The 115,343-nt window shown below is 44.1% G+C and carries 108 protein-coding genes, 4 pseudogenes and 2 riboswitches (2 of these 114 running past the window's edge); of the genes and pseudogenes, 53 read left to right on the top strand and 59 right to left on the bottom strand.

Annotated elements, in window-relative coordinates:
- Nucleotides 1–1,207: pseudogene (locus tag ACWGXJ_RS24950) on the bottom strand (DUF2075 domain-containing protein) (it extends 397 nt beyond the left edge of the window).
- A 172-nt stretch (nt 1,208–1,379) separates the two neighbouring features.
- Between ACWGXJ_RS24950 and ACWGXJ_RS24945 the strand changes: the two are divergent.
- Together ACWGXJ_RS24945 and ACWGXJ_RS24940 are read left to right on the top strand one after the other, a co-directional pair.
- Nucleotides 1,380–2,006: a hypothetical protein gene (locus tag ACWGXJ_RS24945; RefSeq protein ID WP_452567824.1), complete on the top strand. Its 627-nt coding sequence runs from the start codon at nt 1,380–1,382 to the stop codon at nt 2,004–2,006.
- A 70-nt stretch (nt 2,007–2,076) separates the two neighbouring features.
- Nucleotides 2,077–2,448: a hypothetical protein gene (locus ACWGXJ_RS24940; protein WP_452567823.1), complete on the top strand. Its 372-nt coding sequence runs from the start codon at nt 2,077–2,079 to the stop codon at nt 2,446–2,448.
- A 259-nt stretch (nt 2,449–2,707) separates the two neighbouring features.
- Here ACWGXJ_RS24940 and ACWGXJ_RS24935 read toward each other — a convergent pair whose 3' ends face one another.
- Entirely contained in the window at nt 2,708–2,998 is a 291-nt protein-coding gene (locus tag ACWGXJ_RS24935) for a hypothetical protein (protein ID WP_452567822.1), read from the bottom strand.
- 514 nt (nt 2,999–3,512) lie between these two features.
- Here ACWGXJ_RS24935 and ACWGXJ_RS24930 point away from each other — a divergent pair.
- From ACWGXJ_RS24930 to ACWGXJ_RS24900, 7 genes are all read left to right on the top strand, one after another.
- Entirely contained in the window at nt 3,513–3,710 is a 198-nt protein-coding gene (locus tag ACWGXJ_RS24930) for a hypothetical protein (RefSeq protein WP_452567821.1), read from the top strand.
- A gap of 272 nt (nt 3,711–3,982) precedes the next feature.
- Entirely contained in the window at nt 3,983–5,722 is a 1,740-nt protein-coding gene (locus ACWGXJ_RS24925) for a methyl-accepting chemotaxis protein (protein WP_452567820.1), read from the top strand.
- A gap of 421 nt (nt 5,723–6,143) precedes the next feature.
- Nucleotides 6,144–8,108, top strand: a complete 1,965-nt coding sequence (locus tag ACWGXJ_RS24920) for a GTP-binding protein (protein WP_452567819.1) — start codon at nt 6,144–6,146, stop codon at nt 8,106–8,108.
- 329 nt (nt 8,109–8,437) lie between these two features.
- Nucleotides 8,438–8,965 carry a hypothetical protein gene (locus ACWGXJ_RS24915; protein ID WP_452567818.1) on the top strand — a complete coding sequence of 176 codons (528 nt, stop codon included), beginning with the start codon at nt 8,438–8,440 and terminating at the stop codon, nt 8,963–8,965.
- A gap of 342 nt (nt 8,966–9,307) precedes the next feature.
- Nucleotides 9,308–10,642, top strand: coding sequence for an SMI1/KNR4 family protein (locus tag ACWGXJ_RS24910; protein ID WP_250267051.1), 1,335 nt, complete (start codon nt 9,308–9,310; stop codon nt 10,640–10,642).
- A gap of 221 nt (nt 10,643–10,863) precedes the next feature.
- A complete protein-coding gene (locus ACWGXJ_RS24905; protein ID WP_452567817.1) occupies nt 10,864–11,397 on the top strand; it encodes a YceI family protein in 534 nt (177 codons plus the stop codon).
- Nucleotides 11,398–11,510: 113 nt separating this feature from the next.
- Nucleotides 11,511–12,113, top strand: a complete 603-nt coding sequence (locus tag ACWGXJ_RS24900; RefSeq protein WP_254326347.1) for a class I SAM-dependent methyltransferase — start codon at nt 11,511–11,513, stop codon at nt 12,111–12,113.
- A gap of 135 nt (nt 12,114–12,248) precedes the next feature.
- Here ACWGXJ_RS24900 and ACWGXJ_RS24895 read toward each other — a convergent pair whose 3' ends face one another.
- Together ACWGXJ_RS24895 and ACWGXJ_RS24890 are read right to left on the bottom strand one after the other, a co-directional pair.
- Entirely contained in the window at nt 12,249–13,670 is a 1,422-nt protein-coding gene (locus tag ACWGXJ_RS24895) for an MDR family MFS transporter (protein WP_452567816.1), read from the bottom strand.
- Between the two features lie 316 nt (nt 13,671–13,986).
- A pseudogene (locus tag ACWGXJ_RS24890) lies at nt 13,987–14,225 on the bottom strand (hypothetical protein).
- A 397-nt stretch (nt 14,226–14,622) separates the two neighbouring features.
- Between ACWGXJ_RS24890 and ACWGXJ_RS24885 the strand changes: the two are divergent.
- Nucleotides 14,623–15,210 carry a sensor domain-containing protein gene (locus ACWGXJ_RS24885; protein WP_452567955.1) on the top strand — a complete coding sequence of 196 codons (588 nt, stop codon included), beginning with the start codon at nt 14,623–14,625 and terminating at the stop codon, nt 15,208–15,210.
- A gap of 100 nt (nt 15,211–15,310) precedes the next feature.
- Nucleotides 15,311–17,110 carry a response regulator gene (locus ACWGXJ_RS24880; protein WP_452567815.1) on the top strand — a complete coding sequence of 600 codons (1,800 nt, stop codon included), beginning with the start codon at nt 15,311–15,313 and terminating at the stop codon, nt 17,108–17,110.
- A 172-nt stretch (nt 17,111–17,282) separates the two neighbouring features.
- Here the strand turns inward: ACWGXJ_RS24880 and ACWGXJ_RS24875 are convergent, their stop codons facing one another.
- Together ACWGXJ_RS24875 and ACWGXJ_RS24870 are read right to left on the bottom strand one after the other, a co-directional pair.
- Nucleotides 17,283–19,277: a serine hydrolase gene (locus tag ACWGXJ_RS24875; protein ID WP_452567814.1), complete on the bottom strand. Its 1,995-nt coding sequence runs from the start codon at nt 19,275–19,277 to the stop codon at nt 17,283–17,285.
- Between the two features lie 219 nt (nt 19,278–19,496).
- Entirely contained in the window at nt 19,497–20,585 is a 1,089-nt protein-coding gene (locus ACWGXJ_RS24870) for a substrate-binding domain-containing protein (RefSeq protein WP_452567813.1), read from the bottom strand.
- A 361-nt stretch (nt 20,586–20,946) separates the two neighbouring features.
- On the opposite strand from ACWGXJ_RS24870, the gene ACWGXJ_RS24865 reads away from it, so the two are divergent.
- From ACWGXJ_RS24865 to ACWGXJ_RS24835, 7 genes are all read left to right on the top strand, one after another.
- Nucleotides 20,947–22,560, top strand: a complete 1,614-nt coding sequence (locus ACWGXJ_RS24865) for a xylulokinase (RefSeq protein WP_452567812.1) — start codon at nt 20,947–20,949, stop codon at nt 22,558–22,560.
- A 1-nt stretch (nt 22,561) separates the two neighbouring features.
- Nucleotides 22,562–23,257, top strand: coding sequence for an L-ribulose-5-phosphate 4-epimerase (locus ACWGXJ_RS24860; RefSeq protein WP_068939259.1), 696 nt, complete (start codon nt 22,562–22,564; stop codon nt 23,255–23,257).
- 34 nt (nt 23,258–23,291) lie between these two features.
- Nucleotides 23,292–24,716, top strand: a complete 1,425-nt coding sequence (gene araA, locus ACWGXJ_RS24855) for an L-arabinose isomerase (RefSeq protein WP_322171966.1) — start codon at nt 23,292–23,294, stop codon at nt 24,714–24,716.
- A 121-nt stretch (nt 24,717–24,837) separates the two neighbouring features.
- Nucleotides 24,838–25,917, top strand: a complete 1,080-nt coding sequence (locus ACWGXJ_RS24850) for a CHAP domain-containing protein (RefSeq protein ID WP_452567811.1) — start codon at nt 24,838–24,840, stop codon at nt 25,915–25,917.
- Between the two features lie 72 nt (nt 25,918–25,989).
- Entirely contained in the window at nt 25,990–26,853 is an 864-nt protein-coding gene (locus tag ACWGXJ_RS24845; RefSeq protein ID WP_452567810.1) for a hypothetical protein, read from the top strand.
- Between the two features lie 375 nt (nt 26,854–27,228).
- Nucleotides 27,229–28,728 (top strand): malate:quinone oxidoreductase, encoded by a 1,500-nt coding sequence (locus ACWGXJ_RS24840; protein WP_452567809.1) that lies wholly within the window; start codon nt 27,229–27,231, stop codon nt 28,726–28,728.
- Nucleotides 28,729–29,021: 293 nt separating this feature from the next.
- Complete coding sequence (locus tag ACWGXJ_RS24835) at nt 29,022–29,162, top strand: Rossmann-fold NAD(P)-binding domain-containing protein (protein ID WP_231109433.1); 141 nt, start codon at nt 29,022–29,024, stop codon at nt 29,160–29,162.
- A gap of 60 nt (nt 29,163–29,222) precedes the next feature.
- On the opposite strand, the gene ACWGXJ_RS24830 is transcribed toward ACWGXJ_RS24835, so the two are convergent.
- Complete coding sequence (locus ACWGXJ_RS24830; RefSeq protein ID WP_061829749.1) at nt 29,223–29,969, bottom strand: SDR family oxidoreductase; 747 nt, start codon at nt 29,967–29,969, stop codon at nt 29,223–29,225.
- A 185-nt stretch (nt 29,970–30,154) separates the two neighbouring features.
- Between ACWGXJ_RS24830 and ACWGXJ_RS24825 the strand changes: the two genes are divergently transcribed.
- Nucleotides 30,155–31,078 (top strand): AraC family transcriptional regulator N-terminal domain-containing protein, encoded by a 924-nt coding sequence (locus tag ACWGXJ_RS24825; RefSeq protein WP_452567808.1) that lies wholly within the window; start codon nt 30,155–30,157, stop codon nt 31,076–31,078.
- 69 nt (nt 31,079–31,147) lie between these two features.
- Here the strand turns inward: ACWGXJ_RS24825 and ACWGXJ_RS24820 are convergent, their stop codons facing one another.
- From ACWGXJ_RS24820 to ACWGXJ_RS24790, 7 genes and pseudogenes are all read right to left on the bottom strand, one after another.
- Nucleotides 31,148–31,627 (bottom strand): hypothetical protein, encoded by a 480-nt coding sequence (locus ACWGXJ_RS24820; protein WP_452567807.1) that lies wholly within the window; start codon nt 31,625–31,627, stop codon nt 31,148–31,150.
- A complete protein-coding gene (locus ACWGXJ_RS24815; RefSeq protein WP_452567806.1) occupies nt 31,624–31,836 on the bottom strand; it encodes a hypothetical protein in 213 nt (70 codons plus the stop codon). The genes ACWGXJ_RS24820 and ACWGXJ_RS24815 overlap by 4 nt, the downstream gene beginning before the upstream one ends.
- 27 nt (nt 31,837–31,863) lie before the next feature.
- Complete coding sequence (locus ACWGXJ_RS24810) at nt 31,864–32,931, bottom strand: DUF4367 domain-containing protein (RefSeq protein WP_452567805.1); 1,068 nt, start codon at nt 32,929–32,931, stop codon at nt 31,864–31,866.
- The gene (locus ACWGXJ_RS24805; protein WP_452567804.1) at nt 32,892–33,482 is read right to left on the bottom strand and encodes an RNA polymerase sigma factor; all 591 of its coding nucleotides are present in this window, start codon (nt 33,480–33,482) and stop codon (nt 32,892–32,894) included. The genes ACWGXJ_RS24810 and ACWGXJ_RS24805 overlap by 40 nt, the downstream gene beginning before the upstream one ends.
- 663 nt (nt 33,483–34,145) lie before the next feature.
- Nucleotides 34,146–35,591: a DEAD/DEAH box helicase gene (locus ACWGXJ_RS24800; protein WP_235306776.1), complete on the bottom strand. Its 1,446-nt coding sequence runs from the start codon at nt 35,589–35,591 to the stop codon at nt 34,146–34,148.
- 428 nt (nt 35,592–36,019) lie between these two features.
- On the bottom strand, nt 36,020–36,466 hold the full coding sequence (locus ACWGXJ_RS24795; RefSeq protein WP_452567803.1) for an N-acetyltransferase family protein: 447 nt from the start codon (nt 36,464–36,466) through the stop codon (nt 36,020–36,022).
- A 226-nt stretch (nt 36,467–36,692) separates the two neighbouring features.
- Nucleotides 36,693–36,926 (bottom strand): annotated as a pseudogene (locus ACWGXJ_RS24790) (TetR/AcrR family transcriptional regulator); the annotation flags it as partial.
- A 326-nt stretch (nt 36,927–37,252) separates the two neighbouring features.
- On the opposite strand from ACWGXJ_RS24790, the gene ACWGXJ_RS24785 reads away from it, so the two are divergent.
- The 3 genes from ACWGXJ_RS24785 (at nt 37,253) to ACWGXJ_RS24775 (ending at nt 39,372) form a co-directional block, all read left to right on the top strand.
- A complete protein-coding gene (locus ACWGXJ_RS24785) occupies nt 37,253–38,209 on the top strand; it encodes an endo-1,4-beta-xylanase (protein ID WP_414126028.1) in 957 nt (318 codons plus the stop codon).
- A gap of 240 nt (nt 38,210–38,449) precedes the next feature.
- Entirely contained in the window at nt 38,450–39,001 is a 552-nt protein-coding gene (locus ACWGXJ_RS24780; protein ID WP_069290723.1) for a TetR/AcrR family transcriptional regulator, read from the top strand.
- A complete protein-coding gene (locus tag ACWGXJ_RS24775) occupies nt 39,001–39,372 on the top strand; it encodes a DMT family transporter (RefSeq protein WP_069290722.1) in 372 nt (123 codons plus the stop codon). Before ACWGXJ_RS24780 ends, ACWGXJ_RS24775 begins: the two co-directional genes overlap by 1 nt.
- 114 nt (nt 39,373–39,486) lie before the next feature.
- Here ACWGXJ_RS24775 and gnd read toward each other — a convergent pair whose 3' ends face one another.
- The 4 genes from gnd to ACWGXJ_RS24755 all read right to left on the bottom strand — a co-directional run bounded on the left by gnd (nt 39,487) and on the right by ACWGXJ_RS24755 (nt 44,634).
- Nucleotides 39,487–40,890, bottom strand: a complete 1,404-nt coding sequence (gene gnd / locus ACWGXJ_RS24770; RefSeq protein ID WP_452567802.1) for a decarboxylating NADP(+)-dependent phosphogluconate dehydrogenase — start codon at nt 40,888–40,890, stop codon at nt 39,487–39,489.
- A 107-nt stretch (nt 40,891–40,997) separates the two neighbouring features.
- Nucleotides 40,998–42,344 (bottom strand): GntP family permease, encoded by a 1,347-nt coding sequence (locus tag ACWGXJ_RS24765; RefSeq protein ID WP_452567801.1) that lies wholly within the window; start codon nt 42,342–42,344, stop codon nt 40,998–41,000.
- Between the two features lie 27 nt (nt 42,345–42,371).
- Complete coding sequence (gntK, locus tag ACWGXJ_RS24760; protein ID WP_250267020.1) at nt 42,372–43,910, bottom strand: gluconokinase; 1,539 nt, start codon at nt 43,908–43,910, stop codon at nt 42,372–42,374.
- Entirely contained in the window at nt 43,903–44,634 is a 732-nt protein-coding gene (locus ACWGXJ_RS24755) for a GntR family transcriptional regulator (RefSeq protein WP_053326458.1), read from the bottom strand. Before ACWGXJ_RS24755 ends, gntK begins: the two co-directional genes overlap by 8 nt.
- Before the next feature lie 238 nt (nt 44,635–44,872).
- Here ACWGXJ_RS24755 and ACWGXJ_RS24750 point away from each other — a divergent pair, with 238 nt between their 5' ends.
- Both ACWGXJ_RS24750 and ACWGXJ_RS24745 read left to right on the top strand, forming a co-directional pair.
- Nucleotides 44,873–46,168 (top strand): GntP family permease, encoded by a 1,296-nt coding sequence (locus tag ACWGXJ_RS24750; protein ID WP_452567800.1) that lies wholly within the window; start codon nt 44,873–44,875, stop codon nt 46,166–46,168.
- Nucleotides 46,169–46,189: 21 nt separating this feature from the next.
- Nucleotides 46,190–47,335 carry a glycerate kinase family protein gene (locus ACWGXJ_RS24745; protein ID WP_452567799.1) on the top strand — a complete coding sequence of 382 codons (1,146 nt, stop codon included), beginning with the start codon at nt 46,190–46,192 and terminating at the stop codon, nt 47,333–47,335.
- Nucleotides 47,336–47,508: 173 nt separating this feature from the next.
- Here the strand turns inward: ACWGXJ_RS24745 and ACWGXJ_RS24740 are convergent, their stop codons facing one another.
- Nucleotides 47,509–48,549 carry a CdaR family transcriptional regulator gene (locus ACWGXJ_RS24740; RefSeq protein WP_081112444.1) on the bottom strand — a complete coding sequence of 347 codons (1,041 nt, stop codon included), beginning with the start codon at nt 48,547–48,549 and terminating at the stop codon, nt 47,509–47,511.
- Between the two features lie 294 nt (nt 48,550–48,843).
- A complete protein-coding gene (locus tag ACWGXJ_RS24735; RefSeq protein ID WP_452567798.1) occupies nt 48,844–49,974 on the bottom strand; it encodes an RDD family protein in 1,131 nt (376 codons plus the stop codon).
- 222 nt (nt 49,975–50,196) lie between these two features.
- Here ACWGXJ_RS24735 and ACWGXJ_RS24730 point away from each other — a divergent pair, with 222 nt between their 5' ends.
- Nucleotides 50,197–50,754 (top strand): GNAT family N-acetyltransferase, encoded by a 558-nt coding sequence (locus ACWGXJ_RS24730; RefSeq protein ID WP_250262150.1) that lies wholly within the window; start codon nt 50,197–50,199, stop codon nt 50,752–50,754.
- A 48-nt stretch (nt 50,755–50,802) separates the two neighbouring features.
- Here the strand turns inward: ACWGXJ_RS24730 and ACWGXJ_RS24725 are convergent, their stop codons facing one another.
- The 3 genes from ACWGXJ_RS24725 to ACWGXJ_RS24715 form a co-directional block, all read right to left on the bottom strand.
- Nucleotides 50,803–51,678, bottom strand: coding sequence for a GNAT family N-acetyltransferase (locus ACWGXJ_RS24725; protein ID WP_452567797.1), 876 nt, complete (start codon nt 51,676–51,678; stop codon nt 50,803–50,805).
- 89 nt (nt 51,679–51,767) lie between these two features.
- Complete coding sequence (locus ACWGXJ_RS24720; RefSeq protein ID WP_452567796.1) at nt 51,768–52,238, bottom strand: MerR family transcriptional regulator; 471 nt, start codon at nt 52,236–52,238, stop codon at nt 51,768–51,770.
- The gene (locus ACWGXJ_RS24715; RefSeq protein WP_452567795.1) at nt 52,232–52,960 is read right to left on the bottom strand and encodes an SDR family oxidoreductase; all 729 of its coding nucleotides are present in this window, start codon (nt 52,958–52,960) and stop codon (nt 52,232–52,234) included. The genes ACWGXJ_RS24720 and ACWGXJ_RS24715 overlap by 7 nt, the downstream gene beginning before the upstream one ends.
- Nucleotides 52,961–53,110: 150 nt before the next feature.
- Between ACWGXJ_RS24715 and ACWGXJ_RS24710 the strand changes: the two genes are divergently transcribed.
- Together ACWGXJ_RS24710 and ACWGXJ_RS24705 are read left to right on the top strand one after the other, a co-directional pair.
- Nucleotides 53,111–55,063 carry a BglG family transcription antiterminator gene (locus ACWGXJ_RS24710; protein ID WP_452567794.1) on the top strand — a complete coding sequence of 651 codons (1,953 nt, stop codon included), beginning with the start codon at nt 53,111–53,113 and terminating at the stop codon, nt 55,061–55,063.
- Nucleotides 55,064–55,233: 170 nt separating this feature from the next.
- Nucleotides 55,234–57,213: a fructose-specific PTS transporter subunit EIIC gene (locus tag ACWGXJ_RS24705; RefSeq protein WP_452567793.1), complete on the top strand. Its 1,980-nt coding sequence runs from the start codon at nt 55,234–55,236 to the stop codon at nt 57,211–57,213.
- A gap of 86 nt (nt 57,214–57,299) precedes the next feature.
- On the opposite strand, the gene ACWGXJ_RS24700 is transcribed toward ACWGXJ_RS24705, so the two are convergent.
- Together ACWGXJ_RS24700 and ACWGXJ_RS24695 are read right to left on the bottom strand one after the other, a co-directional pair.
- Nucleotides 57,300–57,641, bottom strand: coding sequence for a DUF3243 domain-containing protein (locus ACWGXJ_RS24700; RefSeq protein ID WP_452567792.1), 342 nt, complete (start codon nt 57,639–57,641; stop codon nt 57,300–57,302).
- Nucleotides 57,642–57,801: 160 nt separating this feature from the next.
- Nucleotides 57,802–58,716: a phosphatidate cytidylyltransferase gene (locus ACWGXJ_RS24695; RefSeq protein ID WP_061829775.1), complete on the bottom strand. Its 915-nt coding sequence runs from the start codon at nt 58,714–58,716 to the stop codon at nt 57,802–57,804.
- A 95-nt stretch (nt 58,717–58,811) separates the two neighbouring features.
- Between ACWGXJ_RS24695 and ACWGXJ_RS24690 the strand changes: the two genes are divergently transcribed.
- On the top strand, nt 58,812–59,354 hold the full coding sequence (locus ACWGXJ_RS24690; RefSeq protein ID WP_452567791.1) for a hypothetical protein: 543 nt from the start codon (nt 58,812–58,814) through the stop codon (nt 59,352–59,354).
- An 18-nt stretch (nt 59,355–59,372) separates the two neighbouring features.
- On the opposite strand, the gene ACWGXJ_RS24685 is transcribed toward ACWGXJ_RS24690, so the two are convergent.
- Nucleotides 59,373–60,263, bottom strand: a complete 891-nt coding sequence (locus tag ACWGXJ_RS24685) for a diacylglycerol/lipid kinase family protein (RefSeq protein WP_452567790.1) — start codon at nt 60,261–60,263, stop codon at nt 59,373–59,375.
- Nucleotides 60,264–60,401: 138 nt separating this feature from the next.
- Here ACWGXJ_RS24685 and ACWGXJ_RS24680 point away from each other — a divergent pair, with 138 nt between their 5' ends.
- Complete coding sequence (locus tag ACWGXJ_RS24680) at nt 60,402–61,268, top strand: SDR family oxidoreductase (RefSeq protein WP_452567789.1); 867 nt, start codon at nt 60,402–60,404, stop codon at nt 61,266–61,268.
- A gap of 293 nt (nt 61,269–61,561) precedes the next feature.
- Nucleotides 61,562–61,900: a zinc ribbon domain-containing protein YjdM gene (locus tag ACWGXJ_RS24675; protein ID WP_452567788.1), complete on the top strand. Its 339-nt coding sequence runs from the start codon at nt 61,562–61,564 to the stop codon at nt 61,898–61,900.
- A gap of 41 nt (nt 61,901–61,941) precedes the next feature.
- On the opposite strand, the gene ACWGXJ_RS24670 is transcribed toward ACWGXJ_RS24675, so the two are convergent.
- Nucleotides 61,942–62,697, bottom strand: a complete 756-nt coding sequence (locus tag ACWGXJ_RS24670; RefSeq protein WP_068939217.1) for an AIM24 family protein — start codon at nt 62,695–62,697, stop codon at nt 61,942–61,944.
- A 250-nt stretch (nt 62,698–62,947) separates the two neighbouring features.
- Between ACWGXJ_RS24670 and ACWGXJ_RS24665 the strand changes: the two genes are divergently transcribed.
- The gene (locus ACWGXJ_RS24665) at nt 62,948–64,000 is read left to right on the top strand and encodes an LLM class flavin-dependent oxidoreductase (RefSeq protein WP_452567787.1); all 1,053 of its coding nucleotides are present in this window, start codon (nt 62,948–62,950) and stop codon (nt 63,998–64,000) included.
- Between the two features lie 119 nt (nt 64,001–64,119).
- On the opposite strand, the gene ACWGXJ_RS24660 is transcribed toward ACWGXJ_RS24665, so the two are convergent.
- From ACWGXJ_RS24660 to ACWGXJ_RS24650, 3 genes are all read right to left on the bottom strand, one after another.
- Nucleotides 64,120–64,635 carry a DUF1036 domain-containing protein gene (locus tag ACWGXJ_RS24660; protein WP_452567954.1) on the bottom strand — a complete coding sequence of 172 codons (516 nt, stop codon included), beginning with the start codon at nt 64,633–64,635 and terminating at the stop codon, nt 64,120–64,122.
- Between the two features lie 81 nt (nt 64,636–64,716).
- Entirely contained in the window at nt 64,717–66,225 is a 1,509-nt protein-coding gene (locus ACWGXJ_RS24655) for an aminotransferase class V-fold PLP-dependent enzyme (RefSeq protein ID WP_452567786.1), read from the bottom strand.
- A gap of 135 nt (nt 66,226–66,360) precedes the next feature.
- Nucleotides 66,361–66,837: a DsrE/DsrF/DrsH-like family protein gene (locus ACWGXJ_RS24650; RefSeq protein WP_023991039.1), complete on the bottom strand. Its 477-nt coding sequence runs from the start codon at nt 66,835–66,837 to the stop codon at nt 66,361–66,363.
- A 239-nt stretch (nt 66,838–67,076) separates the two neighbouring features.
- Between ACWGXJ_RS24650 and ACWGXJ_RS24645 the strand changes: the two genes are divergently transcribed.
- From ACWGXJ_RS24645 to ACWGXJ_RS24635, 3 genes are all read left to right on the top strand, one after another.
- On the top strand, nt 67,077–67,463 hold the full coding sequence (locus tag ACWGXJ_RS24645) for a hypothetical protein (protein WP_452567785.1): 387 nt from the start codon (nt 67,077–67,079) through the stop codon (nt 67,461–67,463).
- Between the two features lie 97 nt (nt 67,464–67,560).
- Nucleotides 67,561–68,523 carry a radical SAM protein gene (locus tag ACWGXJ_RS24640; RefSeq protein ID WP_061829785.1) on the top strand — a complete coding sequence of 321 codons (963 nt, stop codon included), beginning with the start codon at nt 67,561–67,563 and terminating at the stop codon, nt 68,521–68,523.
- Nucleotides 68,524–68,709: 186 nt separating this feature from the next.
- The gene (locus tag ACWGXJ_RS24635) at nt 68,710–69,684 is read left to right on the top strand and encodes an aldo/keto reductase family protein (protein ID WP_452567784.1); all 975 of its coding nucleotides are present in this window, start codon (nt 68,710–68,712) and stop codon (nt 69,682–69,684) included.
- A gap of 6 nt (nt 69,685–69,690) precedes the next feature.
- On the opposite strand, the gene ACWGXJ_RS24630 is transcribed toward ACWGXJ_RS24635, so the two are convergent.
- The 5 genes from ACWGXJ_RS24630 to ACWGXJ_RS24610 form a co-directional block, all read right to left on the bottom strand.
- Entirely contained in the window at nt 69,691–70,086 is a 396-nt protein-coding gene (locus ACWGXJ_RS24630) for a hypothetical protein (protein ID WP_254326310.1), read from the bottom strand.
- Nucleotides 70,087–70,272: 186 nt separating this feature from the next.
- Nucleotides 70,273–72,213, bottom strand: coding sequence for an FtsX-like permease family protein (locus ACWGXJ_RS24625; protein ID WP_452567783.1), 1,941 nt, complete (start codon nt 72,211–72,213; stop codon nt 70,273–70,275).
- Nucleotides 72,203–72,964 carry an ABC transporter ATP-binding protein gene (locus ACWGXJ_RS24620; protein WP_061829789.1) on the bottom strand — a complete coding sequence of 254 codons (762 nt, stop codon included), beginning with the start codon at nt 72,962–72,964 and terminating at the stop codon, nt 72,203–72,205. The genes ACWGXJ_RS24625 and ACWGXJ_RS24620 overlap by 11 nt, the downstream gene beginning before the upstream one ends.
- Before the next feature lie 102 nt (nt 72,965–73,066).
- Nucleotides 73,067–74,071 (bottom strand): sensor histidine kinase, encoded by a 1,005-nt coding sequence (locus ACWGXJ_RS24615; RefSeq protein WP_452567782.1) that lies wholly within the window; start codon nt 74,069–74,071, stop codon nt 73,067–73,069.
- Entirely contained in the window at nt 74,064–74,759 is a 696-nt protein-coding gene (locus tag ACWGXJ_RS24610) for a response regulator transcription factor (RefSeq protein ID WP_250260057.1), read from the bottom strand. Before ACWGXJ_RS24610 ends, ACWGXJ_RS24615 begins: the two co-directional genes overlap by 8 nt.
- 220 nt (nt 74,760–74,979) lie before the next feature.
- Here ACWGXJ_RS24610 and ACWGXJ_RS24605 point away from each other — a divergent pair, with 220 nt between their 5' ends.
- Both ACWGXJ_RS24605 and ACWGXJ_RS24600 read left to right on the top strand, forming a co-directional pair.
- Entirely contained in the window at nt 74,980–75,609 is a 630-nt protein-coding gene (locus ACWGXJ_RS24605; protein ID WP_069290707.1) for a YfbR-like 5'-deoxynucleotidase, read from the top strand.
- A gap of 175 nt (nt 75,610–75,784) precedes the next feature.
- A complete protein-coding gene (locus tag ACWGXJ_RS24600) occupies nt 75,785–76,771 on the top strand; it encodes an aldo/keto reductase (RefSeq protein WP_028540908.1) in 987 nt (328 codons plus the stop codon).
- Between the two features lie 98 nt (nt 76,772–76,869).
- Here ACWGXJ_RS24600 and ACWGXJ_RS24595 read toward each other — a convergent pair whose 3' ends face one another.
- The 6 genes from ACWGXJ_RS24595 to ACWGXJ_RS24570 all read right to left on the bottom strand — a co-directional run bounded on the left by ACWGXJ_RS24595 (nt 76,870) and on the right by ACWGXJ_RS24570 (nt 80,862).
- Nucleotides 76,870–77,169, bottom strand: a complete 300-nt coding sequence (locus tag ACWGXJ_RS24595) for a spore coat protein (RefSeq protein WP_025719163.1) — start codon at nt 77,167–77,169, stop codon at nt 76,870–76,872.
- The gene (locus tag ACWGXJ_RS24590; protein ID WP_238807980.1) at nt 77,166–77,375 is read right to left on the bottom strand and encodes a hypothetical protein; all 210 of its coding nucleotides are present in this window, start codon (nt 77,373–77,375) and stop codon (nt 77,166–77,168) included. Before ACWGXJ_RS24590 ends, ACWGXJ_RS24595 begins: the two co-directional genes overlap by 4 nt.
- A 32-nt stretch (nt 77,376–77,407) precedes the next feature.
- The gene (locus tag ACWGXJ_RS24585; RefSeq protein ID WP_250260059.1) at nt 77,408–78,544 is read right to left on the bottom strand and encodes a zinc-dependent alcohol dehydrogenase; all 1,137 of its coding nucleotides are present in this window, start codon (nt 78,542–78,544) and stop codon (nt 77,408–77,410) included.
- Nucleotides 78,541–78,921: a spore coat protein gene (locus tag ACWGXJ_RS24580; protein WP_250262153.1), complete on the bottom strand. Its 381-nt coding sequence runs from the start codon at nt 78,919–78,921 to the stop codon at nt 78,541–78,543. Before ACWGXJ_RS24580 ends, ACWGXJ_RS24585 begins: the two co-directional genes overlap by 4 nt.
- Nucleotides 78,922–78,961: 40 nt before the next feature.
- Entirely contained in the window at nt 78,962–79,213 is a 252-nt protein-coding gene (locus tag ACWGXJ_RS24575) for a hypothetical protein (RefSeq protein WP_061829797.1), read from the bottom strand.
- A 98-nt stretch (nt 79,214–79,311) separates the two neighbouring features.
- Entirely contained in the window at nt 79,312–80,862 is a 1,551-nt protein-coding gene (locus ACWGXJ_RS24570) for an FAD-dependent oxidoreductase (RefSeq protein ID WP_452567953.1), read from the bottom strand.
- Nucleotides 80,863–81,019: 157 nt separating this feature from the next.
- Between ACWGXJ_RS24570 and ACWGXJ_RS24565 the strand changes: the two genes are divergently transcribed.
- A complete protein-coding gene (locus ACWGXJ_RS24565; protein ID WP_446675270.1) occupies nt 81,020–81,688 on the top strand; it encodes a hypothetical protein in 669 nt (222 codons plus the stop codon).
- A gap of 211 nt (nt 81,689–81,899) precedes the next feature.
- Here the strand turns inward: ACWGXJ_RS24565 and ACWGXJ_RS24560 are convergent, their stop codons facing one another.
- The 3 genes from ACWGXJ_RS24560 to ACWGXJ_RS24550 form a co-directional block, all read right to left on the bottom strand.
- Nucleotides 81,900–82,193, bottom strand: coding sequence for a DUF1330 domain-containing protein (locus tag ACWGXJ_RS24560; RefSeq protein ID WP_016822569.1), 294 nt, complete (start codon nt 82,191–82,193; stop codon nt 81,900–81,902).
- 139 nt (nt 82,194–82,332) lie between these two features.
- Nucleotides 82,333–82,704 (bottom strand): winged helix-turn-helix transcriptional regulator, encoded by a 372-nt coding sequence (locus tag ACWGXJ_RS24555; protein ID WP_452567781.1) that lies wholly within the window; start codon nt 82,702–82,704, stop codon nt 82,333–82,335.
- 207 nt (nt 82,705–82,911) lie between these two features.
- On the bottom strand, nt 82,912–83,535 hold the full coding sequence (locus ACWGXJ_RS24550) for an acetate uptake transporter (RefSeq protein WP_069290703.1): 624 nt from the start codon (nt 83,533–83,535) through the stop codon (nt 82,912–82,914).
- A gap of 216 nt (nt 83,536–83,751) precedes the next feature.
- Here ACWGXJ_RS24550 and ACWGXJ_RS24545 point away from each other — a divergent pair, with 216 nt between their 5' ends.
- The 3 genes from ACWGXJ_RS24545 to ACWGXJ_RS24535 all read left to right on the top strand — a co-directional run bounded on the left by ACWGXJ_RS24545 (nt 83,752) and on the right by ACWGXJ_RS24535 (nt 85,949).
- Nucleotides 83,752–84,108 (top strand): nucleotide excision repair endonuclease, encoded by a 357-nt coding sequence (locus tag ACWGXJ_RS24545; protein ID WP_452567780.1) that lies wholly within the window; start codon nt 83,752–83,754, stop codon nt 84,106–84,108.
- Between the two features lie 108 nt (nt 84,109–84,216).
- Nucleotides 84,217–85,161, top strand: coding sequence for a helix-turn-helix transcriptional regulator (locus tag ACWGXJ_RS24540; RefSeq protein ID WP_452567779.1), 945 nt, complete (start codon nt 84,217–84,219; stop codon nt 85,159–85,161).
- A gap of 266 nt (nt 85,162–85,427) precedes the next feature.
- Entirely contained in the window at nt 85,428–85,949 is a 522-nt protein-coding gene (locus ACWGXJ_RS24535; RefSeq protein WP_452567778.1) for a DinB family protein, read from the top strand.
- On the opposite strand, the gene ACWGXJ_RS24530 is transcribed toward ACWGXJ_RS24535, so the two are convergent.
- The 4 genes from ACWGXJ_RS24530 to ACWGXJ_RS24515 form a co-directional block, all read right to left on the bottom strand.
- Nucleotides 85,882–86,418: a Crp/Fnr family transcriptional regulator gene (locus ACWGXJ_RS24530; RefSeq protein WP_069290701.1), complete on the bottom strand. Its 537-nt coding sequence runs from the start codon at nt 86,416–86,418 to the stop codon at nt 85,882–85,884. The genes ACWGXJ_RS24535 and ACWGXJ_RS24530 overlap by 68 nt on opposite strands.
- A 37-nt stretch (nt 86,419–86,455) precedes the next feature.
- Nucleotides 86,456–87,196, bottom strand: coding sequence for an SDR family oxidoreductase (locus ACWGXJ_RS24525; protein ID WP_452567777.1), 741 nt, complete (start codon nt 87,194–87,196; stop codon nt 86,456–86,458).
- Between the two features lie 30 nt (nt 87,197–87,226).
- On the bottom strand, nt 87,227–87,805 hold the full coding sequence (locus tag ACWGXJ_RS24520; protein WP_061829804.1) for a TetR/AcrR family transcriptional regulator: 579 nt from the start codon (nt 87,803–87,805) through the stop codon (nt 87,227–87,229).
- A gap of 132 nt (nt 87,806–87,937) precedes the next feature.
- Complete coding sequence (locus ACWGXJ_RS24515; RefSeq protein WP_250260065.1) at nt 87,938–88,483, bottom strand: glutathione peroxidase; 546 nt, start codon at nt 88,481–88,483, stop codon at nt 87,938–87,940.
- Nucleotides 88,484–88,762: 279 nt separating this feature from the next.
- Here ACWGXJ_RS24515 and ACWGXJ_RS24510 point away from each other — a divergent pair, with 279 nt between their 5' ends.
- Nucleotides 88,763–89,491, top strand: coding sequence for a YheC/YheD family protein (locus ACWGXJ_RS24510; RefSeq protein ID WP_250260066.1), 729 nt, complete (start codon nt 88,763–88,765; stop codon nt 89,489–89,491).
- Between the two features lie 115 nt (nt 89,492–89,606).
- Here the strand turns inward: ACWGXJ_RS24510 and ACWGXJ_RS24505 are convergent.
- Nucleotides 89,607–90,316, bottom strand: a pseudogene (locus ACWGXJ_RS24505) (SDR family oxidoreductase).
- 162 nt (nt 90,317–90,478) lie between these two features.
- Here ACWGXJ_RS24505 and ACWGXJ_RS24500 point away from each other — a divergent pair.
- Both ACWGXJ_RS24500 and ACWGXJ_RS24495 read left to right on the top strand, forming a co-directional pair.
- The gene (locus tag ACWGXJ_RS24500; protein WP_452567776.1) at nt 90,479–90,829 is read left to right on the top strand and encodes a winged helix-turn-helix transcriptional regulator; all 351 of its coding nucleotides are present in this window, start codon (nt 90,479–90,481) and stop codon (nt 90,827–90,829) included.
- 161 nt (nt 90,830–90,990) lie between these two features.
- Entirely contained in the window at nt 90,991–91,479 is a 489-nt protein-coding gene (locus tag ACWGXJ_RS24495) for a hypothetical protein (RefSeq protein WP_452567775.1), read from the top strand.
- An 88-nt stretch (nt 91,480–91,567) separates the two neighbouring features.
- On the opposite strand, the gene ACWGXJ_RS24490 is transcribed toward ACWGXJ_RS24495, so the two are convergent.
- A complete protein-coding gene (locus ACWGXJ_RS24490) occupies nt 91,568–92,308 on the bottom strand; it encodes an SDR family NAD(P)-dependent oxidoreductase (RefSeq protein WP_452567774.1) in 741 nt (246 codons plus the stop codon).
- Nucleotides 92,309–92,465: 157 nt separating this feature from the next.
- On the opposite strand from ACWGXJ_RS24490, the gene ACWGXJ_RS24485 reads away from it, so the two are divergent.
- Nucleotides 92,466–93,362 carry a LysR family transcriptional regulator gene (locus ACWGXJ_RS24485; protein WP_452567773.1) on the top strand — a complete coding sequence of 299 codons (897 nt, stop codon included), beginning with the start codon at nt 92,466–92,468 and terminating at the stop codon, nt 93,360–93,362.
- A gap of 102 nt (nt 93,363–93,464) precedes the next feature.
- Here ACWGXJ_RS24485 and ACWGXJ_RS24480 read toward each other — a convergent pair whose 3' ends face one another.
- Nucleotides 93,465–94,334, bottom strand: coding sequence for an AraC family transcriptional regulator (locus ACWGXJ_RS24480; RefSeq protein ID WP_452567772.1), 870 nt, complete (start codon nt 94,332–94,334; stop codon nt 93,465–93,467).
- A gap of 316 nt (nt 94,335–94,650) precedes the next feature.
- Between ACWGXJ_RS24480 and rlmN the strand changes: the two genes are divergently transcribed.
- The 3 genes from rlmN (at nt 94,651) to ACWGXJ_RS24465 (ending at nt 97,502) form a co-directional block, all read left to right on the top strand.
- Complete coding sequence (gene rlmN, locus ACWGXJ_RS24475) at nt 94,651–95,748, top strand: 23S rRNA (adenine(2503)-C(2))-methyltransferase RlmN (RefSeq protein WP_023991003.1); 1,098 nt, start codon at nt 94,651–94,653, stop codon at nt 95,746–95,748.
- Between the two features lie 139 nt (nt 95,749–95,887).
- Nucleotides 95,888–96,589 (top strand): dihydroorotate dehydrogenase electron transfer subunit, encoded by a 702-nt coding sequence (locus ACWGXJ_RS24470; protein ID WP_452567771.1) that lies wholly within the window; start codon nt 95,888–95,890, stop codon nt 96,587–96,589.
- Nucleotides 96,570–97,502: a dihydroorotate dehydrogenase gene (locus ACWGXJ_RS24465; RefSeq protein ID WP_061829812.1), complete on the top strand. Its 933-nt coding sequence runs from the start codon at nt 96,570–96,572 to the stop codon at nt 97,500–97,502. The genes ACWGXJ_RS24470 and ACWGXJ_RS24465 overlap by 20 nt, the downstream gene beginning before the upstream one ends.
- A gap of 97 nt (nt 97,503–97,599) precedes the next feature.
- Here ACWGXJ_RS24465 and ACWGXJ_RS24460 read toward each other — a convergent pair whose 3' ends face one another.
- Nucleotides 97,600–97,782: a hypothetical protein gene (locus ACWGXJ_RS24460; protein ID WP_061829813.1), complete on the bottom strand. Its 183-nt coding sequence runs from the start codon at nt 97,780–97,782 to the stop codon at nt 97,600–97,602.
- Nucleotides 97,783–98,007: 225 nt separating this feature from the next.
- Between ACWGXJ_RS24460 and ACWGXJ_RS24455 the strand changes: the two genes are divergently transcribed.
- Together ACWGXJ_RS24455 and ACWGXJ_RS24450 are read left to right on the top strand one after the other, a co-directional pair.
- Nucleotides 98,008–99,657 carry an ATP-binding protein gene (locus ACWGXJ_RS24455; RefSeq protein ID WP_452567770.1) on the top strand — a complete coding sequence of 550 codons (1,650 nt, stop codon included), beginning with the start codon at nt 98,008–98,010 and terminating at the stop codon, nt 99,655–99,657.
- Nucleotides 99,654–100,391: a response regulator gene (locus tag ACWGXJ_RS24450; RefSeq protein ID WP_061829814.1), complete on the top strand. Its 738-nt coding sequence runs from the start codon at nt 99,654–99,656 to the stop codon at nt 100,389–100,391. Before ACWGXJ_RS24455 ends, ACWGXJ_RS24450 begins: the two co-directional genes overlap by 4 nt.
- 50 nt (nt 100,392–100,441) lie before the next feature.
- Here ACWGXJ_RS24450 and ACWGXJ_RS24445 read toward each other — a convergent pair whose 3' ends face one another.
- Both ACWGXJ_RS24445 and ACWGXJ_RS24440 read right to left on the bottom strand, forming a co-directional pair.
- Nucleotides 100,442–101,461: a 2-hydroxyacid dehydrogenase gene (locus tag ACWGXJ_RS24445; protein ID WP_452567769.1), complete on the bottom strand. Its 1,020-nt coding sequence runs from the start codon at nt 101,459–101,461 to the stop codon at nt 100,442–100,444.
- A 17-nt stretch (nt 101,462–101,478) separates the two neighbouring features.
- Nucleotides 101,479–102,534 (bottom strand): AEC family transporter, encoded by a 1,056-nt coding sequence (locus ACWGXJ_RS24440; RefSeq protein ID WP_440723356.1) that lies wholly within the window; start codon nt 102,532–102,534, stop codon nt 101,479–101,481.
- A 334-nt stretch (nt 102,535–102,868) separates the two neighbouring features.
- Here ACWGXJ_RS24440 and mmuM point away from each other — a divergent pair, with 334 nt between their 5' ends.
- The gene (gene mmuM / locus ACWGXJ_RS24435) at nt 102,869–103,816 is read left to right on the top strand and encodes a homocysteine S-methyltransferase (protein WP_254349852.1); all 948 of its coding nucleotides are present in this window, start codon (nt 102,869–102,871) and stop codon (nt 103,814–103,816) included.
- Nucleotides 103,817–103,925: 109 nt separating this feature from the next.
- On the opposite strand, the gene ACWGXJ_RS24430 is transcribed toward mmuM, so the two are convergent.
- The 5 genes from ACWGXJ_RS24430 to rhaB all read right to left on the bottom strand — a co-directional run bounded on the left by ACWGXJ_RS24430 (nt 103,926) and on the right by rhaB (nt 111,075).
- Nucleotides 103,926–106,196, bottom strand: a complete 2,271-nt coding sequence (locus ACWGXJ_RS24430; protein WP_452567952.1) for a GDYXXLXY domain-containing protein — start codon at nt 106,194–106,196, stop codon at nt 103,926–103,928.
- 138 nt (nt 106,197–106,334) lie between these two features.
- A complete protein-coding gene (locus tag ACWGXJ_RS24425) occupies nt 106,335–107,228 on the bottom strand; it encodes an AraC family transcriptional regulator (RefSeq protein WP_165178138.1) in 894 nt (297 codons plus the stop codon).
- A 197-nt stretch (nt 107,229–107,425) separates the two neighbouring features.
- Nucleotides 107,426–108,271, bottom strand: coding sequence for a rhamnulose-1-phosphate aldolase (rhaD, locus tag ACWGXJ_RS24420; RefSeq protein WP_452567768.1), 846 nt, complete (start codon nt 108,269–108,271; stop codon nt 107,426–107,428).
- Between the two features lie 53 nt (nt 108,272–108,324).
- Nucleotides 108,325–109,581 carry an L-rhamnose isomerase gene (gene rhaA, locus ACWGXJ_RS24415; protein WP_452567767.1) on the bottom strand — a complete coding sequence of 419 codons (1,257 nt, stop codon included), beginning with the start codon at nt 109,579–109,581 and terminating at the stop codon, nt 108,325–108,327.
- Between the two features lie 12 nt (nt 109,582–109,593).
- The gene (rhaB, locus tag ACWGXJ_RS24410; protein ID WP_452567766.1) at nt 109,594–111,075 is read right to left on the bottom strand and encodes a rhamnulokinase; all 1,482 of its coding nucleotides are present in this window, start codon (nt 111,073–111,075) and stop codon (nt 109,594–109,596) included.
- 353 nt (nt 111,076–111,428) lie between these two features.
- A riboswitch (purine riboswitch) is annotated at nt 111,429–111,532 on the top strand.
- A 157-nt stretch (nt 111,533–111,689) separates the two neighbouring features.
- On the opposite strand from rhaB, the gene ACWGXJ_RS24405 reads away from it, so the two are divergent.
- From ACWGXJ_RS24405 to ACWGXJ_RS24395, 3 genes are all read left to right on the top strand, one after another.
- A complete protein-coding gene (locus ACWGXJ_RS24405) occupies nt 111,690–112,307 on the top strand; it encodes a xanthine phosphoribosyltransferase (RefSeq protein WP_025720187.1) in 618 nt (205 codons plus the stop codon).
- Nucleotides 112,301–113,608, top strand: coding sequence for a nucleobase:cation symporter-2 family protein (locus ACWGXJ_RS24400; RefSeq protein ID WP_061829823.1), 1,308 nt, complete (start codon nt 112,301–112,303; stop codon nt 113,606–113,608). The genes ACWGXJ_RS24405 and ACWGXJ_RS24400 overlap by 7 nt, the downstream gene beginning before the upstream one ends.
- Before the next feature lie 753 nt (nt 113,609–114,361).
- Nucleotides 114,362–114,565: riboswitch (cobalamin riboswitch) on the top strand.
- 217 nt (nt 114,566–114,782) lie between these two features.
- Nucleotides 114,783–115,343 carry the 5' portion of an ABC transporter substrate-binding protein gene (locus ACWGXJ_RS24395; protein ID WP_452567765.1) on the top strand. It continues 1,020 nt past the right edge of the window, so only the first 561 of its 1,581 coding nucleotides appear in the window; the start codon lies at nt 114,783–114,785; its stop codon lies beyond the right edge, outside the window.

Genomic DNA, 115,343 nt, shown 5'->3' with positions numbered 1-115,343 from the left:
CCTTTTTGTGTTCATAATCAAAGGTCGCAACTATTCGGGACAAGCCAAACTTTTTGTTTTTGTCCTCAATCGCTTTCTTCATTTCAAGAGCATTGCTGAAAATCTGCAAGTCATATGTATTTTGACTTACTTGTGGCATGTTAATCAGCTTCTTTGATACAAAGCTGTCAATCCAGTTAACAAACTCAGGCTTGGCATTCATTCGGAATTGATCTTCTAAACGAAAGGTTTTAGAATGATATTTTTCAGTAATTTCTTTTAACATTTTTTTGTTCCAGTAGCTTTTGATTCTTAGAACCTGTTTCGGGTCAAAAATGACGATCGTTATTTTGCTTTTCTTAATAATTTCCTCGAGATGATTATTCCCTTTGAAGTTGTTATATCGATCTTCCTTAGTTAAAAGCAAATGGGCTTCGTCTACTAAGACAATATTAGCTGACGTTATTTTTTGATCATTAATGAATGTAGTGGGCTTCATAACTTTGTTCTTTTTTATATTAGGAAGGCTTTTAGCCAGACTATGATAAGTCTTTAGCATCTCGCTATGGTTCACTAATAAGTAATTATTTGTACCGTAGAGAACAGAGTCACTGTCATTGGCATAGTCCTGAATAGTATTAAATAGAGAACTTATTAGCACACTTTTTCCGGTTCCTGCTTCACCTTCAATAGTTAATACTTGCGACTCCGTTTTTTGAAAATTTTTCTTGCAGAAATTAAGGATTTGATTCTTAATCTCAAACTGCTGATCGGATAGTTCTTTAAAGGGCGAGAGCTTATAGGTATCCCTATTCTTTAATTTTTCAAGAGGTTCTTTTACAATTTCTTCATCTCTGAGTTTTTCCCATATTTCTGTGAAAACACCTTCATTGTAGTAATGCTTTCGATAGTAATTGTGTACCTCACTTTTTACCGTCTGGCTGACATTCTGAAGCCTGTATCGATTTTCTGCGATCAAATAGTTAATTAAATTAGTCTCAATATTATAGGTCGCAGACTGGTGGAATCGTTTATGTCCAATAAGTATGGTTTGCTTAAGGCCCTTGCGCTGGGGATTACCCAAATGCTTTTTTATGCGCCGTTTAAATTGAACCGTTTCGCCAACATAAGCCTGGAGCGAGTGCTGATTATAAAGAATGTAGATAATGGGATGGTTGGTTAGCAAGTCTTCCTCTATTTGTTGTGCGTCCTGTGAAGAAAAGCCTATTTTTTAAAAAATAAGTTTATTAGTCATGTTAGCCACCTGTAGAATCTAGGAAATTAGTAAAGACTACTACAGTATACTATATTTAAATGCTCTGTAAGATGTGCAGCACTTGAATAGTTAAGGTGTATTATTTTAAATGGCTTGATATAGTTTAGAAGAAAGGATGATAGAGATGCCAAATGATAGACAACAGCTTCACAAGGAATCGATCAAGTACCTAACGACTGCCTCCCTTCGCGAAAATGATCCTAAGTTTATCTGCACAATAAATGATCTAGCCTATGAGCTTTTAACAACAGATGAAGTAGGTTTGATAGAGCAGTTGTATTTTAAAATGAAGAATATTGCCCTACGAAATAAGATTCTGTATGGTTTAATCCGGTGCAGACATTTGGAACTGAAGGATTTCTTTCAGAAAGCCTATAAAAAAGAACGATACTTAGATATGAAACTACTCACGATCCATGGACTGGCCCAATATGCTACCGAACAAGAGATCGACAAGGTCATCAATCATTTCTTAAAGCTCTTAATAAAAAGAGCAGAGACAACTCCTTATAACTACTATGAATATGAGTTTCTAAGGTCTGCTTTCGGGTTTCCTCTTCTAATTAAAAAATACGGGTATTCCTGTTTTGAAAAGGTATATCAACAAGTCGAGAAACAATATCAGGATATGCCAGAAGCATTTAAGGGACATTTGACCTTTGATGAAGATGGGAAGCAAGTTTCGTTGAGAACTCCGATGAAAATAAAGCAAATGATAGATCGTTTTTATGAATCACGAAATCTTCGATAAGCTGAGTCCAAGAAGTTGAAAAGCAGCGACGACTATAACAATGATGAGGTTTGTTGAAAGGAGAATAGAGATGACCGTAAAGTTTACTTTGAATTATACGGATGGAGATTTCATCGAAATCATAGAAGTTCCAATTTATGAAGCGTATCGTGAGGGTACTTCTTTTCAACTGTATCATTTAAATCGCAACCCTACTCGTATTGAACACAAGGAATTGTTAGTTATCGATGAATCGGGGATTGCCCCAGAGTGTATGTTTAAAAGTGTTACAGAATTTTGTGGAAAAATTATCCCCTATTTATTGAATAGGAAAAATGAGTCATTGTTTTTATTCGGGGAGTATTATGATGCAGAGAAGGATAAGATGATGGACATTGATTATATTGAGATCCCCTGTTTAATAGGCGGGGCAGCCACCTTACAAGAAGAAGAGAAAAAGTAGTCGGATTTGATTCGGTCTTCAGAGAAACAAACCGGAAGAATCGCTCCAAAACAGGAGGTTACATATGAGTTCTATTCTAAAAGTTATAGAAAAGCTAAAGTTGAACGTCTTGAATATTGAAGATGTCCCAGAGTCATTAACAAGGATAAACTATTCCGTGAATTTCAGATGCTTGAAGCCTTGAAGGGTATAATACCCTGTTTCTAGAGTATTGGACATTTGGTACGGGGATGAAAGTACTTCTGGAGCATTGCTTCTTTCAGCAATTCAAGGTATGCCTTTCTGCAGAAATATGATATTTATGAAAAAGCTCAGAGATGGTGGTATGAAAACTTTCTTCAAATTTGCTGTTCAAATCTTCTCTAAATACGTTTTCAACTTTCAAAAAATCTTTCGGTAATTCACCTTGTTGGCGGATATAACCACTCATTGTATAAAACAATTTGTCTGCTAGAAAATTCAAATCGTTATCAAAATAGATAGAGAAGGTGAATTTGTCAGATTTACTAACTTCCTCGTAGGTTTTAGCAATCTTGTATTTCTCCCTCAATAGTTCAACAACTTCTTGAAAATCGAAAATATCGAAATATAATGCTAAGACCGATTTCTTAAAGAACTTATCTGATACAGGCTCTACTTTACTTCCGCCAGTGGTAATCCGCGAAGTATTTGGGGGCCGTGATTATGCAACTATTCATATTGATCCAGTGGCCGATACGATAAATTTTTCTCGGTATTCGTACCGAAGTTTAAACATCCAAGACATAGAGCGCTTACCTGCGGTCCCGATTTTCCTAATGAAAGTTGTCGCATTTTATTTCATCTCGCAATCATGTAGAGTTTCTTTCCTTACTAACTCTAGCAATTCATGATTAACCTTATAATAACACTATAGTTAATAATTGTAACGTTTAGCATAGGCATTATTCGTTATGTGTTAATAAAGCAGCGCAGTAATCCGATAAAGTAATTACGACAAGTTTCCTTGTATATTCGACATCATTAGACAAACTGGGGGCAGTGGTTTTTATGAGGAATAGTAAAGTATCGGGATTATCCGGGAAGTGGGCACAAATGCGGAGCAGGTTGCCGCATCATCGGAAGAGCTGACAGCCAGCGCGGAACAAACGGGACAAGCTACGAAGCATGTTGCGTCCATTACAGAAAAATTAGCCGAAGGAGCGCAGACGCAGGTGAACAGCATCGAAGCCAGCGTTACGCTTGTTCAGAAGATGGATGGGGAGGCTACGCAAAATTGCTGATCGTTCCATTCATGTCAAGGAATCTGTGGATGTAGCATCGGAACTGGCCCCCAAAAGGAGTCAGGCGATTGAATCTGCAATTCATCAAATGTCCGCTGTTTCAAATAATGTAAGTGAGATTTTAATGGAGGGCGTAATAGATATTTATGCTCTTAACTTGGTTTCTAGCAATTATACGATTTCCGCATAACTTTGATGTTTAGAAAGTGGCAAACGATGTTGAATAAGTACATCGTGTTACCTCGAGAGGGACTAGATGGGAGTGAGGCATAATGAGAGGAATGAAGTTCATGATGACGATCAGGAACAAGGTAATTCTAACGATCGTCGTTACTGTAATCACCAGCCTTGTGATCGGAGGCGTTGGGATTTACAATTTGAAGCGGGTACAATCCTCGCTTGAGGAGAGCCTCAGTATTAGGGCGGAAGTCATCGATCTCATTCGTACAGCAGATGTCGACCTATATCAGATGCTGTTGGCAGAACGATCGCTGTACAGTTATGAACCAGGGTCGGAACAATTTTTGAAACAGCTAGAAGATTACGGAAAACAAAAGGAGTCGGCAAAGAAGAAGCTTAATAAGTATAAGTCAATGGGAACTATTTTTGATAATGAGGAAAAGTTGATTCAAGACTACGAAGCAACGGTTGCAGCGTATGAATTGGTCTCCAAGAAAGTGATTGACGGATTATCATCAAAGGATTCAACTGTCCGTGAAAGGGCGAATCTTCTTTCTTATGAGGAGGGCAACGAAAAGTTTGACCAGATGGAAGACGCTTTGGATCACATAGGCGATCTGTACTACGATGATAATCAAATCATGTTGGACAGCACACAAAAACAATACAGCTTCCTGCGATTGATCAGTATCCTCTTAACATTGGCAGGCTTGATCGCTTCATCGTTGCTTGGTTATTTGATCATCCGATCCATCCATCATCCGATCCGTTATTTGCGCGGACGTGTCCGAGAGATTGCGGAGGGCAATCTGGCCGTCGATATACGTACCTTCTCCCAGGATGAGCTTGGGGAATTAACCGCTGATTTTAATATAATGGTATCTCGTATGAAAGAACTCATTTCGACAGTAAGCCAATCGATTGGCCATGTAAATACTTCCGCTCATGAACTTACCTTTATTGCGGAACAAACAACGGCAACCGGCGAGGAAATGACGTCAGGCATTAATGAAATTGCAGTTGGTGCTTCCGAGCAAGCGTCCTTGACAGAGGCAACGAGCCGTGAAACGATGGCGCTATCGGACACGATTGAAAAGGTAAATGTAAGGAACAAAAAAATGACCAGCTTGTCTTCGGAGGCGGAAATCGTCTTAAGAGGCGGCATGGATAAAGTAAAGAAATTACAGGATCACAATCTCCAAACGACAGAAGCAAACCAACTGGTCGTACAACATATTGAAGGCCTGGCAGAACAGATGCTTACGATTTCCACAATCGTACAGACGATTAATGAAGTATCCGAGCAAACGAAGCTCCTCGCATTAAATGCGAGCATAGAAGCGGCGCGTGCCGGCGATTCCGGAAAAGGATTTGCAGTCGTCGCTACAGAGATTCGCAAGCTGTCGACCATGACTTATGAATCAACAGAGAGAATTAATGCAACTATTGCACGCCTCAAGGCAGAAGTTTCTCAAACGTTGCAGGTCATGAATCAGACAGAGGTGGTTATCTCCGACCAATCTCTTATTGTTCAGGAGTCGGGAACGGTATTTGAATCGATTATGGATATGCTAAAGGAAATCATCAGCTCGATTCAAGAGATGGATGGGGATATAGGGCAGATGAATGTTAGTAGGGAACAGGTCATCTCATCCATTATCAAGATATCTGATGTAGCTCGAGACGCAGCTTCTGCCACAGAAGAGATAAGTTCGGCTTCTAACGATCAGAGTCAGGCGTATTCCCATCTGCATAGTGCAGCTGAACAATTGAAACAATCAAGCCAACAAGTGAGCGAAATGATCAGCAGGTTTCGAATTGTACAAGAATAATTAGTACTAAGAATAAGAAAAGGAGCTATCTGACTACGGATGGCTCCTTTTCTGCTCTCGTTGATGAAATGCGTGCGTACCGTCTCACCTCTAGGGGGGAATGGTGAATTATTCGGAAGTGTTGATGCGTATCTCCATTCAATGCGATCATCACAACCGTTAGATTTTATATGGCTTCTGTCTAAAAAGCCATCACCACAAGGGATAGCTAAAACTTGCCGTTGTAGATAGCACGGTGACTGTATCATAAGCAGGGCGAAACTTGCAGATTAAAATGGTGTAGATTCGAAGGGAAGTTTTTCCTTTATCTTCTATCTATGAAAAAAGATCCTCTCTCAAAACCAACTCCTACCCACTCTCCCGATTTCTATGCTTTAATAAAATGAGCAGTATTAACAAGAAGCGTTGAAAGTGGGATTCTATGAAGCGACTAACGATTGGCCTGTTCGCCCATGTGGATGCAGGTAAGACAACTTTTGCGGAACAGCTGCTGTACCATACGAACAGTATCCGGTCGCGGGGGCGGGTGGATCATCAGGATGCGTTTCTGGACAGCCACGACATCGAGCGGGCAAGGGGCATTACGGTGTTTGCAGATCAGGCGGTAATAGAATATAAAGGAGACAGCTATTATTTAATAGACACGCCCGGACACGTCGATTTCTCCCCGGAGATGGAGCGGGCGATCCAGGTCATTGATTATGCCATCCTGATTGTAAGCGCAGTTGAAGGTGTCCAGGGCCATACGGAGACGGTCTGGCAGCTGCTGCGCAAGCACCGGATTCCGACGTTCTTCTTTATCAATAAGACGGATCGGATTGGCGCGGATACAGGCAGAACCGAGGCGGATATCCGTCAGCAGTTGACGGGGGAAGTATGCTGCATTACACAGAGCTTCGCTGACGGCATAGTCGGCGAGCCGCTGCGGGAGGCCATGGCAGAGCGGGACGAAGCCTTGCTGGAAGCATTCCTGGAGGGGAGAGAGGATTCGGGCTTCTGGCTAGAGGCCTTGCAGAGGATGATAGCGGCGGGTCTTCTCTTCCCCTGTGCTTACGGCTCTGCGCTTCAGGATACAGGCGTCATTGAATTTCTGGATCAGCTGCATCTGCTGACGACAACCACTTATGACAAGAATGCTTCATTCCAGGGGCGGGTTTATAAAATTCGGCACGATGCAGGCGGAGCGAGACTCACGTTCATTAAGGCGCTGGGTGGTCAGCTAAAGGTGAGAGAAGAGCTTAGTTACGAGAGCGGCGGGGTTCAATATGACGAAAAAGTTACGCGACTCTTCTTGTTTAACGGCCTTAAATCGCAGTCGGTGGAGCAAGTGGAAGCCGGCGATTTATTTGCGGTTGCTGGATTGTCCGCCGCAGAGGCCGGACAAGGCCTGGGGGCGATATCGGACAAGTTAGCTTACGAGTCGGAACCGACGTTACAATCGAAGGTATTATTCGACAATTCGATACATGTACAGAAGGTGCTCGGTGCTTTTCGCACGCTGGAGGCGGAGGAGCCGTCTCTGAACGTCGTTTGGGATGAGAAATTGCAGGAGATTTCTATCCGCGTCATGGGATTGATTCAACTGGAAGTGCTGGAGCAGCTTGTTAGAGAGCGGTTTGGCTTTGCTATCTCTTTTGGACAACCGGAAATCTTGTATAAGGAAACGATTCAATCGGCTGTGAAAGGGTACGGCCACTTCGAACCGCTCAGGCATTATGCGGAAGTGCATTTGCTGATTGAACCGGGAGCAAGGGGCAACGGCATCATGTTCGAAAGCAGATGTCATGCCGATGATCTGAATGTCAGCTATCAGAATCTGATTCGGAATCATCTCTATGAACGGGAGCATCACGGACTGCTGACCGGCATGCCGGTCACCGACGTGAACATTACGCTACTGAGGGGTCGCGCGCATAAAGAACATACCCATGGTGGCGATTTTCGTGAGGCTGCCTTTCGAGCACTACGACAGGGCCTGGAGAAGGCGGACAACGTGCTGCTGGAGCCCTATTACGATTTCAAAATCAAGGTCGCTATTGATGAAATGGGCAGGGTACTGTCCGATATTCGACGTGCTTCAGGTATTTTTAATCCGCCGCAGACAACCGGAACGCAAGCGGTGGTCACGGGCAGGGTGCCCGTGTCGACTTTCATGAACTACAGCGCCGAATTCGCCTCCTTTACGCATGGACGAGGCAGTATCCGCTGCGTGTTCAGCGGCTACGATCGCTGCCATAATACGGAGGAAGTCATAGAGCGGATGGGCTACCGCAAAGGGGCAGACCCACTGTATACATCCTCCTCCATCTTTTGCGCCAAGGGGGCGGGTTACTCGGTGCCATGGGATGAGGCGGAAGCCAAGATGCACCTTGAATTAGAACCTTGAATGAGCTTGCTCTAATGGAGATGAAACTCCAGGTAGGAGAGCGAAAACCCATGCCTCAAGTGACGGTAAAAGTGTTGTAGTCTTTTGGTTTTGGGTCACTATATATTTTCGCCAAAGTGGGGACGACCGAGATACAACATCCAGTAGCAGGTTTTTGGCAATTCTCTTGATTTAGTGTGGGGCTGTGGTTAGCGGTGTTATTCTTGGGAGGACTTGAATGGCGGCGAGATCATCAAGCGATTTTTGGCGTGCGTATGTCCCATTCGCACAAGCATGCTGCCCGCCCCTGGCGTAAACTGAATTATAATCAGTGAGCGAGGTGAACTTCCATGGCACAATCGAAAGAGATGCGTGCACGGGCTAAGAAGTTTCAAGGCCGTCCGGTCTGTGTCACCCTGCACAGCGGAGAGACCTACGTCGGCTACATCACCGACGTTAATTACGGCGGGTTGGTACTTGCCAGCGCTGGAGTCCCCCCACGCACTTCTTCCGGGAAGCAAGATTCCCGATCTCTCAAACGCAGAGCTGGTGCGCATGCCCCGGGCGTCCGTCTCGGGAACCGGAAAAGCGGCGCTCGCAAGCCGTCTGGCCGTTCGCGCTCCCGCAAGCCGGACGCCAGGGTGTCGGCATTCCTGCCGATGATGGGCTCGCTGTTAGGCGGCCTTGGCGGCTCTACTGCGGGCGCAGGAGGGCTTGGCGGTATGCTTGGTGGGGGTCTGCGGCTGTTCGGCATGATCCAGAAATTTGTCCCGGTCGTGAAGATGGGCTACGGTATGATCAAGTCCATTCGCCCGTTTCTCGGCGCCGTTAAAGGCTTAATGCCCTCGGCCAGTCCAGCCACGCCGGATAACGAATAATCGTATCCCTGTGGACTTTAAGCCTCCTTTGAGTGGTCGAAGGGGGCTAGCTCACACCATCACTTTCTAACAAGAATAAAAATGATCACGGTCTTCGTCATCAAATTTGCCAAGTGTCCGTCTCCTAACAAATTCGTGTTGGCCCCCATATGGATTCCATTCATATGGATTTTTTTCTGTGGTACTCTAAGGTGGTTCAGTGGTGACCTTAAGAGAAGCTACAATGAAAGATTACTTAAAGATACATATCATTTTAAAGAGGTACGACCCATAGAAAGAATAATAAAATTGCTGGATAAGCAAACAAAGGAAACCTGGCTATGGTCAACAGGAGGGTTCAATATGTGGTTTAGGAAGAAAGAAACGCAACTGGATCGAATAAAAAACAAACTGAGTCAAGCTATGCACAAAGACGCGGATTTCTCAGTGTTTGGAGCATCCTCACATCAATATAGGGTTAAAGAGAAGCTTACAGCAAAAGAGCTGGCGGACTGGCAAGCCCACAATCAGGTTACACTTCCTGAGCCTTACGCGCTGTTTTTAACGAAAGTCGGCAACGGAGGCGCCGGACCCTATTATGGAATCTATTCAATTGGAAAGGCAACTTCCTACACCGAGCGCCAGGCACTCCTTGCAAAATCCGTTCTGCATCCCGGGATGACCAAAGAGGAATGGAACCATCTGATTGAGCCCCTGACCAAGGACGAGGACATTCCCGATGAGGAATACGACGCCACCTGTAATAAGGTGCTGGGCGGCATGTTGTGCATAGGCACCCAAGGCTGCGAATACGACATGTATCTCGTACTTGAAGGGAAATACAGGGGGAGAATTGTGTACACCTCCGATTTTCATCCCGATCATCCTTTTTTCTTTGTCTATGAAGACAGCTTTCTGGACTGGTACGAGCGCTGGCTGGATGAAATTATTCTGGATTATGATATCGGGTGGTTTGGTAGTCGAATGCCGGGTGATGAGAATGCGCTGATCCAGATTTATCAGAGCGCTCCAAATGAACAAATCCAAGCCAAAGCGCTTAATGGAATGTTCAAGTTTAAGAAAGTCTCTCAGCCAACCCTTGGTTTTTTGAAGAATATTGCGGAGCAAAGCCCAAAAAATCGGACCACAGCCATTTGGCTCATCTGCAAAACTTCTTTTGACGCGGGTAGAAAATATCTTCTGGAGCTGTTGCAATCGGATGGGCATGAGGGTTTTCTGCAAGCTTTACAGATTCTACATACTTCCAGTAAAACTGCGAATTTAACGGATTTTGTTCCAGTGATCTTGCAAAGGCTTGACAAGATTTACGACCCGGAAACGTTGCGTTATGCAGGGTATATCTTGGAGGATTATGGTGCGATTACTCTCCAGGACTTTGCGTCTTTCTTGTGTCACGCTGACCCGAAAATGCAAACCACTGCCATCTATGCCGCGCGCAGTTGCGAAAACAAGCTGGGAAGCTGGGAGATCATTGAACAGATGTTGATGGGGGGCGGCCCGGAGGTTCTGAATAACTCGATTTTATACTGGGGCATTATTCCACATGAGAAGTTGCTGCCTTACTATAAGGAGGTATGGCCGCAATACAAAAGCAATCCGGATTTCAGAGAAAAATTTATCGGTTGTTTGCGAGAGCTGCATTTGCCAGATGATTATTTCGACAAAGACGAATGGTGAAGAAGGTGTACATGGATTATCCAGCTCACCTTCGATTTAATTTGACGTGGCGGAGCCTGAACATTCCGAAATCGGATTTACGAGGAAACAAAAAAATGAAAAAAAGCTACTGACATCCCGTTGTCAGTAGCTTTTTTGTACATTAGGAGTATGCGAATAGCGCAGTGTTTGGAGATGGGGCGACCTTTCTCAAAATCTTATCATAGAGGTGGAATTTATTTATGAGCAATATCAATTGGGAAGTGGATCCGGACCACAGTTCCGTCGAGTTTTCGGTGACGCATTTAATGATTAGTAGAATCAAAGGAGTATTCGAGCATTTCCAAGCGATCTTGAGTTTTGACCTCAACGATTTAACAACCATGGGTGTTCAGGCCTCCATAGATGCAAATAGTATCACAACTCGCCAATCGCAACGAGATGAACACTTGAAGAGCGACGACTTCCTTCATGCAGCCAAGTATCCAACCATTACGTTTCAAAGCACCAGCTGCGTCCTTGCTGGCGAAAGGCAATATGAACTTACGGGCAATCTAACTCTGCATGGAGTAACCAAACCCATCACTTTTCATACCGTTTTTGAAGGACTTAACAAGGACCCTCGCGGCCGGGAACGTGTAGGATTTCATTCAACAGCCAGTATCGAACGCAATGAATTTGGCTTGACATTCAACTCGCCTCTGGAAAAAGGTGGGGTTATCGTCGGAAATGAAGTGGGAATCGAGCTTTATATCGAGGCAATTAGAATAGATTAGCAGTCCTAAAGGCCATCCTTTTAGCGGGGTGGTCTTTTTACTTGCCGTTACAGGTAGGTTGGTGAACCGTATCACAAATAAGGGCGAAAATGTTGAAAATTGGAGAGGTAATCATGGGAAATACGGATAAGTTTGAAATGATAGCTAATATATATGACACTTCTGAAAGAATTCAAATTGCAAAGGTATCATCTGATGCCATTCGTGAATATGTAGTTGACGCTAATAGTAAGAATGCTATTGATTTTGGGTGTGGAACGGGCCTTGTCGGAATGAGCTTGTTAAATGATTTTAATTCTATGCTTTTTCTGGATACTTCACAAAACATGATTAATCAAATAAAGCAAAAAATTACTGATCTTCATATTCAGAATGCAGATACATTATGTTTTGATTTTGAAAAGGAAGGTCTAACGGATTTACATGCGGACTATATTTTTATGGCTCAGGTTCTACTCCATATTCATGATGTTGAATTCGTTTTATCAAGGCTATTTGATGTTCTAAATGAAGGAGGACATTTACTAATCGTAGATTTTAATAAAAATGAAAAAGTAGTTTCAGATATAGTTCATAACGGATTTAATCAAGAAGAGCTGACTGACATTATGACTAAAATAGGATATAGAGATATCCAGTCCAAAACTTTTTTTAACGGAAGTAAAATATTCATGGGACAAGATGCATCTATGTTTATTCTTGATTCTCAAAAATAAAACTTTTAGGCAGAAATCAGCTCTCCTTATAGTCGGGGTGCTAAGGTACAACGAAATAAAGGCGCCCCTTATGAGACAGCCTCATGCTTCTTGCATGGTTTTAAACTTATGATTCAATCTGTGGCTAGTAATGAATCAACTATGTTCAGGTGGCTTTTTTATAAACCAACCCAGCACCAGAATAAGTATTGCAAGAATAAATTCAATCCAAAAAACCGTTTGTAGACCGGAAGCCATGCTTTGTGTCTTCTCATGCATCGCAGTGGGATTGAGCGAATGGTGAAGATAACGATTGGCCCCAGACGACATGATGCCGACGAACAATGCGATGCCAATCCCTCCTGCAATCTGTTGGAGCGTATTGTATATGGCTGTGCCATGAGGGATCAGGTGACGTGGAAGTTGATTCAATCCTGTCGTCTGAGCCGGCATGACGACGAACGACATGCCTAAGAATAAGAGGATATGATTGAACAGAACGGAACCTTGTGTTGTATTACTGTCGATGCCGGTAAACAGCCACAACGATATGACGATCAGGAGCAGTCCGGGCACAATTACGAGTCTCGGCCCGAATTTATCAAGTAATTTCCCCGATACCGGCATCAGCATCCCGTTCAAAATGCTACCTGGCATTAGAAGTAAGCCTGTCGCGAATGCTGTCAACTTCATCACATCCTGCATATAGAACGGCAGCAATGTTGTTGTGGCGAATAGAACCATCATCAGAATTACAATCAATACCGCAACCAGAGAAAAAGTGGAATGCCGGAATACGGAAAGATCGATCAACGGCTCTTTGATCTTAAGCTGGCGCCATACAAGCAAGAGCAAGAAAAGGCTACCTATTGCAATCGATCCGTAACCTTCTGGCTCAAGAGAGACACTTGTTTGGCTGAAGCCATAGGTGACGCAGCCGAAACCGACGGTTGACATCACAATGGATACAAGATCGACCCTTGGCTTGGTCAGTTCTGTCACATTCTTTAAGTACACGAATGCATAAATCATCGAAAACAGTGCGACAGGAATCACTATGTAGAACAGCCATCGCCATTGAAAGGTATCGATAATCAAGCCAGACAAAGCCGGCCCGATGACAGGGGCGACCATGATGACCAGCCCCATGAGACCCATGGTGGCACCCCGGCGTTCTGGAGGATAGAGGGCGAGAATCGTATTCATCATCAATGGGATCAATAATCCTGTCCCGCAAGCCTGAACAACCCTGCCCATCAGCAAGATTCCGAATCCCGGGGATACTGCACACAAGCAGGTACCGGCCAAAAATAACGCCATCGCAGACATAAACATCTGGCGAGTCGTGAACCATTGCTGTAGTAATGCGGTCACCGGCACCAGTACGCCGACCACGAGCATATAACCCGTCGATAACCATTGTATGGTCGAAGCCGCAACGTTAAATTCTCTCATCAATGCAGGAAACGCATTGGTAAGTAAATTTTCGTTAAGAAACGCGACAAATGTACCGATGAGTAGAGCGGTTAATATTGCTCCTCTCTTCATTCCTCTTGCATCTTGAGCCTGATTGTCCATCTTCTACCTCCCGATTGTTCATTACGCTCCGTGCATTATTTGTATACCACTTATCCTGCAACGTCTGAAGATCATTCTACGTGAAGTGGGATGAATTGGAAAAAGCGAAATTGCCCATCATACTCGGAAATTCATTCATATTTCGAAAGCATAAGGGGGGCTCCCCCGCGATGTCGCTCATTCGCGCATTATTTCTTGACAAGATGAGGTTAGGGGATTATGATAACGTGCCGGTCAACTCTACAAGGCAAATAAAATCAAAAAGGCTGACTTTTCGTAGTGCCTTGGCACCGGAATCGTCAGCCTATCGTGCAGATTATCCTACACCATCACTTTCTAACAAGGAATAAAAATTATCACGGTCTTCGTTATCAAATTTGCCAAGTGTCCGTATCTTAACAAATTCGTGTTGGCCATACATGTCTATTTCCTCACCGTACCTATTGTAGAGCGCGATCATATTCCCATCCTGATTCAACTCCATGTACCCGTAACATTTTGCTTCAGGCCTTCACCGTAAAAGAGCATAAATTTTATTTTGACCACTCTGTGCATGCAGATCCTCCTTTTCTGTCTTTCATATTGGCTTTGAATATATACAGTATTTTCCATGAAATGTCAACAGATGAGGTTTCCACGTGATGTGAAAACAAAGTAATTATTAATATGATGGATTAAAATTTTTGTATGTATAACTAAGATCGAAACGGTTTTTACTTTCTCTGGAGCTCATTTTATTCCACTATGTGTTCCAGCACAGAAACTTGAAGGATTCGTTGTTCAAGAATATAAAATTTCTTGGGAAATATCTGAGGAGAAAGGATATATGGATAGTGTTAATTTCAAGCTTCTAAGTCTTTCGCCTTGTGTCACATGACATTATGGCACTGGTAGATTTGACATCAAGAGCCGTAGGATACGACTACTACTTGTAAAGGATGTGGGCTCTTTGATGACAAGAACCGTCGTCAGCTTTATTCAAAATGGCTATTTCCTAATGCTTACTTTCGCTACCGGATTGTTTTACTTTTGCTTTTATCTGGTCGCTCTTACATTAGGCTTGAGTCTTTCGTTTACCGTCGCGGGTGTTCCTCTGATTACTCGCATTTTGGGAACTACATACGCCTTCCTGCAATTTGAACGCATACAGACCAAGATCTATACGGATATTACCACCGAGCTTTACGTTAAACCAATAAACACCGATGCCTCTATCTGGCTTCAAGCAAGGAAGGAGCTGCTAAATCGGCGCAACTGGATCGCTATCGGCTGGCTGATGCTGAAGCTCCCGGTGGGGATTTTAAGCCTCATTAGTGCGGCCTTGCTTTATATAACTCCACTCGCGATGATTGCGACCCCGCTCCTCTTTCCGTTATTTAATTATTATTTTATGGGTTTTCTTGTAGATACTGTGATAAAATCCATGCTGGTTTCGGCCTCAGGAGTCGTATTCACTATGGTGAGCTATAGGCTTGCGAACAGCTTGACGCGTATGCTAGGCGGCTACACCCGTCTTATGATCAAGAGTGTGAACCGTTAACCGGAATGTCCCGGTCTGGATTTAAAAGTATTGTTGAATGATGGTTTGTTCTATAATAGTCACGTAATGTCATACTGAAAGTTCTTAGGGGTTGATGGTTTTGTTCGATATGGTAAAGCAGTGGTTCTGGTACGACTGGTTCATGCTTATGATCCGCCTGATTTGCAGTACTTCTCTCCTGCTCACTATCATAGAGCGGCAATCTCATTTCACGCTGCCGCTTTGGGTTCTTGTGTTTTGGCAGCTTATTGCTTTTTCCGTTCCCTGGCTGTGCTTGCAGCTCAATTATAGATACTACCTGCTTACCGAGATTGTGATCCCGGGCGGGCTGTGCTTGTATTTAGCTTCGTTTTTTCCGGAAGCCTACCTCACATTCCTGTTGTATCCATTTTTAATTGCCGCTAACAGCAAACAAAGAACATATCTTTGGTCAGGTCCTTTATCGGTATTGCTCCTACCCACTATAATTAAGCTGCTTGTAGAGCAGACTGATTTTTGGGTTATGACCATTCAATTCGGGACGGCTTATGCATTCGGATTTTCCTTCCATTTATTGATGGTCAATCATCGTCAAAGCGAAATTATACGCGAGCAAAATGCGGTGCTGGAGCAGTACTTGTCCCAAATCGAGCGCATCACGCTGGCCGAAGAGCGGAATCGGCTCTCCAAAGAGCTTCATGATACTGTCGGTCATGCCTACACTTCCCTCATTATGGGATTGGAAACTTTGCGCCCTGAGCTAGAGACGGATACAGGAACGAAACGGCTCGATTCCCTATTGAACCTGGCCCGGAAGAATATGGATGAAGTGAGAGGCTATGTGCATCAAATCGAATCGCCGCATGAAGAACTCCCACTGCTTCAGTCTTTGCGGAAGCTGGCAGAGGAGTTTCAGGAGCATGCTAAGGTGTCGGTTCGTTTCCAGGCCTTCGGAGAGGAATACCCTGTAACGAAGCAAGCAAAGATAGCGCTGTATCGCTGCTTGCAAGAATCATTGACGAATGCCGTGCGTCATGGACACTCGACGGAGATTACGGTTTTGGTGCAATTTGAGCCTCAGCAGACGAGGCTCGAAATTCAGGATAACGGCCGCGGGATGGAACATGGACGGGATGGTTTCGGCTTGAACGCCATGAAAGAGCGAGCAATGAATTTGCAAGGTCATGTTGGCGTCTATACCCAACCGGGCGAAGGCACCCTCGTTACCTGCACCCTGCCACGACAAACGGAGCTTAAGGATGAAGTCATCCGTCTGTTGGTCGTCGATGACCAGCCTTTTATCCGTGAAAGTCTGCGGACTCTTCTGGAGGAGCAGCAAGATTTGCAAGTCGTAGGGGTAGCAGAAGATGGCGAGCAAGCCATCGAACTGTGCAGGCAGGTTCAGCCTCAGCTGGTGCTCATGGATTTGGACATGCCGAACCTGGACGGAATCTCCGCATCCCGTACCATAAAACAAACGTGGCCCCACATCCGCATCTTGATTCTCACCACGTTCGAAGATACTGGACAGGCTCTGGAAGCGCTGCGAAGCGGAGCGGACGGATACTTATTGAAGTCGATGAAGCCGGTAGAGCTCGCCGAAACAATACGCACGGTCTATCGCGGAGGCACGCTGATCGATCAGGAGATGTCGCACAAATTGTTTGCACAGCTGCAAGCCGCCAAGAGCGGGGAAGATCCGTCGACAACTCAAGTGGCCGCGACCTATGATTTAACTCCACGGGAGCTTGAAATTTTACAGTCCGTGTCGAAAGGACTGCGATATAAAACCATTGCCTCCAAATTGTATTTATCTGATGGTACGGTTAGAAACTATGCGTCATCAGTCTATCTGAAGCTGGGGGTTCGCAACCGGGAGGAAGCGGTGCAAAAAGCCCGGGAGGCAGGGCTTCTGGAATAAACCTTACGGCTCTATGCGGATTTCCGTTGAATATGGAGAAAGCTAAGAAACAAGCGGCAGCATCAGCAGCCGCTTGTTTCTTATTGTACAAGAAAACCCCCAGTTTGATCGGGGGTTCAGGAAACCTTATATAAAGTATCATTATCTTACTTTTTCCGGTTAACCTTTTGAATTAGTGACTGATTGGCAACGTATAGTAATTAAATGCTTGATCCAACAAGGCACTGGCTTCTTGACGCTTCAAAAGCTGTTTGGAGCGGAAATCTATGGAGCCGTCTGAATTGATCTTGGTATCCGGGTCCATGATACCTTGGGAAACAAGAGCTGTGACTGCTTTAACTGCCCAAGCATCCGTTTCGCCACTCCATTTAACCTTAGTTCCAGGCTCAACCTGTTTCAGGTTCTGGATCATTACCGCCGCCATTTGTCTAGTGATAGGAGAATTAGGCTGATAATTACGTAGTCCGGCCATCATCTGCTTCTTATTCGGTTCAATCATGAAAGGTTGCTTATACCACCCATGGGCGCGCAGCAGCACTTCTGAGAATTCTCCCTGAGTCATCGTTCCTTTCGGATCGAAGAGGTTGGCTGACTTTCCGCTCATGACTTTCAAAGCATTAAGGTTGTTTATATATGAAATATATTTACTACCCGCAGGTACATCAGAAAATGGTGAATCAATGTTTATTTTTTGCGCATAAGCAACGAGATCTGGGAGCTGCATGTAATACAAATATGCAATATGGCCTGCTTCATTTTTATTAAACGTCAATTTATTACCTGATTCATCTTCAAATAATAAAGGGTGGATCATTTTTAGTGTATGTTTGCCTGATGTTCCTGTCTCCATTATTAATTTCCCGTCCGAATACGAAACCTTCGTCCTTAAGGCAGCGATACGCGTGTTTTGGTATAATCCCACGTAGTCTTGAGCCTGCTGCTCACTTATTTTTGCGTAGGTTGACTTTGGAACTTCTGATTTTCTCGGATAATAATGGTTCATAAATTCCTCATACACGTCAAGACTCATCATGGAGTCGTTATTGTAGGACATGTACATCGCTGTATTCTTCTCAGGCAGAATAACAATCAAGGAAGAATGCCCTGTAACATTTCCTCCTTTTAGAATCACATGCTGATTATTCATCTTCTCTTTGAAGTAGCCTTCGAATCCAATTGTTGTAACCGGGAACTCCTTGTCAGGGAATAATTGGTATGTGTGCATTTGCTCTATGCTCTTTGGACTCACCACTTCTTTACCTTTGTACTTGCCTTTGTTCAGGTGCATCATGAGGTACTTCGCCATGTCATCTGCTGTTGAAACCATACCGCCTTCAGGTTTTTCCGTTGGTTTAAACCCGTCCAAGGGTATCAATTCACCTGTTGGTCCATAGTGAGCAGCCATTCTGCTTAACAATTGGGGGGTAAACCGCACATTCGTCGAAGTCATGCCTAACGGTTTGAAAATATTCTTTTCCATGTATCGGGAATATGACATGCCCGTTACGTTTGCTACTGCATATCCCGCTAGCATGAAACCAAAATTGTCATAAGTGTACGCTTCTCCTGGAGGCCTGACAACAGTTGGCATATTTGATGCAATGTATTTCTTCATTGGAAAATATTTGTCCGCGTATTCTGGATGCATTTCCATGAGAATATCTGGTTCATCAAATCCACTTGAATATGTAAGTAGATCAAACATCGTCAGTTTTTTTCCTGTTTTATTCGGAACCTTTATTCCTCCTAAATACTCTTGGATATCGTGTTTTAAATCCATTTTCCCCTTATCGACCAACTGCATAGCTGCCAATGCAGTGAATGACTTTGTAACAGAGCCGATTTGGAAAACGGTATTTTTATCAACAGGAATTCTTTTTTCCCTGTCGGCATAACCGTAACCTTTGCTTAGCATCACTTTCCCACCCGTGACGACCACAAAATTAGAACCAACTGTATTAAACTTCTTCATCTTGTCCGCAAAAACACCATCTGCAAAAGCTTCTAGTTCCTTGGCATTTCGCGGCCCCTCCAAGCTAGCCTTTTCAGATGCAACTGGTGCGTTAACGGGTGCGGCAACTGACGCGCCGTTGGGTGCCATACAGGCGGTAGTTATCGTAGCAGATAACAGTAGAACCGCGAGATTGGTGTGAATCATTTTTTTCATGAATGATTTCTCCTTGAAATGTATTTTTGCCTCATAACGTCCGGCAAAACCAAGTATGGCAAAGGACTTGTCATACCAACAAGTTACATTTCGTCACCCACCATACCAGTCACTCCAAAGTGTGTCATATGACAATTAGGCACTAGGTGCCTAGTGTTCCATGGTAATATCGTTTTTGGGTGTGTCCATTTGATTGTTTACAATGAATGTTGGACCCCTTCACTTCAGTTTCTTCTTTACCGTCTCTCCTTCAATTAACACAGGTTGATAATAGGTGTGGTTGCGTAGGTCCTTCTTTCCTTGCAGTTTCTTAATAACCCAATCGGCGGCATCACGTCCCATTTGTTCCTGTGGGTGTGTTAATGTCGTTAGTTTGATGTTTGCATTCTTGGAAATATAGGAATTATCTTGACCAATAATGGATATGTCTTCAGGAACAGATATACCAAGTTGTCTGCATACATGTACAACTTCTAATCCTACCTCGTCGTTATAGCAGACAATTGCGGATAACCCGTCTCTTTGTTCGGTTAGGAATTTTTTTAAGTTGGTGGACAGGTCTTGCTTCGTCTCTGTATAGAATGAGAGCACTTGCTCTGGGTAAAACCGTAATTTGGCTTCTCCAAGCGCCTTGATATAGCCCTTCATTCGATGCTTTCCTTGTAAATCGTCCATTTTGGCAATGATACCAATGTGTGTGTGTCCGTTAGCAATCAATTCTTTTGTTGCCAGATAGCTGGATTGTACGTCATCGAGACAAAAGAATGGAACCTCCAACTCTTCATAATAAGCATTAATCATGATGAACGGAACCTCCTGCTCCTTGAACGTCAGATAGTAAGAGATATTGGGATTATATAGATTGCTCTTCGTAGGCTCAATGATCAAGCCATCCACACCAAAGGACAACATCATCTCCAAAGCTTTCTTTTCCTGTGCGACATCATTATTTGTACTAGCTAATAGCAATGAATAATTATCTTCATTTAATCTGGCTTCAATCCCGCGAATAATAGAAGGGAAGATGTAATCGGAAATGTAGGTTGTGATGACTCCGATGGTTTTATTACTGGAATTCCCGCTGTTTTTTGATCGGAATTGGTTGCTGACATAAGTGCCCGATCCTTTTTCACTTCTTAAAAAACCCTCGTTGGATAGTTCTAAAATTGCCTTACGTACCGTCTGGCGGCTAACTTTATACATATCCTGCAAAGCCGATTCCGTTGGAATTTGTTCTCCTACGCTGTATGCTCCTGATAGAATGTTGCTCTTTATATCCTCAAGGATGACCTGATACTTTGGTTTCACTTTATTCCTTCTTTCCTGGTTGTCCTAATACTAATTTACCTACCCATAATATTTGTATGTACATATCTTAGCATAATTATGAACTATTATAATCCATAGCCTAACATGTATAAATACTGAAGGCCAAGTGGGACAAGTTGTACCCGAAGGAGATGCGGTCCTGGGAGGAACAACTTTCTCCTCGGTCAACGGCTCGCTGTAGCACTAATAATCGGTTCATGAGAATATTTGTAGGTATAACTATGTATTCACGTTGACAAATGTACGAACAAAAAATATACTAAGGTTGTAAATTAAAGAAAGCGCCTTCTTTCAATTATTGCGATTATAACAGTTGTTCAGAGAGAGGAGTAACGTGAGCATGGATCAAGACATTAAACAAGCGATTACTAAGGGAGAAACCTCACTTGGTATCGAATTTGGATCCACACGTATCAAGGCAGTGCTGATTGATCATCATTTTGAAACCATCGCATCTGGAAGCTATGAGTGGGAAAATCTCTTGGTGGACGGCTATTGGACGTACAACTTAGAGAGTATTATTACGGGTCTGCAAGAGGCTTATAGTGAAATGAAGCAAGAGGTTGAACGAAAATATGGGATTACCCTTCGTACCGTTGGTTCTATAGGATTCTCTGCAATGATGCACGGCTATATGGCTTTTGACAGCAAGGGCGAGTTGCTTGTTCCGTTCCGGACTTGGCGGAATGCGACAACCAGTGCCGCAGCAAAAGTTTTAACTGATAAATTCCAATTCAACATTCCTGAGCGATGGAGTATTGCTCACCTGTATCAAGCTATATTGAACGAAGAGCAACATGTCCCTCAGATTGATTTTATGACGACGTTAGCTGGATATATTCACTGGCTGCTGACTGGCAATAAGGCTATTGGCGTCGGGGATGCTTCGGGCATATTCCCAATTGATGAGACTACACATGATTATAACCAATCGATGGTTAAGCAGTTCGATGAACTCATTGCAGCCAAAGGTTACGATTGGAAGCTAGAAGGAATTCTCCCTAAAGTTTATATTTCAGGCGAGCAGGCAGGTGTACTAACCGTCGCGGGAGCTAAAATCTTAGATAAATCCGAAGATTTACAACCAGGTATTCCGCTTTGTCCTCCAGAAGGTGATGCGGGAACAGGGATGGTCGCTACGAATAGTGTGAGAAAACGGACTGGCAACGTCTCTGTGGGAACCTCGGTTTTTGCCATGCTTGTATTAGAGAAGGACCTTTCAGCGGTATATCCGGAAATTGATCTGGTGACTACACCGAATGGTAATCCGGTCGGAATGGTTCATGCCAACAACTGTTCAAGTGATATCAATGCTTGGCTGGGATTGTTCCGTGAATTCTCTGAGGCAATGGGGCAAAAGGCGGATCCGAATCAATTGTTCAGTGTGCTGCTGAACAAGGCTTTGGAAGCAGATCCAGATGGCGGCGGTTTACTCAGCTATGGCTATTTGTCAGGGGAGAATATCACCGGAATAGAGAAAGGCCGGCCATTGTTTGTCCGCTCTCCTGAAAGCCGTTTCAATTTGGCCAATTTTATGCGGACTCATCTTTTCACTGCGTTTGCTGCTTTGAAAATCGGAATGGATATTTTGACAAAGAAAGAAAATGTCGCAATTGACAGCATTCTGGCTCACGGTGGTTTATTTAAAACCCCTATCGTCGGACAAAAAATTGTTGCGGCTGCCATGAATGTCCCGGTATCAGTGATGTCAACAGCCGGAGAAGGCGGGGCGTGGGGGATTGCTATTCTGGCTTCTTACATGATGAACAAGGATCAACAAGAAAGTCTGGAAGACTTCCTCGACCAAAAAGTATTTAGAGATGCTGAGGGGCAAGAAATTTCTCCCGACAGTTCCGACGTTAAGGGATTTGAAGCATTCATGGAACGCTACACACAAGGCCTGGCGATTGAACAGGCTGCTGTAGATAATCTAGTGGAAAACTGGAGGAATTGACGTGTTAGAGCAACTGAAAGAAGAAGTATATCAAGCCAATCTGGATTTGCCTAAACATGGACTCGTGAAATACACCTGGGGTAACGTAAGCGCTGTTGATCGTGAGAGCCGCTTATTCGTTATCAAACCAAGTGGTGTTAGTTATGACACGATGAAACCTAGCGATATGGTGGTTGTTGATTTTGATGGCAATGTTGTTGAAGGAGAAATGAGACCTTCATCAGATACACCGACTCACGCCGTACTTTATAAGCATTATGCAGAGATCGGCGGTATTGTACACACGCATTCGACTTGGGCGACCATTTGGGCTCAAGCAGGCTTGGATGTACCTGTAATGGGGACTACTCATGCAGACACCTTCTATGGTTCTGTTCCTTGTGCCCGTTTCTTGACACAAGAGGAGATTGATCGTGGTTACGAAGCGGAAACCGGCCGTGTCATCATCGAAACTTTTGAGCAGCGCGGGCTGGATATTTTAGCAGTGCCGGGTGTTCTGCTTAAGGGTCATGCTCCCTTCACTTGGGGCAAAGATGCAAAATCGGCAGTCATGAATAGCGTCGTGTTGGAAGAAGTTTCGAAAATGAATTTATTCGCACGAGAATTGAATCATTTTGCTGAAGAATTGCCGCAGCGCATTCTAGATAAACACTATTTACGCAAACATGGGAAAGACGCGTACTACGGGCAAAAGTAATATAAATTAAAAAATTAAGAAAAGAGGATGAATGATGTCAACAGTAGGTACAAAACAGTTCTGGTTTGTCGTAGGTTCACAACATCTGTATGGAGAAGAAGCATTAGCAGAAGTTAAAGCACACGCACAAGAAATGACCGATGCCTTAAATAAGAGTGGCGTTCTGCCTTATCCGCTTGTATTGCAGGATCTGGCGGTTAGTGCAGACAAAATCACCAATCTCATGAAAGAAGTCAACTATCGTGACGAGGTTGCGGGTGTCATCACTTGGATGCATACCTTCTCGCCTGCAAAAATGTGGATTCGTGGTACTAAATTGCTGCAAAAGCCGCTACTTCATTTGGCTACACAGTATAATGAAAGCATTCCTTGGGCTACGATTGATATGGACTTCATGAACCTCAATCAGGCAGCTCATGGTGACCGTGAATATGGATTTATCAATGCTCGCCTGAAGAAACAGAATAAAGTGGTCGTAGGTTACTGGGAACGTGCAGAAGTGCAAAAGCAAATCGCAGAGTGGATGGATGTAGCGGTTGCTTATAACGAAAGCTTCAATATCAAAGTTGCCCGCTTTGGCGACAACATGCGTAACGTTGGCGTTACGGAAGGTGATAAGGTTGAAGCTCAAATTCAATTTGGATGGACCGTTGACTACTTCGGAATTGGCGACCTTGTTCAGTACGTCAATGCTGTGAAAGAAGAAGAGATTGATGCTTTGTTCGCGGAATACTCCGAACTCTATGAATTTGATTATGGTACTTATAGCAAGGAAGCTTGGGAAGCCAGCGTAAGAGTGCAAGCAAGCTATGAAATTGCCCTTAAACGGTTCCTGGATCATGGCGGCTATGCTGCCTTCACTACGAACTTCGAAGACCTCTATGGTATGAAACAGCTTCCTGGTCTTGCCGTTCAACGTTTGATGGCACAAGGATACGGCTTCGCCGGTGAAGGAGATTGGAAGACTGCAGCGCTCGATCGTCTGCTTAAAGTAATGAGCCATAACCAATCCACTGGCTTTATGGAAGACTACACCTATGAATTAGCGGCTGGTCAGGAATCGATCCTTCAATCCCATATGCTTGAAGTTGACCCAACGTTGGCAAGCAACAAGCCTAAAATCATCGTTTCTCCGTTAGGTATCGGCGATCGTGAAGATCCAGCTCGTCTGGTGTTTGACGGCAAGGCAGGAGACGGTGTAGTTGTTTCCATGGCTGACTTTGGCACGCATTATAAACTGTTGATCAATGAGGTTACTGCATTTGAACCGACAGTTCCTGCTCCAAATCTTCCAGTGGCCCGTGTACTGTGGAATGTGAAGCCAAACTTCCAAGATGGGGTTAAAGCATGGATTGAGAACGGCGGCGGTCACCATACCGTGGTTTCCTTGAATCTAACCACAGACCAAATTGTTACTTATGCAAAACTGGTTAACCTGGAATACGTAATTATTAAGTAACTAGAAGATAGTCATCTACTAAAAGCATTGGGTCAGTCCTCAGGACCCAGTGCTTTTTATTGGTTTTCTAAGGATGTCGAGATAAGGGAAGTTGAAGTGGGCAGGGTAGGGAGGCGAAAGTTTGATTCATGAGAGTAAGTTTAAGCGGCTTGAAAGTGTTCGTGATCTTGTTCATGAAATGCTTGTTACTACAGAGAATAATTCCATGAAACAGGAGGCTTGGGCTCATCTTTTCGGAGTATCCAATTTTGCTTCAATGCTTGCTATGAGAAGAGGACAAGATGTGGAGATCGCTGCAATCGCGGGGGTGCTCCACGGTTTTTATTTCTATAAAACCGGAATTAAGGACTTCCCTGGTCCCAACAGTGCAGATGCTGTAAGACCTATACTACGTAACACCCAACTTTTTACCGACGAAGAGCAGCTTGTCATTCTCCGCTCGATCTTTTATCAAGGAGACAGACATCAAGGACATGGACCATACGAAGAAATAATTAAAGATGCTATTTTATTGCAGATGTACTTACAGAATGCAGGTAACCATTCATTTAAGACGGATATACGTAGACTGCAAAATGTGCTTGTTGAATTGGGGATTCCGGTGGAGCTTGTAGAAGTGGAATTCAACGCAGATACGGAAACGAAAAACAGTAACGCTGAAGACAGACGTCTTATGCTGGCTGATTTTGCAGAAACGTTTGCAGGGCAAAACATTGTTGGCGTCCCGGAAGATGAACGTTATCGGGAAATTTGCAAGTATTGGCCGGACTCTGATATTTATAAAGTACTGGAAGGCAATTGGTGCGCTGCGTTTATATACTACTGTTGTATGCAAGTTGGAATTCTACTGCCCATCCGGTATCCGAACTGTATGTATCGATTAGCTGGGGTTGGTGCGTGGTTGGATTGGGCCCAGCTGCCTGAAACAGGATTTTTTTATCACGATAAGCAAGATGGATTTAAGCCAGCACGTGGTGATATTGTGGTTTATGAGAAGCTTCTATCGGATGATTCCCACGATCATATCGGAATTGTTTTAGGTTGTGATGACAACCAGATTTTGGTTGCAGAAGGTAACAAAGACAATAAGAACTACTCCAGTGTTTTATACAGGGATAGAGGTCATTGTATTCTCGGATATATCCGTATAGACAACGGCTATTATTTTCATTTCAGTGGGCAATATACGCCGATCCGTTAAATATAATAGGCGATATAACGATACAATTGGATTCTCCTTAAGGTAATCATTTAATTCTAAGGATGTGATACTATGGCCAATTTACCAGCTACGAAAACGAAACTGGTTATCGTTGAAGGTATACCTGGCTCTGGCAAATCCACATTATCTAGACACATACATGACATGTTAAACACACATCAAATAGAATCGGAACTATTTTTAGAAGGGAACTTACGACATCCCGCTGATTATGAATCGGTTGCATGTATGCCGAACGAAGAACTTGATCGGCTCCGATCTATCTATTCTGAGGTGTTTCATTACATTGATCCGTTTGTATCTGTGAATGGCAACGACTCTTTAATCGCATATGCACTTGCGCAGCAATCAGCTCCAAATGGAATCCCTTCTAGTTTATATGAGGAAATCCGGCGTTATGAAATTTACGATGGAGTACCCGTAGAAAAGCACTGCGAGTTGATGATTCAACGTTGGAAGTCTTTTGTTAAAGATCAGCGAGAAAAAGAAAAGTTGATAATAATCGAATGCTGTTTTTTACAGAACCCAGGGTGTGCATTACTTGCCCGGCATGATGCTGGAGAAGATCGTTTTACTCAGCATATATTACAGATTGCGGAGCAAATTCAGGAGTTAAACCCAATTTTGTTCTATTTGAAGCAACCGAATGTGCATGAGACGATTGAGCGAGTTAAAACAATGAGATCTCAAGAATGGTTAGATTTCGCGATTTGGTACCATACCGAGCAAGATTATGGAAAGAACAAGGGGCTTTACGGATATGAGGGATATATTCAGTTCCTTGAACATCGACGAGAGCTAGAATTACAAATTATTGAGCAACTTCCTTTTCAATCGTTTATTATGGATAACTCCGATTATGATTGGGGGAATCAACAACAGACCGTTTCGAATATCATAATGAAGTATTTATAAGGGCCTATCCCGGAAAGACATATTTTACCGAGTTATTCATATACATGGACTGTTGATTCAATCATTGGAAATTCGTACTCTAGATCATTTGCTTCTAAACGCTTTTTTGGTGTCTGTTAATACTGCTAGTAAGTGAAGCCCAAATAATACAGCGTGTTGAGATCCATTCTTATTATTTCTGCAAAGAAAATTCTCACTTTTTAGCAGAAATGATTTATAATTATCAGATAATAGATAATATAATTTTTAAAAGATTATATTTTAGTTATAATAGAGACAGAAAAGATATGTTCCTGAGTGGAGCCTTGCTTCTTGTATCACCTAAGCAGGAGGGCCTGCTCTTTTTTGCAAATATAAGAGATAAGGAAGGTTTTTATGAATAGCATTCAGAAAAATACAGACGTTATCTTAATTGGTGCCGGAGTCATGAGCGCGACTCTGGGATCATTGCTGAAAGAGTTAGCACCAGAATGGGAAATCAAAGTGTTTGAGAAACTCGCAAACGCGGGAGAAGAAAGCTCTAACGAATGGAATAATGCAGGTACAGGCCATGCTGCACTGTGCGAACTGAACTATACATCCGAGAAAGCTGACGGATCTATAGATATTCGTAAAGCTGTAGACATTAATGAGCAGTTTCAGCTTTCAAGACAGTTTTGGTCTTTTCTTGTAAACAGCAATTTGATTCGTAATCCACAGGACTTTATCAAACCAATACCTCATATGAGTTTGGTAACAGGAGAGAAAAATGTATCTTTTTTGAAAAAAAGGTTTAAAGCGCTTTCAACTATTTCTCTGTTTCAAGGCATGGAATTTTCCGACGACCCTGAAAAGCTGAAGGAATGGATTCCGCTGATTATGGAAGGCCGTACATTGAATGAACCCATCGCGGCAACCAAAATCGACTCTGGAACAGATGTCAACTTTGGTGCTTTAACACGCATGTTGTTTGAGCATTTAAAAAGTAAAAACGTCGAGATTAATTACAAACATAGTGTAAAGGATATTAAACGTGTGAGCGACGGCTCGTGGAAGGTCAAGGTCCATAATCTGGATAACGGTAAAATCGAACACCATAATGCCAAATTTGTCTTTATCGGTGGTGGGGGTGGAAGTCTACCTTTGCTACAAAGAACCGGTATTCCTGAGTCCAAATATATCGGGGGATTCCCGGTAAGTGGACTATTTATGGTATGTAACAATCCTAAGGTTGTCGCCCAGCATCATGCAAAAGTATATGGTAAAGCTAAGGTTGGTGCTCCTCCCATGTCTGTTCCGCATCTGGATACAAGATATATCGGTAACCAAAAAGCACTGCTATTTGGACCGTTTGCCGGCTTCTCACCGAAATTCTTGAAAACGGGCTCAAATTTGGATTTGATCGGTTCTGTAAAACCTAATAATCTCATCACGATGTTGGCCGCAGGCGCAAAAGAGATGGCATTGACCAAATATCTGATCCAGCAAGTGATGTTATCGAATGAAAAGCGTCTGGAAGAATTACGCGAGTTTATTCCGAACGCCAAAATCGAGGACTGGGGGATCGTGGTAGCAGGCCAACGTGTGCAGGTGATCAAAGATACGGAGGGTGGAAAAGGAACACTTCAATTTGGTACGGAAGTGGTTAGTGCCGCTGATGGTTCGGTAGCTGCCCTGCTCGGCGCTTCTCCGGGTGCTTCTACTGCTGTTCACGTTATGCTGGAAGTATTGGAAAAATGCTTCCCACAACATATGGAAGAGTGGGAACCAAAAATCAAAGAGATGATTCCTTCTTATGGGGTGTCACTAGCGGAAAACCCAGAGCTTTACCAAGAAATTTACGATTCCACAACGGAGGTGCTGGGTCTGGGCGAAAAAGAACCGCTTCATCGTTAATTTTGCATGGCTGGTAACTGGATCATCCCACTACTTTTTAATAATATGTACAGTAATCTTACGATATATTTTAAAGTCGAATAAGCAACAACACTAAGCGGTGGGAAGGAAGTCCTCACCGCTAAAATGCTTGCTTAACAATACAAAATTTTGTAATCCTTGGGGTGGGAATAATTACTTAACGACCGTTCCCAATATGATAGGATGAAGCCAGACAGAAAAGAAAGCAGCACTATAGGCTCTATTCAGTTCCAGTTGTCCAATGAACTGGTGCAGCGGATTGCTACCCCGGCTTGGTTAAAACGCAGATGGGCGGGGAAAAGGCAGAGCTGTCGGTGGAGGATGGAGCGAAAACGGCGGTCCGACTGGCGACCCTCTCGGAGGATGGTCCAACGGGCGGATTCTATTACATGGATGAACAGCTTCCATGGTAAAGCTTTATGCTAAATAGATAGGGACGCACTCACAAGAGGAGGTGCCCCTATCTATTTATATTACATTTGTGCGGTTGGACGGATTACGATTTCGTTCACATCAATATCGGCCGGTTGTTCAATTGCGAATCCAATTGCACGGGCTATCGCGTCAGGTGTCATGGCTAGTTTATCCCGAATGGCAGCGAGTTGATCTCTCAATGCTGGATTGGTCATCCCCTCTGTGAAATTTGTCTGCACAATACCAGGCGAAATGATGGTCACGCGCAGCTTGTCGCCAGCCTCCTGGCGCAATCCCTCTGAGATGGCGCGCACGGCGAACTTCGTACCGGAGTAGACCGACTGGTTCGGCACAGTCTTATGTCCTGCTACAGAAGCGATGTTCACGAAATGTCCGGAACCCTGCTTGCGAAAGATAGGCAACGCTGCGGCTATACCGTACAAAACGCCTTTAATGTTGACGTCAATCATATCCTCCCAGTCCTCGACACACAGATCTTCGAGAGGGGAAATAGGCATAACGCCAGCGTTGCTGACGAGAACATCCAGCTTCCCGTACCGTTCGCAAGCCAAATTAACGAGGTTGCACAGATCCTCGCGCCGTCTCACATCAGTGCGTGCATAAACAGCTTCGCCACCTCCATTGGAAATGCGTGTCGCCAGCGCTTCAAGGCGCTCGGCTCCGCGCGCTCCAAGCACAACTTTTGCCCCACGCTCGGCAAGCAAGAGTGCTGTTGCTTCTCCAATTCCGCTGCTTGCACCTGTAATCACGACGACTTTGTTCTCTATTCTTCCTTCCAAATGCATAGCCCAATCCTTCTTCCTTTGATCTATTTACCTTAGGCCCTCTGTTGGCCTTGCAAGTAAATTTTAAGTAGAATTCGATTGAGACAGGTAGACCGATCAAGTCCAATTCTTGCCTAATCCTATTCGGCGCGCATATAATTAGCACATCAATATTAGCGTTCAACGGAAAGGAAGGTGAAGCATGAATGATTTCGTCTCCTCCCCCCTCTGATATTTCTACGAATCTACAAGAACTGATTCATCTAATTCATCAACATGCGTCTTCGGATGGGACGTTTGTCTCGTCTGTGCCAGGACTTTATTTCAGACGTGCAAGCCATGTGTCCGAGCTGAATCATACGGTCCATATGCCCTCCCTGTACGTGGTTGCACAAGGCTCAAAGACAGCAATGCTGGCTGGAGAAAACTATGTGTACGATCCAACAACCTACATGGTCACATCAGTTCAACTTCCCGTAATTGGTAAAATAACTCAAGCCTCGTCGGAGCTTCCTTATCTAAGTCTTCAATTATCCATTAGTCCAGACGTCATCCTGGACATTATCAAGAAGAGTCCTCCTCAAGGTACCGTAAAGACTGGACGCGGCATACTAGTGAGCCAATTTGACCCTCTGCTGCTTGATGCGCTGCTTCGGCTTGTCAGACTTTCGGATACGCCTGCGGATATTCAGTTTCTTGCGCCGCTTATCACGCACGAGATCCTTTATCGTGTATTACAAGGTGAGCAGGGGGCTTTAATCAGGCAATTTGCCGTAGTTGGTAGCTATGCACATAGCATCTCCCAAGCGATCCATCTGATAACCCGCGATTACTCTAAGCCTCTTGTGATTGAACAATTGGCGAAGGAAGTAAACATGAGCCCTTCTTCCTTACACAAGCATTTTAAAAAGGTAACGGCTATAAGTCCTCTGCAGTATCAGAAGGCCATTCGACTGCAGACTGCACGCCGCTTGCTGCTCTCGGAGGGATTGGAAGCGGCCAATGCAGGCTTTCGCGTTGGCTATGAGAGCCCTTCGCAGTTCAGCCGAGAATATGGACGCATGTTTGGGCGTCCACCGATGAGTGATGTTAAACATTTGCGCAATTCCCTTAGTGTCTCAGTTGATTGAGAGATTCTTCGGGTGATCTGTGGAGGAGGCCCAGAGCAAGTTGTCTTTAGTCTGGTCAAAGAGGATATATCACACCAACGGAAGTTCGTCGAGCCGTTCGTAAATCAACAATCCTTTCTCTTTCGCAACCCTTACCATTTCATCGGCACCCTGAGAGGGTCCTCCAACCCGAAGCACGGCGTTACAGTAATCAAGCAGGCGAATGGAAGACGGGTGAAAGATTTTGTTAAAGGTCTCATCTCCCAGAGCAGTGGAACCGGCTGTCGCGATAAGGGGCAAAGCATACCACTCTCCCAGCACCGGCATGTGACCAGCCTCGTAAACTTGAAGAGCAATTTCGTTCATGTAGTTGACGTTCTTCTCGATTAATACATGATCATCATTCGTTCCAGATCGATAAGGGCCTGCGATAAGGATATGAAGCGGTTTCGATTTCACTTTCAAGAGGCCCTGGATCTGAGCGTATTGGAGCAGCATTATCGTCTTGGCGTCACGAATCTCGCCGCTTTCGACCATGTCTAGCGCTTGAGCAAACGGAAGTTCTATCACTTCAATGTTTTCCTGTTCCTCCTCAAGGCCACCACCGCACCCATTGTCATATCTTCACTATACTCGGCTACATAGAAGTGCAGGATTTCGGTAACGGAGCCCGGTGACATATAGACCTCGCCAACTTTCTGCACCCGGTCGATACGGTATCCCGTCGTGGAACATGCCGTAATAGTTTGTGAGGAAAAGGTATAAGGACTATTCTCCAAAAAGAGACCACCCTTAAAAAAGGATAGCTATTGCGGTGAACCGTTAAGCAAATCCTCGGCTATTTTTACCAGGTCTTCTTTGCTCAGCGGGCTGTCCTGGTTATCAGATATGTTGTAGTGTAACCGTCTTTTTTCATCAAGCCAGCCCAATCGGTTTTTTCCGGCCTCCAAGGGGTTGCTTGTTTTGCTTGCCCTGATGTAATAGGCCTTGGTTCCTTTGATCATCAGTTCCTCAGCCGAATCCTGTTCATTTTGCATCACGGTCGTCTTTGTGACTTCGGGAGCGTACTTGGTGACGGTGATGTTTACATAGTCATTTCCTCTTGCATACCGGGCAAAGGTGAAGTCTGACTTGTCCCAGCTCAGCTTTTGAATAAACAGATTTTCACCTTTCGGTGCGGCCTTGGCCTGTTGCATCAGTTTATCCGTTAAAGCCCGATATTCCTCTTTGTTCATCACCCCAGGATATGCAGCGACTGGATAGACGTATCCGAAATCAAATCGGTAGCCATTCGGCAGATGAGTAGGATTGTGGAATAGTGGGGCTTCTGTACGCTTGATTTCATCCTGCAGACTGCTGAAGCTAGAAAGTTCAGTCGGTTTGTATGCAAACAGGACAGGATTAGACGAATTTCTTGGATTCATAGAATCGTCCTTAACGTAATAGGCCGCATACTCTCCAGGCTGTAGACGGTCTCTCACCTTTTCGTTCCACTGTGTGTAGGTGGTTGTATACGTTTGGGAAGCGTCCGTTTCGGCAGGTGTTTTGGCGGTATTTAATACGACATCGCCTTTGCCGTTACGTAATTCCAGATATTGCGAAGCGGCGTACCCAGTCACAGAGGCGCCCAATACAAAAAGTAAGATCATAATAGGAGCGGTGATGCGCGGTTGAAGACGCATTTTTACGATGAGTCCCTTTTTGGGTTTCGCCTTTTGGTAGACCTGTTCCATCACTTTGTCAGAGACGTCAAAGGCTTGTATTTTTAAGGCGTTCTCTGGCTCCGTCAACATGTCCATATTTTTTAGGCCTTTGTCTTTCAGATCGGTGTATTTCAGACCTTGTTCCTGAGTTCTGTCTTGTAATTCACGCATTTTGGGTCCTCCTTTATGGGCTCCATCATTTTTTTGAGCTTTGTTTTTGTTCTGCCGTATTTTTTCTTGATAGCTTCCTCGCTTTTGTTCATAATTTCCCCGATTTCTCCAAACGATTTTTCTTCAAAAATGCGTAGCACCAGCAGGTTTCGTTCTTCTGCATTCAGTTGGCCCAATGCCCGGCTTAGCGGCTCACTGAAAAGCTGACGTTCCATAACCTGCGCGGCGCTGTCTGCGGTCATGTTAGTTGAGGTAAACAAATTAATTCTAAATTTGCGCTGTAGACTTTTCCTGCGAATCAGGTTCAAGCAGTGATGATAAGCCATTTTATACAGCCAGGAGGAGAAGCCCACTGTGGGCTTGTACATACTGATTTTCTCGAAAGCACTAACGAAAATATCCTGTACAGCCTCTTCCGCTTCCTGCTCACTTCCTAATATCCGCCAGCAGTACACAAAAATCTGACGCTGATACTCCTTTACAATGTAGGCGTAATCCTGGATCTCGCCAGCTTGGACCCGTTTAATTCTATATTCGATTTCCTCATTCAAAGATTTAGGCACCCCCTCTGATTAAAAAGAAAACTATATCTGTATAACAAATGAAGATGAACCAAAGGGACATCTTTTCTAAAATTTTTCAAGTATTAAATCAAGCCTCTAAGAGAATACGATAAAGCAGAACAATTATCACCAACGTTGTTGATTTCATAGAGCTTGGATTTTTATTGTGGAAATAAATAAAATAATAAATATACCTATCAAAAAATTAAAAAATAGATTGTAAAGAAAAAAGGGGATGGGAAATGAAGTTTTATGATAATAGGGGAGTCCAGATGGTGGTTGCACTTTTATATCCTGTTATAACATTTGTTATATTAAGTAATGGTCATATGATAGGTTCATGGACTGTTCCGGCCATTATTGCAATTTTGTTTTGTCTGTTATGGAAAAATACTCTTTATGTAATCATCTCTAATGTCTTGATGTGGATTATATCCGTACCTATGTGGTGGCTGCTAGTTGAACGTGTGAAAACAGACCAGGGCGCTGAAATTTTCATTTCGTCATTACCATTCATTATATTGTTATACATATTTGCTGTATTTATTAAACGATCAAGAGATAAACTCGGCAATCCCGTCCGTATAGCTAACGAAAACCATCGGCTATGCTGGGCGGGATTGCCTCACCCTCTTTAGTGCAGCGTATCTTCTACTTATTCCCTTTACGTACCTTTAACAGCTTACCCTTTACGGTTGTATTCTTCATAATCTCAAGCACCAGTGGACCTTTACCATTCAGAATCTCAACATCTGTCGCATAATCCAGAATCGTAATAATCCCGATATCATCTGCGGTGACCCCGTCAAGCTTAGCGATGGTCCCCACGAAGTCGACAGCTCTAAGTTTTTTCTTCTTACCGCCGTTAAAGTTCAGCTTCATAATCTGTTGGTTTAGTTGCTCGCGCTTATCTTTTTTGAGTGCGGTTTTTACATGCAGTTTCTGCTCAAAATCTTCTCTACGGAGGTCAACAGCCTCTTCTGAGGGAGCCTTTACCTGCGGAATCGCGAACCCAATATATGCTTCAATATCAGCTAATCTTCGGCCATCCTTAGGAGTGATGAGGGAAATGGCTTTACCCGTTTTGCCAGCACGTCCCGTACGTCCTGTGCGGTGAACATAGCTTTCCTTCTCAAGGGGAATATCGTAGTTAATGACATGGGTGATATTCGTGATATCAATTCCTCTGGCGGCAACATCTGTCGCGATCAAGTAACGGAATTGACCCCTTCTAAATGCATTCATTACCTCAAATCGCTCGTCTTGCTCCATGCCACCATGAATGCGATCACATGGATATTCAAGATCAGCCAATGCTCTGAATAATGTATCTACATTCTCCTGCGTACGACAGAAAATAATGCAGCTGTCAGGATTCTCAACAATGAGCAGATCTTGCAGTAGTGCCAGCTTGTCTGACTCCTTCACCTGAATAAGAGAGTGATCAATTGTAGCGGTCGTTATACCGGTTGCTTTTATTTCAATTTCAACAGGATCGTTCATATACTTGTGTGACAGTCTGGCTACATCCTCAGGAAAAGTAGCGGAGAATAACATGGTAACCCGGTCACTAGGCAGGGCCTGAATGATTGACTGAACTTGCTCGATAAAGCCCATATTCAGCATCTCGTCAGCTTCATCAATCACGAGGTAGGCCATTCGATCTAACGATAGCGTGCCTCGTTCAATATGGTCCAGTACACGTCCTGGTGTACCTACAGCCATATGTGTTCTTTGTTTTAACTCGGCCTTTTGTATATGAAAAGGATGTTTTCCATAAAGGGGCGTTGCTTTTATCCGCTTAAAGCGTCCAATATTCGTGATGTCTTCGGTGACCTGTAACGCGAGTTCACGGGTTGGCGTCAGGATTAAAGCTTGGGGCTTATTCTCATTCCAATCTACTAGCTCACAAAGTGGAATACCGTATGCCGCTGTTTTGCCGCTACCTGTTTGCGATTTGGCGACAAGGTCCTTCTTCTCAAGCGCAACTGGAATGACTTCCGTCTGAATCTCTGTTGGCGTCTCATAGCCCAAGCTATTCAGCGCTCTTACAATTTCTTCACTTAATGCGTAATCTGTAAAATGCTTCTGACTCATTTTCAACCTCTTCTGCGCTGTATTTGAATACCATTACATATATAATGTCATCGTGTATCGAACTTATACTCATATAGTATACTCTATATCCAGGTTCACTCTAATACATATCCATATTAACTGTTTGTCTAACTGAATCCTTGGAGCATTTAACGACGGGCTCGTCCATTTTCTCGTGTATGGTATCTGATGTGTTGGTCTACTGAGCTATTTTGCAATTTAACGACCGACAAACTTTACCCATGGATCTACGTTGAACAATTTCATGGAGAATTAATTTTGTCTTGCTGTTTTCCAGTACGTATCTTCAATTGTATCGGCATGTTTCCATATCCGAATGGCGTGAAAACATGTATTACGAACAAAGGGCACCCAATCGGGTACCCTTTGAACTGCCGTTAGCGCGGAAAATCGTATCAAAAGTATTGTTACGATGAAAAGTGAACCCAATCTCTCCCTTGGATAGCATCCATCTTTTTAAAGAAAATTTGAGCGCGTTTATTCTCAGTAGAAGTTATCCAGGTCATTTGAACATATCCATGATTTTGTGAGTACTTTTGACATTCTAAAAAAAGCTGTGATTCTACTTCTGTATCTCTAAAGGGTTCCAATACAAATAGGTCGTTCATAACTGTGATTTTGTCTGCTTTCATCGTGCTAAAGGTAAAGAATAATGTAGCAAAGCCGATTAATTCTCCATTTTGTTCCGCCACAAACTGTATACCGTTTTGCTGCTCAAAAAGGGTTTGAATCAAATTATGAATTTTTTCGATAGGTGGCCTAGGGTTTTGATAAAAACCAACGATGTATTCATACATTAACTCGGTCAAACTGCTTAAATCATCAGGCTTAGCGTTTCTTATTAAAAATGACATTAGATGTACTCCCTTTTCATTAGTTTTGAATCAATATACACTATTAAGTATATATATGCAAAACTAAGATCAGTGAAGGAATCGTTTGAACTTATGCAAATGCGAAGAAGTATGTAATATGAGCGCAACAAAGGCTGCCGAGAAAATGTATCCGGCAGCCTTTGTTGCGCTGAGGGACATGTGCGTCGAGAATACACCCATTCGTTAAAATTGAATTCACTCTGAATTACTTAAGAAGTGTAAGTGTCACCTCTATCGTGTTATCAATAAATGATCGTTCTGGACGAGACTTTATCATTACCGTCAGTCCAATTAACGATACGACTAGCGCCTGTGATACAGCCTTCGCATCGAGCCCGATCTCAAGTTCACCTGATTGTATACCTCGTTCAATGGTTTCTTGAAATATAACCGATAGGTACATTTGATGTTCCCTTGTAGGAATTTCAAATTTCTCATCAACTTTGAGGGGATGGTTCCGCAAGCAGAAGCAAGCCAGCGTGCTAGCTAAAGTTATGTAGACGCAATTGCAAGAGCGCTTAATCCTTAAACTATTAAAATGGGCAGTCTCCAAAGTGATATGCTACGAGGCTAGATTTTAATCGAAACGATGTGTTAAAGGAGCACCAGGGTGTTCAGTCACCCCGCAATGATGTAAAGTTTTTCGGGTAAAATCTTTACTTTTACATGTAGCGGACAATAACCTTTCATTCTTATAATTGGAAATGTAAGCGATTTATTTAGAGGTAGGGATATTAAAAACTATACGTATGAGGAGGAGATTGTATGTCGAAATTTAAAGTGGGCAAGTTGGTAAGTAGCTTGGCGTTGGCGGGTGTGTTGTTATCATCAGCTCTGATAAACCCGGCTAGTGCCAGTATGGCGAACGGTGGCAAATTCCTCGGGAATATCATTGCTGGAAGTGTCCCTGCAAGTTTCGGAACATACTGGAACCAGGTGACGCCAGAGAATTCGACCAAATGGGGGTCAGTTGAAGGCAGCCGTAACAACATGAACTGGTCGCAGGCGGATACCGCCTACAATTATGCCCGTAACAATGGATTCCCGTTTAAGTTCCATACATTGGTATGGGGTGCTCAGGAGCCAGGTTGGATTAGCGGACTGTCGGCCGCTGATCAGAAGGCGGAAGTGACCCAGTGGATTAAAGCAGCAGGTCAACGCTATCCGAATGCGGAGTTTATAGATGTGGTGAATGAGCCCCTGCATCAGAAGCCATCCTTCCGCAATGCCATAGGCGGTGACGGATCGACCGGATGGGATTGGGTCATATGGTCGTTCCAACAGGCAAGACAAGCTTTTCCAAATGCCAAGCTGATGATTAATGAATATGGAATTATCAACGATCCCTCGTTAACCGACCAATATGTCTATATTATTAATCAGCTCAAGAGCAGAGGCCTGATTGACGGAATTGGTATTCAATGCCACCAGTTTAGCATGGACACTGTTTCAGTTAACACGATGAACACTGTACTGAACAAGCTGGCGGCAACAGGATTGCCAATCTATGTGTCGGAACTGGATATAACTGGAGATGACAACACCCAGCTTGCCAGATACAAGGAGAAATTTCCGGTATTATGGAAGCATTCTGCGGTGAAGGGAGTTACGCTCTGGGGGTATATCCAGGGACAAACTTGGAAGCCGAACACACATCTGCTGAATTCTAACGGCACGGAACGTCCCGCGCTCCAATGGCTGAGACAATATGTGCAGAGTTAAACTATAGGTGGCACTTAAAACCCAACAGATACGAACTTTTGCCAAATGTCTGGGCTGGGTAGATGTTTATTTGACGAAGTCTTGGCTGAAATGTTATACGCCCAAGGCTTCTTTTTATTTAGCTTAAACCTAACGTATCAAAACCTAATCCAACTCAATTAGGCTTACATACCCAATCCATAACTTTAATCCACTTGAAATAAAACCGTCTGGACGGTATAGTAAAGAGGGGTGATCAATATGAATACAACTAAAAAAGCATTAAAAAGAGAATTAATTCTTAAAGCGGCCTCGATGATTGTGCACGAAGAAGGAGTAGAGAAATTAACGTTAGAAGCGGTGGCTAAGAAAGCGGGAATAAGTAAAGGAGGATTGCTTTACCATTTTCCGAATAAAGATGAATTGATTTTGGGAATGGTTGAACAACTATCGACCAGCTTTGTCTCCGAATTTAATGAGAGAGCAGAAAACGATATGCATTCCAAAGGAAGATGGACTCGCGCGTATATGAATACATCATTTTCTGGCGATCGGAATGCAAGTGACCTGTATACCGCTCTCTCAGCAGCACAGTTTACGAACCCTCACATGCTAAAATTACTTCAGGACGAGTATGAGAATATCCAAAATAAAATTGAAAACGACGAATTGGACCCCGTTCGTTCCACGATAGTCCGATTAGCTATAGACGGTTTGTGGTTTGCTGAAATGTTTGGGCTTGCTCCTCCCAATGAAGAAATGAGGCAAAAAATGATGGAAGAATTGAAAACATATATAAAGGAGAATGAATAATGGCTTATCTTTTCTTGGCAATCTCTATTGTTGGTGAACTTGTTGGAACTTCAATGCTTAAAGCTTCAGAAGGTTTCACCAGACTGTATCCGACTCTATTCACAATTGTGGCGTTCGTGATCTCTTTCTTCTTTATCTCCTTATCCCTTAAGACGCTCCCCTTAAATATGACTTATGCCATCTGGTCAGGTGTAGGAGCTGTTGCTACAACGCTTATTTCAGTATTGATTTGGAAAGAAAAAATCAATACAGGAAGTATCGCAGGTATTGCTTTAATTGTTATTGGCGTGGTGGTACTGAACCTATTTGGTGCAGGACATGGTGAGGCAAAAGGAACAACAGAAGCAACGAGTTCAATCGTTCAAAAATGAGATGAAATAGTATAGACACAAGAACATTGTAGAGAAAATGTATTCCAAAGGAGTGCCCTAATGAAGGGAAAAAACCACTTCATTAGGGCACTGGAGATTTACTACCACTATCGATCACTGCCAGTTTGTGTGAAAGGACCCTGCTGCATCACTTCGTTCATAAGTATGGGCACCAAAATAATCCCTTTGTGCTTGCAAAAGGTTAGCATTCGAAATACCTGTCCGGTAACTATCATAATAAGTAAGTGAAGCACTTAAACATGGAAAGGAAGTGCCAGAATTAATACCCTCACAGACAACTTTTCGTAATCCTTTTTGATACTCTTTAACTTTTTCAGCAAAATACGGGGCGATTAATAGATTAGCCAAATTCGGCTGTTCTTGATATGTTTCGCTTATTACGTTTAAGAATTCAGCACGAATGATGCAACCACCACGGAAAATAAGGGCTATATCCTTTAAAGGTAAATTCCATCCGTAAAGTTCAGAAGTCATTTTATATTGTATAAATCCTTGCGCGTAGGCACAAATCTTACCCATATAAAAAGCTTGTCTAATGTACTCAATCCACACATCTTTATCTAAACTTCGCTGATCAATCCCTGGTCCTGTTAGAATATTTTCTGCGTAAACTCGTTCTTCTTTTAAAGAGGAGATGTAACGGGCAAACAATGACTCTGTAATAATGGATGATGGGATCCCATTGTCAATTGCTTGAATGCTTGTCCATTTACCTGTGCCCTTTTGCCCTGTTTTATCAAGAATCACATCGATTAGTGGTAAGCCTGTTACATCATCCTTTTTCCGTAAAATCTCTGCTGTGATTTGGATTAAATAACTTTTCAGTTCCCCTTGATTCCATATTTCAAAGATATCAGCAATTTCATTCACAGATAAACGTAACCTTTTTCTTAAAAATGTATAGGTTTCTGCGATTAATTGCATATCTGCGTACTCGATTCCGTTATGTACCATTTTTACAAAGTGACCGGACCCTTTTGGACCCATATAAACACAGCAAGGGTCTCCGTCTACTTGGGCTGCTATTTTTGTTAGAATAGAAGCTACTTTTTCATATACGTTTTTATCTCCACCAGGCATGATCGAAGGTCCATTTAAAGCCCCGACTTCGCCGCCGGAAATACCGATTCCTAAATAACCGATTCCTTTTGACTCCAATTCATCATATCTACGTTCCGTATCTTTGTAATGGGAGTTACCACCGTCCATGATCACATCGCCTGCTTCAAGGAAGGGTACTAATGTACCTATTACCGAATCGACCGGTTTGCCCGCTGTTACCATAAGGAAGATTTTCCTTGGAGTTTTTAAAGAGTAAACAAAATCTTGAATTTCGTAGTAGGGATGGATGGAGTGACCTTCACTTTTTTTAACAAGATCATCCGTTAAATCCCTCGTATAATTATAGACAGCGACTTGCTCACCCTTACCAGCCATGTTTAAAGCGATATTACGGCCCATTACCCCTAAACCAATGACACCAATTGTGTTGGACATTTTTTCTGCTCCTTTTATTTGAAATGAATAGGCCGTAGATCCTCACTTATAGGCTTAGAAGATTCTAAGAAAAATAAGTGGGGGATCTACCGCCCGGGAATCATGGTTTATACGAATAAACTTAGTACTAAAATAAATCCTAATCCAGCTACAGAAATGATGGTCTCAAGCAATGTCCATGTTGCAAATGTTTCTTTCATGCTTAAACCAAAATATTCTTTAAACATCCAGAAACCAGCATCGTTAACATGTGAAGCTATTAAACTACCCGCTCCCGTTGCAAGCACAACTAAAGCAAGATTAACGTCGGATTGTCCTAACATCGGAATAACTAAACCAGCGGTTGTTAAAGCTGCAACGGTTGCAGAACCTAAGGAAATTCGTAATATTGCAGCGATAATCCAGGCAAGTAAGATGGGTGATAATGTAGTTCCATTGAATAATTCAGCCACATAGTCACCTACGCCGCCATTAATCAGTACTTGTTTGAAGGCGCCGCCACCCCCAATGATTAAGAGCATCATCCCAATATGAGTAATAGCGGTTGTACAAGATGCCATTACATTTTTGATTGGAATTTTTCGTGCTATTCCCATGGTGTAGACAGCTACCAGTAAGGAAATTAACATGGAAGTTGATGCATCACCAATAAAACGGATCGCTGCTAGTAAACTGCTATCTTCAAATCCCATTGTTTTTTGAAGCAAAGTAATAACCGTAGCAATAGACATTAAAATAACAGGAAGCATTGCAGTAAATACACTGATACCAAATCCCGGAGTTTCCTCGGATTTAAATACTTTTTGTTCACCTAAAGAGGCAATATTACCGGTTTTCGTAAATGATGCAGGTACGAGTTTTTTGGCAAGCTTAGTAAATACAGGTCCAGCTAAAATAACGGTTGGAATGGCAATAATGAAACCGTAAAGTAAAACCTCACCAAGGTTCGCGCCATATTCACCAGCAATAACTGTTGGCCCTGGATGTGGAGGTAAGAAACCATGTGTTACGGATAAAGCTGCAACCATCGGAATTCCGAGATATAAAATAGAAACCTTTAATTCTTTTGAAATGGCAAATGTGATTGGAATTAACAATACTAATCCTACTTCAAAAAATAACGCCACACCGATAATGAATGAAGCAGCTACGACTGCCCATTGGATATTTTTTTCACCAAATTTGTCTACGAGGGTCATGGCAATTCGTTGAGCACCACCAGAATCAGCGATCAACTTACCTAACATCGCTCCAAGTCCAAAGATTAACGCTAAGTGACCAAGAGTTCCGCCTAATCCGGCTTCGATGGTTTTGACAATTTCCTCTAATGGCATTCCAAGTGCTAAAGCGACGCCGAACGATACAATGATTAATGAAATAAAGGTATTCAATTTGAAGCCCATTATTAAAACTAATAATGCTAAAATTCCAATCGCTACGATAACTAATGGCATTGTAATTACCCCCTGCTTTTTATCTTTTTAGTGTTTAATTAAGCTTCTTTGATAATTGGAAATCCGTGTATAATCATCTTCTAATACTCTGGATAGGTTAATGAAAATCGGCAGCAATTTCCTATATTCCTTGGTTGCTTCTTCTTTTGGTGTATGTTTGTTGGTACTGCCAACCATTTCAGAAACGACTTCAAAGGACTGGATTTGTCCGGTGGCATACAAGCCTAAAATACAAGCTCCTAGACAAGAACTTTCGTAGCTTTCTGGAACGACGACTTCAGATGAGAATATGTCAGACATCATTTGCCGCCAAACATCTGATCTTGCGAAGCCTCCAGTAGCTTGAATTCGGGTCACAGGACCGTCCATACATTCGGTTAATGCTAAAAATACGGTGTACAAATTGTAAATGACTCCTTCTAGGGCTGCGCGAATCATATGTTCTTTCTTATGTGACATCGTTAAACCGAAGAATGAGCCACGTACGTCTGGGTTCCATAATGGCGCACGTTCACCAGCCAGGTATGGATGGAATAACAATCCGTCAGATCCTGGTCTTACACGTTCAGCAATCTTGGTTAGTACATCATATGGATCAATTCCTAGTCTTTTCGCTGTTTCTACTTCTGATGAGGCAAGTTCGTCACGGATCCAGCGAAGGACCATCCCGCCATTGTTCACCGGCCCCCCAATAACCCAGTGCTTTTCTGTTAAGGCATAACAGAATATTCTTCCCTTTTCGTCTGTTTGAGGCTTGTCTATAATGGTTCGAATAGCTCCGCTTGTCCCGATTGTAACGGCAACTTCACCTTTTCGTATCGCATTTACACCTAGATTAGAAAGGACTCCATCGCTAGCTCCAATGACAAACGATGTTTGTGGATCGATCCCCATCTTTTTTGCTAAATCTGAATCACAGTTGGTAAATATCCTGGTTGTTGGCACGAGCTCAGATAATTGAGAAGGGGTTATACCAGCAATTTTTAATGCTTCTTCATCCCAATCTAATTTTTCTAGATTCATCATGCCCATGGCAGAAGCTAGGGAATAATCCACTACATATTGATCAAAGAACTTTTTAAAAATATATTCTTTAATTCCGATATACTTTTTAACCTTGACAGCGGTTTCAGGAAGGTCATTCACAATCCAGGCTATTTTCGTTAAGGGTGACATGGGGTGAATGGGTGTTCCTGTTCGTTTATAGACTTCATGCCCATTCAGCTCATCTTTTATTTTATGTGCCCATGCTTCACTTCGATTATCTGCCCATGTGATACAAGACGTCAGTGGGCGGTCATTTTCATCCATCGCAATGACACTATGCATGGCACTGCTAAATGAAACAAACGATAGCTTTTTTTGTGAGTGATGTTTCATGATATTCGAAATGGCCTGTAGGACAGCCTGAAATATCTCTTCTGGGTTTTGTTCAGCTGTCGCTATGTCCGGTGTATAAAGCGGGTATCCAATATTCTCTTGTTGGATGACTTCACCTTTTTCGCTAAATAGAACGGCTTTTGTACTTGTGGTCCCGATATCTACACCCAACATATAGTTAGTCATTTTGTTGCACGACTCCTTTAGATAGCATTTGTTGTGACATCCATAGGTCTTCTACTTTACCTTGAACATCATCAAAGTTTTCATGTAAAGACTTGATCATGAGGTCTCTATCTTTTACTTTGATTGCTTCAATATAAAGTTCGTGATTGTTTATAATCCGTGTAAAATCTTCATACTTTTCTGTGAAACGCATACGCATCGACAAAAGAATGAGACTTTCCATAACAGGCTTTAAATTATTCCAGATCATCAGAATATGTGAATGATTGACTGCACGAATAATCGTTTCATGGAACAAGACATCTTGATATGAGAACTCATCAGCATCACTATATTTGACGGCAACTTTCATCATTTCGAGTATTTTACTAAGTTCCTTCGCCAAATCATTAGTGTCCATCTTTACAAGACGTTCAAATACGAAGGATTCTATGAGCAGACGGACATCATAAATTTCTTCTATTTCTTTTTCTGATAGGCCAATAACAACGGCTCCCATTCTTTCTAATCGAATGATATTTTCGGATGCCAGTATTTTTAACGCTTCACGAATGGGTGAGCGACTTACAGTGAAATCAGCAGCTAGTTTATTTTCAGATAATATGGTACCGCTTTCAATCCCGCCAGAAATAATGCGCATTCTAAGCTCGGATGTTACGCGATCACCAGCTGAGGCTTTTAAAAGCCATTTGGAGGGATATAGGAATTCTGATTCGACCATCATTTCACCTTCTCATTTAATCAAGTATACTTGTATACAGGTATTATAATCTGAAATTTTAAATTTGCAAGCGTATTCATTAAATTTGTTTTGTAACTACTGATTTCAACTATAGGTTCCAATTGAAGTTCGGATTTTTTGTTCAATTGCACAATCAATTTCGTCTATTCTTCAATATTTTTAACGTGCTGCAATCGATATAATGAAAGCGTAATCAAAAATTGCCCGGGGGGTTAGACAGATGGAAGGATTGACGATCAGTTGGATAGGAGCTCTGGCAGGGCTGGCTATTGCAATTATTCTGATATTAAGAAAGCTGAATCCGGTTTACGCTTTATTTTTGGGAGCTATTGTAGGCGCTTTATTAGGCGGAGCCAATTTGGAACAGACGATCAGCGTGTTAATAAGCGGTACGCAAAGTGTGATGGGGACGGTCATTCGTGTGCTTGCCGCAGGTGTATTGGCAGGTGTAATGATGGAATCCGGGGCAGCGGAGACGATTGCGCAGGCTATTGTAAAGAAGTTCGGCGGCAGTAAAGCGATACTCGCACTAGCCTTGGCGACGATGATTATTACGGCGGTAGGTGTATTTATTCCCGTTGCCGTGTTGATTGTGGCACCTATTGCATTGTCGGTCGGTAACAAAATGGGGATTTCCAAGCTGGCGCTCCTGTTGGCTTTGTCTGGAGGCGGAAAAGCGGGGAACATCATCTCTCCCAATCCTAATACGATTGCAGCGGCGCGCGGATTTAATCTGGATTTAAGCCACGTGATGTTGGCGGGTGTGGTTCCTACGATATGCGGTTTAATCATGACTGTTTTGGTGGCATCTATGCTGAAAACCAAAGGTGTGAAGGTGTCCGACCAGGATATCATGGACAGTGATGTCGATACATCGAAATACCCGGCGTTGGGACGGGCGATTGTAGCCCCGCTGGTAGCTGTTATTTTGCTGATGATTAACCCGATTGGTTCCATCTCTGGTATTGAAGCACTTTCGAATTTCAAGGTGGATGCGATGTACATTTTGCCGATCGCTGGGATTGTGGGTATGCTGGCCATGGGACAAGGGCGCAATATCCTGAAGTATTCGGCCTCCGGTTTGAATAAAATGACGGCGACCGTGCTGATTTTGATCGGTGCAGGCGGGATTGCGGGTCTGATCTCTGCCTCCAACTTGTCTGCTCAGGTGGTTGGTCTGATTGAAGCTTCGGGAGTTTCCGGTACATTTTTGGCACCGCTTGCAGGTATTCTGATGGCAGCTGCTACGGCGTCCACCTCGACGGGCGTTATTTTGGCGACAGGCTCGTTTGGGGAAGCCATTCTGAACATGGGAACGGCCCCACTCGCTGCAGCTGTGATGGTGCATACAGGAGCTACAGTCATTGATTCCTTGCCGCAGGGCAACTATTTTCACGTCACGGCAGACAGCATGAAAATGAGCATTAAACAACGGATGGGATTGATTCCTTACGAAGCTATTGTGGGTGGAACGATGGCAATTGTAGCGACAATCATGTATGGATTTTTACTTTAATATTCACGATGGGGTGAGAAGATGAGAGAGAAAACATTTGTGCTGGCACCAGATTCTTTTAAAGAAAGCATGACGGCTAAAGAAGTGTGTATCGCGATGGAGAAAGGACTGCGCAAGGTCTATCCGGCGGCGAATTATGTCCACGTACCGATGGCGGACGGCGGTGAAGGAACGGTGCAGTCACTGGTGGATGCGACAGGCGGGCAGATTCGTTATATCGAGGTGACAGGACCGCTTGGAGAACCTGTAACTGCTGCATACGGCTTGCTGGGAGACGGCACCACGGCGGCAATCGAGATGGCATCTGCTAGTGGAATCCATCTGGTCAACAAGGATAACAAAAACCCGCTAAAGACAACAACCTACGGCACAGGGGAGTTAATCCGTGAATGTCTGAACCAGGGAATTCGAAAAATTATCATCGGCATTGGTGGAAGCGCAACGAATGATGGCGGTACAGGAATGGCGGAAGCGCTGGGCGCCAGATTTCTAGATGCAACAGGCAATACTCTTCCGCGCGGCGGCGGTAGTCTGGGCGAGCTGGCCAGCGTTGATATTTCATCACTGGATGACCGCTTGTCGCAGGTACAACTGATTGTAGCCTGTGATGTGACAAATCCGCTGTGCGGAGAGCATGGGGCATCTCAAGTATTCGGGCCACAAAAAGGGGCTACCCCGGAGATGGTGCAGCAATTGGATGCCAATCTTGCTCATTACGCCGATGTGGTGAAACAGCAGCTGGGCAAGGATGTGCGCGATCTCCCAGGCGCAGGCGCAGCAGGTGGATTGGGTGCGGGCTTATTGATTTTCACTCAGGCGACGCTGCAAAAAGGCATTGAAATTGTGATTGAATACACCGGTTTAAAACAAAAGCTTGCCACTGCCGATATCGTTTTGACGGGGGAAGGCGGTATTGATTTTCAGACCAAATTCGGTAAAACTCCTTATGGAGTAGCTCAGGCGGCAAAACAGTCTGGTAAAAAGGTCATTGCGGTCGCAGGTTATATTGGGGAAGGGATCGACACGTTGTACAAGGAAGGGATCGATGCGGTGTTTGGCATCGTGCCGGGAGCCTCGGAGCTCGGTAAGCTGCTGGCCGAAGGGCCGCAAAACGTAGAGCGTACGTGCGAGAATATCGCAAGAGTACTTCAGTTCAGCGAGAAATGAACAGATGGAGAAGTGGGTTATAAACATAAAACGGCATCATACAAATACGATATAATACGAGCGCTCGCCTGTAATCCCGAACTTAGCCAAGGCCGGATTGACTGAGAAATTGGGGAGTGACGGCGAGCGGAAATATGATATTACTGGCGCATGGTCTGGCGTGAAACAGCAGTTCATTGATACAGTGCCAATAAGCCATGCGTAAGCTCAAAAAGCTGAAGGAGGTTCCGGGGATCTTTACCGGTTAAGGTATGGATGCGCTTCAGGCGGTATTGCAGCGTATTTCGGTGAATATTTAATTCATCTGCGGTAAAGGAGACACTGCCGTTATGGTTAATAAAGCTTCGCAGTGTATCCAGCAAATCCACAGTATCTTCCAGCTTGCTAACCAGATAGATCGTGTTCGTCAGGTTCGTTTGACTCAATTTGACCAGAAACTCGACTTCCGCAAAAGAAATTTTTTGCACAGGCGGGCGCAAAGCCAGTAAAACATTCATAGCTGACTTGGCTTGCATATAAACATCCGCAATGTTGTGCTCCTGTCTGCTGACTGTAATCAGCACATCGGGATGGCTGCGTACAAGTGGCTCTAGCAGTTTGTCTGTCGGCTCCTGATTTTGTATCAGGATGAGATAGCAGTCTTCCTCCATACGAAAGGATGGATGCTGCATGAATATATTGGACAACTCGGCTAAATGAGCTGGATCAGCAGGCAGATACTTTACATATACAGCCGAAGTTTTTAGAAGCAAATCAATGTGATATTGAGCTGCTTCTTTTTTTATTTTTTGCGTGTAGGCTCCCTGATGATTTAACAACATTTCCAGCACAGATTTTTTGCGATTGGCTTCATGGGCCAGATGCTCCAATGAGATGCGCTGTTCAATCAGGAGAGACACCGTAGTTTTAACAATATTGCAAAAAGGACGCACTTCATCGGGATTGCCTGAAATACCAATGACACCAACTAACTCATGATGAATGACAATCGGTTCATTGGTTCCCTTTTTCTCATAGTGGCCGTCCTGCCACACTTCAACCATTTTCCCAGTTTCGAGCGCCTGAACAGCTCCTTGGTGAATGGTTCCGATTCGTTCACTCTCGCCGCTGCCAATGATGATGCCTCGTTCATTCATAATATTGATATTGTATGGAATATCCTTCATCATTTTGTCTACGATGTCTTGGGCTTGTTTTTCGGAGAGCTGAAACAAAATCCCGATTCCTCCTTTATCTATAGTGATATAGCGTATTTTAATGTACCACCTTAATGAAAGGGTTTTCAATTCATTGTGCATCTGAACAATATGATAAGGCGGATTACCGAACATGTCAGTCAATTTTATCATAGATGTGAAATTGCAGCGTATTATGATAATCCATTAGACGATGTTATATATTTTTGTATTGAGTGTAATCTAAGGAAGAGTATAGTTGTACGCAAAAAAACAGGGCTCATAGGAGCACCTGCTTTTTGTGTCTATCCTTTTTATTGCCAGCCACGCTGTCTAATGACGAACCTCGCGGAAGCTATAGGTTATGTCGTGTAGTTCTTTCTTTAAACGAGCATCTTTAGACGCTGGTGCATATCCAAGCACCTGGTAGTAATTCCTTTCGGTCTCAATAATCGCTACATGGGTAACATATTTGTCCACATCTTTCTTGCCTTTAATCACGAACTCAAGGGCAGGATATCCATAAATGGTTGTGTTAGAGACAGGTCCTACACTGGACAGGTTCCACTCTTTGGTTAAATTATTTTCAGCTTTCTTACCGTACTGTTGAAGAGTTATATTGCCCAATTGCTTTTTCGAGTGGGATAGTACCACAACGGATTTTTGAATGTACGGATTGAATATTGCAATCTCTGCTTTTCCTTCACGGTCCGGGTCTGTTGACCAGTCCAGCGGGGCCGTTATTTGAAATCGTCCATCTTTACTTACATAGCTTTGCTCTTTCTTGCTCACCGGAACTTCAGGAGGTACGTAACTGTCTGCAAGTATAAAAATAGCATTTACAAACGAGGCTCCCAAGATCACCATTGCGGTAAAAAATATAAAGAGCGAACGTTTCATTGTCTTTTTGCTAATCGGCTCTAAATCCCGTACCTTTACAACATATGTACCTGCAGCTAAATCTCCAATTCGTTGTCTTGATGCAGTTACTAACACACTGATACCAGCAGGTATCCCACCCATTAGCAATGGATTGGTGTCGATTAGCCTGAGCAGCGTACGAATGAGTGATTTAAGAAAACCAGGAGGCTTTCCTTCCCCGTTAACCACCTGAATACGAAAAACGAACTTACCCAGCGTATAGCCTGTGTAACCTTCCAAAAGTAAATAATAGCTGAAGAAAGCAATAAGCAGAATACAACGGATTGCAATCGCTAAAGGCAAAAACCATCTGTCCGTTATTTGAATGACAGAAATAAAAAAACAAATATACCCGATTACAAAAAATATGCAATCAAAAACTGTTGCTCCCCACCGTCTAAACAGAGTAGAATTCCCGTATGTTTTTGATAACGCCGCCATCCTGTTTGGATCTACCCCATAATTTTGACCATGCCGAATGTGCGTCTGTCTTGAAGTTTCCTGCGGATTGTGTGATATGTGCTGTTCGTCCAAAAAATACACCTCTTCTTAATAATTAAAAACACACTCCTTATATTAACGGTCATTTTATAATCCATGTTTAGGAAAACATTCTATAAACAAAGAAATTATTATAAATATCCCTTCCTCTCATTTCCTCTATAATTGGAAGAAGAAAGTAACGATAAGCGAATATTGAACTCGGGAGGTATGGGTATGCAAGAAGAGCTGGCAAAAGCGAACAAGGCAGCAAGAGGTGAGAATGTGAAAGGTGAGTTTCCGGTTATAACGACTGAACGTCTCATATTACGAAAAATGGTAGCGACGGACAGCAAGGACATGTTGGAATACTTTTCAGATGAGCAGGTTATGAAGTTTTATGGACTGAGCCCGTTTGAGTCTGAACAGGATGCGCTGGATGAGATTAGTTGGTATGATCAGATTTTTGAGACAGATCAGGGAATCCGCTGGGCTATTCAAACAAATGAAGGTAAAATCATCGGTTCTTGCGGATTTCATAACTGGGATCAACGTCATCACCGGGCAGAAATGGGCTATGAATTGTCCAGAGCCTATTGGGGCCAAGGGCTAATGTCGGAGGTACTTGCAGCTGTAATCGACTATGGGTTTAATACCCTCTCATTGAACCGCATTCAGGCGTTAGTAGAGCCGGAGAATGCACAATCCTTGCGGTTGCTTGAAAAAGCAGGCTTTCGGCAAGAAGGGCTCCTCTCCCAATATGAATTTACGTTAGGGAAATATGATGATCTTTACATGTGCGCATTGGTCAAATCAGTGTATATCAATCGTTCTCAGAAATGATAGATGTAGGTGAATCAAGCAGGGGAGCATGGATAGGAAGAAGGTTGATCATTGTACAACATGATCGACCTTCAGCAGCATACCCATTTCATATTGCTCAATGGAGTCTTTCGAGAGACCTATTTTTTGGATAAAGCCTTCAAGAGAGTCATTGTCAGACAGACAGATGTTCACCTTCTCAATCTTTTGGATCTCTGCTGCTCTATGAAGGAGGGCGCATCCTAATCCTTGGTTGCGATGCTTAGGATCGACCCAAAGAAAGTTGATTTTACCCTTAGCACTCATGCTCACCATGCCGAGGCACGTTTGATTTACTTCGTAGATGCCGAGAAAAGCTTCCTGTCTACTGGTGGCGTAATAAGGTGTGTCACTTTGCCAATGGATGTGGCAGTCGATAAGGGTCTTTCGAAAAGCTGCGATGTCATCAAATGTAACTTCCTTAAGAATATACGAAGATGAGAGGGCAGCGGGTGGGGCGGAGGGCAGAGTGCCGTTGTAGTATTTCAGCGTATAGTGTGGCTGATAGCCTTGCTTTTCATATAATTTGACGGCCCGATGATTATCCTTGATGACTTCGAGCCATAGCTGCTGGCAACCCGCGGAGATGGCTGTTTGTTTATGTAATTCCAGCAACTTGTTGCTAATCCCCTGACCGCGGTAAACCGGAGCGATGCATAGCGTGCCGCAACGCATGGTCTTGTACCCGTCGAACTGCCGGACACCGCCGAGAATTAAGCCGATCGGTTGATCCTCATCCATGGCAAGGAAAGAGTGATTCCGTGTATTACCCTCTGGACCAAAAAAACGTGCTGCGAAATCGTCCTGATCCATGGTCAGGCGAATGGAATAATCCGAGAACCCAAGCGAAAACGCTTGAAAAATGTGTTCCATACTGACGTCATTGCATCTCACATAGGTGATCACCGTTATTCCCCCTAGAAATTCATACTATATTTGGATTATAGGGAATTAAGAGAGCTCCATCAATCTCCCGCTGAAAATAAAAAAACCCCTTAAAAAAGGGGATTGGTGCTGTGTGTTGTAGGGTTGCAATTCGTGTCGCTAAGATCAGGATTGGTAGAGAGGTCACGATAATGGTTGAGCTTATATTCAATAATTTTTTGGGTTTCCATCAGTCTGGAAATTTCTTGTTGAATCTTCTGATTATGTTTTTCAAGTAAGGAGTATCTGTCAGGAAGGGTAATGTTACCTTGCTCCGAAAGTTCTCGATAATGCTTCATTTCCTCTAGGGTCATCCCAGTGGCTTTTAATCGGGTTAAAAAGATAATTCCGAGAATCTGATCTCTACTGTAGAACCTGTGTCCGTTAGCCTTTCGTTCCGCATAAGGCAGCAAGCCAATTCGCTCATAATAGCGTATGGTATCTTCTGTTAAACCTGTTAGTTCTGCAGCTTGACTAATAGAGGTTATGGTCTCTGGAATTTCCTGCAAAGTATCCCACTCCTTAATTGTAACGATTACCAAGGCACTTCTCCATTCGAGTCGAAAAACCCTCCTGACGGCCCGTCATTATTTAAAGTGGCTAAACGAACAACGACAGCAGCAGCTTGCTGTACCGAGCCCGGTCCTGTAAAGCCATTTAAGTCAGTGGCGGTAAAGCCAGGGTCAGCCGAATTAATTTTGAGAGGTGAGTCTTTGAATTCTTTGGCAAGGGTGACGGTGAACATATTAACCGCTGCTTTGCTGCTATTATAGGCAAGTAAATTAAATTGTGCATGCTCATGCTCAGGATCGCTATTAAAGGTTAAAGAACCAAGGCCACTCGACAAGTTAACGATTCTACCGCATGGGGATTCTTGCAATAAAGGTAGCATGGCTTGCGTCACGGCGACCAAACCGAACAAGTTCGTTTCATACGTTTCTCTTAAATCGTCCAAAGAGAACTGACTTGGAGGAGTGGCTCCTCCTAAAGATATGCCGGCATTGTTGATGAGTACATCAAGGGAACCGAATTCTTGTTTGATCTGTTGGACTGCGGAATCAATCGTACTTTGATTCGTCACGTCTAATAAAATCAATCGGGCTTCTACTCCTTCATTAGCCAGCTTATCCACCGCTTCCTGGCCGCTCTGCTCATTCCGTGAGCCAATCAGGATTGTAAGACCCATACCCCCCAATTGTCTGGCTGTTTCATACCCGATGCCTTTGTTGGCCCCAGTAATAAGAGCTGTTTTTCCAATGATCATGAGCGATTCCTCTTTTCATTATTCTTGAATTTGGCGGCCACCATGCTTTAAATGTACTACTTGGAGTATACTTAAAGTCAACACAAAACCAGCAAAAATATAGCTCGAAATGCCCTGGACATTCTTTATTTTGGAAGATGGGAGAATGGAATGAATAAAAGGCAAATGGAAATTTTACGCCTGTTGTTAACTGAACCGGACCGGTTGTGGTTAGCGCAGGATCTGGCGGATCTGACCGACTGCTCTGAAAAGACGATCCGCAACGATCTGAAAGTAATTGAAGATTATATCGTCAAGCATTCTGATGCCAATCTGGTGAGAAGGCCGGGACGCGGCATTTATCTGGAGATGGGTGAAGCGGATCATAATGAATTGTTCCATCGACTGTATGCGGACGAGAGTACAGCCCAACATGAGTCGGATGAGGAAAGGGTGCTGCATGTCGCCTATCGGCTCTTGATGAATGCCAAGCCTGTGACCATCCAGGATCTAGCTTCACAGTATTATGTGAACAAGACTGTGATTCGTAGAGATATGGAGAAGATCGATGGCTGGCTGCACAGCTTTGATCTGGCCTTGATTACCAAGCAGCGCGTTGGATTGACCATTCAAGGCTCTGAGAAAAATAAGCGTATCGCTTTGGCGCGGATGAACCAGCTGATTGACAGTCCTGAGTTAACAGGACAGATGATGCGCAAACAGTTTGAATCGCACGAGATTACAACCATAAATCATGAATTAAAAGCATTTCAAAAACGCCATGAGCTCAGCTTTACTGACGAAGCTTTCGAAGCTCTAATGCTGCATATCCTCTTAATGGTTAAACGAACCAAGATGGGACAACCCATTTCGCTCTCCAAGCAGGACATTGCCTTTTTGCAGGAGAGACGCGAATTTACATGGGCTACGTCTTTTTTGCAGCAGTTGCAAAAGTTGTTTGCTGTGCCTTTTTCCAAGGAAGAGACGGCGTATTTAACTCTGCACCTGCTTAGCGGGAAGTTCCGTTACCAGCAGGAGGGAAAAACAGGAAAACAAGGTGAGCTGGCAGATAGCCACCCGCTTTTGCCTGAGTTGATTGAGCAGTTAGTCCGGCGGATGTCCGAGCTGAATATGATTGCCTTTTCCAAGGATAAGATGTTGCTGAAAGGGTTGAATGTCCATTTATATACGACCCTGAACCGTCTTCAATATGGATTGACCGTGTCCAATCCTATGCTGGCCGAGATCAAGAAGATGTACCCCTACATGTTCGACCGAGTTATTATTACACTGGAAGAGGTGGGGAAATGGACCCGGCTATCATTCCCCGAGGAGGAAGCGGCGTATTTAACGCTGCATTTTCAGGCTTCTGTGGAGCGATTGCACCAGAAAGAGAGTCATCCCCAGAGAGCCATCATCGTGTGTCACATGGGCATCGGTATGTCCCAACTGCTACGCACCAAGGTGGAACGTAAATTTCCGGCTGTACATGTGGAGACAACCCTTTCCAAAGCAGAAGTCCAGGACTATCTGGCAGCCCAGGAGGTGGATCTCGTCATTACCACTGTAGATCTCCCAGAGATGAACATTCCGCACATTCTCGTCTCTCCCTTGCTGGATGCCAAGGACGAACGTCGACTGGAGCAAGTGATCCGACGACTGGATGAGCCGGAACATAGGGCAGCAGAAGAATCGGTATTTTTTAAATATACAACACCTTTTTTGGTCTTTCCCCAGCAGGAAGTGCAGCATCCGGAACAATTGATCTCCAAGCTGGCGCAAATACTGGAGGACAAAGGATATGTGGAGCCTGGTTATGTGGACAGCGTACTGGCGCGAGAAAAAATGTCGGCCACGACGATTGGGGGAGGCATAGCCATCCCGCATGGCGGTTCTGAGTGGATAAGGCAGTCCTCCATTGTAATCGCTACCTTGAAGCAGCCGCTTACCTGGGGAACCGAGAAAGTAGAGCTTGTGTTCTTGCTTGCGGTCAAACAGGATGGGCGGGGAGAAATGCGCCAGTTATTTAAGGAATTGTCCCTGATCAGTGAGCAGCCTGCTTTGGTTCATGCCTTATCTAAGGAGACCGATGCGATGAGATTATTAGGGAGAATGAAGGGATAAACTAAAATCAAAAGCTGTGCTCTGGAACAGGACTTATAGATAAGTCCTGTTTTTTTGTTGGTATAATTCCGTTTTTCCGAAAGTTCCGGTAAAAAGTTCGTCCGATAACAGCAAGATAGGCGTTTATACTATGAATGTAAGCGGAAACAACAGAGAGAAGGGGAATGACTATGAAGATATTAGCGATTACCTCATGTCCTAACGGAATTGCACATACGTATATGGCAGCTGAGAATCTGCAAAAGGCAGCAGCAAAGCTGGGCGTCGAGATGAAGGTCGAGACACAAGGCTCCATTGGAGTCGAAAATCAACTGACTGAGCAGGAGATCCGTGAGGCAGATGGCATTATTATTGCAGCGGATAAAACGGTGGTTAAAGACCGCTTCGTCGGTAAGAAACTGCTGGTCGTTGGCGTACAGGATGGCATTCGCCGTCCAGAAGAATTGATCCAGCGGGTGATGAAGGGTAATGTACCTGTGCACCAAGCAGAGTCACGTTCTGCCGAAGGTAGCTCACAGGAGAACAAACCGAAACAAAATCCCATCTACCGCCACTTGATGAACGGTGTATCCTATATGGTACCCTTCATCGTCATTGGGGGATTGCTCATTGCCATTGCGTTGACGATTGGCGGTGAGAAGACACCAGGCGGTCTGGTTATACCGGACGGTTCATTCTGGAAGACGGTTCAGGATATCGGTTCGGCTTCGTTTACCTTTATGATACCGATCCTCGCCGGATTTATCGCGATGAGCATTGCAGATAGACCGGGGCTTGCACCGGGTATGATTGGCGGATTCATTGCTGCGAACGGCAGCTTTTATGGAAGTGAGGCGGGGGCTGGATTTATCGGCGGGATTATCGCTGGTTTCCTGGCGGGTTATGTTGCACTTGGGATTCGAAAAATCAAGGTTGGCCGAGCATTACAGCCGATCATGCCTATAATTATTATCCCTGTATTGGCATCGTTAATTGTTGGATTAATCTTTGTCTTTGTGATTGGTGCTCCGGTCGCACAATTGTTTGAAGCTTTGACAGGTTGGCTTGCAGGTATGCAAGGTACAAGTTCAATTCTACTGGCATTGATTCTAGGTGCGATGATCTCCTTTGATATGGGCGGCCCTGTGAACAAAGTTGCTTTCTTATTCGGTTCGGCCATGATCGGCGAAGGGAATTATGAAATTATGGGGCCAATCGCCGTTGCGATTTGTATTCCGCCGATTGGGATGGGACTTGCAGCGATGATCAATAAACGTAAATTTGCACCTGCGGAACGCGAGGCTGGGAAGGCAACATTCACAATGGGGTTGTTCGGTATTACCGAAGGTGCAATTCCATTCGCGGCGCAAGATCCACTACGTGTTATTCCTAGTATCATGGTAGGATCCATGGTCGGTTCAGTCATTGCGATGTTGGGGAATGTAGGTGACAAGGTAGCTCACGGTGGACCGATTGTAGCTGTACTTGGTGCAGTAGATCATGTGCTTATGTTCTTTATCGCCGTTATTGTCGGCGTAGCTGTATCGGTTGTCCTGGTGAGCTTGCTGAAAAAAGATATTGCAGCAACTGTAACTCCAGATGCTGCTGGGGAAGCTGGACAATCTGCGATTACTACAACGGCCGCTACGGAGTCATCTGCTTCAACAACTGTTACAAATAATGGGCCAGCCGTTTCTCCACAAGCCATTCACATTGAGAAACTGACGGATATTGTAACGATGGATCTGATTAATTTGGATCTGGAAGGAACGACACGAGATGCTGTGGTTGATGAAATGATCGGAGTACTTGAGAGAACTGGAGCCGTAAGCTCTGCCAGTGATTTCAAACAGGCGATATTAGCCAGAGAGGAAGAAGGCTCCACAGGCATTGGAATGAATATTGCCATTCCTCATGGCAAATCGGAAGCGGTCCTGAAGCCAAGCGTGGTCTTCGGCATCAAGCAGGGCGGTGTTGACTGGAATAGTGCAGACGGAAGTGAAGCAAAACTGATCTTCATGATTGCCGTACCGCGCAATAGCAAGGAAAATGCGCATCTGAAAGTATTGCAAATGTTATCGCGTAAGCTGATGGACGATCATTTCAGAGAAGCGCTCCTGGCGGTTAAAACGAAGGAAGAAGCATATCAATTGCTGGATCAGGTGCATTAATTCAATGCGATAAGAACTTGAATCAAAGAAAAGAGGCTCCCGAAGTTTCAGCCGGGAGCCTCTTTTTTTTCCTAAAGCATGTATTCTTACGAGGATTGTGCCATGCGTACTAGCATATGGGCAAGCGCATGCTGCTGCTCTTTGTCCCCCGCTTTCCACAGCTCCTGGAGGAGCTTCTCCTCGCTGTTTCGAGGTTCTTCTTTGGCTGCCAGATATCCAGCTATCTTCTCAGCTGCTTTTGCGATCAATTCTTCATTCAGACCAATATTTTGAGCCATTTTAATCTTGTCGCTCAAATAACTTTTGAATGAATCAAAGTTGTTCAGAATGTCATCCTTTTTGCTGTCGTCTATCCGATTTAATGCGTTATCTACTTTGTTCAATGCCAATTCGCCTTCCTTATTTACAACATGATTGTGCTCTGCCATTTCTAATGCCTCCTCAAGATTGTTTTTAAGGGATAAGGACTTTTCCGATATAGTGTACTTACCCCGACTAACTAAAGTGAAAACGTGAGAAGCAAGCAGAGTATCGTGGAGTGATGAAGGAAAACAGAGTAGAGAGATTCCAAGAAAAATACAGTTGATCCTACATAAAGTCAAAAAAATAACGAATTACATGAAAAAAGACGGGCGAGGTGTAGGTCAAGCTATCTACCCGGCTTAAGTAGCTTTTTTTCAAAGCATCGAACTTATCATCATCGCCGATTAATAAATCCCGCTTCAGCACGGAAACTGTTAAGCTGCCGAAGAAACCGCTCAAGCTGATCAGCATGCCGAAAATAATTCCAAATTTCAGGTCAAACGGCGTCAGGTAGGGATAGATGAGATAGGAGGCCGCTGTAGTTACGGGAAAAGCGAATGCAAAGCCTTCCCAAGTTATATTGGGATTGGATGTCGGGACGATTTTCCGTTTTCCGAAATAGAGTGATGCTAGATAGTGTACGACATCATTGAGCTGCGTCAGTACCACTAGAAAAAGTACAAGTTTCGCTCCGTATTGCGGCGTAGCAAACTGAAAATAGGCCAGATGACTCAACCCGAAAACCATCAGCATGAGTCCCCATTGGGTCGAGCTGACACTGCGCAAAAAACCAACCGTTCCTTTGTTGATCAATCGCGGAAGCGGTAGCAGCAAGAATACATAGATAGGGATAAAGACAATAAACATTCCGTACCACCCGATATAAATCCAATAAAATTGTACGGGAATCGCCAAGTATGCCCATAGAAACAATCTGCGATCCGCTTTTCTGGATCTAATCATGGAAAAGTATTCTTTTAGCGCAAAAAAGGTGAGTGCCATCAAAGAAAGCAGTGAAACGATCGGATTGAAAAGAGTTGCCAAGCAAAAGATAAAGAACATGCCCCACCATGTCTTGATGCGAAGCCCAATAGCTGCATAGTCTTTGTCTGGCTGTGTTTTGACTACTACTATGTAAATCAGATGGATGACCAATAAGGCTGTAAAAATAAGGATTAACGTTAATAGCGAACTATCCATTACCACTCACCAACTTATCGCGAAATAGAGTTCCATTAGGGTTCCTATGTTATTATGAAGGAATAATTCAAACTTGATAAGGGGAAATTTCGTAAATGGTAGCAGATCAATCCGTCTTTATCTTGCTTACGAATACGGGAACGTTTCTTACGAGAGTCATTAAAAGCTATACGAGAGCGCCATACAATCACGCCTCCATTTCCTTCAACCGGGAACTTTCGGAGTTATACAGCTTCGGAAGAAAGACCCCTAATAACCCTCTGGATGGTGGTTTCGTGAAAGAGGATATTAAGACAGGTACATACAGCAGATTTCCGAATACAACATGCGTTATCTACGAGCTTCAAGTAACCGACCGTGAAGTTGAAAAAATGAAGCGAGTTTTACATGTATTTATCCGAAGTCGTCAAAAATATATGTATAACTTACTGGGTTTGATCGGTATTGCACTCAAAGAACCAGTCGAGTTCAGCAATTCTTATTTTTGTTCCCAATTCGTCGCGGAAATTTTACAGCGATCCGGCATAAAAATATGGAACAAACTGCCCGCTCTTGTTACACCAGATAATTTTCGTCAAAGTGATCGATTCCATTTGATCTACGAGGGGAAATTGAGCGAGTATGATCCTCAAGCTTGAGGACCAGCACCGCATTACTTAAACCTCTTCCGGCACAATTACCTCGATATGACGCGGTAAAATACCAAGCTCGATAGGCAAAGACGGCCCTTCCTCACCATCTACATTCGTACTGACCGGTTCTGCGGAGCTGACACTTACATGCTTTGCGGTAAAGTAAACGATATCACTATGATCCTTCAGGTTGCCTAAAAATAAGGATATGCTGGCCGTCACGGTGTTCAATATATTGAGGTTTTTGAAAATAAAGCAGTGAAGTAGACCATCGTCAACAGCCGCATCGGGTGCCAGTTTCTCGAATCCGCCAACTGAATTGGTTAACGTAGCCAAAAAGAGTGGAGATTTCCCTTCCCAGGTCTTGTCATCATAGCGGACGATAAGTGAGTGGGCAGGATGGCTGATAAGCTCTTTCATGCCTTCTTTGAAGTAGGCAAACGTGCCAAACATGGATTTATCGTCTGATGATACAGCTGATAGCGATTCAGCAAGCGAACCTGTGGCAACCACATTGGCAAACATTCGGCCGTTTAAGAGGCCCGTATCTACGTTTTTCACGCGGGTAGAAGTCAGTGTACGGATCGCCAGCTCAGGACTTAGCGGAATGTGCAAGGCACGGGCAAAATCATTGACTGTCCCAAGGGGGATGACACCCAGTCGTGGACGATGGTCTTGATCAATGAAGCCGTTGATGGTTTCGTGAAGTGTGCCATCCCCACCGATGGAAACGACTAGGTCACAAGCTTCCTCACACGCATTAACGCAAAAACGGGTGGCGTCCAGTTCCTTTGCCGTCTCTTTAACCGTAACAACGTATCCTTGATCACGTAGAATTTCTTCTACGCTGCTGACATGTTGGAGGGATTCCTCTTTGCCAGAAGAGGGATTTACAATGATCATAGCTTTCTTCATATACAGGTTCCTTTCTCTGGGGAAAGTTTGGGTTACCCACTCTTACCCGAAAAGCAGACCTTTAGACTCTAGATTAGACATGTGTTATATTTTTAGTTACTATATAAAAGTAAATAAAATCTGAATGGAGGATTTCATATGAAAATCGCATTAACAGGAGCAACGGGGCAACTGGGTTCCATCGTGGTAGATACGTTGCTTACATTTGTCTCCGCAAACGATCTTATTGTTAGCGTAAGAAATCCAGAAAAAGCAGAGAACTTAAGGTCTCGTGGCGTCGACGTTCGTCATGGCGACTTTGATAAACCGGAGACGCTGGATCAGGCGTTTGCTGGAGTAGACCGGTTGCTGATTATATCCGCAGACGGGGATAATGATACTAGAATCCGTCAGCATAAAGCGGCTGTTGATGCTGCTGTACGTGCTGGAGTAGGCTTCATCGCCTATACTAGCGCTGCCAATGCCGCTGACAGCACTCTATTCCTTGCACCCGTACATCGTATCACGGAGGAGTTCATTCGTGAGTCAGGTATTCCTTACTCCTTCCTGCGTAATAATTGGTATCTGGAAAATGAGGCAGGTACGATCCAATCCGTACTCGCGGGGGCTCCTTGGCTAACCTCGGCAGGGTCCGGTAAAGTAGGTTGGGCTACCCGCGCAGATTATGCGCAAGCAGCTGCAACTGTTTTGTCTGGCGAAGGGCATGAGAATACAATATACGAGCTCTCCGGTAAGCCGATTACCCAAGAAGAGTTTGCAGCGATACTGGCTGAGGTTCTGGGCAAAGACGTTCCTGTACAGCAGGTGGATGATGCTACGTATGCCGAGGTTATGCTCGGTGCGGGAGTCCCGGAAGGTGCAATCCCTATTGTGGTCGGCATTCAACAAGCGATTCGTGAAGGAGCCCTGGATGTCGTAAGCAACGATTTCGAGAAGCTGTTGAAACGCCCCCTTACGCCGCTTAGCCAAGGAATGAGTGAACTGATCAAGCAAAACCAAGCATAATAAACGTACCGTAGAGTACAATTTCAACATATGATACTGCTTATGACTAAAACGGATGCTGCCTAGAGAGGCCAGCATCCGTTTTAGTTACATGTTCACCCTCTGGGTATTTTCAGAGGCAGGGCGCTTACGTATCGGTACAAAACTCAGATTAATTTCATCCATGAGTGGAATCGTGACTGTTTATCCAATATACTTGTAGGGAACTCCAAGGGAGACTTGGAGCAGGCTTGGTCTATCAAGGAAGCTTAGCATTGCAGTAGAATTTGAAAATGAATGGAGTACATAATACCATGTCTAGTTTACCAAATTGTCCTGAATGTAATTCAGAGTACACTTATGAGGATCGCAGTCTTTTCATTTGCCCGGAATGCGCTCATGAGTGGTCTACCGAGTTAGAAGCAAGCAGTGAAGACGTAAGGGTCGTCAAAGATGCGAATGGTAACATCCTGCAGGATGGTGACTCTGTAACGGTCATTAAAGACCTTAAAGTGAAGGGAAGCTCATCCGTCTTGAAAATCGGGACCAAAGTAAAAAACATCCGTCTGGTGGATGGCGATCATGATATTGACTGCAAAATTGATGGTTTTGGAGCAATGAAGCTAAAATCGGAGTTTGTAAAAAAGAATTAAAATGTAAGAAAGGAGAAGCCGGGGCTTCTCCTTTCTTATGTTTATAATGGTGCTAACCATACGGTTCCTGTTCCCCTGTACACATTTACCAGCCCTTCGCCGGAAGCAGCCGAGCCCATTTTGGTTTTCCCGGATTTTTCGACGGTGAACTGTAAGGTATTGGACCACATGAGGGCGAAGTTACCATCCACCTTCAGCACATCATTTTGCAATTCTATAACGACCGCTTCTTCGGAAGGGATCGGCGCTTGAAGTGCCAGCACTCCTTTTCCGCGGGCGCTTAAATTAAATAACCCTTCTCCGCCCAGTGCAGCAGAGGAAAGATTACTACGTGCAACGACGGATATGTCTAGCGTCGTGTCACAAGCCAAAAACAAGCCGTCTTCGATGGCAATATCATCATTGTCCACATCAATAAGCCAAATATATTGGTAGGTAGGCTCCAGCATGATGGTACCCGTGCCTTTATAGTGTGGTTTAATGGCACCTGTCCCGGTTACAGCACCGGACACCAAGTTTCGCATTAAGCCTCCAACGCCTTTTACACCGGTAGTCATTTCCATGCTACCCACAGTATATTGCATGGCTCCCGCCTTCATCATAATCTCACTATTATTGATTTCGATCATGAGTTGTTTGCGGCGCATATTACTTTTGCTCATATAGTAATTGTTTTTTGCAGCCTCCACCGAGGTGGAACTCAAATCTGTTATGTATTCCAGTACCGTAAATCCGCCTAATTGGTCAGTGATGGCAACATTGCTGTTATCCTTTAAATTGTTAATGACAAAAGCCATAAATGTATGTGCCTCCTTGTTGTATTCATGTTGTGGGATGGGAATCTTCTTTATTCCATACAATATTCGACAAAGAGACTTCTTTTCCTGCGGCGAATCTAGACACTTCCCTTGACTGGTTTTCAGACTCAGAAAAAGAGAGCTTGAAAAAGATGCGAAAAAGGTTCAATATAAAGATATCGGTTTTTAAAATGATTGGCTTTGAAAGCAGCCGTATGAGAATAGGGCATGAAAATAGGGGGTAGAACAAGTGGAGATAGGGATAAGCACGTTTGTAGAAACAACGCCGGATCCCCAAACGGGTGAGGTCATCAGTCATGCACAACGAATACGTGAAGTTGTCGAGGAGATTGTGCTTGCAGATCAGGTAGGGCTGGATGTGTACGGCGTGGGGGAGCATCATCGTAAAGATTATGCAGCATCTGCTCCGGCTGTTATCCTCGCTGCTGCTGCTGCGCAGACCCAACGAATTCGGTTAACCAGTGCAGTTACGGTGCTTTCATCGGATGATCCTGTACGTGTGTTTCAGGATTTTGCTACACTGGACAGCATTTCGAATGGACGAGCTGAGATTATGGCAGGCCGGGGTTCTTTTATCGAATCGTTCCCGTTATTTGGGTATGATTTGGATAACTACGATGAGTTATTCGATGAAAAGCTGGAGCTGTTATTGAAAATACGGGAATCCGAGAAAGTTACCTGGAAAGGCGGACATCGGCCTGCAATTCATAATTTGGGCGTGTATCCGCGTCCAGTTCAGAATCCGTTGCCTGTATGGATTGGGAGTGGGGGTAATCAGGAATCTGTGGTTCGTGCAGGCTTGCTAGGATTGCCGTTGGTTCTGGCGATTATTGGGGGTAGTCCTGTACAGTTTGCTCCGTTGGTGGAACTGTATAAAAAAGCCGCTAGGCATGCTGGTCATGATGCATCGCTGCTTCCGGTTGCATCACACTCACATGGTTTTATCGCAGAGACGACTGAGCTGGCAGCGGATAAATTCTTCCCTTCCACTCAGCAGAGCATGAATGTGCTTGGGCGTGAACGGGGTTGGGGTCCTTACACTCGCTCCAGCTTCGATGCTGCACGCAGTTTTGAAGGAGCGTTGTATGTAGGTGATTCCGACATGGTTGCCAAGAAAATTATTCATCTGCGTAAACAAGTAGGCATTACACGTTTTCTGCTCCACGTACCTGTCGGTACGATGCCGCATGACGATGTCATGAGAGCAATTGAGCTATTGGGAACAGAGGTAGCACCACGGGTTCGTGAAGAGATATCCAAGTGGGAATCCGAAAGTAAATAAACGGAATTACTTCATAGATAAAAGAGAAAGGAGCAGACCATGGGAGTGAGGTCGCTCCTTTTAATAAAAAATATGACTGCTTTAGATCTCATGCAATGTTGCGAATTAGGAATTCTACATCAATTCTTTCTCAGTCTTGTAGGTACTGCAACACGGTTGGATGACAGAGGTTTTCCCTGTTTCAATTTTTTAGCCGTTCTAGGTATTCTTACGACTAAGGATCCTTCTGTGCTTTGTTTGGAAGGCAAGGCTATGCGGATATTCCCGGATTGAGGTGCGCTTTGGCTAGCGCTGCTAACCAGGTTGATGGTGTAACTTGCGTAGATTGGACTGACAGGAATCCGCCGCATACCTAAATTCCTACAGGTCGTACATCCTACGTTCCAACACCAATGGAAGGCCTGGCTAGGGAGCTGGGTAAAATAAGAACCTGACCATGTGCGTCCAAAGCTACTTTCGGCATAGTAATAGAACGTATTGCCTCCGGCATATCCACTCCAAACTTCTCTTGTCTGCCCAGGATCTACACGATACCAGCCAATCTTGGCATAGTTGATAGGACTACAGTTGAAGTTCGGATAAGCGTAAGCAATATAGATAGCCGCATTAGTACTGTTGCGAAAATTGAAACCCATTGTCGTCACTTCTTTCCTCATATATTAATCCTACGGAATATTCTATGAGAGTTTTGAAGGAAGGGAACGGACAGGAGTCTCTTAATCGCTAAAATTGAACCATTTGCTGATGTCTATTTTGTGATGTTCATTTATAGATCGCCATTCGTTTGTATCTGGTTGATAGGTATAATCTTTTTGCCAGGTCATGATGTTTTCCACGATTGCCCGTATGGAAGAGACGATATAGGAGACTTCCTGATTCGTCATCATGGGATGAAGCGACAGACGCACCCAGCCGGGTTTTCGAGATAAGTCTCCCGCATGGATCAGGTCTGTCATTTGTTTAGATGTTTGTGGGTCGATGCCCAGCAAATAATGTCCGTAGGGGCCTGCACAAGAGCAGCCGCCCCGGACCTGAATGCCAAACCGATCATTCAATAGTTTTACAATCAGGTTATAGTGAATAGGGCCGACAACGAAAGAAACGATTCCCATTCGTTCTTGGCTGCTTCCTCCTAAAATGTGTAGCCCTGGTATGGTACTCAAGCTCTTTAGTAATAATGATGTCAGTTCCTTTTTGCGCTCCAACAAGCGCTTCTGTCCCATTTGTTCCTTCAGCCGAATGCAGAGCGCGGTTCGAACGGCCTGTAGAAAGGCAGGCGTCCCTCCATCCTCACGGGCCTCAATATTATCTTTATACTCGTATCCACCCCAAGGATTGGTCCAGCTAACTGTGCCCCCTCCGGGCTGATCTGGAGCACAATGGAGGCACAGCCTCGAATCCATAATTAAAACGCCGCTTGTACCGGGACCCCCAAGAAATTTGTGGGGTGAAAATACAATCCCGTCCAGTTTCTCAAGCGGATCTGTGGGGTGCATGTTGATCTCGGTATAAGGTGCGCTTGCCGAAAAATCAACGAAACAAACGCCACCATGTTCGTGCATTTTGCGGGCTAGCTGGTAAATCGGCACTTCGAACCCTGTAACATTGGAGCAAGCGGTAAAGGCGCCGATTTTGATAGGGCGATGCCGGAATTGAAGCAGCAGTCGTTCGAGATGAGTTGGATCGACCATTCCGCCGGAACCCGGAGGAAGACACACAACGTCTCCAATGGTTTCTGCCCAGGAAATATGATTGGAATGATGCTCCATGTGGGTAACGAAAATAACGGGACGTTCTTTTTCGGCGATGGGGTAGAGAGGCTTTAAATTTTCATGTATTTTCAATCCTAACAGTCGCTGAAGCTTATTCACTGCACCTGTCATACCAGACCCAGCAAACAGGATGATATCATGTTCATTGGCATGAACGTGGTTTTTAATGATTTGTTTCGCTTCTTCATAGGCTTGGGTCATCAGAGTTCCTGTCAAATTAGACTCCGTATGCGTGTTCGCCACAAAAGGGCCTAATTCATTAGCTATTTTCGACTCGATGGGTCCATACAGACGGCCGCTGGCTGCCCAATCCGCATAAATCAGCTTTTTTTGCCCGTATGGAGATTCAAAGGTCTGATGATATCCGATTGTACTTTCACGATACCTTTGGAAATAAGCCTCGTTAGAAGGCTGATACCTACAATTACTGCTTCCAATTCGAGCCATGAGCATACGGCGCCTCCCAAGTCGTTCTGTCTTCTTAGGGTACGTAGGTAGGCCCGAATGGGTTAAAAAAAATAGGCGAGTGTCATCATTTAGTCACAATAAAAGCCTCATCCAAAAGCGGGATAAGGCAGTAGGTCTATCTTATATAAACAACTGCATATCGGATTCGAGCGCATCTTTTAGATACGTTTTGGCCTCGATAATTTCCAGTTCAGGTATAAATTCTTCCGGTTTAAAACCCATAATATCGACCGATAGCTTACAGGCATAAAATTTTACATTTTTCTTTCGCGCTCCTTTCAAGAAATGAATGAGCTTCGGGGCTTCGTTATCTTCGATCATTTCCGTCAGCATCAGCTTGCCAAGGCCGCTAAAATTCATTTTGGATAATGGCAGCTCTTCGGGTCCTTTTGGAGTCATCCAGCCCATGATTTTTTCATAAATCGTCTTGTCCTCAAACGTCATCTTGTCAGGGTCACGAACCAGAAATAGTCCCCAGAACGCAAAAAACATCGTCACATCCACATCCAGCTCCCGAGCTGTATTTGCCAGAATCAGTCCAGCCATTGCCTTATCATAATCGCCGCTGAACATAAGCAGATTCATCCTTTTATCCATAATTCCCGCCTCCATTACCAACAGATATATTCAGTATGGATTTGGGAATGAGAAGTATGCCTAGTTCACATATTGCTCACAATTGCAGGGCATGTGTCGGAATCAAGGGCACTATTCAATATATGTTATTATTATCTATGGAAATTACATAGCACCATTGTTTTATGGAATATTAGTAGGATAAATGTGAAAGGAACGGGGTTTGAAATTTATGAAAAGGGATGGATCATCCTAACGGGGTGAAAACGTTGGTGGTATTCCCTTCCGAGTCTACAGGTTGGCCGCTCGACCTGTCTTCAACTGGAGAATCGGAAGCCTTTGACGAGTTTGGGGAATTGAAAGCAGGCTATAGGCTTCAAGCGAGTGTTTACGACTTTGATCATGATGGAACTAACGAGATAGTCATTGCAGCGGGTGACTTGGCTACGAATGCTGAGACATGGGTTTTTTCATTTACAAATGTTGAAAACATTAAAAAGATAGATCCCTTTCATCAGGAGTTAGCTGTAACAGGGCAATCCTATATTACTTTGAATGGACATGAATTAGATGTACCTTATGGCTCTCAAGGTTTATTTGAGGCTTATAAGTATGTAGATAAAGAATTTCTTACTTCTGTCAAGTAGCCCGCCGTTACCAATGTCATATCTACAAACCGCTCCCATCTGTATAATCTCAAGGGAATTCAAGACACAAGCCTGAGATTGGGAGGATCATGAGAAAGTGAGTATAGACAACAAATATAAAGCACTTGAACTGGAAAAGCCGGGCATCTACGAGCTGGAGGGACTGGAAGTCGGGGTTACCTCCAATTGCAACTTCAAGTGTGATTACTGCTGTGCGTATCAGCGGAACGACGGGCAATGCATCAGCAGCAAAGAGGTCATTGATATTATTGATGACATTCCAACGTTAAAACGTGTGCGACTGTCCGGGGGAGAAGTGACCTTGAAATATGAGGATTGTCTGGATATCGTGAATCACTGTTCAAGCAAGGGCATCGCAACCCAGCTCAATACCAATGCCAGCTTGCTCAGCCCTGAACGAATTGAGAAACTGCGTGATGCAGGACTTTCCAATATTCATATCTCCTTCAACTTCACGGATGCCGATAAGTATGCAGCCTATTATCATGTACATCCTCGCATGTATGAGAAAATTGTACAGAATATTCGGTTATGTACCGAAGCCAAGCTAGAAACGGTGCTGGAGACGTTGCTGTTTGCCGAGACGCAGAATAACATGCCAGCTATTAGCGAAAAGGTATATGAACTCGGTGTGCGCATCCATGAAATCCAAAACAGTATCGTGATGGATCATACGAACTGGAACGCTATTTCTACCAAGGAAGCGCTTATTCGTTCCGTTCATGACCTGATTGCACATAAAAAGGACGATACTGTGTTGTATTTCACCTGTATGGACCGTTTTGCAGAAGCACTGGGCTTCAAGGAGCAGCCGGGTGTTTATTTTTCCAACTGCGTTGATGGTAAAAAACAGCTCCATCTTCACGGGAACGGGGACATCCTGATCTGTGAGCTATGCCATCCTGTGGTCATCGGCAATATTTATAATGGAACATCCCTAAAGGATATTTACAAAAATAAACCGAAGCAGCTTCAGGAGTTCCTCGACAAACTGCCTTGTCCTGCCTATGATGCGCTTTTCCCTGTAGGAAGCAAGTAGACATGATTTGAGATTGTGAGGCTATGAGCATCTACCATCCAAATAGGTTGGATGGTAGATGTCCTTCATGTAACTCCATGAATCCTTTATTATTTCAGGATTTTGCAAAATCCTCATTTGTTTTAATGAAAGGGTTTACATGTTAAAATATAAAAATATGATCTTCTTATGAAAGAAGGAGTAGATATGAAATATAGAAATGTGGGCAACAGTGGTCTTAAAATTAGTGAAATCGGTCTAGGGAGCTGGTTGACGTACGGTACAGCCGCCGAGCAGGAAGCAGCTCATACCTGTATTGCCAAAGCCTTTGAACTCGGGATTAATTTCTTTGATACCGCGAACGCGTATAACCGGGGAGAAGGCGAGAAGGCTATGGGAGCTGCCTTGAAGCCTTATCGAAGAGAGAGCTATGTGTTATCTACCAAGGTGTACTTCCCTATGGACTCCGGTCCCAATGACAGGGGACTGTCACGCAAGCACATTATGGAGCAATGTGAAGCGAGTCTGAAGCGTCTTGGTACGGATTATATCGACATGTACTTCTGTCATCGTTATGATTCGGATACTCCTTTGGAAGAGACGCTGCGAGCGCTCGATGACCTTCAGGCTCAGGGGAAGATTCTGTACGCTGCTGTCAGTGAATGGAGTGCTGCCCAGCTCACGGATGCTTATGGGATTGGAAAAAGGCTTAATTTGCGCCCGCTGATTGCCAATCAGCCAATCTATAATATGTTCGAACGTTATATCGAACATGAGGTACTTCCTGTATCCGGGCAGATAGGTATCGGCCAAATTGTATTTTCGCCTCTGGCTCAAGGGATCCTCACGGGTAAATACAAGCCTGGACAACCTTTACCGACGGGTAGCCGCGGGGCTGATGCCTCGGTCAATAATGTCATCAGCAGTTACATGAACGATACCGTTCTAAACTGTGTCCAAGAGCTGGATAAGCTGGCGAAGGGCTTGGGTGTCACCCTGTCACAGCTCGCGCTTGCCTGGATTCTGAGAGAACCGGGTATCAGCGCTGCACTCATTGGGGCTACTAAACCGGCACAAATCGAAGAAAATGTGAAAGCAGTCGAAGTGACGCTACAACCGGAGACATGCGTGGAAATTGAGCGAATTCTGAAGCAAGCAGAGGGTTTTGAACCTTTGCGTTAAGCATTTTTAACTTGCTTCAAGCATGGCATAAATACCTGAACCCACACTAAATACAATCCCGCTCACTAAAACAAGGATCTGCTTTTTACTGAGATCCAGCGGATCAAAAAAGATGGGCAACAGCCATTTTAGGCTGATGACAGCCCATAAACCCTCCAGTAATCCTAGCATCAACACCTTTTGTCCCCAGTGAAACTTCATTTGCGGTGTTAGCGGACCTTCAAGAAACAGGTCACCTGAAGTATGGAGGTTCCAAGAAACGATAACTACGAATATAAGAAGAGTTAATAGGGTTGACATAATATAGGTGATATCTTTTTTAGCCTCTTTCGTAAGTCTCGGCGATTTTTTAAACTCAGGCAAGCCAATCAGGAAAAAGACGATTCCTACGATAATAGCCACGCCTACAGAGGAACCAAGTATGATATTGGCTAAGATGCCGATGCCATTGATGATTAATAATAAAATAAGCTCTCCCCCTTTGGGGTTACGATGATAGTTATTTTATTGTACATGTAGGAACGAAAATGCTCAAATATTTGAAAAAGCCCCAGCACTTTCGCCTGGGACTTTTTTGCTTTTTACCAATTACAATGCTGATTTAATGACCTTTTTATAATACAGGATGGATAGTATCCCAAAAATGGAATATAAGGCGGTGTACAGCACCATAACGATGATCATAGGCATCCAAATTTCAGTTCCAAACAAGAACCAGCCGGATTGGACGGCGAAATAGCTATGTGAAAGGCCAATCACTAATGGGATGCCGAAGTTAAAGAGTTGTTTTATTTTAATGCCTCTAAGCAGGTCACTTTGAGTGAACCCTAACTTTCTTAACACGGTGTAATTGGCTTTTTCGTCTTCGCTCTCATCCATTTGCTTAAAATAAAGGATACAGCCTGATGTAATGAGAAAGGTGAGTCCTAAAAATCCAACTACAAACATGATCACTCCCATGTTCCGCTTCTGATTGCTGCTCATTTCAAGGCGTGATGTTTGTTGATCATTAAAATCCGCAGCTGCAAAGAGACGATTGGCTTCTTCAATCTGTTCTGCACTTATCATATCAATTCCAATATATAAGGATGATTTCTTTTGAATCTTAGGATTTACATCTTTCTTTAACCGCTCAAATATGGTTTCGTCTACAATGGCAGTGGGTACCCCCCCGGCTGTAAAATAGTAGGGAATCACATACTCCTTTTTTAGACCCAAATATTGTTGATGTATGACTTCTTTTTTTCCCTTCAAATCCAATGGACCAAAGTTTTTCAAGGACATAAATTTCTGTAACAGATCATTATAGCCCATTAAAATTGCTTGACCTGGAGATACATCCGTACCCTCCACAGATTGATCGCTTATGACAGGCAACGTCATGGAATTCGCACCGATATTTAATCCTTCCAGAGGAGTCTCCATGATTTGCACTGTGTCCACACTGACTTGAATAACTTCAATTTTCTTCTCACGATACTTTATGTCATGCTCCTGAAGTAACGTTTTGAATTTCTCAGCATCCGGTTCATTCGTCATTGCAAAATGGGAAGGTACATTGTCCTCAGCTGATTGATCCGCAGAATAATAGGCGATATAGCTTAAGGAAAGTAAACCGATGGCAAGTGCCGATACTGTTGTAATAATGGTCAACAACAAAGCATTGGATTTCATGCGGAACATAATGGATGAGAGAGATAGCACCTCATTAATGTTCAAATAGCCGCCTTTACTTTTTCTGATGATATTGGAAATAAAGCGGATAGATCCTTTATAAAAAAGTAGTGTTCCGATGATGACAGTGCCCAAAATAAACACCATAGCCATAAACAATTCATTCATGGATGTAAAGTCTCCGCCAAATAATTTGGAGGAAACATAGTAACCTAAAGCGATGAGAGAGATGCCAATGATCCCGATGATCATCTCATAGATCGTTATTTTCTTGATTTTCCCTTCGGTGGTTGAGTTCACTCTGAACAAAGATAAAATACTTTGTCTCTTGATAAAGGAATAATTCATGAGCATGATCAACAGGTAGATGATACAAAAAACGATGAGTGTTTGAATCAGTGCTTGGTTAGAGAAATATAGAGTGGCAATGGCTTCGACGCCTGTCGTCTTAAATAAGATCATGATCACTAATTTGGAAAAGGAAAATCCAACTCCGATTCCAATAAACAGGGAACTGAAGTATAGAATTAAGTTTTCAGCACTCAGGATGCGGAAAATTTTGTTTTTGGTCATTCCGATTAATTGAAATAGGCCAATTTCTTTGCTGCGTCTTTTTATAAAGATATTATTAGCATATAAAAGGAAGATGCAGACAATGGCGACCAGTAAAACGGAAGCTGCCCGTATGGAAGCTGCCCCTTTAACAGAACCCTTCACTTCGTCCATGGAAGGATCGTATTGTAATGTGACGAAAGCGAAATAGAGCGCAACACTAAAAATGAGAGCAAAAACATACAGGTAATAATTCTTTAGATTTTTTTTCAAATTCTTTAGAATGAGCAGATTAATGTTCATATTGGACCCCGCCTAAGACCCCTTGGGTTTTCATAATATCCTGGAAGAAGCTTTGTCTTTCCTGCTCGCCTTTATGAAGCTGCGTATACATCTGCCCATCCTTAATAAAAATGACCCGACTGCAATGGCTGGCTGCGACAGGATCATGCGTGACCATAATAATGGTCGCCTTGCGTTTTTGGTTCAACTGGCCCAGCTTATTTAATAAATCGGAGGCCGACTTGGAATCCAGCGCACCCGTAGGTTCATCGGCAAAAATAATACTGGGCTCATGAATAAACGCTCTGGCCGCAGATGTTCGCTGCTTCTGTCCACCCGAGATTTCATTGGGGTATTTGTCCTTGAGCTCATAAATTCCCAGTTCTGTGGCTACTTCCTGAAATTTTTGGTTGGCTTCTTTTTTAGGCGTTTTGGTGATGGATAACGGTAAGAGAATGTTCTCCTTCACGGTTAGCGTATCCAGCAGATTATACTCTTGAAAAATAAAGCCTAAATGCTGTTTGCGAAATTCAGCCAGTTGCTTTTCTTTCATTTTCGTCATTTCGATATCATTGATTTTAATGGAACCTTGGCTCACTTTATCAATAGAGGAAAGAACATTCAGTAGTGTGGTTTTACCTGAGCCGGAGGCTCCCATAATACTGACAAATTCCCCTTCTTCAATGACGATATCAATTCCCTTTAAAACCTCCTGCATATTTAACTTATTACCGTAGCTTTTATGAATTTTATGGGCTTCTAAAATATTCACTTCGATGCACTCCTTATTGTTCTTGTAGCCTTATTATAAAAATAGAGCCGATGTTTTTCCTTTGATTGGGCGAACAATACATAAAAGCATGTGACATCTCTGTCACATGCTCACCATGCTCACGAAATCATTTCGTTTGGGAAAAATTAAAGTGAAGGTTGTACCCACGTTCGGTTTGGAGTGCACATCTATATGTATGAGCAAGGACTGGGCTGCCTTTTTCGTTAAATATAACCCCATGCCCGTTGAAGTATGATCAGAATGTTGGGTTGTGGAGGTAAAACCTTTCTCGAAAATACGGGGTATATCCTTCGGATCAATACCGCGCCCAAAGTCTTGGATCTCAAGCTGTATTCGATCCCTCTGTTCATAGCTGTGAATGATAATATCACTGGCATTGCTATATTTGATGGCATTAGTTAAGAGCTGTCTGATGATAAAGGCCAGCCATTTGGCATCACTCAGCACTTCCATGTGCTCCAATTGGATGTCAAAACCGATCCCTTTTTGGATGCACCATGACTGTAATGCTTTGATTTCATTAAAAACCAGAGATTTTAAATTCACTTGCTCGACATACAGATCATTTTCAATAAAGGATATGCGTTTGTGATGGAGCTGCTGATCCAGCAGTAAGTGGATTCGTAGCCATTCATAGGTTAACTGAGCTTTTAGGGGCTTATCGTCCAACCGCTCAATCATCAAATGCATGGTGGTCAAAGGCGTTTTCACCTCATGAATCCAGGATAATAGTTCATCTTTTTCATGTTCAAGTGTCAATTGATTTTGCGAGATGATCTGTTGTAACCGTTCGGTCTGGTCAGTGATTTTTTGTTCAATGATTTGCTCAAACGGACTCTCCGGTTCGCCTATACCCGTTAGTTCAAGAGGGCTTCTCCATTCTTCTAGTGTTGTATAGAATTTGGTTTCCTTGGGATAGCGAATGATTAAAAAAACCAAGAAAATCATCATGGATAAGAAGATGATATAAAGGATGGGCATTAACGGAATTGCTGCATCCACATAAGCAATGAACAGGATCAGAAATTGCTGGCATACAAACAGTAGAATCCAGCTCCGCCTCTCTATAAGATATTTTTTAATCATAGGAAGGTGCCTCTTCTGTAGCCATGTAGCCTTGCCCGACTTTCGTTTCAATGAAACGGCCCAAATCCAGCTCGTCTAATTTTTTACGCAGGCGGTTCAAGTTGACGGTCAGGGTATTGTCGCTGACAAAACGTTCATCATCCCAGAGGCTTTTAATTAATTCCTCTCGTGCGACAATTTTATTTTTTTGTTCGATTAGCAACTTCAAAATAAAAATCTCGTTCTTGGTTAATTCGATGGAGCCAGCCTCATTGGCTACTACATTTTTTTCATAATCGACCGTCGCTCCACACCATGTTTTCAGGGAGACGGGTTCTGTATTGTAATTATATACGCGGCGGAGTGTCGCCTGTAATTTTGCAATGAGTACATCAAAATGAAACGGTTTTTGGATAAAATCATCCGCTCCAAGCTGCATCGACATCACCATATCCGTAGGATGATCCCGTGACGATAAGAAAAGGATGGGGACGTTAGAATGGGATCGAATCATTCGACACCAATGAAACCCATCAAATTTCGGCAATTGAATATCTATCACGATCAGATCAGGTTTTATCGTTGTGAATTCCTGAATGACTTTATTAAAGTCATGGATGCCATACACATCATAGTTCCATTGAGTTAACCGATCCTTCATTTCATGGAACAAAGTTTCATCATCTTCAATTAGTAAGATTTTGAACAACGATTTCACCACTTTTTACTTTTTTTAGGATTTTGAAAAAATTCGATTCCAGTCGCTTATTGGATTTTGCAAACTCCTCTTTTATAAAGTGTATAGCAAAAATTGTGTATGTGCTACATGGTGGACTCAACTTGATATTGCGATAATCTACTGTTAATAGTTGAGGTTTATAGTGGGTTTATATTGACTATCTCATATATTTTAAAGGATGGATGCAATGATGGGAATTCACACGTATTTTCGGTCGCTAAATGAACTGGAAAGAATCATCCGTTGTCCGGGTAAGTTTAAATTTGAGGAACACAGCGTATCGGCTCATTCCTGGAAAGTGGTGCAATATGCCAAAACGCTAGCAGATATTGAAGAAAGAAATGGTGTCAGTATTGACTGGAAAAAGCTATACGAGATTACGAGCAGTCATGATTACGGGGAGATTTTTATTGGAGACATCAAAACGCCAGTTAAGCATTCCTCTAAGGAACTACGGCTATTAATCCAGCAGGTCGAAGAAGGTATGGTTGAGTATTTTATTGAAGAGAATATTCCCGAGGATTTTAAAGCCATTTTTCGCAAGCAGCTAAGGGAAGGTAAAGATGATTCTGTAGAAGGTTTAATCCTTGAAGTTGCAGACAAAATGGATCAGGTGTACGAAGCATTTGCTGAGCTTCAGCGGGGAAATACTGAAAAGGAATTTATAGTCATGTACCGTAATGCACTTGTGAAAATCAAGAATATTCAATTACACTGCGTTAATTATTTTTTGGAAAATATCCTGCCCGATATGGTCAAGGAAGAAACGCCCTCATCCATTGATATCAAAAAGATTACGGAAGAAGCCTTAGCTTTGTAAATGAATTCCCCTACCGTCCAGAAGCTACTGAAGCGCTTCTGTTCATACATAATAATTCCCCTTTCAAAACCAGACAACGCTTGACTTCAAGTTAACTTTAAGTAGTAACATACGGAATGTGACGTAGTGATTAGGAAATGCGATGACTATTCTGACAATTGAGGAGTGATACAAATTGAAAAAGAAACAACTGGGTAACAGCGACCTTCAAGTATCTGCACTGGGTCTGGGCTGCATGGGAATGTCCGAATATTACGGTGAGTTGAATGATCAGGAGTCGATCAAAACGCTTCATCGTGCGCTGGAGCTAGGGATAAACTTCTGGGATACTGCCGATGTCTACGGTGTGGGGAAAAATGAAAAACTGATAAGCCAAGTTTTGCGGAGCCACCGTGACGAAGTAGTGTTAGCTACTAAATTTTCTATTATGCGTGGGGAAGATGGCGCATTTATGGGTGTAAGTGGCCGTCCCGAATATGTAAAAGAGGCATGCGACCGCAGTCTGCAAAGACTAGGAGTAGATGTGATTGATTTGTACTACCAGCACCGTGTCGATCCGAATGTACCTATTGAGGAAACGGTGGGTGCGATGAGTGACCTGGTTCAGGCGGGAAAAGTCCGCTATTTGGGCCTGTCCGAAGCTTCTCCGGGGCTCATTCGACGCGCTCACAAGGTACATCCGATTACAGCCCTGCAAACGGAATACTCCTTATGGAGCAGGGAAGCAGAAGATGAAGTTATACCGACGTGTAAGGAACTGGGCATCGAATTTGTGGCCTACAGTCCACTTGGACGCGGTTTTTTGAGCGGGCAAATTCAGAAGTTTGATGATTTTGCTGAAGATGATTTCCGTCGCTCTGTGCCACGTTTTCAACCTGAGAATTTCCAGAAAAATCTGGATCTTGTGCAGCATGTTAAGGACCTTGCTGCCCAAAAAGGGGTCAAACCTTCTCAACTGGCGTTGGCATGGCTGCTTGCGCAAGAGGGAATTGTACCGATTCCGGGAACCAAGCGGGTTACGTATTTAGAGGAAAATGCAGGAGCAGTTGATGTGGTTTTGTCCGCAGAAGAAATGGAGACTATTAACGCAATCATCCCCAAAGGAATGGCAGCAGGCCTTCGTTACCCGGCCGAGCGGATGCCAAATTGGCAAGCCGAATAATGAAGATAATGAGATAAACCCAAAGCCGTCTTTCACGCGAATCGGCGTGAAAGGCGGCTTTGTGGGTTTCATAGATTAGCAGGACGTACTTTTTCTTTTTACAAAACGGGAGCTTGCAATGCAGTATTGATATTTTGCAGATCCATCGAAAGCTGCTCTTTTACGTTCCAAGGGTGATACCAGCCGCGTTCAATCATGTACGTGGAAATTTGCTCATGCGTATCAATAGCTTCATCCAGTTGCTTTGTAAGAATCGCCTTAATTTCTGGAGTTCCCGCTTCTGTTACGGCCATAGCGTAATTTCTCACACCGCTTTTGGCCGCGTTCAGAAAATCAGCTGCAATGACTTGGTCCGTTAAGGTATGCAGTCCGGTCAAATGCTCCAATAGTGTATTCATGGCTTAACCTCCTGTGAACTGGCTTGATCTAAGAGGGTGCCGAGTTCTTGTAATTGGCGGGTCGATAAGTCAACATCCTGCTGTAATATAGCTTTGAGAGTCGGATCAGAGATCAATGCTTGCATTGTTTTGGACTTGGTAAGACATACTGTTTTGAACGCTGACAGTTCATGGACTTCAAGGGTTTCGTGCAGGCCATACACCATATGACGTTTACCTCCAATACTCCAATATATAGTTAAGGTTTAAGTACCACTTTGATGCAATTGTCTTGTCTGGTATCGAAAATTTCATATCCACGTTTGGCGTCGCTTAACGGAATGACGTGTGTAACAACGTCTCCTGGGTCCACCTTTCCCGTATCAATCAGCTCATACATATATGGCATATAGTGAATAACGGGAGCCTGTCCCGTACGTAAATTAACATTTCGCTGAAAAATGTCTCCCAAAGGAAAACCGTTATATCGTCCGCCGTATACCCCGGTAACTTGAATGGTCCCGCCTTTGCGGACAGCTTGTGTGGCTATGACCAACCCTCCTAAAGCTCCACCGTGAAGTTTGAGACCAGAAGCCAAGGATTCCAGCGGAGACATTTTACCGCTCATGCCGGAGCAATCAATAACTACGTCCGCGCCTCCTTTGGTCATCTCCTTCAGGTAGTTGCCAACGTTTTCTTGCGATTCCACATTAACGATCTCCACGTGATTGGTGCGCTTCGCGTGTTGCAGACGATAATCCAGATAGTCTGCCGCAATGACTCGTTTTGCCCCTTTGAACCAGGCGAACTTTTGCGCTAACAGACCTACCGGCCCACAGCCAATAACAATGACAGTATCCCCCTTCTTCACTCCGGCATTATCGACGCTCCAAAATGCAGTAGTCATGGCATCAGCAATCAGGCAAAGCTTCTCGTCAGGATGTTCACAACTCTCCGGAATTTTGAAGTGAGTGAAGTTGGCAAAAGGCACACGTAAATATTCAGCTTGTCCACCCGGATATCCACCGGTTGTTCCTGAATAGCCGAAAAAGCCGCCCATTTCTCCATGCTCATTAGAATGATCACATTGGCTTTCCAATTGGTTTTTACAATAAAAGCATTCACCGCACGCTATGTTGAACGGAATGATCACGCGGTCTCCCTTTTTCAAGTTGGTTACGCCGCTGCCGACTTCTTCTACAACCCCCATCGGCTCATGCCCAATTACATAATCCTCTTGTAGATTCGGAATCATTCCATGAATGAGATGCAGATCTGAACCACAAATAGCGGTTGTTGTCAGTCTGATAATCGCATCATCGGCTTTTTGAATACTCGGGTCCGGAACATCTTTAACCACAACGTTTTTGATACCTTGGTAGGTCACTGCTTTCATGCCTGGTTTCCTCCCATATGTTCGTCCGGCGTGCGATCAAACATACCCTTGCGGGTGGTATCGTCTGGGAACAGTTTCATTTTACTGATGTCCACCGTCTTGTTGGCTGATAGTTGATCCAATTGATACTGCTTTTGCAGATCATAGGGATGAAACCATTTTTTTCGTACCATAAGATCAGTGATTTCCTGATGAAACGCGATGCCTTGATGCAATTGATCGCGCAACAGAGTTCTAGCATCTGGAGAGACGGTTTCCGTCAAGGCTATGGCTGTATTTCGAACCCCTTCCTTGACGCGAATAAGAAAGTCCATTGCAAATGTCATGTCTGCCATTTCTGGCATATTTAATGAGTTTTTTGGATCCACATAATCCATTTTAGCGGACTGGGTCTGATCTAATGTCACATCATTCACCTCAATTTAATATTGGTGTGGGACGGAATTCTGGAACAGGTGCCTGAAACGGTGCTTTAACATACAATGCTTGCAAATCGGCAATAGCTTGTATAGATTGCTGAACATCTTTTTCCATTAAATCCTTTAGCTCTTGATCGAATACCAAGCCCTGCATTAATTTGGACTTAGCTAAGCATAACGTTTTAAAATTAAGCGCTTCGTGGATCTCTAGGGACTCATGCGCCGCTAATGCAGACTGTTGGCTTATCATAGGATCACCTTTCTTTTATGATTCTCAAAGGTATGTTGTCCAGCGTAACTATGTTTATTCAGAGCTATGAAAAGGTTGGGTTACCGGGGTGTAGCTCTTCATGTAGGGCTCTTGCCGACTTCAACCTTGCCAAGCGATTTTTTGGCCGGACCTTCAATGACTTCGCCTTGATATGAAAAGCGTGAGCCATGACAAGGGCAATCCCATGTTCTTTCCGCCTCATTCCACTCGACTTCGCAACCCATATGGGTGCATGTTGTGTCCACTAGGTGTAATGCTCCTTGTGGGTCTTGGTATGCGCCCGCCCTTTTGCCGTTCACCCGAATGACCGCCCCTTCGTCGTGCTGCAGTTCTTCGGCTTTTTTGTAGTTGATCCCCAATTTCCCAGCAATCAAATGTTTAGCCACATTCGCATTTTGAGTCACAAATGTTTTAATGTCGGGGTCCATATGAAATCTTGAAGGGGAGAAAAGATCCTGATACGGGCTTTCCTCTCTGGTAATCAGATTCGTATTTAATAAAGCTGCCGCTACACTTGTGGTCATCCCCCATTTTCTATACCCCGTAGCAACGAGGATGTTAGAAGTGTTAGATAGTTCCTGCCCAATATAAGGGAGTTTGTCTAGTGTATATAAGTCTTGAGCCGACCAGCGATAAACGATCTCCTTTAATCCAAAGGTTTGCTCTGCGAACTTTTGTAAAGCTTCATAGTACTGGAAAGTACAGATTCCTTGTCCCGTTTTGTGGCCTTCCCCACCGACGATAACCATCGGTTCACCATTTATTAGTACAGAGCGAAGCGAGCGTTTGGGGGTTTCCGCACTAAGGTACATACCACCCGGATAGGTTTTGTCCGTCTTGACAGCTAGTACATAAGACCGCTCGGCATGCAATCGCGCAAAATAAAGACTGTTTGGATCATTGAACGGAAAATGCGAGGAGGATACGACATAGTTGCAGGTGATTTTGTGCTCGTCGCTTGTATTAATAATGGAGGGGGTTCCCTTATCCACACCCACAACGGTGGTCTGCTCATAAATCTTCCCGCCTTGCCGGATGACTTGATTGGCTAGATACCTTAAGAAAGGAATCGGATTAAACTGAGCTTGGTTTTCCATCATAATAGCTGCTTTAGTTGAAAAGGGCAGAGGCGTTTGTTCGACATAACTTCCCGGGATGCCAAGTTCCTTGTAAGCTTTATATTCGTCGTTGATTTTTTCCACAAGCGTATCCGCACATGTATAAACGTAGGCATCTTCTTCTGTAAATTGACAATCGATATGATACTCTTCTACCGTTTGTCTGATAAATTGAAGAGCATCACGGTTGGCTTCGTAATAGAGCCGGGTTTTTTCCTTGCCAAAATGTGAAAGAAACTCGCTGTAGATCAAATCATGTTGTGCGGTAATTTTGGCGGTCGTATGGCCCGTTGTTCCATGAAGTATCCGCCCTGCGTCGACGACTGCGACGTTTAGTCCTTTTTTAGAAAGTAAATAAGCAGTGGTAATACCAGTAATCCCCGCACCTACAATGGCAACATCCACCTGAATATCTTCACTAAGCTTGGGAAAGTTGGGGATGTCAGTTGAAGCTAACCAATATGATTCGGGAAATTGCGGAAATGTGGTACGAGATTCGCCTTGTGTCATTTTCACAAGCACCCCTTTGATTACAATTATTGTATACATTGTTATCATTGTATGATTTTATATACCCTAAAAAGGGATACTTTCAGCCAGCTTTCATCTTGTTTTCAGCTTGACCGGGTACAATCAAGGCAATTTTCCCGGGGAGGATGCATAACTAATGAAAACAAAAATGAGAAGGAAGGTCTGGATTCCGGCTATCATCGCAGTTACGGTAGCAGCTCTACTCATAATCTACTATTACTACATGTCCTCGGTTTCCGGCGGCAAGCCTGGCATGCGACCTCCGGGAGGTGGCAATGTACCAGGACACATGGGCGGACGTCCCGGCGGAAAAGGTGGTGGGGGAAACGGGGAAATATTTAATACCTTGGGTACGATCTCCGTTTTTCTTGGGGCGGCCTCTTTCTGTTGGTTCTGGTTTAAGAAGAAACTGAGATCGCCGTCAATGCTGGTTCGAAAGGCCGGAAAGTTGTTTCACTCCTTGCATAAACTGCTGGGTTGGGCGACCTTGATTCTTATTGCCGTTCATGGTGTCTATTTCCTGATTACCAAATTTCAAGATCACAAAACCTACTCCGGTCTAGCAGCCTTTGCTATTATACTGGCTATCTCCGGGTACGGCTTCTATATTAATAAAGTACGCAACAAGTGGATGCGAACCATCCATCGTATACTTGGACTGCTGTGGGTTCCCGTGCTGCTGCTGCATGTCGGCGGAACTGCAATTATGGCGGTCATCGCCACTCTTGCCGTGGGGGGACTAGTCTGGACACTCGACAGAATGGCGGAGAAAACGTTGAAGCCTGTCGCAGGGGACACTCTATAATTTTATGGAGCGGTGTTACCTTCATCCGGGGGAGAACAAGATGCTGGCGAAGGTGTACGGTTACATTTTTTACGTTGTACTGGAAAAAAAACTGCTACGTCCTATTAAGGACGTAGCAGTTTGTTTTATTGAATGACTATGAAATTAGATAAGCTAGTTACCTAATTCGAGTGCGAATTGTCCTAGTATATGAAAAGTAGCAGAACAGGAGTTATGCTCTTCCGTTAACCAGAATAACATTAGCTTGAGTTCCTGATTGGCGCAGCTTAATTAAGGGGGCGTAGTCATCGGAATAATAGAACTGCTTGGCAGCCTCGTAAGTCGGGAATTCGTGAACTACGACTATTGACGGCTTCCATGTGCCTTCCAGTGTCTCGGGCTGTGGATCTAGCGTAAGGTTGCGGAATCCCGGCACTTTCTGCAGCAGCGCATCTGCTAGCTCTGCGTATTGTTTGAAAACAGCTTCTTCCTCTACTTTTATATCTACGATAACATATGCGCTCATATCCATTCTCCTCTGTATGTCGGACGGTGATCATACGTCCTAGGATTTCGCCGGCGAGCATTTTTAGCTTAATCCGACACGCGGAGATTGTAAATTAGGCACTTTTTTTATCCTCAGTTTCATTTATTACACCGGTTCGTTATTTCAGGTTTGAAAAGTCGGAGAGATGATGTTCGGCCTGAAATCGTTCTCCCCAAGCCTTCATTTGGGTGAGTATTGACTCAAGCGAAGCTCCGAGCGGGCTTAGCGAGTATTCCACTTTAGGCGGAACAAGGTGATGAACTTCGCGGTGAATGAGACCGTCTGCTTCTAACTCTCTCAGTTGGAGGGTCAGCATTTTTTGAGTGGCCGTGGGAAGTGCCCGCCGCAGTTCTTGAAACCGCTTAGTTCCACCCAGCAATTCGTACAGAATGATTCCTTTCCACTTTCCGCCGATAATGCTTAAGGTTACTTCCACCGGACAGCCTTTAGTCGGCGTGCAATTAACTCCATTGTTCAGCCGTTTTCTCACGATATCATCTCCTTTCACTTTGTTATTATACCAATATTGTACTTGGCAGTTTAGTTCAGATACAGCGACACAAGGCAGCACTTGACTTCAAGTTAACTTTAATAAGCAGCATCTAGTAGCAAGCCGAGTAATTCCATCCTTATATCCCCAAAGCCGTCCTTAACGCGGATCGGCGCGAAAGGCGGCTTTGTGGGTTTACATATACAGCTAAGGACGTGGCTTGAAAATGCCGAAAGGACGCCCGACGGGCAGAAATGTACGGCCAAAATGAGCATTCAGAACGGCAGCTCCTGTACCATACAGCGAGAGCAGACCAATGCCCATTTCAGCATAAGCGGCGATGGTATGGAACACCTCTGGGGCAACGCCAAATGCATCGAAGCTAAGACCGAGGAACAGAAAATCAATCAACACAAAAATAAAGAATAAAACCTTATGCGTCTCCATCGCTCCAATGGTCATGAAAAGCGTAAAGATGAGATAGCCCGCAAAGGCAAAGCCGAGCTGTTTGCCATCTACAGCAGATGCCAGCTCTGAGCCGAATACTCCCATTTTAATCATCCAGCTACTGGCTACGGCCAACCAGAAGAAGGCGTAAGCACCAAATGCCGTCATGCCGAAGGTGTTGTTATGTTTTGCATCCTGAATGGAGGCAAACAGCTGTGCAAAAGCACCGAGAAATATAGCCCAAGGGATGATGAAGCTTAAGCCTTCAGTGAGACCAAGCTTTTGGGATGAAGCCACAAGCGTTACAATAGCCAAGCCAAACAGGCCGATCGCACTCGGATCGGCCGTTATGATTTTTACGTTAGAATGAGATTCATTTTGCATAAAAAAATAGGAGCCTCCAATAATGTTCAAGTACGCGTCAATCTGCCGATGCCAGAATCACACTGACATATTGTAACGGAAACCGACGTACTCGCATAGTAGGTAAATTATAAAATTTCTACCGATCTGTCTTGTGATGGGGCAAGGATTATTAAATGGTGTTACCGCAGGATTTGTGATAATATTTACACCTATATAGAATGAGGAAGTGACATAGTGATTAATATAACAATTCCAACTCCGGATATCACGATTACCAAACAGGCTAACCCTGAGCTCAGCCATATTTACGGATTTACCGACTTTCACCTGATCCCTAGAGATAAGGCTGGTATCTTTATGTTCTACAACACACAGGAGGAATTGCTGTTTGTTGGTAAAGCAAGAAAGCTGAGACAAAGAATCAAAAAGCATTTTGAAGATACCGTATCGCCGATCAAGGACAAGCGGAACGAAGTAGCGATTATTGAGGTTTGTATTGTGGAAGATGCAGTAGAGCGAGAAATTTATGAAACCTACATCATCAATTCACAAAAGGCTAAATATAACGTCGAAAAAGTATTTTTTAAGTAATGGAGTAACTTCCATATGAAAAAAGAGCAATAAGTCGCAGTGACTGTACTGTCCTTATTGCTTTTTTGTATTTCTGCATTTTTGATCCTTCCAGAGAGGGGCCGTGGCATGAATAAAACAGATCGTATGCTAGCGATCTTGCTAGAGTTGCAGCGTAAGGATATTGTACGAGCCGAGGATTTGGCAGCCATATTCGAAACGAGTGTGAGGACCATCTATCGGGATGTTCAGGCTCTAAGTGAATCGGGCGTACCGATTGTAGGAGCACCGGGCATTGGATATTCCTTGATGGAGGGGTACTTCCTGCCCCCCTTGAGCTTTACCGCAGAAGAGGCTGTGGCGTTGCTAATCGGAACGGATTTTGTCGAACAAAAATTTGATGCAGACTACGGCATCAAGGCGCAAACCTCCCGCAGGAAGATTGAAGCTATATTACCGGAGAGCGTCCGCAGGGAAGTCTCCCGGGTGCGTAAGACCATCAGACTGCTCGCGGTGGGTGAAGGAGCAAACCATAGAGAGAAAACCTATTTGGAAACGCTGCGTCTCGCTGTATTGGAAAAACGGAAAGTACAGTTTGGCTACTCCAAAAGAATGCCAGAGGCTGACGGGAATCGTCAAAGTGTACGTGTGGTCGCTCCTTATGGTCTTGTCCTGCTCCGTGGTTCTTGGGTGTTAATTGGGCAATGTGAATTGAGGCAGCAGCTTCGCCATTTCCGTCTGTCACGTATGGACGAGCTTATCGTGCTGGAGGACAGGTTTCAGTTGCCTGTCGATTTTCATTTGCAGGATTACAAGCAAACCGATGACCGTCATGTAACTGTTCGCATACTAGCACGTTCGGATATCGCAGATAAGGTGAAGGAAGCGAACAACTTTTATATGGAGGCCATAGAGGAGCGTGCAGATGGACTGCATATACTCTTCCGCGTCAGACAGCCGGAGGAATTACTGCAATGGGTAATTGGATGGGGCGCGGATATGGTTGTGCTGGAGCCTGAGTCGCTCCGGGAGCGGATACGTACAGAAGTGGAAAAAATGTTGAAATGCTACTGACATAATGCTGTCAGTAGCATCAGAGTGTCGAGAAAGTCCAAAGGACTTTCCGGCACTTTATTTTTTATTTGGGGAGACTCAACTTTTAAAACAAAAATCGATTTAAAACGATCTGAGGACCCATTTTTAATTGATCAAAATGACCATTTTAAACCTCATTAAAAAAACAGGGGGTTTCTCGACAGCCTGATGCTACTGACATAATGCTGTCAGTAGCATTTTTGTATAGTAAAGTTACTTTGATAGAGAGGGGCAATTATTAATATATGAATACAACTGAAACATTACAGCGTTTCGAAGAAACGGCACAACACTATCTTCTTGAATTGGACAGCTTTAGCTTGGAGCAACTGCAGTACACACCTCAGGAGGGTCAATGGTCGCTTGGACAAATGTATCTTCATTTGGTGAACTCTGCACTGTATATGCATCTTAAGAACATTGATCTTTGTCTACAGCCTAATGGGGAGACCGGAGTTAAAACGGAGGCAGGCACGGCCATTTTTAATCTGGGGAGCTTTCTACCAATGCGTATCCAAGTTCCACCATCCCCGCAGTACACTCCCCAACAACCCACTAGCAAAGAAGAAATTGTGGAGGGATTAAACGTCGTGATCCGCAAGATGAGAGAGATTGAGCCAACCGTTGGGAAATCAACAGGGCCGTCTACCGTCTCTCATCCCAGTTTCGGCGCGCTGAATGCTGGAGAGTGGTTTTCACTCATCGAGATGCATTATCGTCATCATCTTTTGCAGAAGGAGCGCTTGAAGCACGCAATAGCCGATTAATCGTCTCCCGACGCAGCCCTATAAACTGGCCGATTTCCTCCTGCGTCAGCACGTCCGTTAACGTGGCGGGTGCGATGTAGGAGTGGAACCAGCGTTGAAGCTTCCGAAGCTTCTCGGCAGGTGACACCTCGGTGAGCTGGTCAATTCGTTGCTGCATCATGCGCAATTTGTCCTGTAGCTGCAAAGCGATCTCCCGACATTGAGCTGGGTCTTGCTCCAGCTTTAGATACCATTCTTTTTGCGACAAAACCCCAATCTCAGAGGTTACCAACGCCACCGCTGTACCATAATAAGGATTGGGGCTGATCAGGGAGTGGTGCGGAATGATTTCATCGGGCACAATCACATTAACTAAAATTTGCGAGCCGTCTTCATGGACTCGGACAATTTTTAACAAGCCGCTCTTTAAGTGATATAAAGGACCCGATTCTCCTTGTCGAAATAAGGTCTCGCCTTTGTGTAATATCATGAACGTAAACAGCCTCCATTCCATGTATTCCAGCTTTTTAGATGAACCCGCCATTGACGCGGATCGTCTGCCCGGTAACCCACTGTGATTTGGCGCTGACCAGGAACTCAATCACATCAGCGATATCTTCCGGTTCGCCGAGCCGACCCATAGCATTCATTTTTTTCATGCCTTCGATTTGCTGCTCGGTTTTTCCTGCTTGGAAAAGCTCGGTGTTCACAGGACCGGGAGCCACGGCGTTGATCGTAATTTGCTTGCTTCCGAACTCCTTGGCTAGCTGACGTGTAAATTGCTCCACTGCGCCCTTGGTACCTGCGTATACGCTATATGCCGGGAACATTTGTCCGATTACGGATGTGGACAGGTTCACAATTCTTCCGTAGTCCTCCATATATTTCATGGCTTGCTGACAGGCAAAGAAAGTGCCCTTTACATTCAGTGCGAATTGTTTGTCAAAATCAACTTCGGTTACCTCAGCCAGAGGTTGGGTGATCATCAGCCCAGCGTTGTTAACCAGAATATCCACTTTACCAAATTCAGCAATCGTATTTGTAAATAATGCTTCAATATCACTCATTTTTCCCAGATCAGCGTAAAGTGCTATGGCTTTGCCGCCTTTTTGGATAATGCTCTCGACGACTTCTTGGGCTTTGTCCGGACTGCTGGCATAATTGATGACTACATTAGCGCCTAGATCAGCCAGTTGCTCGGCAATGGCACGTCCAATCCCTCTGGAGGACCCGGTGATAATTGCTGTTTTTCCGTCCAAATGCTTCATATGTGTTCAGCCCTGCTTTCCATATCTATTTTAAGTGATTCCTTTTTCTAAAAGCGTCCACACATCCGAAAACTCCTGATTAATCACAGGGCTCTTCCATTCGTAAGCATGAGCGGGGTGATGAAAGCGGGCTGTGGCATAGAAAAGGGTACGCGCCAGTTGGGCTGGCTGATCTGATATGATGTCCCCGCGTGCAATGATATCAGCGAGATGATCCACAATGTGGGCGATATGCTGGTCGATTAAATCAGCGGCTTGCTCGGTGACCCTCGTATACATCTCGAACATTTCCTCGTCGTCGCGAGCATAATACTGTTTGAGTTCAACCAAGGTCTGTATATATCGTTTTAAATGTGGCGTTCCCAGTATAGATGAATTCTGACAGACCTCCGTTAACGGGCCAATAATCTTTTCGTTCAGCCATTTCTCGGTCACGCCTTCAAGAAGCTCGGCCTTACTTTTAAAGTGTCGGTAAATGGTGCCATGACTTACTCCCAATACTTTGGCAACATCGGTTACGGAGGTTTTGGCTACACCAAAACGCCTAAGTGTGTCTTCAGTAGCAATGAGAATCTGTTCCTTGGTTAGCACATCTGAGGATTTTTCCATAGGGACACGGTCAAGTGCCGTGTGAGTCACCTCCTTGAAGTCAGGATAACACAAAGAGTATCAAATGACAAATATTCATTTTTGTCATTTGATACTCTTTTTTTTAAGAATCCAAAGAAATGAACAGAAAAACTACAATAGCGATTCGATGACAGGATCAATGGTGCAGGGTTCCGTTGTTACTTCAAACCTTCCTTTTACCTGGCCATCGCGATCGACCAAGAATTTAGAAAAATTCCACTTGATACCGTCGCCAGCGTATATTTCTGGATACTTATCCCGCAGGAAATCCTCCATCCATTGACCGTCTTTGGTTTGGGTATCGAAGCCTTGAAACGGTGCCTGTTGGGTCAGATATTGAAATAAAGGATGAGGAGATGAGCCTCTTACATCCGTCTTCTCAAAGAGCGGGAAGGTTACTCCATGGTTAATTTGACAGAATCCCTGAACCTCCGAATTGCTACCTGGCTCTTTTTCATTGAATTGGTTACAAGGAAACGCGAGGATTTCAAAGCCTTGTTCCCTCCGTCTCTCGTAGAGCCTCTGCAGATCCGCGAATTGACTGGAGAAGCTACACTTGCTGGCTGTGTTTACAATGAGGAGAACCTTTCCTCTGTAGTCTGAGAATTCAATCGGTTTCCCGTTAATTGAGGTTGCTTGAAAATCATAAATAGACATGTTAACGTTCCTCCTCACGTTATTATTTAATACATCATATATCCAGAATCATTATTGGTCTAATATATTATTAGGATCAACTTTATAGGTATTTACAATAACTTCGTCATGCAGAACACATTGTCCATCTCTCTCTTGAAATCAAAGAAGACTCGCCTTAAAGAAAGTAGGAGATTTGCCTCTTTCATAGCAAACTGTGGCATTCGCCGTTACCAAGATAGAATATAGATGCATATTCATGTAATGTGTGCAAAAACCCAACAGAATCGAGGGATATTCGTGCCCATTGGAAAGATGATTCAATACAAGGAAATGCAACAACATCCCATTTTACGTTCTCACTTGCCCGAAACCCGCTGGATCAGTAATGCAAGGACTTTACGGATGCTGGATACCTATCGCACAGTCTTTATCAAGCCTAATTATGGGAGTGGAGGAACTGGCATCATACGTGCGAAAAAGCTGGGGAGGAAATATGAGGTTCGTTGTGGCTCCAGTCGCAGAGTCGTTAGATCCCACGCCGTAAGAAGAGCAGTTAGAACCTATCGGAGACCTCATCGTCGTTATTTGGTACAGCAAGGACTTAAGCTAGCCAAGTACAAAGGTTCCATTTTTGATGCCAGAGTGTACATGCAGAAGCCGGAATCGGAATGGGTCATTTCAGGAATAACCGGTCGTGTCGCTGCACCTCGAAAAGTCGTTACCAACTATCGGAAGGGAGGACATGCGGCGCCGTTGTCCAAAGTGCTTTTAAGGGTCTTTAAAAATGACAGAATAAAAATGAAAGAGATTCTGGACCAGATCATCGAGCTTTCTAGAATCATTGCCGACACGATAAATAAAAATCATCCGGTTCGCGAGCTGGGTATCGATCTTGCTATTGAAAAGAGCGGTCAAATCTGGATTATCGAGGCCAATCCGCATCCCGGACATATGTTGTTCAGGCAGCTCCCCAATCACAAGATGATTCGCAACATTTTGAGAAACAAACGTCGTATTCATCACTAGGATAAAGTTTTTGAAATCATTCATTGATAAGAAAAGGAGGAGAACGCCCAAGCAAAGATGCGGGAGCGTTCTCCGTTTTTTTTGTTAAATGACTGACGGATTTAAGACGAAGCTTTTATGTTAAAATGTGTCCGCCATCCACATGAAGGACGGTTCCGGTCACAAACTGATTTTGAATCAAATAAAGTACACCTCGTGCAACATCCCCCGCAAGTCCAACTCGCTTCACAGGAAGCTTATGCGCGACCGTATCATAGAATTGATTGCGCGAATTTTCAGGCATTTTGCTGCGGGAAGGTGTATCAATAATGCCGGGTGAGACGACATTCACGCGGATGGGAGCAAGTTCTAACGCCAAGGTTTGACCAAGATTCGAAACCGCTGCATTCACAGCACCGAGCGCAGAGGAGCCAATATCGGCTTGTATGCCACCACTCCTGAAAATAAAGTAATGGAACCTTTGTTTGAGAGTTGGGAAGCCCCGTATTTAGCTGCATAATATTGGCCCCAAAATTTGTTTTCGAAGAGCTTGCGGGCTTGATCCGTCTCCAATTGAAGGAATGACCCGCCTGATGTTTCTGCGGCGCTAACGATAAGATGATCATAGGGACCGACTTTTTCGAAGAAAGATTTTACCTGCTGCTCATCTGACGTGTCCAGCACATATATTGCAGCACGAGGGCCCAGCATTTCTTTGGCCTTGTGCAATTTATCCTCCGAGCGGCTGGCGATTACCACTTCCGCTCCAAGCGAAATGACTTGCTTAGCTGTTTCTAAACCGATACCTGAGCTTCCACCAATAATGACAATCTTTTTGTTTTGCAAATGGATTACCTCCTCGTATTAGAGAAAACATGACTTGCTACAGCGATATTGTATATGTAGTAAGTTTATTTAGGGAAGTAGTGATATTTAATTCATATAGTTTCCTAAAAGGAACTATTGTGATACCATTGGTTTTAACAGATGATTTTTGGAGGAGTTCCCATGCATGCCCAAAAACCTATTGAATTGACCAAAGGAATACCAGGCAAGCCGTGTCCTATTGCCCAAACACTTGATTTGATCGGAACGAAATGGACTTTTTTAATCATCCGTGATCTGCTTATCGAAGGAACACTGAGATTCAGCCAACTTCAGAAATCCATGAAGGGGATTAGTCCCAAAACGCTTTCCCTACGCCTGAAGGAACTTGAAGATAACGGCCTGTTAGAAAGAAAGGTATATGCCGAGGTTCCACCGCGAGTTGAATATTCGTTAACGGAAAAAGGGAAGCGACTGGAAAGTGTTTTTATTGAGCTGAAGAGATTTGGCTTAGATTTAGAAGCAGATCATTGAGGGATATGACTGCAACATTCCGAGGTATCGTTGAGCTGAACGATGCCTATTTCTTATATATATAAAGGGAAGCGCTTACTATAAAGTTCACAGAAAGTTCACTTATGTGGAGGTTTCGACTATTTATATAATTACCAAGGTACACAGAAGGGATGATGGAATTGCCAACAACGAAGAAAGAAGATTTTTATTTTGGTTTAATGATGTGCTTGGGAATGGTCGTATTCATGACATTTTATAATCTATATACAAATGACTTGATTGGCACAATATCTCTAAAAGTAATGTTTCTTCAATTTATTTTATGTTTTATCATTGCTTTCGTATTGGAATTATTTATTGTCGGTCCACTAGCAAAGAAAATAGCCTTCTCATTACCATACGACAAATCTAAAAAGGTATTTGTGATTCTGTCCCTTTCATGCTGTATGGTCATTGGAATGGTTCTTTGTATGTCACTTTATGGATTGGGGACAGCTTACTTTTTTAATGGTCTTTCGGGAGATTCATTATTTAAAAATTACTTATCTTTAGTTTTTAATAATTTTATTTTTGCTTTCCCTCTGCAGCTCTTAATTGTAGGGCCGCTTGTTCGGTACTTATTTGCTAAATTCGTGAAAGGTACACGAATTGCGGTATCTATAAGCTAAAACGTAGTCAACGACGGTATACGATAGCTCAAAAGCCGCCTTCTGTCTGAGAAGGCGGCTTGTTTTTTACGCAGAAGTCCCAGTATCTTTACAGTGTTTGTCCGCTGTCCACCGTAATGATCTGGCCTGTCATGGCTTCCTGTTCCAAAGCAGAGCAGATCATGCTCGCGATATCTTCGGGCGTGGAAATGCGCTGTAGGAGCAAATGAGGAAACAGTTGATTCATTTGTTCTTCTCTGCCTGCCCACCATCTTGTCGCTACGGCTCCCGGCACGATGCAATTGACGCGAATATCCGGTGCCAGTGCTCGTGCTAAAGATTTGGTCAGTCCGTGGACGGCCGCTTTGGATACCGCATAGGGAAGAGAGGAACCTAGCCCTGTTTGCCCTGCTATACTTCCAAGATTGACGATAGCTCCTTGTTTACTACGCTTCATAAAAGGAGCTACGGCTCTGGCACAGTAAAACATGCCTTTTACATTTACATCAAATAGATCATTCCATACCTCTTCCGTGGCTGACTCCAGATCATCCATAGGAATGTGATGTGTAATGCTAGCGTTATTCACGAGTATATCAATCGTACCGAATTGCTGGACAATCTGGTCAACCATAGTTCGAACTTCCTGCTCTCGGGAAACATCTGCCTGTAATGCGATAGCACGTCCACCCTTTTCAAGGATCATACGTACCGTTTCCTCAGCATCGTTTTTAGAGCGGGAATAGTTTACGACTATCGTAGCTTTTCGATCTGCCAAGGCCATACATGCGGCTCTCCCAATTCCTGTACCTCCACCTGTAACCAGTGCTACTTTTTGATGTAAATCCATATATATTCGCTCCTTCTCCAACCAGTTCATTTTGCGTCTGAAAATAATATGATCTGATATGTATCATTGTAGAGGATGTATTGTGTTCTGTATAATTGAATTAACTGAATTTATGATTCAATAAAATTGAATTAATTGTGCATATAGGAGACTGAGAATGGACATTAAAACGCTCAAAACATTTCAAATGATTGTGAATTACGGGAGTTTTATGCGTGCGGCGGAAGAGTTGAATTATGCACAATCTACCGTGACGATGCAAATACAGAAGCTGGAGTCCGATATGGGAATTCAACTGATCGAACGGGGCAAGAAAATAAAGTTAACTGAAGCGGGCAGGATGTTTTACGAGCAAAGTCTACATATTGTAAAGGATATGGAGCAATTGTATGAAAATATGGACAATCTGCAAAGAGGGACTACAGGTAACATTCGTATAGGAGTGACCGAACCGACTGCCAGTTATCGACTACCAGAAATTTTAAAACGCTTCTTAACCCATTATCCGAATATTCGGGTTTCTGTTGAGTTTGGGAATACCCCTACCTTAAGCGAGCGTATTCTCAAGGGAGATATTGACTTAGCGCTGTGTTCCACACCGGATGTGGGCACAGAGCTATATTTTGAACCTTTATTTAAGGAGAATTTTGTAGTTTTGATGCCTGAAAATCACCCGCTTGCGGAAAAAGAAAACATTGGACCAGAGGATTTACAGGGGCATCGGTTGCTTATTACATCGGCCACCTGTCCATATCGTCGCAAACTTGAAATGGTCATGAAGGAATATGGAATAACCACGCTAGACACGATGGAGATTGGCAGCATGACGGCTCTGAAATTTTATGTGGAAAGCGGTTTGGGTACTGCCCTTGTGCCACAAATTCTGGTCAGTCCTATCCCGGCAGGAGTAGCGGTGAGGGAATTAAGCGGCAGCCTGATCGATATGACCTTCGGCCTTCTTTGCAAAGCAACAGACTATCCGCTAAGGCTGGCAAGCTCAAGGCTATATTCTGTGTTGAAGGAGGAGCTTGGGGAATGGTCCTCGGTGCATTGAGCTAGAGTAGCGAGTATGCAGGGAATTGTGTTTTCTGTCATCTTATGATGTAAATGCAGTACGGTATAAAACCGACTGCAATCGGCAGTCGGTTCGGTTTGTTTACTTTTTCTTAATCGGAATCCAAACTTCACTTCGGTAGTCTTCAGCATGTGAATCTCCCATAGTATACACTTCTAGTTCCGGGCCGCCTGAATGCTCATAATTACTGGCAGGGAACCATTCCTGAAAAATTCTTTGCCATACCTTTTGGATCGAGTGAGGCATAGGGCCGATGGATGTAAACACTGCCCAGGTTGAAGCCGGAATGGTTCTGGATTCCAGCCCATTCGCGGTCGCTACGTCTTCGCTGCCTTCTGCGGCGATTAAGTAACTAAACGTCTCCTCCCCATGTTTCATGTCCAAGCATATACCGAGTATATCGTCGCCTGTCCCCAAGGCATGAATCCGATCCGATGTACCATCCGCATTCAGTTCGTTCCAGAATTTTGGGATTTCTCGAAGATTATCGCCGTTCTTAGTGGTGACTTGAATGGACTTGCCAATGACCGTAAAGGCCGTTTTCTCTACAATTTTGTAATCCATTTCCTGATCTCCCTTCAACGATAGATGGAAGGTGATGCGTGGAAAGGCTTTCAGGTTTACCCCAGGGCTTCTGGCCTCAGAGGGAGAAATACCGTGTACCTTACGGAACGCTTTAGAAAAAGATTCGGGGGAATCATATCCGTATTTGAACGCTACATCCAGCACCTTGGCGGAAGAAAGACTCAATTCCTGAGCAGCCAAGGTCAATCGACGTTTGCGTACATATTCTGCTACCGTGACGCCGGTTAGCATATGAAACATACGCTGAAAATGGAAAGGAGACGAATAGGCTGCCTTTGCAATTTCATCGATATCGAGTGGCTGCTGCATTCTCTCTTCCATCAGATCCAGTGCGTCCTTGATCCGAAGTAACCATTCCAACCGCATCACCTTCCTTGGTTGTAATCATATCATTAGGAGTATCTGTAATCCTGTCTTTGCGTGCTCTTGTTGAACAGGTTCTGTCGCCTAGTTTAATGTGGCTTGTACTTGGTTTCAAGACATAATTTTACGCTAAAATTTTGGAGAAACAATGTGCCTGCCCCCTTGTGTTCATAATTAAAATTTGGGACAATGAAAGAGGCGCTTAAATAGCGCAGATAGCTTAAACATGCTATGATGCAATGATGGTTGAGAAGAATGGTGCGTGCTTAGTTTTATATAGAGGAAGACGAATTTGAATGTTTTGAAAAGAGGATCGAACATGAAAAAAGAATCCATTTATGGATTAACGCTAGATCAATTGACAGCATGGCTCATCGAGCATGGACATAAGAAATCCCGGGCATTGCAGGTATGGGACGCATTGTACCGGAAGAGGGTTACTGATTTTGCAGCGATGGCAGAGGTACATGAGGATTGTACTCGCCTGTTGGCAGAGCACTTTTCCATTGAAACACTTGAAGAACACGTGAAGCAACAGTCAGCAGACGGGACGGTCAAGTTTTTGTTCCGGCTTCAGGATGGTAATTTGATTGAGACGGTATTGATGCGGCATAAGTTTGGCTTATCCGTATGTGTGACTACGCAGGTAGGATGTAACATTGGGTGCAGCTTCTGTGCGAGCGGATTGTTGAAGAAGAGCCGTGACCTGTCCAGCGGTGAAATTGTAGAGCAAATTATGAAGGTTCAGCTGTATCTGGATCAGGAACGTCCGGGCGACCAAGTCAGTCATGTCGTGGTGATGGGAATTGGCGAACCGTTTGATAACTTCGTGAACCTGTCCGATTTCATTCGGGTCATTAAGGATCACAAAGGGCTGGCGATTGGGCCGCGGCATATTACCGTTTCCACAAGTGGACTTGCCGATAAAATCATTGAATTTGCAGATTCCGACCTGCATGTCAATCTGGCGATCTCCCTCCACGCTCCGAATAATGAGATTCGTACTCGCATTATGAAGATCAACCGTGCGATTCCGATTGAGAAACTCATGCAGGCGATTGATTATTATTTGGACAAAACAAATCGTCGGATTACGCTGGAGTACATCCTGCTGAAGGATGTTAATGACGGTAAGGAGCATGCGCTCGAACTGGCTGAGCTGGTGGGCCATCGTCGTAATCTGGCCAATGTAAACCTGATTCCGTACAATCCGGTGGATGAGCATAGCCAATACCAGCGGAGTGAGTCGGAGTCGATTACGGGCTTCTATGATGTGCTGAAAAAACAAGGCATTAGCTGTAGTGTTCGGCTGGAGCATGGAGTCGATATTGACGCAGCCTGCGGACAGCTACGTAGCAAGCAAATTCGCAAGGATGCCAAGGGTAGCCGCAATGCGGAGCGCGAAGCCATTAGTTAAATACACAAGCGTACTCTCTAACAGGAGTACGCTTTTTTATATCACGAGTCGTAGGGCGAAACGTTGCCCTAAAATGTGAAAATAGTCACGTAATAGTTGCTGCTTTTACGTTATAGTGAGTGGTTAGTGGAGGGGTTATATGGCTAACGTAATTTCGAATGTGGCGCTCGTTCCGGGCATCTATGTGATGAAAATAGAGGGAAAGTTTAAAGGGAACATGGGGCAGTTTTACATGCTGCGCAGCGGGACAGGTTATCCACTGCTGCCCAGACCCATCAGCATTTATGATATCGGGGAAGAGAGTATTTCCTTTTTGTACCGGGTTGTTGGAGAGGGGACAAATTTGTTTTCCCAATTACAGCCTGGTCAGGAGATTCAGTTAGAAGGACCTTTCGGAAACGGTTTTCCGCAGGTAGAGGGTAGTTTGGCTTTAATCGGCGGTGGCATGGGTACAGCTCCGTTGCTGTTGGCTGCAAAGTACTACCCGCATGCGCATGTTTACCTGGGGTTTGCACAGCAAGCCTTCGGGGTTGAAGCGTTCGAAGCTGTGGCGGCATCTGTACAGGTCAAGGTAGGGGGAAGCATCGTCGAACAGGTCGATCCGACGCTTTATGCAAATATGTTCTCCTGCGGGCCAACTCCGATGTTGCAAGCACTCGCCATGAAAACGGTGGATACGTCGTCCCGTTTATATATTTCAACTGAAAGACACATGGCCTGTGGTATTGGCGCATGTTTGGGCTGTATGATGCGTACCCGTGGAGGCAATCGGAGGGTATGTAAAGAAGGGCCTGTATTCCCGGTGGAGGAGGTGGAGTTCGATGATCTCCATGGCGTGTAATATTGCGGGTGTACCGTTCAAGAACCCAATCATCATGGCTTCCGGTACGTTTGGATTCGGACGTGAGTATGCGGAATTTTATTCTCCTGAATTATTGGGCGGTATCGTCGGCAAGGGACTAACCCTGCATCCGAAGGCTGGTAATACGGGATCACGAATACATGAGACAGCATCCGGCATGCTCAATAGTGTAGGGCTGGAGAATCCGGGGGTTGCCGCCTTTTTGAAGGATGAACTGGATGACATGACTCACTGGAACACGGCTATTATTGCCAACGTAGGCGGCTCCAATCTGGAGGAATATGTTCAGGCCGTAGCGATGATTACGGAAAACGCGCAAAAACGACGCACGATGAATCGAAGAGGCGTCGATATGCTGGAATTGAACATTTCGTGTCCCAATGTGAAGCAGGGTGGAATGCAATTTGGTATCCAGACGGAGGTAGCGCGGGAGGTTGTGCGTCAGGTGCGCAATGTGACTGCGCTTCCGTTGGTCGTCAAGCTGTCTCCAAACGCAGAGAACATCACGCAGATGGCGGTTATGTGCGAGGAAGAAGGCGCAGACGGAGTTTCGCTGATCAATACATTTTCTGCAATGAAAATAGATATACGCCGGCGTCGCAGTGTCTTCGCCAACACGTATGCTGGTCTTTCCGGCCCGGCAATTAAGCCAATTGCCTTGCGCATGGTTCACCAGGTGGCACAGGCGGTGTCGATTCCGGTGATCGGGATGGGCGGGATTAGCTCGGTAGAGGATATTATTGAATTCACCATGGCAGGGGCCGCTGCCATTCAGGTGGGAACGTACAACTTTGTCCATTTACATGCAGGGGCTGAACTGGTACATGGACTTGAACAATGGATGCAGCGGGAAAAGGTGCAGTCATTGGATGAGATACGGGGAATTTTGTGAATTTGAAACCTTTTAGCATACACTAATTCATATAGAACCGGCTTGTCTTTAAAAGACAAGCCGGTTTTATTTATTTACTGAAATAGCCAAGCTTCAACTAGTGGTTAATATCGCACTTGTTCAAGATGAACGAAATTTGATTTTCCAGTCGATGGATGGCATCCTCGGATGCCTGGTCGTTCGCACCTTGTTCCTGAAGCGCGGCGAGTTCCTGTTTTAGTTGATGAAGATCCTGCCCTGCATTGGCGCAGTTGTAGTTACTTTCGAGATTTTCGATCATCCTATATCCTCCATTTCGTTAGGTATACGTCCTTATTATGGAGAGTTGATACTTCCTTATTCAGCATATTGTCTTAATTCAGATAAAGTTTACGTTGTTGTCGCTGGAATGCATAGAGCTTGCAGATGAAGAAGGAAATTGTCAAACGGTGTCGAATAACAAGGGATTATAGGGAAAGAGATAGGCTCTTTTTCCTAATGGAGAGCTTGACAAAGAAGCTGGGTGATGGGGTTGCGGTTAATAGGTAAGTCGAAGCCGAGACGACAATTCAAAGTTTCGCTACAATTCATGATTATTATTTTGGTTGTTTTAGTTATTATTATTTCCTTAATTATATCCTTGCTTCTCATTCGTAATTTCGTAATTAACCAACATTTTGATAATACGAAGGAAAAACTTTCGGGTATTGCCAAGGTGGTCGCTAGTGACAACGATGTTATTCGTAATGTTGAGCAGGGAGTCCCTGTGAAGCAGATCCAAGACTACTCGCTTGGAGTCATGCACAACGTTAATGTGGATTTTGTAGTCATTCTGAACCACGATTTAATTCGGCTATCTCATCCGAATGCAACGATGGTTGGCAAACCGTTCTCTGATTTGAATGATGCCAGAAGAGCGCTATCCGGTCAGGGACATTTTTCTGAGAATATAGGTATTTTGGGCAAAGGTTACCGATATTTTACGCCGATATTTAATCAACAGCATGAGGTCATTGGCATTGTATGTGTAGGGCTGACCATGAGGACCCTAAATCATGATTTGATGCAGGCGCAGTATACCATTTTTGGGGGGCTGATGCTGGGGCTCTTTAGTGGAGTTCTGGGCGCGATCATTCTGGCTCAGAAAATCAAAACGATTTTATTTGGGCTTGAGCCGCAAGAGATAGCAACACGATTGCGCGAAAAAGAAATTATTGAAAATGAGGTCGCTGAAGGAATTATAGCCATTTCGGCGGACAAAAAAATTATGCTCATGAACAAAGAAGCCCAGGCCAAGTATCAACTGGCAAACCAAGAGATAAAAGCCCCGATTGGAGAGCAGATAGATACCAACTTTTATAACGTGCTCTTCAAGAGAGTGTTTGATGATAAGAAGAAGATCAAGGATCGCTCATTTTATGTGAATGGTATAGAAGTCATTGCGACAGTAACCCCTATATATATTGAAAATGAGTTTTTTGGGGCGGTTGCAACGTTACGCGACCAATCCGAGATGATTCATCTTAGTAACCAGTTAAGTGGTACAAAATATTATATTAACTCCCTTCGCGGACAGACCCATGAATTTATGAACAAAATGCACGTAATATCCGGGCTGATTGAAATGAGGAAATATGCGGAGGTCAGTCAATATATTCAGCAGCTAAATCACCGATATCAAGATGAGGTAGGCTTTCTGACTGAGAGAATTAAAGTTCCGGCATTAGCAGGTTTTATTATGGGTAAAATCAACGAAGCACGCGAACAGAATATTTCGGTTCTTCTTGCAGAAAGCTCGAATGTCTCTAATGTGGAGATGCAGGATATCGTTCATGATGTCATACACATCCTGGGTAATTTTTTTGACAACGCCATAGATTCCATCTTACAAAAAAAAGAACCCGGCAAAATTGAGCTGAAATTGAACTATGAGTGTGAGGGAAATGTATTTATTTTGAAAGTGAAAGATAATGGGTTGGGGATTGATTTTGAGATGCAAAAAAGAATATTCGAGCATGGCTTTTCAACCAAAGGAGAAGACAGAGGCTACGGCTTGAATCTGGTTAAAACCATGGTGGAAAATCATCAAGGAATCATTGAGCTTGATAGCCAACCGGGTCTGGGAACAAGTATATATGTAGAGTTGCCCTGTACATTGGAGGTGACAACTGAATGAAAGTTCTAATTGTTGAGGATGATCCGATGGTTGCTGAGCTTAATCAACAGTTTATCGAGCGCATGGACAATTTGGACGTTGTATGTAAGGCAGATACCGTCAAGAAAGCACAAGACTGTCTCCAAAAGTGGAAACCGGATCTGGTATTACTGGACGTTTATTTACCTGGAAAAAGCGGATTAACTTTATTATCACATATGCAGGAGCATCAGTATCATGCTTCAGTTATTTTAATTACGGCTGCAAAAGATATTCAGACGGTGAAGGAAGCTGTTTTTTATGGTGTTGCAGACTATTTAATTAAACCCTTTACATTCGAACGCTTTAGACTGGCTGTTGAGAAAATCCAGCGCCTAGCCACGGTGATGGAGGAAGGGAACGGAATTAATCAAGCTGTCATTGACCATTATTTTAATAAAGAAGAGTATACGGGTGTGGAGAAGAAAAAACCTGTTGAACATCCATCGCATAATCTACCGAAAAACCTGTCTAAAAATTTGTCCAAACTGACCATGACCACGATACTGAAGAGTATTCAAGAGCTGGACGGACCATTCTCGGTTGAAACGTTAGCCAGAGAAGTGGACTTGTCCCGTATCACGGTAAAAAAATATATTCAGTTCCTGGTGGACGATGGCTTCCTGGTTGAATCGATAGAATATCACAAGGTTGGCAGGCCGCTAATGCTCTATCAGTTGAATCCTGATGTAAAAGAACCGCTATTTCCATTGTAATCTGGAAATAGCGGTTCTTTTTTTGTTCACAAGAGTACCGAGCTTCCTAATTATTTCATAGAGAGAACAGGAAGTGGGACTAGGTTATCTGAAGAATGAGTTGTAACGATATCATGGAAGTTGTCATAGCTAGTTTCAATCATGTTGGATAACGCCGTAACGGTATTCGAGCCAGCATGAGGCGTTACCAAAACTCTTGGATACAGCTCCACAAGCTTCTGGATCGTTGGGTCCGGGAGCATTTGCCATGGTTCAAAGGCTCTAAAGAATAATTCATCTTCTTTAGGGAAGACATCCGTAGCGAAGCCTTCCAGATGGTTACTGAGCAAAGCGTCCAAAATAGCTTGGTTATCTTGTAATTCTCCACGTGATGTATTGATGAGAATAGATCCCTTTTTCATTTTTGCTAAAAAGCTGGCGTTAATCATTTTGTCGTTCTGTCCCGGCAGATAAGGAACATGCACACTAACGACATCACACTCTGCTAGTAATACATCCAAGGTCGTGAATGGAATGACTTCCTTGGCCGCGTCCGATTGGTACACATCATAGCCGATAACAGAAGAACCTAATCCTTTAAATAATTTGGCTTCCGTCAGACCGATGCGGCCGACCCCAATAATCCCAACTTTACAATTGTGAATCTCTTTGCTGAATGTATGCTCGTCCACAATGAAATTTTTGAACGAGCTTTTGGTAGTCATATAAGCGGTGTGTCGGAACAGCATCATTGCTAAGGTTAAGGAGAGCTCGGCGATGGCATTCGGAGAGTAGGATGGCACGCGTGCCACCTTCATTCCGAATTCGCTGCAGGCATCCAAATCAATGTGGTTGATTCCGACTGTTCTGGTAAAAACATATCGAATGCCGTATTCATTGAATTTTGTGATATTTTCCCGATTGGCAGCACAGTTTCCTCTTAGCAAAACGGCATCGTGATGCTGTGCCAATTCTGCATTGCTAGTGGTTAACAACTCTTCTACCAGCGTTAGTTGAAAGTTATATTTATTGAGATCCTGGAAATAGGGTTTCTCATAAGAACGGACACCATAGCAAATGATTTTTAACATGTTGTTTTCCCCCTGATTTAGAAAATTCCAATTTTATCAATGACATTGAGCGTAACGATCCACACTGGAATCATGACGACAGAAGTAATAGTTGATAGAAGCGATGCATTGGAGGTCAATATGGCTTCCTTATCAAAACTGATCGCATAGGCTGCGGCTACGGTAGCTGTTGGAGTAGCCATCATGATGACAATAGTAGCTAAAGCGACTGAATCGACTGACAGAATATGAGATACAGTCAACAAAGCCAGCAAGACGATGTTAACAATAGGTACAAGCCAAACCTTAACTATGCTGTAATACCAAGAGGTCTTATCAGTAGCTGCCGACTTGAAGCTGATCTCCCCTAATGTCGAGCCAATCGATAACCAGGCTAACGGAGAAGCTAGTCCAGCAAGGTAGGTCATGGGCTTGAACAGCCAGACAGCGGTTTGATCAATTCTTAGAAAGGCGAACTGCTGAATGGCCCCATCCTCTGTAGCTACACTCATCTGTGGCAAATAACCTTGAAACAACCAAACAAACAAGCCTAGAAACGTGGCGATAACGATTGGATTCAAAAACATGGTTTTGAGATTTTTAAGCTCCATTTTCAAGCCGCTCATTTTGATATAGCCATAGGAGTATAAGAAAATGCGGTACCCTATGTTAAAAATGGAACTGTACATCACTCCGGTAGGACCGTAAATGGCTCCGACAATTGGAATTCCGAAGAAAGTCGTAGAACCGAAGATGGTTAACACCCGTAAAACATCCTGTTTATCCTTGTTGTAGCTCAGAAAGAACGGTTTAGAAATAAAGATGAGAATAATATAAATTAGAACTCCCCATATTAAAACATTAATTCCTTGTTTTAACATTGTAGGATTAATGTCCTGCATGAAAGAATTAAAGGCTAGTGCTGGTAGAGCCACGGTTAGAACAACCTTGGATAACAACTTTCCTACTGCTGCGTTAAAAATCCCCTTCTTGCGGCAAAAGAAACCAAGAAGGATAATAAAAACGGTGGAAGCGATAGAACTGACAATTTTGTTATCTGTTAAGGTCGCTGTAATCATTTCTAGTAAAGACATAGATAAAACCCTCTCTTGTACCTTTTTTCACATAAATGACGATGCAGAATGTGACGATGCAATTCCCTGATCTTTTGGCCAAAGTGTTGGTTTGCACTTTTATAGTAAAATGACTTTGTGAAAAAAAGAACAATATCTAATTAATTTAACTTATGAAACTAATTTAAAAAATTTATACGTTACATCAGATGGCAAATGAAACGAGAGGGGACGTCTTCACGGAATGATTATTTCTTGGCTTTGTGAGTGCTCATCAACATTCGTGCTATAATGTAAATCATTAAAACCCACTTGATTAGTGGGTTTAGTAGAAAAGACGAGCAGGAGGGGCCGCATGAATCCGATACAACATATACTGGACGAATTTCAGCTGATCGTGCTGGACGGCGCAATGGCGACCGAGCTGGAGCGTCATGGACATGATCTGAACGATAGCTTATGGTCAGCTAAAATCCTTCATGAGCATCCGGAGTCGATCAAGCGTGTGCATAGAGATTATTTTGAGGCTGGGGCAGACTGTGCGATTACTGCGAGCTATCAGGCTACCGTTGAAGGCTATGTTAAACGAGGCCTAAGCGAAAATGAGGCGCTGGAGCTGATTCAATCATCGGTGCGGATTGCTGTGCAGGCACGCGATGAGTTTTGGGCTGACGTGACGGCTACTGCAAGTCAGCGGCATCGTCCCAAGCCGCTAGTGGCGGCCTCTGTAGGCCCTTACGGGGCGTTTTTGGCAGATGGATCAGAGTATCGCGGCGATTACAAACTGAGCGAGGAACAGCTAGTGGAGTTCCACAGGCCGCGTATGAAAGCTCTGATTGAGGCGGGTGCAGATATTTTAGCTTGTGAAACGATACCCTGTCTGGTTGAAGCCAAGGCCATCGCCCGATTGCTGAAGGAATTCCCTGGCACGTATGCCTGGATCAGCTTTAGCGCAAAGGATGGGCAGCATATCAGCAATGGTGAGTCTGCCGCTGCATGTGCTGAGTGGCTGAATGGGCATGAGCAAGTGGCTGCTGTAGGAATCAATTGCACTTTGCCGAAATTCGTTCCATCGCTTATTCACGAAATACGCAGCCACACGGATAAGCCTGTGGTGGTATATCCCAATCTGGGGGAGGAATATGACCCGGTCACCAAGACATGGCACGGCAGCACTTGTACAGAGACATTCGGACAAAGTGCCCGCCAATGGTATGAAGCGGGAGCTCGTCTGATTGGCGGTTGTTGCCGGACTCAGCCGCAGGATATTAAAGAAATAGCATCATGGTCGAGAGATGAATAAACGGAGATAAACGATGGTCCGAAAAAAACAAGCAGGCTGAACCAAGTTGTGCTCCAGTAATGGAGGGGCTTGGTTCAGCCTGCTTTGTCTACTACCTTCGCCGATCCGGTCAGCTTTCTGCCAAACGTTCCAGCAGCGCGTCTCCATTGCGGCTCACCCGAATATGGGCAAAATGTGCGTTCTGTTCTACAGTACGTCCGGTTCCCTCAGGAATGAAATAATTCTCAATACCGTACAGAATACGGGAACCATACCATTGTCCATTTAGAATGACCTCATGGCTGGCAAGTTTTTCACCATCTTGATATAGGCGATCCGCGACGTATACTCCTTGGCTATCTGGTGTGAGAACGACTTTGACCTTGCCTCGGCTCCATTCCTCCTCCTGAAGAGGGGTCTTGGAAGGCGGGGTAGATATGTCGTAATTCAGTGCCACATAATCGCCTTGCAGCAGGGAGCGCGGGTCTATAGGAGCCAGTTTGAGCTTAATGGAAGCCCCTGTGGCGAGCAGGGTTTCACTTCTCGCCGTCTGATAGCCGACGATCCCCAGCTGTAGCACGATGACAATGGCAATGAGTAACGGGCTTAAGCGCATAAAGCTAAAGCTGCGGTGGTCGGCATCGAATGCTGCTTTGCCGCTATGGGCCATTCGCCGATCCGCCCACCAGGTAATTCCGAGCGCAATGATCCCCAGTAGCGCCAGCGTAAAAGATTTATACAGTAGCGTCCACAATAAATCATAGTATTTGAAGCCGATAAAAATAAACCAGAAGACAACGCTCGTGATGGCCTCCGATTTTTGTTTCAGACGGGCAAAGGCAAAGACCATCCCGGTAACGATAACAAAATAAAAAATGTTAATGAACATATAAGAGTGTGGAACGACATCCTCGAAAAACGTCGCCCAAAACAGGAACAGCAAGCTGAAAAATAATGAGCTATTCCGTAGATGTTCTTTTAACTCCGTCTTGGATATAAAGTAACTTACCCCATATAACACGGCATTGACGATGAAAAGAGAGAAGATGATGAACTTATAGGTCCAGTTCCAACCATCCCACTCCTGATACTGCTGAAATAAAATGGTCGCCAGATTCAGGTTTACAAAGGTGTAGGCAAAAAACAACTGCCTTTTCCCCTTGGAGCGAAACCATCCAGCGATGGAAACGATCAGAAATAATACCGAAAGCAGCGACTGATCTGACCATAGAATGGCCGCCAAGCCTGTAATATAGCTGATGGTCAGCAGTGTATAACGTATTACCGAATCCAGCTTGGATTCCGGTATGACAATCATCGAAATCATAAGCAGCAACGACACAACCAACAGTACATATTCGGTGTGGTTTACATTCGTGCTAATCATAATCAATCCGATGAGAGATATACTACCGATCAGCACTCCAACCACTTTGATCACACGGGATACGGTTTTGCTAATCCATTCACTTCCATGTTCCTCGTGGACGGTCGTCTCATTCTTTGATGTACTGATGTCCGTTGTCCCTGCTTCCGGCAGTGTTTTCCCCAAACGATTCAAATAACGGAAAAACCACACGTTACCCGTCAACAGTAGCGCCACAAAAATCAAACCAAAAACAAAAAACAGAGATGAGGAGTACGCCTCAGCCAGCTCTATAAATTTAAAGACAGCAAACGCCGAAAGTGCCAATGCATTCAAGGTCAGTAGCGTTTTATTCAGTCGCACCTTGATAAATATATAAAATCCTAAAGTAATCACAGCCATATGCGGTACATTCATGATCAGGCCATACTCATCAAATGCAAAAGAATTGGTCATCGCTAACAGGGCTATATGGAAAACCGTAAAGCTCATATATTGTAGTGGAGCAGAGTGTATACGATGAAGGAACGTCAATAAAAATAGCAGCAGATTGACTATTGCGAACATTCCGGCAATGGACAACGATTCCAGCTCGCTATAAGGCACACTTTGCATCGTAGGGTAAAAATAAAGCCACAAACCAAGATGAATTAGTACATAAGACAGCATATAAAAAGGATTGTAGCGAGTAATCCAGCTAAGCAGTAGAGCCGGCACCGACCAAATGAAAAACAATCCGTAGCTGTCCGCATGGGAATTGTAAATTTGACCGAGCAATGCCACGGAAACGCCAAAGGCTATACAGCCAGCCACCAAAAACATATTAGACAGAAAAGCTTGTTGACCGGGAACAGCACGTATCCGTGCAAATACAAAAGACAAGCCGTAGAACAGAACAATAAGTGCAGCAGCAAGTACAATCTTGAATGTCCGATCCAGTTCACCCCAATTGGAGGCGAAAAAATAAATAATTGCGGCCAGTATCAGTGAGATGCCCAGCAGATAGCCCGTACGTATCGCATTGAATCGCAGCATGGATTTCACGTACCTTTCCTGTTGGTTTGATGCCTATTATAGCGTTGAAAGGGCTCAGAACCAAGTGGGAATTAGGATCAGGTCATAAAAAGAGAGACACCGTATACGGCGGCTCTCTTTAACGTTACTGGATTCCGACTAAGCGTTGACGGTACGAATCTCTTGCCGGGACTGATGTCGGAAGCGATACTCACGCGGTGGAATCCCTGCTGTTTTCTTAAATGCCTTGGAAAAGGTGGACATATCGGTATAGCCGATGGACTGGGCTATGATCGACAAATTGTAAGTCGTCTGCTCCAGTAATCTTTTGGCTTCGTTAATCTTGAGGTTTTGCAAATACTTGGCGGGAGAGATGAGGAAGGTGGAATGGAATTTACGTGAAAAATGCGCACGATCCACACCTACATGCTCGGCAATTTGTTCAATCGTAACACGGTCACAATAATGCATTTCAATGTAATCTTTCCCCTGCTGGAGCCAATAATCAGAGCATACAAAGTTGCGCAGCACGTCAGATGTGTTGCGGGATAACTCCTCGAAGATCTGGTGCAGTGTAATCAAGCGGGCCAGATCGCTGCCCTGTCTGCTGTTGTCGTGTACGATGGAAAACAGGTTGGAGATAAGTCTGAGGATTTCCTCGCTCACTGCGTTAGCCATAAATGGCGTAGAGGGATTAATTCCGATCCGCTCCAGCAATGCGAGGGACTTGGGTCCCTCAAAGGCAATCCATACCTTTTGCAACGGGTGCTCCTGATCGGTGTAATATTCATGGGCAAGATGCGGAAAAAAACAGAATAAATCAGACTTTTGGACGCGGTACTTTTGTTGCTTATAAATAAACTCAGCCTGACCTTCAAGTACAAAAATCAAATAAAAATAAGGAACAGCCTTGGGACCGACATGGCAGCTTGTTTTCGAAATATCCATACCTAGTCTGACAGGCCAAACGGCGCTGGATTTTTCCAGTTCGGTGGCTGTGAAATAATGGTCTTCCACGATGTCGAAGTGATCTTCATTTTTTGCTCTTTTCATAACTTGTCACCTCTCCTTTGGTGGAGATAAGGGAATTTTGATTTTATTGTATATAAAGGAAAGCATAATTACAAGTTAATTCATTGGAATTAAGGGTTATATAATTAAAACGAGGTATGCCAAAGGCTCCATGGCCGGTTGAGACGAGCCTTGGAGCCTTTTAAGTTCTATATTATGAGATGGAGATTAGTCTATATTTATACGTTCAGGATTCCTCCTTTTGGAGTAACGTTGAAGGCTTTGGCCAGATCGGCCAATTCCTGATCTGTAATCCGTTGCTGAATATCATGGTGAGCAATGAGCATATAAATTTGCGCTGCTTTTTCAATCGTTTCAATCAGGCCAAATGCTTCATCAATGGAGCTGCCCGTTCCGAAAATGCCATGATGAGGCCATAATACAGCGTGATGATCCTTCATTTTTTTAGCCGTTTCGCGGCCGATTTCGCTGGAACCTGGTACCATCCAAGGGATTACACCGATACCGTCTGGGAAGACGACAATACATTCAGTACACATTTCCCACAGCGTTTTGGTGAATTGGTTTTCGTCCAGACTATGAATGAAGGTCATGGCAATAACATGGGTGGCATGATTATGAATCACAACACGATGGTTAGGATCGACCTTCAAGCGCTCAATGTGGCTCATAAAATGGGAAGGCAACTCACTGGTAGGCACTGCGCCATGTTTGAGGCCCCACAAGACTTCCAATTGCTCGCCATCCTGGGAGACACGAAGGACTCCTAAGTTAGCTTCTGGATCTGCAATTACGTTTTTAAAATATTTCCCTGATCCGGTGACGATAAAATATTTACCAGCCAGTTCATTCACCGGGAAAGCAGGTTTAATCGTCCGAATGACCTGATGAATATCTATATATTTTGCAACCTCAGCTTCATCCAGAATATAGCTTACATTACCTCCATTGCGTTCATCCCAGCCGAATTTCCACATGTTTTGTGTAATTTCCGCCATCTCGCGAACAAATGGGATATCCAGTCCCGATTTTCGTTCTTTTTGATTCTCCAGTACAGTAGTCATGGATAATCTCTCCCTTTTGGATGATATGAATATAAGCATTATCAGTACAGTGGTTAACGTTTCAGAAGTACCTGTTGTTCATAATTTTTAACTTCGGCCAGCCATTCCTCACGAACAGGAACGCCGTTTTGAGCGCAATAGTAATCCCATATGGCACCAAACGGATACGATTTAAACTCTTCGACCAGAGCAAGACGAGTGGTAAAGTCCCGTTCCTCTTCCGCCTGCTTTAATGCTTCAATCGGTTCGAGCATAGCGCGAAGCAGCGCTTTGATCGTGTTGCGTGTTCCGATGACCCATGCTGCTACATGATTGATACTTCCATCAAAGAAATCAAGACCGATATGGGTTCGGGAAAGCAATTCACCGCGAACCAGCTCACGGGCAATGTCTAGCAATTCGTCGTCCATCGTCACGACATGATCACTGTCCCAGCGAACCGGTCTGCTGACATGGAGCAATAATTGATCGGTGAACATCAGCACAGAGGACAGTTTGTTCGAAATGACTTCGGTTGGATGGAAGTGACCAGCGTCGAGACAGATAGATTTACCGCGTGTCAGGGCGTAACCCATATAGAATTCATGGGAGCCCACGACATAGCTTTCCGAGCCAATGCCAAACAGCTTGCTTTCAACCGCATCGATGTTGTATTCTTCACTGATTTTCTCGCTGAAAATTTCGTCCAAAGCATCACGCAGACGTTCTCTTGGAGCCAACCGATCAACCGGAGTATCTTTATAGCCATCCGGCATCCAGTGGTTTGTGACACAGGGCTGACCGAGTTCTTTTCCAAAATGCTCTGCAATCCTGCGTGATTTTTTGCAGTGTGTGATCCAGAAATCACGAATTTCAGAATCCTTATGGCTCAGTGTGAAGCCGTCTTCCGCTTTGGGATGGGAGAACAGCGTTGGATTAAAATCAAGCCCAAGCCCTTGCTGCTTAGCCCAGTCTACCCAGTTCTGAAAATGGCGTGGCTCCAGTTGATCCAGATCCACTTGTTCTGTGGTGTCCGCATAGATTGCGTGCAAATTGACCTTGTGTTTACCCGGAATGAGTGATAGAGCTTTTTCTAAATCCTGACGCAATTCATGCGGCGTGCCTGCTCTACCCGGGTAGCTGCCCGTTACGGCAATCCCCCCGCTAAGCTGTTTGTCTTTGAACAGAAATCCCTGAACATCATCTCCCTGCCAGCAGTGCAGTGATATTTTGATTTGTGAAAGCTTCCGTAAAATGTCGTCAACTTGAATACCGTGGCGGGCATACAGCTTTTTCGCTTCGTTATAACTGGCTTCAATAGCTTCGTTCATGGCTTTACTCCTTTATTGAGATATGTGAATAGAGGATGTTGACTGTATCTTAAGGTGCTCCCAGCGATGCAAAAGTTCTTGCATGCCTTCCACCGATTGTGGCTCATATAGCCGAGTCGGAAAGGAGCGGGCGATGGTTCGGCCAGCAGCTTTGAGATCCTCAAGAACACCAGAGCTAATTAATTGCACGACAATATTGCCGATGGCCGTAGATTCGGAAGGACCTGCCTGAACCTCAATTCCCAAGAGATCGGCGGTTAGCTGACATAGTAATTCGTTGTTAGCGCCTCCGCCGACAATGTGCAATCTGGTAATCGTTTCGTCTGTTAAACATTGCAGTTCGTGTAAGGCATCGCGGTAGCTTAAGGCCAGACTGTCAAAAATACAGCGGGCGAGTGAACCCGGCGTCCTGGGGATGGGCTGGCCTGTTTCTTCACAGAATCGCTGGATTTCAACGGTCATACTATCCGGGTTTAAAAAGGATGACTGGTTACAGAGGACGAGACTGACAAACGGTGCCTCTGCTGAAGCCAGTTCGGCCAATTCGGCAAAGCTATGTGCGGAACCGCCCTCTCTCCTAACCTCCTGAATCATCCATAATCCCATAATATTTTTCAGAAAACGGTACGTACCGTAAGCGCCCCACTCATTCGTGTAGTTCCCCTGCATGGCTGCCTTGGTATTCAAGGCTTCGGATCGTTCCATTCCCAGTAGTGACCACGTTCCGCTGCTAATATAAGCCCAAGGTTCTTCCCGCTGTGACGGAACACCTGCAACAGCCGATGCAGTATCGTGAGTCGGCGCAAGAATGATCTGACAGTCCGGAAGATCGTATTTTTGAACAAGCTCCGGCAAAAGAGAACCCAGAACCCGTCCAGGCTCGGCAAGCTCTGAAAACTGATTGCGTCGCAGTTGGAGCAGGGAGAGCAGGTCTTCATCAAACTCTCGGGAGTTCACGTTGAGAAGCTGCATCGTGGATGCATTCGTCATTTCATTGATCATGATGCCTGTCAGGCGATAGTACAGATAATCGGGGACCATCAATATTTTATCCGCCTGGGCAAGCTGTTCCCGATCATGGACGAACAGTTGATACAGGGTATTAAAGTTTAATTCCTGAATGCCTGTTTTCTCATACACAGCCTCTCGACTGATGTGCTGGTGCAGCCTGTCGGGTGCATGGAGGGTACGTGCATCCCGGTAAGCGTATACCTCATGAATGCGGTTACCTTTCTGATCAAGCAGCACGTAATCTACAGCCCATGTATCAATGCCGAGCGTACAGGAATGAATCCCTTTTTGTTTAGCTTTTTGCAAGCCCTGAATAATCTCATTTAATAGTTCGTCGATATTCCAGTAATCGTGTCCGTCCTTTTCGGTAAAGGAGTTGTTGAAACGGTGAAGCTCTTGCAAGTGTAGCTGGTCACCTTGCAGAGTTGCACTTACGAGCCTTCCGCTTGAAGCTCCAATATCAACAGCAAGATAATTATTCATATCCAATCTCCTTGCATGGATAAAATACGGGCAGCCTGAAAGTCTGCCTTTTGTTTTCTTAACTAACTCCATACTACTTCCGTTTTTCTTTGTAGTCAACAGAAACGGAAGTTATATTTGTGGTTTTATTTTTGTTTTCTAAAATTATAATTAAAATTAAGTGTTGTTTTGTATGCATTTTTGTTTTTTTATCTGTTTTCTACAATCAGGATAATGCAAAGTCCTCACAATATATATACCTTGAACAAAGGTCGATTTGATTTTACGATATTCCAATTGTGGAAGGTTCTCCAAATGCCGCTGTCTGTATGAAAAATAGTCTTGAAACCGCCCGCCAGAGGGTGTAGTATACAAGATATCAATTTCATATGACTCGTATAATATTGGGGATATGGCCCAAAAGTTTCTACCGGATGACCACTGTAATCGTCCGACTATGAGTGATAGCGCATCGGCTTTGGATGAATGCGGGCATTTATTTGTGCGCCAATCCGTCAGGGATGACAACCCCAAGGACAGGCTTCACTTGAGAAACAACTCAAGGGAGCCTGTCCTTTTTTGGTTTTGGCAGGTTTTATACTATTTTAAAGTACAGAAGGAGCGATACTCGCATAATGAAAGCTTTGGAGGAACGTATTCGTCAAGAAGGACAAATTTTATCTGACACCGTATTAAAGGTAGATTCATTTTTGAATCATCAGGTAGATACAGCATTAGCATTGGAGATTGGTAAGGAGTTTGCACGCCTTTTCGGCAGTGCTCCGATCACCAAGGTGCTTACAATTGAAGCTAGTGGTATTCAATTTGCTATGGCTACTGCTATTGCCTTGGGGGTCCCGTTCATTTATGCGAAGAAAAAGAAGGCAATCACGCTAAATGAGCAGGTATACTTCGCAGAGGTTCATTCGTTCACTCGGCAGGAAACCTATCAGGTGAGCATTTCCCAAAAATATCTCGATGCTAGCGACCATGTGCTGATCGTGGATGATTTTCTGGCTACTGGCGCAGCCTTGGTTGGACTTACGGATATTGTGAAGGAAGCAGGAGCGGAGCTGGCCGGGGTTGGCTGTGTAATTGAGAAGAGCTTCCAGGAAGGCCGTGGACTGTTGGAGCAAAGAGGCATTGCTGTGCGCTCTCTTGCGCGTATCGCTTCCATGGCACCAGGCGAGGTTCATTTTATAGAGGAAGCTGGAGCGGTGATTCCTCCCGTTAAGGAGAATGTGGGATGCTAAGTAAACAAAAGTTATTCGCGCTGGGCTTCCAGCATGTCATGGCGATGTACGCTGGAGCAATTGCTGTACCTCTAATTGTAGGAGGAGCATTGCACCTGACACCAGCCCAGATGGCTTATTTGGTGGCTGCCGATCTGTTCACTTGCGGGATTGCTACGTTATTACAGATTATGGGGACACGCTTTTTCGGTAGTAGACTGCCTGTCATTTTAGGCTGTACATTTACGGCAGTAGGGCCCATTATCGCGATTGCTTCGACCTCAAATTTAGCGACAGCGTACGGTGCTATTATTTTGTCCGGTATATTCGTGGTGTTAGCAGCACCTTTGTATGGCAAGCTGCTACGCTTTTTCCCGACGGTCGTTACGGGTTCGGTCGTTACGATTATCGGTCTATCTCTTATTCCGGTGGCGATGAACAATGTAGCAGGGGGTCAGGGTAGTTCGGATTTTGGACAGCCGCGCAATTTGCTGCTGGCGTTAGTTACACTACTGGTTATTCTGCTTGTGAATCGGTTGGCAAAAGGCTTTTTGCGCTCGATTTCCGTGCTTATTGGTCTGTTCGCGGGCACAGTGGTTGCTTATGCGATGGGAATGGTGCATTTTGCTCCCGTGGCGGAAGCCTCATGGGTGAGTGTCGCGCAGCCGTTTTATTTTGGTAAGCCAGAGTTTAGCATGATGGCAGTATGTACGATGATTATCGTCAATATTGTCAGTATGGTTGAGTCTACAGGCGTTTATCTGGCAGTAGGCAAAGCGATTGATCAGAAGGTGGAACAGAAGCAGATCGTCAATGGTCTGCGTTCCGAAGGACTCGCGATTATGCTTGGGGGTATTTTTAATGCGTTTCCTTATACAGCTTTTTCGCAAAATGTTGGCCTGATCTCACTCACACGCGTCAAATCGCGGAACGTTATTTTTGCTGCGGGCGGGATCATGGTTGTTCTCGGTTTGCTGCCTAAGCTGGCTGCCTTAACGACAGTGATTCCTAACGCTGTGCTAGGCGGAGCGATGATCGTCATGTTCGGCTCGGTTGCTGCATCAGGCATGTCTATTTTGTCAGAAGTGGATCTGCGGAAGGAAAGCAATCTGCTGATCGCAGCATGCAGTATTGCCGTGGGCCTAGGCTCTGCCGTTCTGCCACAAATGTTCGACCAGCTGCCGAGCTTTGCCAAAATGCTGTTGCAAAATGGTATCGTTTCGGGTTCGATTACAGCGATTGTCTTGAACATTGTTTTGACGAGAAAACAAGGGGAATCGGTCAAAAGCGTGACGGTTTCGGAGGTTCCACAGAAGGTTTGATGATTAGGAATAAATAAAGATAGCCGGAGAGAGGACGTATGCCTCTTTTCCGGCTTTTTGGCATGGAGTTATCCAGATAGTAGATCCCCTTGCCGTCTGGGGACATATAGATAAAGCTGCGGGATGAAATGGGTAGCTCTAATTTGGTGCATTTTCCAGTTTATGCGCTAGAAGAACTTGCTAGAGTGGTAGGAAGGGGCATGGTATAATCTAAATTATGGATTTTGAATAGTGGTGGATGTTTTCGGACCACGGTGCAGCTTCCCGAAAGGGGGTGAAGCCGATGGTCAACCTTGTGTCGTGCTACGATGTGTTGCGTTGGATGGTTGCGTTACTAAGCCTGGTGTTTAGTATTCGTAAACTTTATCGCTGGCTACGTCGGAAATTTCGGAACAAGCGAAAACCCACCGCGTAATTAGGTTAGGCGCCTAACGGTGGGTTTCGTTTGCATTAACATTTAGTTGTGCAGCGCGCCGTGGTGGTGATCCACAGCCTTTCAAGTCCTAAGAGTCTTTGCCGTTGGCGCGGCGAAGGCTCTTTTTAGTATACGGACACGGTGGTTTACTCTATACCTAATTTTAACACTTCAATTGCGTGCACGCAATTGAAGGTTATGTCTTGTTTCTACCTTATCGTTCAAATTTGAATTATTGTGCAGCATTTATTGACAAGCCTGTGACAACAAAATAAGATCGTAATGGAAAGAAATAAAGGAAGAAAACAGGTGTGAGCCGGACGACTCTATGTACGGGGTTTTGTTGAGACCATGTGGATAGTTGTTGAGCGTGTTCACTTAAAAGGGAAGTTCGGTTAATTCCGACACGGGCCCGCCACTGTATACAGGCATCAGCAGGATACTGCTGGAGCTTTCAGAACAGCCACTGGAACTGTGAAGAACCGGGAAGGCCTGAAAGATACGCCTGGAGTCAGGAGACCTGCCTGTTTTGACATCACTGTCAGACCCACGGGATGCTGGGGAGGTGGTTAGGCGTGCTGCATACGGAATGTTTGAAACCGATCTGACCCCTTCTATGTTTTTGGAGTTGGCTTCGAGGTGTGTTTTGACATTTTATAATGAAAGCATTTCTGACTGCTGATCAAGTGGTCTGGAATGCTTTTTTCGCGTTTTGCGTTAGGTTTATATGATTTTACAAGATAGAGGGGGATTCATCGAATGATTAGCAATCGTAGCAGGCGCTCATGGTTGATATGTACAGGGGTGATGCTGTTACTGGCAGTTATGGCTCTTTCGGGATGTACTAGCAATAAGACGTCGAATAGCTCCGGCAAAGATGAGAACGCGTCAGTACAACAAACAGCGACAGGTAAAAAGCTGGTAATGGCGTATACATGGAAACCGTCAGGTGTTGACCCGCACGGAGATAATAGCTGGGATGTGATGCGATCCGGTGCAGGTGAGACACTGGTACGTTTGAATGAAAAGCTGGAGCCTGTGGCTTGGCTGGCAAAGGAGTGGAAGCAGGATAGTCCTACAGTTTGGACGTTCAGCTTGCAGGATAAAGTCACTTTTCATAATGGAAAGAGTATGGATGCAGCAAGTGTAAAAGAATCTTTGCTACGCTCTATCGAGAAAAGCCATCTGGCGAAGGATTTACTGAATGTGAAGTCCATTGATGTAAGCGGCCCGCTGGCCTTAAAGATCACGACAAACCGGCCGAATGCGGCGTTGGTGTCCAATCTAGCTGATCCATCGACGACTGTACTGGATGTGGCA

The sequence above is a fragment of the Paenibacillus sp. S33 genome, from assembly GCF_053615415.1.
This window is presented reverse-complemented; position numbering and strand designations above follow the sequence as displayed.

Excerpts from the sequence above, each read along its gene's own strand:
- ACWGXJ_RS24945 (WP_452567824.1), top strand. The coding sequence starts at position 1,380 with ATGCCAAATGATAGACAACAGCTTCACAAGGAATCGATCAAGTACCTA.
- ACWGXJ_RS24940 (WP_452567823.1), top strand. The coding sequence starts at position 2,077 with ATGACCGTAAAGTTTACTTTGAATTATACGGATGGAGATTTCATCGAA.
- ACWGXJ_RS24925 (WP_452567820.1), top strand. The coding sequence starts at position 3,983 with ATGAGAGGAATGAAGTTCATGATGACGATCAGGAACAAGGTAATTCTA.
- ACWGXJ_RS24920 (WP_452567819.1), top strand. The coding sequence starts at position 6,144 with ATGAAGCGACTAACGATTGGCCTGTTCGCCCATGTGGATGCAGGTAAG.
- ACWGXJ_RS24915 (WP_452567818.1), top strand. The coding sequence starts at position 8,438 with ATGGCACAATCGAAAGAGATGCGTGCACGGGCTAAGAAGTTTCAAGGC.
- ACWGXJ_RS24910 (WP_250267051.1), top strand. The coding sequence starts at position 9,308 with ATGTGGTTTAGGAAGAAAGAAACGCAACTGGATCGAATAAAAAACAAA.
- ACWGXJ_RS24905 (WP_452567817.1), top strand. The coding sequence starts at position 10,864 with ATGAGCAATATCAATTGGGAAGTGGATCCGGACCACAGTTCCGTCGAG.
- ACWGXJ_RS24900 (WP_254326347.1), top strand. The coding sequence starts at position 11,511 with ATGGGAAATACGGATAAGTTTGAAATGATAGCTAATATATATGACACT.
- ACWGXJ_RS24895 (WP_452567816.1), bottom strand. The coding sequence starts at position 13,670 with ATGGACAATCAGGCTCAAGATGCAAGAGGAATGAAGAGAGGAGCAATA.
- ACWGXJ_RS24885 (WP_452567955.1), top strand. The coding sequence starts at position 14,623 with ATGACAAGAACCGTCGTCAGCTTTATTCAAAATGGCTATTTCCTAATG.
- ACWGXJ_RS24875 (WP_452567814.1), bottom strand. The coding sequence starts at position 19,277 with ATGAAAAAAATGATTCACACCAATCTCGCGGTTCTACTGTTATCTGCT.
- ACWGXJ_RS24865 (WP_452567812.1), top strand. The coding sequence starts at position 20,947 with ATGGATCAAGACATTAAACAAGCGATTACTAAGGGAGAAACCTCACTT.
- araA (WP_322171966.1), top strand. The coding sequence starts at position 23,292 with ATGTCAACAGTAGGTACAAAACAGTTCTGGTTTGTCGTAGGTTCACAA.
- ACWGXJ_RS24845 (WP_452567810.1), top strand. The coding sequence starts at position 25,990 with ATGGCCAATTTACCAGCTACGAAAACGAAACTGGTTATCGTTGAAGGT.
- ACWGXJ_RS24840 (WP_452567809.1), top strand. The coding sequence starts at position 27,229 with ATGAATAGCATTCAGAAAAATACAGACGTTATCTTAATTGGTGCCGGA.
- ACWGXJ_RS24830 (WP_061829749.1), bottom strand. The coding sequence starts at position 29,969 with ATGCATTTGGAAGGAAGAATAGAGAACAAAGTCGTCGTGATTACAGGT.
- ACWGXJ_RS24825 (WP_452567808.1), top strand. The coding sequence starts at position 30,155 with ATGATTTCGTCTCCTCCCCCCTCTGATATTTCTACGAATCTACAAGAA.
- ACWGXJ_RS24810 (WP_452567805.1), bottom strand. The coding sequence starts at position 32,931 with ATGCGTGAATTACAAGACAGAACTCAGGAACAAGGTCTGAAATACACC.
- ACWGXJ_RS24800 (WP_235306776.1), bottom strand. The coding sequence starts at position 35,591 with ATGAGTCAGAAGCATTTTACAGATTACGCATTAAGTGAAGAAATTGTA.
- ACWGXJ_RS24795 (WP_452567803.1), bottom strand. The coding sequence starts at position 36,466 with ATGTCATTTTTAATAAGAAACGCTAAGCCTGATGATTTAAGCAGTTTG.
- ACWGXJ_RS24785 (WP_414126028.1), top strand. The coding sequence starts at position 37,253 with ATGTCGAAATTTAAAGTGGGCAAGTTGGTAAGTAGCTTGGCGTTGGCG.
- ACWGXJ_RS24780 (WP_069290723.1), top strand. The coding sequence starts at position 38,450 with ATGAATACAACTAAAAAAGCATTAAAAAGAGAATTAATTCTTAAAGCG.
- ACWGXJ_RS24775 (WP_069290722.1), top strand. The coding sequence starts at position 39,001 with ATGGCTTATCTTTTCTTGGCAATCTCTATTGTTGGTGAACTTGTTGGA.
- gnd (WP_452567802.1), bottom strand. The coding sequence starts at position 40,890 with ATGTCCAACACAATTGGTGTCATTGGTTTAGGGGTAATGGGCCGTAAT.
- ACWGXJ_RS24765 (WP_452567801.1), bottom strand. The coding sequence starts at position 42,344 with ATGCCATTAGTTATCGTAGCGATTGGAATTTTAGCATTATTAGTTTTA.
- gntK (WP_250267020.1), bottom strand. The coding sequence starts at position 43,910 with ATGACTAACTATATGTTGGGTGTAGATATCGGGACCACAAGTACAAAA.
- ACWGXJ_RS24755 (WP_053326458.1), bottom strand. The coding sequence starts at position 44,634 with ATGATGGTCGAATCAGAATTCCTATATCCCTCCAAATGGCTTTTAAAA.
- ACWGXJ_RS24750 (WP_452567800.1), top strand. The coding sequence starts at position 44,873 with ATGGAAGGATTGACGATCAGTTGGATAGGAGCTCTGGCAGGGCTGGCT.
- ACWGXJ_RS24745 (WP_452567799.1), top strand. The coding sequence starts at position 46,190 with ATGAGAGAGAAAACATTTGTGCTGGCACCAGATTCTTTTAAAGAAAGC.
- ACWGXJ_RS24715 (WP_452567795.1), bottom strand. The coding sequence starts at position 52,960 with ATGATCATTGGAAAAACAGCTCTTATTACTGGGGCCAACAAAGGCATC.
- ACWGXJ_RS24710 (WP_452567794.1), top strand. The coding sequence starts at position 53,111 with ATGAATAAAAGGCAAATGGAAATTTTACGCCTGTTGTTAACTGAACCG.
- ACWGXJ_RS24705 (WP_452567793.1), top strand. The coding sequence starts at position 55,234 with ATGAAGATATTAGCGATTACCTCATGTCCTAACGGAATTGCACATACG.
- ACWGXJ_RS24700 (WP_452567792.1), bottom strand. The coding sequence starts at position 57,641 with ATGGCAGAGCACAATCATGTTGTAAATAAGGAAGGCGAATTGGCATTG.
- ACWGXJ_RS24695 (WP_061829775.1), bottom strand. The coding sequence starts at position 58,716 with ATGGATAGTTCGCTATTAACGTTAATCCTTATTTTTACAGCCTTATTG.
- ACWGXJ_RS24690 (WP_452567791.1), top strand. The coding sequence starts at position 58,812 with ATGGTAGCAGATCAATCCGTCTTTATCTTGCTTACGAATACGGGAACG.
- ACWGXJ_RS24685 (WP_452567790.1), bottom strand. The coding sequence starts at position 60,263 with ATGAAGAAAGCTATGATCATTGTAAATCCCTCTTCTGGCAAAGAGGAA.
- ACWGXJ_RS24680 (WP_452567789.1), top strand. The coding sequence starts at position 60,402 with ATGAAAATCGCATTAACAGGAGCAACGGGGCAACTGGGTTCCATCGTG.
- ACWGXJ_RS24675 (WP_452567788.1), top strand. The coding sequence starts at position 61,562 with ATGTCTAGTTTACCAAATTGTCCTGAATGTAATTCAGAGTACACTTAT.
- ACWGXJ_RS24670 (WP_068939217.1), bottom strand. The coding sequence starts at position 62,697 with ATGGCTTTTGTCATTAACAATTTAAAGGATAACAGCAATGTTGCCATC.
- ACWGXJ_RS24660 (WP_452567954.1), bottom strand. The coding sequence starts at position 64,635 with ATGGGTTTCAATTTTCGCAACAGTACTAATGCGGCTATCTATATTGCT.
- ACWGXJ_RS24655 (WP_452567786.1), bottom strand. The coding sequence starts at position 66,225 with ATGCTCATGGCTCGAATTGGAAGCAGTAATTGTAGGTATCAGCCTTCT.
- ACWGXJ_RS24650 (WP_023991039.1), bottom strand. The coding sequence starts at position 66,837 with ATGGATAAAAGGATGAATCTGCTTATGTTCAGCGGCGATTATGATAAG.
- ACWGXJ_RS24635 (WP_452567784.1), top strand. The coding sequence starts at position 68,710 with ATGAAATATAGAAATGTGGGCAACAGTGGTCTTAAAATTAGTGAAATC.
- ACWGXJ_RS24625 (WP_452567783.1), bottom strand. The coding sequence starts at position 72,213 with ATGAACATTAATCTGCTCATTCTAAAGAATTTGAAAAAAAATCTAAAG.
- ACWGXJ_RS24615 (WP_452567782.1), bottom strand. The coding sequence starts at position 74,071 with ATGATTAAAAAATATCTTATAGAGAGGCGGAGCTGGATTCTACTGTTT.
- ACWGXJ_RS24605 (WP_069290707.1), top strand. The coding sequence starts at position 74,980 with ATGGGAATTCACACGTATTTTCGGTCGCTAAATGAACTGGAAAGAATC.
- ACWGXJ_RS24595 (WP_025719163.1), bottom strand. The coding sequence starts at position 77,169 with ATGAATACACTATTGGAGCATTTGACCGGACTGCATACCTTAACGGAC.
- ACWGXJ_RS24590 (WP_238807980.1), bottom strand. The coding sequence starts at position 77,375 with ATGGTGTATGGCCTGCACGAAACCCTTGAAGTCCATGAACTGTCAGCG.
- ACWGXJ_RS24585 (WP_250260059.1), bottom strand. The coding sequence starts at position 78,544 with ATGAAAGCAGTGACCTACCAAGGTATCAAAAACGTTGTGGTTAAAGAT.
- ACWGXJ_RS24580 (WP_250262153.1), bottom strand. The coding sequence starts at position 78,921 with ATGGATTATGTGGATCCAAAAAACTCATTAAATATGCCAGAAATGGCA.
- ACWGXJ_RS24575 (WP_061829797.1), bottom strand. The coding sequence starts at position 79,213 with ATGATAAGCCAACAGTCTGCATTAGCGGCGCATGAGTCCCTAGAGATC.
- ACWGXJ_RS24570 (WP_452567953.1), bottom strand. The coding sequence starts at position 80,862 with ATGACACAAGGCGAATCTCGTACCACATTTCCGCAATTTCCCGAATCA.
- ACWGXJ_RS24565 (WP_446675270.1), top strand. The coding sequence starts at position 81,020 with ATGAAAACAAAAATGAGAAGGAAGGTCTGGATTCCGGCTATCATCGCA.
- ACWGXJ_RS24560 (WP_016822569.1), bottom strand. The coding sequence starts at position 82,193 with ATGAGCGCATATGTTATCGTAGATATAAAAGTAGAGGAAGAAGCTGTT.
- ACWGXJ_RS24550 (WP_069290703.1), bottom strand. The coding sequence starts at position 83,535 with ATGCAAAATGAATCTCATTCTAACGTAAAAATCATAACGGCCGATCCG.
- ACWGXJ_RS24540 (WP_452567779.1), top strand. The coding sequence starts at position 84,217 with ATGAATAAAACAGATCGTATGCTAGCGATCTTGCTAGAGTTGCAGCGT.
- ACWGXJ_RS24535 (WP_452567778.1), top strand. The coding sequence starts at position 85,428 with ATGAATACAACTGAAACATTACAGCGTTTCGAAGAAACGGCACAACAC.
- ACWGXJ_RS24530 (WP_069290701.1), bottom strand. The coding sequence starts at position 86,418 with ATGATATTACACAAAGGCGAGACCTTATTTCGACAAGGAGAATCGGGT.
- ACWGXJ_RS24525 (WP_452567777.1), bottom strand. The coding sequence starts at position 87,196 with ATGAAGCATTTGGACGGAAAAACAGCAATTATCACCGGGTCCTCCAGA.
- ACWGXJ_RS24520 (WP_061829804.1), bottom strand. The coding sequence starts at position 87,805 with ATGGAAAAATCCTCAGATGTGCTAACCAAGGAACAGATTCTCATTGCT.
- ACWGXJ_RS24515 (WP_250260065.1), bottom strand. The coding sequence starts at position 88,483 with ATGTCTATTTATGATTTTCAAGCAACCTCAATTAACGGGAAACCGATT.
- ACWGXJ_RS24500 (WP_452567776.1), top strand. The coding sequence starts at position 90,479 with ATGCATGCCCAAAAACCTATTGAATTGACCAAAGGAATACCAGGCAAG.
- ACWGXJ_RS24490 (WP_452567774.1), bottom strand. The coding sequence starts at position 92,308 with ATGGATTTACATCAAAAAGTAGCACTGGTTACAGGTGGAGGTACAGGA.
- ACWGXJ_RS24485 (WP_452567773.1), top strand. The coding sequence starts at position 92,466 with ATGGACATTAAAACGCTCAAAACATTTCAAATGATTGTGAATTACGGG.
- ACWGXJ_RS24480 (WP_452567772.1), bottom strand. The coding sequence starts at position 94,334 with ATGCGGTTGGAATGGTTACTTCGGATCAAGGACGCACTGGATCTGATG.
- rlmN (WP_023991003.1), top strand. The coding sequence starts at position 94,651 with ATGAAAAAAGAATCCATTTATGGATTAACGCTAGATCAATTGACAGCA.
- ACWGXJ_RS24470 (WP_452567771.1), top strand. The coding sequence starts at position 95,888 with ATGGCTAACGTAATTTCGAATGTGGCGCTCGTTCCGGGCATCTATGTG.
- ACWGXJ_RS24465 (WP_061829812.1), top strand. The coding sequence starts at position 96,570 with ATGATCTCCATGGCGTGTAATATTGCGGGTGTACCGTTCAAGAACCCA.
- ACWGXJ_RS24460 (WP_061829813.1), bottom strand. The coding sequence starts at position 97,782 with ATGATCGAAAATCTCGAAAGTAACTACAACTGCGCCAATGCAGGGCAG.
- ACWGXJ_RS24455 (WP_452567770.1), top strand. The coding sequence starts at position 98,008 with ATGGGGTTGCGGTTAATAGGTAAGTCGAAGCCGAGACGACAATTCAAA.
- ACWGXJ_RS24450 (WP_061829814.1), top strand. The coding sequence starts at position 99,654 with ATGAAAGTTCTAATTGTTGAGGATGATCCGATGGTTGCTGAGCTTAAT.
- ACWGXJ_RS24445 (WP_452567769.1), bottom strand. The coding sequence starts at position 101,461 with ATGTTAAAAATCATTTGCTATGGTGTCCGTTCTTATGAGAAACCCTAT.
- ACWGXJ_RS24440 (WP_440723356.1), bottom strand. The coding sequence starts at position 102,534 with ATGTCTTTACTAGAAATGATTACAGCGACCTTAACAGATAACAAAATT.
- mmuM (WP_254349852.1), top strand. The coding sequence starts at position 102,869 with ATGAATCCGATACAACATATACTGGACGAATTTCAGCTGATCGTGCTG.
- ACWGXJ_RS24430 (WP_452567952.1), bottom strand. The coding sequence starts at position 106,196 with ATGCTGCGATTCAATGCGATACGTACGGGCTATCTGCTGGGCATCTCA.
- ACWGXJ_RS24425 (WP_165178138.1), bottom strand. The coding sequence starts at position 107,228 with ATGAAAAGAGCAAAAAATGAAGATCACTTCGACATCGTGGAAGACCAT.
- rhaD (WP_452567768.1), bottom strand. The coding sequence starts at position 108,271 with ATGACTACTGTACTGGAGAATCAAAAAGAACGAAAATCGGGACTGGAT.
- rhaA (WP_452567767.1), bottom strand. The coding sequence starts at position 109,581 with ATGAACGAAGCTATTGAAGCCAGTTATAACGAAGCGAAAAAGCTGTAT.
- rhaB (WP_452567766.1), bottom strand. The coding sequence starts at position 111,075 with ATGAATAATTATCTTGCTGTTGATATTGGAGCTTCAAGCGGAAGGCTC.
- ACWGXJ_RS24405 (WP_025720187.1), top strand. The coding sequence starts at position 111,690 with ATGAAAGCTTTGGAGGAACGTATTCGTCAAGAAGGACAAATTTTATCT.
- ACWGXJ_RS24400 (WP_061829823.1), top strand. The coding sequence starts at position 112,301 with ATGCTAAGTAAACAAAAGTTATTCGCGCTGGGCTTCCAGCATGTCATG.